This window comes from Hymenobacter daeguensis (assembly GCF_054780555.1).
Map to the genome: position 1 here is coordinate 395,952 of NZ_BAAGWC010000001.1, position 115,343 is coordinate 511,294.

The window sequence follows — 115,343 nt, forward strand, 5'->3', positions numbered from 1 at the left end:
GAAAACCAGCCTTTGTCAAAGGCATTCAGGTTGTTGGTCGTCGTAGCCAGCCGGGCCTGGTCGTAGCCGAATACCGTGGGGAAAGACGGTTCGAGCGTGGGCGTGGCCGAAATATTGTAGGCCGGGTTCACCACGGGCGTGAAGCCGGACGTAGTCAAATCGGCCACCGTGGTGCTGACCACCGGCGAGCTGTAGTGGCGGTAGCCGGGGCCGGCGTTCAGGCTGGGGTCGATGTAGCGCTGCACGGTGGCATTGCCCACCACGGTGCCGCCGCTGTTCACCACCAGGGCCGTGCCCGTGGCGTTGGAGAGCAGCGTGAACGGGTTGCCATTGGTGGCCAGCCCGCCGGCGAGGGTGAGCACGCGCTGCACATCGGCCCCGCCGCTGAGCGTGGCCGATGCCGCGCCCACCGTCAGGCTCCAGAAGTGGGTCTGGCCGCTGCCGCCCACGGCCTGCGCCGCCGCGCCCGTCAGCGATACCAGGCCGCCGGTGGCCGTGAAGGTGCCGCTGTTGGCAAAGCTGCCTTTCAGGTCGAGCGTGCCGCCGCTTTGCGCGAGCGTGGCGCTGGCAGCCAACGTCAGGTTCAGGGCCGAGGCCGTGCCGGTGGTCAGCACGGGGTAGTTGGGCCGGCCCGCCGGAATGAGGGCATCCACCGTGGGCGTGGGCACGCCCGCCGTCCAGTTGCCGTTGGCAAACCAGTCGGTTGAGAGGTTGCCGGTCCAGGTCGTAGCCGTCGTGGTTACGATGAAGGGAATCGACGTAAACGCGTTGTAGACGAAGTTGTTGGGCGGCTGCACCGCTCCGAGGTAGGCGCCGTTAATCAGCACATTCACGGCCTGGTCCACCACGGCGCTGCAGCAGTTGCGCTGCGCCACCTGGAAGTTTACCTGATACGTGCCGGCTCCTACCGCCAGCGCCTGCTGCGCCGCGCCGTTGTTGCCCGGCGAGCTTTGGATGAACGCCACGGCGGTGCCATCGGGCGCAAACGGCGGGTTGAACGCACTGCCGTTCAGGGCAATGCCCGAGCCGGCGTTAAACGTCCAGACGGCGCCGGCCGGGTTGTAGCCGTAGTTGCCGTTGCTAAGCGGGCCGTAGGTTTCGAAGCTGGGGTTGCCCACCGCGTTGGGCACCACCGCGCTGTTGGAGGCCTGCTGAATCTGGACCACGTCCACAAAAGCCGTCACGTCGGGGCTGCCGCTGTTGCCACCCGTGCCCTGCAGGGTCAGCACCGGGTTGCTGAAAGTTTTCACCACGTTGTAGGTGTCGCCCGTGGTGTAGGGCACGTTGCTGAGGCTGGGCGTCAGGCCGGTGTCATTGGCTACGTTCAGGCGGAGGGTGCCGTCGCCGGTGCCCGTGCTTACGGTCACGGTGTAGGTGGTGCCCGAGCCCGCCACGCTGGTCACGCTGGCTCCGGCCAGGCCGGTGGTGGTCAGCGAGAAATTGCCGGGCGAAACGCCCGTGACGCTGGCCGAGAACGTCACCGTGTAGGTCACGGCTGGCGTGGCTACCAGCGCGGGCAGGTTGCGCGTCACCGCCGTCACGGCCGCCGTCAGCTGGCTATATACGATGCTGAATTGCGAAGCGGCCGAGTTGCCATTGCCGGCGGCATCCTGGCCCACGTTGGCCGCCACGTTCACCGTGACGGTGCCGAAAGCAGCAGGCGTGATGTTCAAGGTGTACGTGGTGCCGCTGCCGCTAAAGCCGCTCAGGGTTCCGTTGCCCACCGTCACGCCAGCCGCCGTGAAGCCGGTGACGCCCTCCGAGAAGGTCACCGTTACCGGAATGGGCGAGGTAGTCGTCGGGCTGCCGGCCGTGCTGCCGATGCTCACCGTGGGCGCCGTGTGGTCGAGGGTGTAGGGCTGGCCGGCCGTATAGCCGCCCGCAATGGCGTTGCCCGGCACGTCGGTGATGCCCGTGCCGCTGCTGTTCAGGTCGAGGCGCAGGGTGCCGTCGCCGCTCACGCTGTTCACGGTCACGTCGTACACGCCGCTGCTCACAAGGGTGGCAAAGGCAATGGAGCCGCCAGCCGTGCCGGTCGAAGTCAGGCTGAAATCCGTCGGTCCTACCCCATTCACCGCTTCGCTGAACGTGACGCGATACACCAGCGTACCGGCGTTGGTGAGGGCCGTGGCCGGGGTCTGGCGGTTGATGCTCGTCACGGTTGGGGCCACGCCATCCACCAGCACGCCGGTGGTCGAGCCCACGCTGTTGAGCGTGAGCAGCACCGTCTGGCCGCCGCTGCCCTGCACCGTGCCGCCGTTCAGCACCAGGGCCGAGCCGACCGCCACCCCGTCGTTGTCGAGGTTGCCGCTCACCACCGTGTAGCGGAACACGAGGGCCGTGGTGCCGCTGCCCGACAGGTAGCTGGCCGCCACCGTGCCGCCGGTGTTCAGCGAGAGGGGCAGGGTGGGAATGCCGCCGCCGGTGTTCACTACCACAGCGGCCGCAAAATTCACCGTGAAATCCAGGTTCTGACCGGTACGGTACGTGCTGTTGGCCGGCACGCTCACGCTGGTAATGGCAATGGAAGCCGCCGCGAGCGTGATGTTTTTCGTGGCCGTGTTGCTGTTGGCGGCGCCATCGTTCACCACAAAGCTCACCGTGCGGGTAGTGGTGTTGGGCGCCGAAGCGGTGTTGGTGTACGTAATGGCCCGCAATGCGGCCTGCCATTGCGCCAGCGTGGCCGTGGCCCCGCTCGAAGTCAGCGTGAGCACCCCGGCACTGTAGCTGCCGGCAATGTTGCCCATCGTGCTGCCCGTGTTGGTGAAAGCCAGCACATCCTGCCCGCTCTGAAACCCGGTGGTAATGCTCACCGTGGCCGAGGCCAGCGTGGCGTTGTCGGCATCCGTCACCGCCACGGCCGGGTCCACGGCCACCGGCGTGGAAGGCCCGGGCAGGCTCTGGGTGAAAAGGGTGCTGCCGCCGCTGGTCGTCACCACCGGCGCGGCATTTGAGGCCAGGGCCAGGCCGTTATAAGTGGCGCCAGCCGTAGCGGGCACGATGACCGTGCGGCCCGTGCCAGTGGCAGCGTAGCGCAGAATGGCGCCCGTGCCCACAAACTGGTCAGTCAGGTAAAGCTGCCCGCCCACGGCGTCGTAGGCCAGGTCGGTGGGCTGCGTAAAATTGGCCGCGCCCGAGGCCAGCGACGTCACCGGGAAGCCGGTGTTCAGGCTCACCACCTGCAAGGCATCGAGGGTGGCCGTGGCACTGCCCTGTGTAAAAAACAGGCGGTTGCCGGCGGCGTCCAGGGCCAGGCCGCTGTACTCCACCCCGGCGGCAGCCGGCACCACCACCGTGCGGCTCGCCCCCGCCGTGGTGAAGCGCAGGATGCCGCCTGCTCCGATGTACTGGTCGGCCACGTACAGCAGTCCGCCGGCTGCATCCAGGGCCAGGTCGGTGGGCTGCGTGAAGCTGGCCGCGCCCGAGGCCAGCGTGGTCACGGCCAGCGTGCTCAGGTTCACCCATTTCAGGGCGTCGAGCGAGGCATTGGTGGCACTGCCCTGGGTGAAATACAGGCGGTTGGCCGTGGCATCCAGGGCCAGCCCGTTGTAGGTGGCTCCGGCCGTGGGCGGCACTATCACGGTACGGCCCGTGCCCGCCGTGGTAAAGCGCACAATGCCGCCCGTGCCCACGTACTGGTCGGTCACGTAGATGTAGCCATTGGCCTTATCGTACACGATATCCGTGGGCTGCGCGAAGCTGGCCGCGGCCGAGGCCAGCGTAGTGCCGCCGCTGCCGTCCGGGTTCACGGCCTTGGCGGCATCGAGCGTGGCGGTGCTGCTGCCCTGGGTATAGTAAATCTTTGCTGTCTGGGCCCACGCGGTGGGGGCGGCCAACAGCAGAAAAAAGAGGAGCCCGGCTCCCAGATGCAGGAAGCGGGCAAAAGCATAGCGTTGTTTCATTGCAGGCTGCGTAGTGAAGCGTACTCAAAATCAGGACTCCGCGCGGGCGACGGCAGGGCCGGCTTGCCCAGGCGGGCCAGCCTATTGCGTCGGAAAAATCCCGTAAAGCGAAATGCAGTAGTTCATCACCAGCGACGGCGGCATGGCGTCGAACGGCTGACCGCCGCCCGTGGCCTGAATGGTGGAGGCGTGGGCAGTTACCGTGGCGGTGGGCAGCGGCGCGTAGCCCAGCACGCTCACGGTTTCGCCGTTGACGTCGACCCCGGCCAGCGTGGCGGGCACCGTGCCCACCGGCGAGCTGCTGGTGGGCGACGTGCCGGCCTGCACCGCGTGGTTGTGCGCCGGCATCTGGGCGGTGGTCAGGGTGCGGGTTTCGGCGCCGCCCACCTGGCCCAGCACGTAGTTCGACAAGCCGGGCCCCAGGTGCTGGTGGCGCGGCGCGCGCCCCCGCAGGTCGGGCAGGCCGAAAGTGGTCTGGCCATCGCCGCCGTAGGTGGTTCCAATCAGCTGAAACAGCGTGGAATAGTCGGCAATGGATTGCAGACTGCCGTCGCAGAACGCCCAACCCTGCGGTGCAAAGTTGCCCGCGAACAGCATGATTTCGCCTACGTAAGGCTGGTAGCCCTGCACTTTCCGGGGCGCAGCCAGGGCCGGGGCTGCCACGGCCGCACCCGTAACTACCGCCCCCAGGCGCATCAGCCAGTTGCGGCGGGTGGGCTCGGCCGGGGCCTGCTGGCGCATGATGGGAACCAGGCCCGCAGTAGTAGCTCTTAAACGCATAATGTACAGAATATGAGGTACAGAAAAAAGAACCCGCCGCTTATTGCCGGGGAGGAAAAGTGCCCTGAAGCGCAATGCAATAGTTCACCACCAGGTAGGGCGACTCCAGGCTGAACGGCTGGTTGCCACCCGTTGCCCCAACGGTGGTTGGAGCGGCCACGCTGGCCGTAGGCGCAGCCGCCCGGTGGAGCACACTGATGGCCTCGCCGCTGGCCGTGGTGCCGGCGGGCGGCACGGCCGCCAGGTTGCCTGAAGGAGTATCGGTGGTGCCGGCCGCGCTGCTGACTTGCGCGGTGTGGCTGTGCGTCGGCAGGTTGGCGCTGAGCAGCGTGCCGGTGTTGCTGCCAATTTGCTCGCCCAGGCTGCGGCCCGTCAGGCCCGGCCCCTGGCCCTGGCCAATGGGCGTAATACCCTGCAGGTTGGGCAGGGCAAAAGTTGTGCGGCCGTCGCCTCCGTAAGTAGTTCCCAACAGGGAAAACAGCGCCGTATTCTGTGCAATGGACATCAGCTGGCCATTGCACAGCGCAAAGCCCCGGGGCGCAAAGTTGCCGGCAAACATCATAATCTCGCCGAGAAATACATCGTCGCCCAGGACTTGTTCGGGGCTGGCGGGGCGGGCCAGAGCGGGTGTGGCCAAGGCCGCGCCGCCCAGCATGGCTCCCAGGCGCTTCAGCCAGCCGCGCCGGGCGGGTTCGGCGGCGGGGGCGGCCTCCGGGGCCGCAGGTGAGAATTGAGCAGACATCGCTAACCAGCTAAAAAATGAAAAAACAAGGAGCAGACCGCTCCCGGCAACCTAGTTGCGCGAGGGGAAAATGCCCTGCAGCGCAATGCAGAAACTCAGGGTTTCGTAGGGCGCCAGAATGTTGAGGGACGTGGCACCGCCAGTGGCCGTAATGGCAGTGGCGGCCTCCGCCACGGTGGGCGTGGCGGCATACGCCAGCATGTTCACGGCTTCGCCGTTGAGGTCGTTGCTGGCCGAGGCCACGGCGGCGGCCGTGCCCGCCGGCACGTTGGAGGTAGCTGCGGCGTTGCTCACCAGGTACCCGTGGGTGTGCGCCGGCAGCTGGGCGGTGGTCAGCGTGATGTTTTCGCCGCCGCCGCGCTGGCCCAGTTGGTAGTTGCCGGAGCTGCTGTCGACGCCCCGGGGCGTGCGACCACGCATGTCGGGCAGGGCAAAGGTGGTTTGGCCGTTGCCGCCGTATGTAGTGCCCAGCAGCGAAAACAGCGCCGCGTTTTGCGCAATGGGCAGTATCTGCCCTTCGCAAAGCGCCCAGCCACGCGGGGCAAACCCAAACGCAAAGAGCTGAATCTCGCCCAGATAAGGCGTCCCCCCCAGCACCTGCTGCGGCGAAGCCACCTTGGCCTTGGCGGCCCGGCTCAGAAACAGGCCGGCCACCAGCGCGCCCAGGCCTTTCAGCCAGCTGCGCCGCGTGGGCGGAGCAGCCGCCGGCTGGGGCACCGCAAAGCTGGCCGGCGGCACGGTGCTGGCAGGAGTAAATGGTGTTTTCATACAGAAAATTTGAAAGATTACCAGTCCGAATTCAGCGGGTGCTGTTCCGTAATTCAGGCATCAAATGTAAATGTTTTCGCCATCTTTTAACCACCACAATGACAAAAATTAAATATCTGACAATAACTGTATAAAAAATAAACAGGGGAAGCAAACTGTTCTGTCGAACCAGTCGCCTCCCCTGCTCACACTACGCAGCCAACAAGCTGCATTCCAAGCTTATACCAGCAAGAAGTTAGCCCAAGGCCGTCACGCCGGGCAGCTCCTTGCCCTCCATGTATTCGAGCAGCGCGCCGCCGCCGGTGCTGATGTAGCTCACCTGCTCGCCGAAGCCGAGCTGCTGCACGGCCGCCGCCGAGTCGCCGCCGCCGATGAGCGAGTAGGCGCCGGCCGCCGTGGCCTCGGCAATGGCCTGGGCCACGTACTCGGTGCCGAGCGAGAAATTGCTCATCTCGAACACGCCCATCGGGCCGTTCCAGAGAATGGTTTTGCTGTGGCGGATGACTTCGGCGAACTGCTCGCGCGAATCGGGGCCGAGGTCGAGGCCCATCCAGCCGTCGGGAATGCTCAGGTTGGCGGCCACGTCCACGTTGGCGTCGTTGGCGAATTTATCGGCAATGACGGAGTCGGCGGGCAGCATCAGGTTCACGCCCTTGTCCTTGGCTTTCTGGATGAGCTGACGGGCCAGGTCCACTTTGTCGGCCTCCAGCAGCGAGCTGCCGACGTGGCCGTTCTCGGCCACGGCAAACGTGTAGGCCATGCCGCCGCCAATGAGCAGGTTATCTACCTTATCGAGCAGCTTTTCGATGATGAGAATCTTGTCCGAAATCTTGGCCCCGCCCATGATGGCGGTGAAGGGCCGCTCGGCCTGCTCCAGCACTTTTTTAGCGTTATCGATTTCCGATTGCAGCAGGTAGCCGCCCACCCGGTCCTGGGGGGCAAACGAGTTGGCCATCACGGCCGTGGAGGCGTGGGCGCGGTGCGCGGTGCCGAAGGCATCGTTCACGTACACGTTGCCGAGCGTGGCCAGCCTGGCGGCGAAGGCCGGGTCGCCGGCTTCTTCTTCCTTGTGAAAGCGCACGTTATCGAGCAGCAATACTTCACCGGGCTGCAGGGCAGCGGCTTTTTGCGCGGCTTCGTCGCCCAGCACGTCGCCGCCGAACTGCACCTCGCGGCCGTATTCCTGCGAGAGGCGGCCAACCAGGCTTTCGAGCGAAAACTTCTTTTCGTAGCCGCCCTTGGGCCGGCCCAGGTGCGAGAGCAGCACCACGGAGCCGCCGTCGTTCAGGATTTTCATCACCGAGCGCGTGGCCATGCGAATGCGGGTATCGTCGGTGATGTGCAGGTCCTTATCCAAAGGCACGTTGAAATCGACGCGCATCACGGCGTGCTTGCCGGCGAAGTTGTAGGTATCGAGGGTGTTCATGAGGGGAAGTGAAACGGTTGGGAGTGTGTGGTTGGTCAGTGGTGCAAAAGTGCGGCGCTTTCGCAGATTTCCACCGACTTTAACCGACGGAATGACGATTGGGTTGAATTGCGTGCTGTAGTAACGCGACACTTCGCGTCTCCCCGTCGAACGAAAACGGTGGAATGAAACCGCACAGCGCAGATGCCGAGACGCGAAGTGTCGCGTCTCTACAGTTCGTGGTAGCGCACCAGCGCCTCAATCGGAGCCTGCAGAATCAGGCCCACGGCCATGCCGTGGCGGGCGGCGGCGGCGGCCAGCGCCTCCCGAAAATGGTAGCCCACCGAGCCCACGCAGTTGAAGGGGTAGCGCTGGTAGTCGGGGTATTGCGTCACAATCTGCGCAAAAAACGCCTCGAAGGCCTGCGCTACCACGCCCTGGCAATACGGCTCGGCGTAGTGCTCGCCCGCAAACCGGGCGAAGCTGGCCAGGAAGCGGTTGGGCAGGGGCTGGTTGTAGAGGCGGTCGAGCACCTGGCTCACTTCGCCCAGCTGGTAGGCGGCCCTGAACTTCTCGGCCAGAGCGCCCGGAAACCGGCCGCGCAGGTAGTCGCGCAGCAGCAGCCGGCCGATGCTGGTGCCCGAGCCTTCGTCGCCCAGCGAATAGCCCAATGACTCCACCACCTGCGTAATGCGCTGGCCGTCATACAGACACGAGTTGGTGCCCGTGCCCAGAATGGCGGCAAAGCCCGCCTCGCGCCCCAGCAGCGCCCGCGCCGCCGCCAGCAAGTCCTCCTCCACCGAAATGTGCTGCACCTGCGGAAACACCTGCCGCAGGGCCCCGGCCACTACCTCGGCCTTGGCGGCCGAGAGCACCCCGGAACCGTAATAATGAACGGCGCTGATGGCCGCTTCGCGCACGGCGGCGGGCACGCTGCGGGCCAGCGAGGCGGCAATGGCCGGCGTATCCCAGAAGTAGGGGTTGTAGCCTTCGGTGCTGAAATGAACGGGGGCGGGCCCGCCCAGCAGGCACCAGCTGCACTTGGTCGAGCCGCCGTCGGCGAGGAGTATCATGGGGGCGAAAGTACGGGAGTTGGCGCGTGGCAGTATCTTTCGCCGCAGCTGTTTAGACTCCGTTCCGTCATCCTGAGCATAGCGAAGGACCTTCCCACCGTTGTACCAGTTGAATTCCAGCATTGTTGTTCTGGCGTGGCAAGGTCCTTCGCTACGCTCAGGATAACAGACAGGCCATTTAGTCACCTATTTACTCCCCTCCTGCTTCATGTCTTCCCGCCGGAAATTCCTGCAAACCTCTGCCGCCGGCCTGGCCGGGCTGGCCACCGCGCCGCTCACCGCCGTGGCCCTGCCCGCTGTTGCGGCGGCAACCAAGCCCATTGTCATCTCGACCTGGGACGCGGGCGTGAATGCCAACAAGGGCGCCTGGAAAGTTCTCGGCAAAGGCGGCTACGCGCTGGACGCCGTGGAGGCCGGCGTGATGGTGACGGAAGCCGAACAGGGCTGCTGCGTGGGCCTGGGCGGCCTGCCCGACCGCGACGGCGTGGTGACGCTCGATGCCTGCATCATGGACGAGCAGTTCAACTGCGGCGGCGTGGCGGCGCTCGAGCGCATCAAGCACCCCGTCAGCGTGGCGCGGCGCGTGATGGAGCGCACCCCGCACGTCCTCATCGTGGGCGAGGGCGCGCAGCAGTTTGCCGTGGCCCAGGGCTTTCCGCTCGAACCCCAAAAGCTCAGCCCCGACTCCGAAAAGGCGTACCAGGAGTGGCTAAAAACCAGCCTCTACAAGCCCGTTATCAATGGCGAAAACGAAGGCCGGCGCAAGCCCGTGGGTCCGGTGGGCGGCCGCCAGAACCACGACACCATTGCCATGCTGGCCCTCGATGCGCAGGGCCGCCTCTGCGGCAGCTGCACCACCAGCGGCATGCGCTTCAAGATGCACGGCCGGGTGGGCGACTCGCCCCTCATCGGCTCCGGCCTGTTTGTGGACCCCGCCGTGGGCGCCGCCGCCGCCACCGGCCAGGGCGAGGACGTGGTGCGCATTGCCGGCGCCCACACCGTGGTGGAGCTGATGCGCCAGGGCCGCACCCCGCAGCAGGCCTGCAAGGAAGCCATCGAGCGCATTGCCGCCATCAAAGGAGCGAAGGCCAAAGACATCCAGGTGGCCTTCATTGCGCTGGATAAAAATGGCCGGACCGGCGCCTACGCCCTGCAAACCGGCTTCAACTTCACGGTGAGCACCACCGATGCGCCGCTGCTGCGCGACAGCGAGTTTCTGCTGAAGTAAAGCTTGGCCGGCAACAAAAGTCGAACGTCGTGCTGAGCGCAGTCGCAGCAACGCTACCGGGGAAGCAATTCATTTACCATTGTGGTAGAGCTGCTTCGACTGCGCTCGGCATGGCCTTTTTTTCCTTACTGCCCACAAAGCCTAATCCGTTTGAAAAAGCCCCACACCTTGGAAATCTGTGCGGCCTCGCTGCCTTCGGCCCTGGCGGCGCAGGCGGGCGGCGCGCACCGCATCGAGCTGTGCCAGAACCTGGAGCAGGGCGGCATCACGCCCTCCTACGGCCTGATTCGGCAGACCCTGAGGCAGCTTCAGATACCGGTATTCGTGCTGATTCGGCCCCGGCCGGGCGGCTTTGTGTACAGCAATGCTGAGCTGGAAATCATGCGGGCCGATATTGAAACGTGCCGCGAGCTGGGTTGCGCGGGCGTGGTGCTGGGCGGGCTGAATGCGGCCGGCCGCGTGGATGCGGCCGCCTGTCGCCCGCTCCTTGAAGCAGCAGGCCCGATGGCAGTCACCTTCCACCGCGCCTTCGATTCCTGTCCCAACCAGGCCGAAGCGCTGGAAGAAATTATTGGCCTGGGCTGCCAGCGGGTGCTCACCTCCGGCGGCCAGCCCACGGCCGAAGCGGGCCGGGACCAGCTGGCCGCGCTGGTGGCGCAGGCGGCCGGGCGCATCAGCATCATGCCGGGCGCGGGCGTGGCGGCGGCCAATATCCGGGCGCTGGCCAACCATACCGGCGCTACGGAGTTTCACACCAGCGCCAAGCGACTGGTGCCCGCCGACCCGGCCGATGGGCTGTTTCGGGCAGAACGTTTTGAAACGGATGCCGCCTTGGTGGCCGAGCTGGTGGGCCTGCTGTAGCGCGGACTTTTAGTCCGCGAGTCGGTTGTTCGAGCGCGGACTAAAAGTCCGCGCTACGGGTTCTTACCTTTGCTGTACTTATGAAAATCGGTATTTTTTTCGGGGGCACTTCGCGCGAGCGGGAAATTTCGTTCGCCGGCGGTCGCACCGTCTTTGATAATCTGGACAAGGCGCTGTTTCAGCCCGTGCCCATCTTCGTCGACAGCCTGGGGCAGTTCATTCTGCTCGACTGGCAATTCATTTACAAAGGCACCATTCGGGATTTCTACCCGCCGGTGAGCTCGCAGCCGCCGTCGCTGCACCATTTGCAGGTGTACATCGAAAGCCTGGGCGAACTCACGCACGACGAGCGGTTCGAGGCCATTGCCAAAGTGGGCCGCCGGATTGACGCCGAGCAGCTGCCGCTGCTCATGGATTTTGCCTTCCTGGCCCTGCACGGGCCGGGCGGCGAGGACGGCGCCATGCAGGGCCTGCTCGAATGGCTGGGCATCCCCTACTCCGGCTCGGGCATCCTGCCCTCGGCCTTTGGCATCGATAAAATCGCGCAGAAGAACCTGCTCAAGGCCCTGGGCCGCCCCACGCCCGACTTCCGCGTCATCAGGGCCGAGGAGTGGGACAGCACCGACCACGCCGCCACCCTCGCCTACCTGGTGCGCGAGCTGGGCCTGCCGCTGGTGCTGAAAGCGCCGCGCCAGGGCTCCAGCATCGGCGTGAGCATTCTGAAAACCGACGACCTGGCCAAATTCGAGGCGGCCATCGACAAGAGCCTGTTCCGCAAAACCGTGACCCGCGCCGACTGGCAGCGCCTCGGCGAGCAGGACAAAATTGCCTGGGTGCAGCACCTGACCGACATCCGCGAAGGCATTGGCCTGCCCGTGGTGCTCGACGGCGAAACCGCACCCATCTACCACCCCGAAACGCTGCTGTTTACGCTGAGCGAGCGGCTGGAAACGGCCGAGGAAGTGCGCCTGACCAACATCGACGGCGAAACGCAGGTGCTGGTGGAAAGCTTCGTGGCCGGCCGCGAGTTCAGCTGCATTGTGGTGGAAGACCCTGATGGCGCGCCGCTGGCCCTGCCCCCCACGGAGATTGTGAAGGGCGAGGAGCTATTCGACTACCGTTCGAAGTACCTGCCCGGCCTGGCCCGCAAAATCACGCCCATCGACCTGCCGGAGGAGAAAATCCAGGAAATCCGGGAAGCCTGCGAGGAGATGTTCCGCACGTTCGGCTTTCAGGTGTATGCGCGGCTCGATGGCTTTGTGGCGCACGATGGCCGCCTGTTTCTGAACGACCCGAACACGACTTCGGGCATGCTGCCGGCCTCGTTCTTTTTCCACCAGGCCGCCGAGATTGGGCTCAATCCGAGCCAGTTTCTCACCTACCTCATTCGCACCTCGCTGGCGGCCCGCCGCCGCGCCGGCCTGCGCCCCGTGAAGCTGGCGCAGCTGCTCGACAAGCTGGATACGGCCGTGGCCGGCCGCCAGCACGAGGCCACCGAGCGCATTCGGGTGGCCGTGATAATGGGCGGCTACTCATCGGAGCGGCACATTTCGGTGGAGAGCGGGCGCAACATTTTCGAGAAGCTCAGCTCCTCGGCCAAGTACGCGCCGGTGCCGGTGTTCCTCACCGGCTCGGCCCAGGAGCACAAGCTCTACGTGCTGCCCGTGAACGTGATGCTGAAGGACAACGCCGACGACATCCGCGAGAAGATTGAGCACGCCGAGGCCGGCGAGGCGCCGCACCCCATTCTGGAGCGCATCCGGCGCGAGGCGGGCGCCATCACCAGCACCTACGCCGGGCAGGCGCTGGCCCAGCCGCGCCGCATCTCGTTCGAGGAGTTGGCCCAGCTGGCCGATGAAGTCTTCATTGCCCTGCACGGCCGGCCCGGCGAGGACGGTGCCCTGCAGCAGGAGCTGGAACGCTTCAACCTGCCCTACAACGGCTCGGGCGTGGCCAGCAGCAGCGTCACCATCAATAAGTTCGAAACCAACAAGCGCCTGCGCGAAGCTGGCTTGCTGGTGGCCGAGCACCGCATGGCCAACAAGCTGGAGTGGCAGGCCGACGCCGAAGGCTTCTACCGCAGCCTCGAAACGCAGTTCCCCTACCCCTTCATCGCCAAGCCGGCCGACGACGGCTGCTCCTCGGCTGTGAAGAAAATCAAGAACCGCGCGGAGCTCGAAGCCTTCAGCCAGCTCATCTTCCGCACCGAAGAAGACCTGATGCCCGGCCCGGCCGAAGTGCTGCACCTGGGCTTCAAGGAAGAATTTCCGCAGAAGGATGCCTTCCTGGTCGAAACGCTCATCGGCCGCGACGGCGCGGCCCACTTCCTGGAAATCACGGGCGGCCTGCTCACTTCCTATGACGAGGACGGCCAACTCGACATCGAGGTGTTTGAGGCCAGCGAGGCTTTGGCTACCGGCGAGGTGCTGAGCCTGGAGGAAAAATTCCTGGCTGGCGAAGGCCAGAACATCACCCCCGCCCGCTACGACGTGGACCCCGTGGAGCGCCAGCGCATCTCGAACGAGGTGAAGGCCGTGCTGCGCCGCGTGGCCCAGGTGCTCGACATTCAGGGCTACGCCCGGATTGACGCCTTCGTGCGGGTGCGCCCGGAGGGCGAGGTGGAGGTACTCATCATTGAGGTGAACTCGCTGCCGGGCATGACGCCCGCCACCTGCATCTTCCACCAAACGGCGCTGGCCGGCTACACGCCCTACGAGTTTATTGACCGGATTCTGGAGTTCGGCAAGGCACGCTCTTCTAAAATGATTAATGGTTAATGGTCAGTGATTAATAGCGGAAGCTTAGGCCACTCCCGAACCCTAAAAAATTAACCATTAATCCCTAATCATTAACCATTAAAAGATGGCTTTTCTCACCTCCAATACCCCGCTCGACGTTGTGAAGCACCTCGTGCTCATTGCCGTGGCGGGCCTGCTGCTCGTGCTGGGCTTTTTCTACGTGTACCTACCCGTGAGCACGCACCACGGCGAAACCATTACGGTGCCCAAGGTGACGGGCATGAACGTGGCCGACCTGGAAAGCTACCTCGACGAGCGCAACCTCAACTACTTCGTGGACGACTCCAGCTACAGCCCCAACATCCGCCCCTTCACCGTGCTGGTGCAGGACCCCGCGCCGGGCGAAAAGGTGAAGGAAGGCCGCAAAATCTACCTGCAGGTGAGCATGAAAAACCCGCCGGTGATTAAGATGCCCAAGCTCACCGACGGCTCCTCGAAAAACGCCATGCTCATCCTGAAAAGCTACGACCTAGTGGTGGGCCAGATTCAGCTGGTGCCCGACCTGGCTTCCGGCGCGGTGCTCAAGCAGCTGGTGAACGGCAAGGAAATAGCACCCGGCGCGCCCGTGGCCAAAGGCACCCGGGTAGACCTGGTGGTGGGCGACGGCCAGGGCAACCAGACCTTTGCCGTGCCCAACCTCATCAACATGCCCGAAGACGAGGCCGTGACCCTGCTGGTTGGCCAGGGCCTGCAAAAAGGCGAAGTGTTTGAGCAGCCCGCCGAAGCGGGCCAGACTGCCGGCACCGTGGTGCGCCAGCGCCCCGTGGCCGGCCCCGATGCCACCATCCGCATGGGCCAGCTGGTGGATATCTGGGTGGCGAAGTAATTTGTTTTTGTCGTCCCTCGCGCTGCTCAGGATGGCAAACGTTCGCGGCGGCGCACTATTTCGCCGGTTGCCGTCGTTAGCATGGCTTAAGCTCCTTTCCTGTATGATAACACGCTTCCGCACGTATGGCCGCTGGTTTTTGCCGGCGCTGCTGGCCGCTGGCCCGGCCATGGCCCAGGAGGGCCTGCCGCTTTCCCCCCTGGCCGCTGACCCCGCCCGGGCTGCTTACCTGCCCGCTGCCGCTCCGCAGGCGCAGCAGCGCGGCACCGCCCTTGCGCTGCCGTTTTTCGATGATTTCACTTCGCCGCTTGAGGGGGCGCCCAGCGTGGTGCGCTGGACGGCGAAGGGCGGCGCACTGGTAAGCAACCGTTTTGCCATAGCGCCCCTCACCCGGGGCACGGCCACCCTCGACGGCCTCACGGCGCAGGGTGTGACCTACAGCGGCGGCCTGGCCACCAGCCCCAATGCTACGCTCGACTCGCTGGTTTCGCAGCCCATCGACCTGGCCGGCCGCACGCCGGGCAGCAACGTGGTGCTGAGCTTTGCCTGGCAGGCGGGCACCATTGCGGGCATTCCGTTTCGCAATTTCACCACGTCGCCGGTAAAGCTGGAGCTGTTTGTCAAGTCGCTGGTAAGCGGCAACCCGGTGTGGGAATCGAAATGGACGGCGCTCAGCACCGGCCAGCGCACCGCTTTCCACCAGCAAACCATCGCCCTCGACCAGGCTAAATACCTGCACGGCGACTTTCAGTTCATGTTTGTGGCCACGGGCAACACCACGTCCAACACCGACGCGTGGGGCCTTGACTACGTGCTGCTCAACCAGGGCCGCACCCTCACCGATACCACCTTCGTGGATGCGGCCACCGGGGCCGGGCTGGTGGGCGGCAACCCCTCGGGGGGCCTGCGCAGTCCTTTGCGGCGGTTTTCGGCCATGCCGGTGTGGCAGTACAATGCCGCGACCAGCAGCGAGCTAAACCCCGCCATGGGCGTGAACGTGAGCAACCTGAACACGCCGCTGCCGCTATCGGTGACCACCACCGGCATCGTGCGCGACCTGACGGCCAACGCCCCGGTTGGCACCTGGCTGCAAAACCCGAACGTTATTCCCAGCAACACCCGCCTGGAACCGCGCACCGGCAATGCGGGCGGGGCCCCGCTCCCGGCCACGGCCACTCCCAAGCGCCTGCGCTACACGATGTACATCGTGTCGAATGAGCAGATGACCTCGCCGACCATTGCCAACGACACCATCTCGCGGGACCTGGACCTGAACAACTACTACGCCTACGACGATGGCACCGCCGAAAGCGCCACCCAGCTTTCGCCCTTCACCACCGGCCAGCAGGCGGCTTTTGCCTACCGCTTCGACCTCAACCAGCCCGACTACGTGCGCGGCCTGCGCCTGTACCCGGTCTTTCTTGCCGACATCGCGGCCCGTCCCATTACCGTGAGCGTGTGGGCCGATAATGCCGGGATGCCCGCCACCACACCGCTGGCCACCAAAACCTATACCCTACGCTACCCCTACCCCACGGGTTGGGACTATTACCAGGTCGATTTCGACCAGCCGGTGCGCGTGACGGGTACGTTTTACGTGGGCTTTTCGCAGCCGTCCACGGGCCGCTTTCTTCAGTACGGCGTGGACCTGAACAGCACGTTTCCGGCCCAGCACCTGTTCCGGCGCGACAATACCGGCGTGTGGACCGATATTCCGCCCCTCACCACCGGCAATGCCCTCATGATGCGGCCCGTGATGACCAACAACATTGCCACCGCCACGGCATCGGCCCGGGAAGCCGCCGCCTACGGCCTCTACCCCAACCCGGCGCACGGCGCCGTGACGGTTACGGGGCCAGCCTTTGCCCGCGCCGCCGTGCTCGACGCCCTGGGCCGCAGCGTGTGGGAGCAGCCCGCCGCGCAGGCCGGCAAAGCCGATTTGGCCCTGCCCGGCCTCCCGGCCGGCGTGTACACGGTGCGCCTGACGCTGGCCGACGGCCGCACCGTGAGCCGCCGCCTGCTGCTGGAATAAACGGCATTGGTATTCAGCAAAAAGGCCCGTCAGACAATCTGACGGGCCTTTTTTTGTGCTATGAGCATTCAGCCTTAGTTGGCCGGCATCAGCACGGTGTCAACAACGTGGGTGACGCCGTTGCTCGAAATCACGTTGGGGATGGTGACGTTGGACATGCCGCCTTTGGCATCCTTCAGCATCACGCTGTTGCCGGATTTCATCACCGTCAGCGACTCCCCTTCCACGGTGGTGAGCACCTGGCCGTTTTTGAGGTCGGCGGCAGTGTAGCGGCCGGGCACCACATGGTAGGTCAGGATTTTGGTAAGCATGGGCTTCATGTCGGGCTGCACCAGCGAGTTCACGGTGCCGGCGGGCAGCTTATCGAAGGCGGCGTTGGTGGGGGCAAATACGGTGAAGGGGCCGGCCGTTTTCAGGGTTTCGACCAGGCCGGCGGCTTTCACGGCAGCCACCAGGGTGGTGTGGTCGGCGCTGCCCACGGCATTGTCCACGATGTCCTTGTCGGGCACCATCATGGCCCCGCCCACCATCACGCCTTTGCCGCTCATGCCGGACATGTCTTTGCGGGGCTTGGTGGTGGCCTTCATCTTGTCGCCGGCATCAGACTTGCCTTTCACTTTCATCTTCCCGTCGTCGGCCATCTTGGTTTTGGTGGTCATGCCGTCGGCTTTCGTTTTGGTTTTTTCGGCGTCGCTTTTGGTCTTCATGTCCTGCGCGAAGGCGGTGGGAGCGCTGCAGGCAACGGCAAGGGCAAGGGCGGCAAAGAATGGTTTGGTGGTCATGGGAGTTGGTTGGGGTGAGAGTGATATGGTCCGGCTATACGGCCAAACCGCCGCGCAGGGTTATGCCAGCGCCGCCGGCCTGTGCTCAGCTTCCGGCAGGCTTTACAGAAACGTGGCACGCATCTCATTGGCTGAATGTCCGCTGGCCCTGCGCCCCGCCTATGCCGAAAGTGTCGGCAGCGGCTAAAGGCGCGGTGGGCACGGGGCGCATGGCGGCTGTTGCGCACACCGCTGCCTTCGGCCGGCCCACCCCACGCACCGGTGGTCAGTCGTCGAGCGGCAGCGGCAGGGTGATGGTGAACGTGGAGCCCTCGCCGGGCTGGCTGCGCACGGCAATGTGGCCGCCGGCGTTTTCCACCAGCTTTTTCACCGCGTACAGCCCCAGGCCCTTGCCCTCGACGTGGGAGTGCAGGCGCTGAAACAGCCCAAACAGCCGCCCCTGCTGGGCCGACGTAAGCCCCAGGCCGTTGTCCTGCACCCGGATAACGGCCGCCCCCTTGGTGCAGGTGGCGTAGAAGTCGATGAGGGGCGGGTGGTCGGGCCGGCGGTACTTGATGGCGTTCGAGAGCAGGTTGTAAACGATGCTGCGCAGGTGCTTGGCCGGATACGGCAGGTGGGTGCACTCTTCGATGGTGATGCCGATGCGGCCCTGGCTGGCGGTCAGCTGCGGGGCCAGGTCGAGGCACACGTTGTCGACGAGGGCGGCCAGCTCCAGCGGCGATACCGACGGCAGAGCGTCGGGCTGCAGCTCGGCCAGCTCGGTGAGGTAGGTCAGGGTTTGCTGGAAGCGGTCGACGGACTGCCCCAGCAGCGAGAGCACCTGGCTCACCGGCCCGCGGCCCAGCACGTCCACGGGCAGTTCGTCGCGCAGCACATCGAGCAGGCCGGCAATGTTGACGATGGGCGTGCGCAAATCGTGCGAGGCCACGTTCACAAACGTGTCGAGGTCGGTGTTGTGGTGCAGCAGGCGGGCGTTGGCCTTGCGCAGCTCCTCGTTGGCGCTGGCCAGCGACTCGCCCAGCTGGTGGGTTTGCTGGCGGGCCAGCTCGTGGGCCGTCACGTCGGTGGCGAAGATGAGGATGCCGGACACCTGCTGCTCGCTGTTGCGCAGGGCCTGGTAGCTGAAGTCGAAGTAGTGCAGCTCCAGGGTGTTGGTGGCCGCTTCGAGCAGCCGCACCGGCGTGTTCAGGCCCACGTACGACTCGCCGGTGGCGTACACGCGGTTCAGCAATTCCACAAAGCCCTGCTCCTCAATTTCGGGCAGGCACGCGGCAATGGGGCGGCCCAGCTGCGCCCGCCCCTCAATCAGCACCTGGTAGCTGGCGTTCACAAACCGGAAGCTCAGGTCGGGGCCCTTGAGCACGGCCACGCCGGCCGGCAGCTGGTCGAGGACGCGGCTCAGCAGGCGGTGCTCCTGCTTGTCGAGGTTGAACAGGTGCTGGGTTTTGAGCAGGGAAGTTTCGAGCTGCTGCGTGCGGGCCTGCTGCTGCTCGGTAAAATAGCGCAGCTCTTCCTGCAGCGGGCTGGCCGGCAAGTGCTCGAGCACCAGCAGCACGGGGCCCACGCGCTGGCCCTGCATGTGCAGCACGGGCACGCGGGTGTGCTGGGGATAGTGCTGCGTGAAATAGCAGGGCTGGTCGCTGGCCCATACTTTCAGCAAAAACGCGTAGCTGCCGTTCAGCAGGCTGTTGGGAAACGCCTGGCGCATGGTTTGCCGGGGCTGCGCAGGCAGGCCAAACTGCTCCTGCGCCCCGGGGTTGAGGTACAGCACGTTAAAATCGACGATGTGGCCTTCGGCATCGAACACCGGCTGGTGCAGCGCGGCCATGCCGGGCAGGGACTCCAGCAGCTTGAGCAGCAACTCGTCGGAATCGATTCCGGCCGCGCACAAATAAGGTTGTAGCATACAGGTGAAACAGTGGCAACCTGCGTTGCCTGCCAGTGGGCCGCATGTACGAATTAACCGATGCTTTGGCTTATCCGGCGTTTTTTTTTTAGTACCGGCTTCCTCCAACCGCTACTGCTGCGGCCATATCTGCGGCGCTTAGGATTCTATGCGGCGCCCACGGATGCGGGGTAGGTTGGTCGCGGCGCCGCCCCTGCGCCCCCGCCACGCCGGGGCGTGTCGGTAGCTGCGGAAGGGACTATAAGTCACTGACAAACCTTCTCCCTAAATGCCACTACTTGAGCGTTGTTAACTCCAAGTTCCTCGCAACGTTTTAAATCAGCGCAACAGCCGTCCAAGTCTTGCATCAAATATTTTGCAGATGCACGGTTTTGATACGCCACCGCATATGCAGGGTCAAGTTTAATAGCTTGGTCATATGCCTTAACAGCCTCGGGATATTGGTTTGCTTGCAAGTATGATTTTCCAAGGCCGTAAAAAATTGTTTTTGAGCTGGAATTAAGTTTTACTGCATGGCTGTAATTCTTAATGGCTTTTGCAAAATCATGCTCTTCTGAGAATCCATAACCCAAGCTTTCCGGTATCCTAACGTCTGTAGAATCAACTTTTTGAGCCTGATAAAGATATTGACGAGCCTGCTCGAATTGTCGGAGATTATTATAGCAAATTCCCAAATTCAAAAGCGCCAAATAATCCTGCTCAGAAGAGACATTTGGCTTGATAGCCAAAATCTGCTGAGCGTCTTTAATGGCTCCTTGGTAATCTTGCAGCTTGTATTTGGCTTTACAACGAAGCAACAAAGCCCTTTCGGAATCAGGGCTGGTTTTAAGAATTTCATCAAACCGTTGAATTGCCTCCTGGCTGTTTCCTGAAGCGAGTGCTTGCTCTGCTAATGCAAAAGCTCTCGCTTGCTCTTGCTGACTTTGTGCTTGACATCCCTGACAGAAGGCTAATGTCATCATCCAGAATAATAGTTTTTTCATTCGGTAAATATGCGTTCAGCTTGTAGAACCATGATACTGCTCGCAACATAGAAGCAATACTGCCCACCTGTCCCCGCCCGCCCCGGCCGTACCTTTGCGGCCTATGAACCTGTTATCCGCCGAGAACATCTCGAAGAATTACGCCGACCGCTGGCTGTTTAAAGACCTCAACTTCGGCCTCAACCTAGGGCAGCGCGTGGCCTTTGTGGGCATCAACGGCACCGGCAAAACCACCCTCATGAAGGTGCTGGCCGGCCTCGAAGCCCCCGACACCGGCTCGGTGAGCGTGCGCAAGGGCATCCGCGTCACCTACCTGGGCCAGAACCCCGTGTTCGACGAAAGCCTGAGCGTGGAGCAAACCATCTTCGCCAGCCAGAACGACACGCTCCGCGCCATCCAGGAGTACGAGCACGTGGTGAACGACCCCGACCACAAGCCCGACGACCTCCAGCGCGTGCTCGAACGCATGGACGCCCTCAACGCCTGGGACTACGAAGCCCAGGTGCAGCAGATTCTGGGCAAGCTGGGCATCCTCGGCGAGCTGCTCACCCGCAACGTGAGCCAGCTCTCGGGCGGGCAGCGCAAGCGCGTGGCCCTGGCCCGCGTCCTCATCGAAGAGCCCGACGTGCTGCTCCTCGACGAGCCCACCAACCACCTCGACCTGGCCACCATCGAGTGGCTCGAAAACCGCCTGAACTCGCCCAGCCTCACCCTGCTGATGGTGACCCACGACCGGTACTTCCTCGACAAAGTGGCCAACGAAATCGTGGAGCTCGACAAGGGCCAGGTGTACCGCTACCAGGGCAACTACGCCTACTTCGTGGAGAAAAAGGCCGACCGCGAAATGCGCGAAACCGTGGAAGTGGAGAAGGCCCGCCAGTTCTTCAAAAAGGAGCTCGAATGGATGCGCCGCATGCCCCAGGCCCGCGGCACCAAGCAAAAAGCCCGCATCGACGCCTTCTACGTCACCAAGGAAAAGGCCAGCACCAACCTCAACAAGCAGCAGATTGAACTGAGCGTGAAAACCACCCGCCAGGGCGGCAAAATCATCGAAGCCGACGGCCTGAACAAGAAATTCGGCGACAACGTGGTGCTCGACGATTTCAGCTACGTCTTCAAAAAGAAGGACCGGATTGGTCTGGTAGGACCGAACGGCGCGGGCAAATCCACGCTGCTCAACATGCTCACCGGCAAGCTGCAGCCCGATTCCGGCACCATCGACGTGGGCACCAACACCGTGTTCGGCTACTACACCCAGACCGAGCTGGAATTCGACCCTTCGCAGCGCGTCATCGACATCGTGAAGGAAGTGGCCGAAGTGGTGGAGCTGGCCAACGGCGACGTGCTCACCGCCAGCCAGTTCCTCAACTTGTTCCTGTTCCCGCCGGCCCAGCAGTACACGCTGGTGAGCAAGCTGAGCGGCGGCGAAAAGCGCCGCCTGCAGCTGCTGCGCGTGCTCATCAAAAACCCCAACTTCCTCATTCTTGACGAGCCGACCAACGACCTGGACCTGGCCACGCTCAACATCCTGGAAGACTTCCTGCTGCACTTCACCGGCTGCCTGCTCATCGTCAGCCACGACCGCTACTTCCTCGACCACCTCGCCGAGCACCTTTTCGTGCTCGAGCCCGGCGGGGCTGTCCTCAACTTCCCCGGCAACTACACCGACTACCGTGAGTACCTCGAAGAGCGCGAAGCCGAAGCTGCCCTCATCGAAGAAGAAAAAGCCGCCAAAGCCGCCCGCGCCGCCGCCAAGCTGGCCGCCCCCGCGCCCGTGAGCACGGCCGTAGCCCCTTCGCCCCAAAAGCGCCGCGCCACCTTCGCCGAGAAAAAGGAGTACGAGCAGCTCGAAAAAGCTATGGCGACTTTGGAAACGGAGAAGCAGGAAATCACCGCCAAGCTGAACGGCGGCAGCGGCTCGCCGCAGGATTTCGCCGCCTGGGGCGCTCGGTTGTCGGCGCTGAATCAGGAATTGGAGGAGAAGGAGCTGCGCTGGCTGGAGCTGGCGGAGCTGGTATAGCACTCCATTCTGCTTGGCACGGTTGAGACGTCAATGGATGTAGGGCTTGCCCCCGCCCGCCGTTGAGCGGCATCATCGCGGCAGTTCCAACGTCCGGGTGGGGGCAAGCCCTGCCCCTACTTCGTTCACACAAACAAAAAGCCCCGGCGCAGTGCCGGGGCTTTTTGTTTAAGCGAAAATCTGGACCAGCAGGGCTGACGTTACCAGCAGTCCGCCCAGAATCAGGCTAAATTTTCGAGCGTTTTTCTGGTACCGAACGCTTTCGGCCATCCAGGAAGGTGGCGGTGTGTACATAGCAGGAATGGGTAAAAGTGTGGAAAGGAGCCGAAAGATACACAGGCCGGCGTTTTAATTGCACGTCAGCGCTACTGCCGCCGGCGCACCTGGGCAAACTCCAGCGGCACCACGCGGCTGCCCACGGGAGCCTTCACGGTCAGCGCATCGGCCGCATCGTAGCGCGGGAAATAGAGGTAGCCGCGCACCTGCTGGCCGGGCTCCAGCGTCACCTTGCGCAGGGCGTATTCCTGCAGCATGGCCGCCCGCTGCCGCAGCACATCGGAAGCCACGGCGTGCTCTACTTTGGTGGCGGCCGAGATGACGCTGTAGGTCACGGCCACGTCGTGAATGGCCGTGCGGTTCTGGTACTGGGCCACGGTTTCGCGCTTGCCAATGCTGGCAATGTCGGCGGTGAGGCTGGCAGCTCCCAGGGCCAGTCCTACCCAATCGATGCGGGCGGCTTTATTGGCCTCGCTCTCGGCCTTGTCGTGCAGCGCCGAGATTTCGGGCTCGGGGTCGAAGGCGGGCACGGCACGGGGCGGCAGCGGCGGCAGCGGCAGGGCCATGCTGGCAGCGGCCACGGCCGCCGTCACTTCTGCGCCCGGCTGGGGCTTGGGGCGCCTGGCCTTCGGAGCGGGAGCGGGGGCGGGCAGCCGGCTGGCTTCGTATTGGAAAGCGGCCGGGTCCACCACCAGCGCATGGCGCGTGGGGTTGCGGTATTCCGCTTCAAAAACCACCCGATTGGCCTCGTAGCAGATAAAGCTGAGGCGCACATCCACGCTGTCGGCGGTGGCCTGGGCCTGCTCGCGGCCTTCCACAAACAGGTTGGTGGACTGGGCCGGCTTCAACCCCAGCTGATAGGTGGGCGCGCAGGCCGTAGCCAGCCCGGCCAGGGCCAGCATACGCAAGGAACGAAGAGTAAAAAGGTCCATAAAACCCGTTGGCTTAGTGGTGGGAATTCTGGCCGGAAGATGCCGTTCAGCGCCCTGGGGTTGCACGGCTCCCCGTTTTTTTGCAGGCTCAATTTACAAATCTGCCGGCAGCTGAAAATCACCCGCTTTATCCGCGTCAAATGGCCACACGCGGCGCACGGCCGCCAGCGGCACCGGCCCGAAAACGTGGGCGAAATGCTGCCCGCGGCTGGGCACCCATTCGCGCGCCACACGCACCCCGGCGGCAGCCAGCGCGGCGGCGTCCCATTCCAGCAAAACCAAATCGGCCCGCCCGGCATAATACCGGCGGGCCGTTTCCAGAATCTGGTGCTGCTCCGAAGAATGAATGAAGCCTTCGGCCGCAAGGTCGGCGCTGGCAAAAAAACCTGTTTGCTGGGCGTGCTGCCAGTCGGCGGGCTCGGCGAGGCGGTAGAGCATATGGGCAATGAGTGAATGAGTGAGTGGGCGAATGAGCGAATGGGGAAAAATGCTTCATTCACTCATTCGCCCACTCACTCATTCACTCATTGATTTTACGCTTTCCAGAGCTCCTGCTGCACCTGTTTGCCCACGGTGAGCATGATGCGGACGGGGTTGGGAATGAGCGTGATGCGGGCTTCTTTGCCGGGGTATTTCTCCGAATCGACCCAGACGCCTTCCTTGGGCGAGGGCGTGGAGCCGGGCGTGCTGGGCAGGTAGGCGGTGGGCAGCAGCACGTCGGTGTCCGATTTCAGGTCGGTGTGCACCTTGTCGAGGGCCGTTTCGAGGAAGTCGCCGTACTCGTCGTTGAAGTCGTCTTCGAGGTCGTGCAGGGCCTCTTCCACGTCGTCGTAGCGGGCATCGTCGTAGGTGAGCTTGTGCAGCTCGGCCTTCTTCTCAATCAGGGCCACGAGGGCGCGGTTCAGTTCTTCGGTGTTCATTGGGTGGCGCTAAGGCAGATGATTGGCTGCAAAAATGGGAAGGTTTTGGCAAACCTACGCTGCATGCCGCACAGGCGCGCGCCACCGCCGGCCGAATTCGGCACCCGAAACCAATCAAACCCGTATTTTTACCTCGGTTAATCCCCCCACCCCCAAATCCCCCCTTCTTCCCTCATGCAAACCATGACCTCGCCCGAAGTGCTGGCCCAGCCCGCCCAGGACTTCCTCCCCCTGAAAGGCACCGACTACGTCGAATTCTACGTCGGCAATGCCAAGCAGTCGGCCTACTACTACCAGGCCGCGTTCGGCTTCGAGCTGGTGGCCTACGCCGGCCCCGAAACCGGCCTGCGCGACCGCGCCAGCTACGTGCTGCAGCAGGGCAAAATCCGCTTCGTGCTCACCACTTCCCTCCTGCCCGATTCCGACATCACCAAGCACGTAGCCCTGCACGGCGACGGCGTGAAGGTGATGGCCCTGTGGGTGGACGACGCCCGCAAGTCGTGGGAAGAAACCACCAAGCGCGGCGCCAGGTCGGCCTTCGAGCCCTATACCCTTGAGGATGAGCACGGCTCGGTCACGCTGTCGGGCATCTACACCTACGGCGAGTCCGTCCACACCTTCGTAGACCGCAGCAACTACACCGGCCCGTTCATGCCCGGCTTCGTGGCCAAAAGCAGCACCGTGCCCCAGGGCGCGCCGGTGGGCCTGCTGCACGTCGACCACTGCGTGGGCAACGTGGGCTGGGGCGAAATGAACCAGTGGGTGAAGTTTTACGAGGACGTGATGGGCTTCAAGCTGCTGCTCACCTTCGACGACGAAGACATCTCCACCGAGTATTCGGCCCTGATGAGCAAGGTGGTTTCCAACGGCAACGGCTACGTGAAGTTCCCCATCAACGAGCCGGCCGAGGGCAAGAAAAAGTCGCAGATTGAAGAATATCTCGACTACTACCACACGCCCGGCGTGCAGCACGTGGCCATCGCCACCAAAGACATTCGCGCCACCGTAACTGAGCTGCGCCGCCGGGGCGTGGAGTTCCTGACCGTACCCGGCACCTACTACGAAGACCTGCTGGAGCGCATCGGCGCCATCGACGAGGATTTGGCGTCCATTAAAGAGCTGAACCTGCTGGTGGACCGCGACGAGGAAGGCTACCTGCTCCAGATTTTCACCAAGCCCGTGGAAGACCGGCCCACGGTGTTCTACGAAATCATTCAGCGCAAAGGCGCCAAGAGCTTTGGCAAAGGCAATTTCAAAGCCCTGTTCGAGAGCATTGAGCGCGAGCAGGCGCTGCGCGGCAATTTGTAGGCGCGGTATTTCGCTCAGCCTGAACAGAACGTCATGCTGAGCGAAGTCGGAGCAGCTTTACTGCGATAGTAATTAAATACTTGCCCAGTAGAACTGCTCCGACTTCGCTCGGCATGACGTTCTTTTTTATTCAGCAAGACGTTCGTGCTTTATATTGCACGATGCCCAGATTTACTTTCCTCCTGGTTGTATTGGCTTCGCTGATAACCGTTCAGGCCCGCGCCCAAAGCGGCTGCACCGACCCGCGCGCCACCAACTTCAACCCCAGCGCCACCAGCAACGACGGCTCCTGCCAATACGCCACCACGACCACCACCCTCGTCACCAAAACGGCGCTTGCCAGCGCCGTGCCGGAGAGCTCGGGCCTGCAGCTCACCAGCCAGGGCCTGTGGACGTTCAACGACAGCGGCAACGGGCCCGTTCTGTTCAAGGTCGACTCGACCAATGGCAACGTGCTGCAGCAGGTCACCATCAGCAACTTCGCCAACGTGGACTGGGAAGACATTGCCGCCGACGCGCAAAACCTCTACGTGGGCGATTTCGGCAACAACAACGGCGACCGGCGCGACCTGAAGGTGCTGAAAGTGCTGAAATCTGCCATCGGCACCACGCCCACGGAGTCGGTCACGGCGCAGGCCATCAACTTCAGCTACCCGGACCAGACCAATTTCAGCCCCGGCACCAACAACCACAATTTCGACTGCGAGGCCTTTTTCTACTCCAACGACTCGCTGCACCTGTTCACGAAAAACTGGGCCGACCTGCGCACCAAATACTACACCATCCCGGCGCAGCCCGGCACCTACGTGGCGCACCTCAAAGGCAGCTTCAACGTGAACGGCCTGATAACGGCCGCCGACCTCAACGCGGCCGGCACCGGCGCGGGCCTGCTGGGCTACAACAGCGGCACCGGCGCCACCTTCCTGTGGCTGCTCTCGGACTTCCGCAACGGGCAGTTTCTGCGCGGCAACAAGCGCCGCATCGAGCTGCCCAACGCCCTGTTCATCGGCCAGGCCGAGGGGCTGAGCTTCGTGGACCAGTACCGGGTTTTTATTTCCAACGAGCGGATTGTCAACATCATCACCGTGCCGCAGCGGCTGTACGCGCTGAGTACCCGCGCCTGGCTGGCGCCGGCCGTGCCCACTGCCACGGCCAATGCCGCGCTGGCCGGCATCAGCATCACGCCCAATCCGGCCCGCCAGACCATTCGCGTCGAGCGCCCGGCCGCCACGGCCGGGCCGCTGGCCCTCACGCTGCTCGATATGCAGGGCCGAAGTATCCTTTCGGCCAAAATGCCGGCGGGTGCCGCCGTGCAGGCGCTGGATATCGCGCAGGTGGCGGCCGGGCTCTACCTGCTGAGAATCGAGTCTGCCGACGGCATTTTCTCGCAGAAAATCGACATTCCGTAGGCCCTTACCGGGCTGATTTCGCCACGAAGCGGTAATCCGCGCCGTGCGGTTTTTCCGCCCAAACCTCTTTCCTTTACGCCCGTTTCTGACCCTACCGAAACTCTTTCTTTTATTCCATGCCTCTCTCCCCCGAAATCCAAAACACCATCAACACCTGGCTCGGCCCCGAGTACGACGCCGACACGCAGGCCGCCATCCGCGAAATGCAGGCCAGCGGCCAGGACGATGCCCTCACCGACGCCTTCTACCGCTCGCTCGAATTCGGGACCGGCGGCCTGCGCGGCATCATGGGCCCCGGCTCGAACCGCATGAACCGCTACACGCTGGGCATGGCCACCCAGGGCTTGTGCAACTACCTGCTGCAAAGCTTCCCCGGCCAGGAAATCAAGGTGGCCATTGCCCACGACTCGCGCAACAACAGCACCGAGTTTGCCGAAATTGCCGCCGGTATTTTCTCGGCCAACGGCATCACCGTTTACCTGTTCGAAGCCCTGCGGCCCACGCCGGAGCTGTCGTTTGCCATTCGAGAGCTGGGCTGCCAAAGCGGCTGTGTGATAACGGCTTCGCACAACCCGAAGGAGTATAACGGCTACAAAGTGTACTGGAACGACGGCTCGCAGGTGGTGGCCCCGCACGATACCAACATCATTATCGAGGTCAATAAAATCACCAGCCCCAGCGAGGTAAAATTCCAGGCCGACCCGTCGAAAATCATCCGCATCGGGGCCGACATTGATGCCAGGTATTTTGCCGAGGCCAGGAAGCTCAGCATCGACCCCGCCGCCATTCAGCGCCAGCACGATTTGAACATCGTGTACACGCCCATTCACGGCTCGGGCATCACGCTGGTGCCCGGTTTGCTGCGCGAGTTTGGCTTTACGAATGTGAACGTGGTGCAGGCCCAGGCCACGCCCGACGGCAACTTCCCCACCGTGCAGTCGCCCAACCCGGAGGAGAAAAGCGCCATGCAGTTGGCCCTCGACCAGGCCCAGGCCACCAATGCCGACATCGTGCTGGCCACCGACCCCGACGCCGACCGCGTGGGCGTGGGCGTGAAAAACGACAAGGGCGAATGGGTGCTGCTCAACGGCAACCAGACGGCCGCCGTGCTCACCAACTACCTGCTGAGTGCCCGGCACCGCGCCGGCACGGCCACCCCGCAGGATTTCATCGTGTACACCATCGTGACCAGCGAAATCCTGGGCGACATTGCCCGCCAGCACCAGGTGAAGAGCTACCAGACGCTCACGGGCTTCAAGTACATCGCCGGCCTCATCCGTGATTTGCAGGGCCAGGAGCACTACATCGGCGGCGGCGAGGAAAGCTACGGCTTCCTCATCGGCGATTTCGTGCGCGACAAGGATGCCATCTCGGCCTGCGCGCTGGTGGCCGAAATGGCCGCCGTGGCCAAGGACCGGGGCCGCACCCTCTACCAGGAAATGGTGGAGATGTACGCCCACTACGGCCTCTACGTGGAAGACCTGATTTCCCTCACCAAGAAAGGCAAGCGCGGCGCCGAGGAAATTCAGGAAATGATGGCCGACCTGCGCGCCAACCCGCCGCAGCAGATTGCCGGCCTGAAAGTGGTGGAAATCCGCGACTACAAAACCGGCAAAATCCACGACCTGACCACCGGCCTCAGCGCCGACACCGGCCTGGAAAGCTCCAACGTGCTCCAGTTCCTCACCGAAGACGGCAGCAAGATTTCGGCCCGCCCCAGCGGCACCGAGCCCAAAATCAAGTTCTACTTCAGCGTGAAGCAGCCGCTGAAATCAGCCGTAGATTATGACCTGGCCACGCGGCTGGGCCATGAGAAAATCAAGGCGATAATTGCGGACATGAAGCTGCAATAGCGCAGGGTTTCGCGAGATTGTTGAAAGCGAGCGTCATGCGGAGTGCTGCCTCAACGGCACTCCGCATGACGCTTTTTTTATTGGCAGTCCGTTACAACCTCACCCCAATACCCGGCCCCAGCATGTAGAACCACCGGCTGGTGCCCAGCAAAAAGCCGCCGCCCAGGTACAGCGGGAACGTAAACTTGGCCTCGCGCCGCGTGGGGTACACCGAGCCGAGAATCACCACGCCCAGGTCGCGGTTGGTGCTGCTGCTGCCCAGGTTGAAGGCATTGAGGGCCACGAAGCCCGCGCCGATTTTGTAGGGCCGCAGGCGATTGATTTTGTTGGGGCTGTAGAAGCTGAACTGCGCCAGCGTGGCCAGCGAAATACCGCCCAGGTCGCCAAAGCCGGTATCGCCCTGCTTGCGGGTGAGCAGGCCGGCCGGGAAGCTCACGTCGATGTCAAACTTGTAGCGGCGCTTGAGCACCAGCTCCACGGTTTGGGTGTAGCCGGTTTCGCCGTATTGGCTGGACTGATGCTTCACCGTGACCACAATGCGGCTCCACTCGTCGAGGTCGTAGGTTTTGCGGCCCAGCAGCGAGTTCAGGCTGAGCGGGTCGGTGCGGCACTGCTTGTCGGCGTAGAAGGCGGCGCGGGGCGAATTGTCGCCGGGGCACACCAGCAGGCTTTCCACGTTGCGCAGCTCGATGAGTTCGCCCTTGCTGTTGAGGGTCCGGATTTCGAAGCTCAGGTACTGCTTGCCGAACAGCAGCTCGGGCGTGTCGATGGCATTCGGGTTGAACTGAAACACCACGTCGCGGATGGTGCCATCGTACAGCACCGGGCCGTTCAGGCGGGTGATGGGCCGGGCCGCGTCGCCGTAGGCCACCGACACAAAATCGAGCGGGTGCGGCCGCTGAAATTCCTTGATATTCAGGGCATAGCCCGTCGGCTGCCCGGCGTTGTAGATATTGCTTTTGCGCTTGTCGAAGCTCACCGGCACCCGCACGCGATATACCAGCCGGGCATCGGTCCGCACCGACGAATCGGAGGGGATGACCGGCAGGTCTTCGAACGAGATGCGCGCTTTCTGCAGGCCCTCCCCTTCCAGGCGCACGTCCACGGTTTCGCCGGGGCTCACGCTCAGGCCGGGCGTCCACTCGCCGCCGCGGTGCAGCACCTGCACGTTCCGAATCACGGTCTGGGGCGTGATGTCGAGGTTGGTGAGGTAGCGGGCCACGTCGTTTTCCTTGATGTAGAGGTAGCCTTCGGTCTGGCGGTGCGTGTTGTAAGGGCGCAGGTAGCACAGCACCCGGTCGTTGCTGAGAAACTGGCGGGTAAAGATTTCGGCAATGAGCTCGCCGCCGGGCTCTTCCTGGTCCTCCACGCGGTAGGTGCGGCGCAGCTCGAAGCTACGGCCGTTGTCCAGAATCAGCTCCACACCCTTGCGGCGGCCGGCCTCGTCCATGGTCACGCTGCGCTTGTCGGGCGACAGAAAGCGCAGGCGGCTGGCTTTCACGTTGAATTCCTGCTTCAGCACCGGCAGCTGGTAGCTGATTTTATTGCCGGGCCCGAGTATCGGCCGTTCGGTTTGCAGCTTCACGGCCAGTGTGCGGATGCCCAGCTGGTTGGGCAGCACGTGCAGGCGCAGGGTGCCGTTGGCCTCGGCCACCAGGCGGTAGTCGAACTCGGTGCCGCGCACCCACTCACCCGTGGCGTGGATGTTGCGCGGGTTCGAGCTGGTCAGCTCAAACACCTTTTCCTCGCCCACAAACAGCTCGTTATCAGCCACCCGCAGCACCGTTGAGGTGCGCGCCAGCGGCAGCAGCGGCACTATCTCCCGTCGGGGCTCCCGGCCCGCCGAGTCGGCCGCCTGCTCCACCACCAGGCGCAGGAAGCGGCTGCTGGTCAGGTTGGCGAACTTGAGCCGGGTGCGAAAACCGCCGTCCTCCTCTTTGGTGAGCGAGTCGAGCTGCTGAAAATCGGGATTGCGGCGCAGGCGCAGCGGTTTGAGGCTCGTGGCATTGGTGGGGTAGAGCCGCAGCTCCAGCGTCTCGTCGTCGCGCCGAAACCAGAAATAGAGCGTGGTCACCCCCTGCACCGCCACGGTATTGTGGGAAAGCAGGTACGTGGCCGTATCGGTACGCAGGCTGATTTCGCGGAGGATGGGCGGGCTGGCGGGCGCTACCTGCGCAGCGGAAAAACGCGGTGCGAGTCCCAGGATAATGCCAAAAACGGCTGCAAATACACGGGAGCGCAACGAAGCAGGCATCGAATCGAAGGGAGCAGAAATAGGGCCCCACGCCCGCAAAGGTCGTTTCCGACAAGCCCGGCTGCAAAGCTCGCCTTTAAATAATTGCGACGGCCAGTCCAAAAAGCCTGTTTGCGCGGCCTACTTCAGCTTCTCCTTGCGCCCGGTGCCCAGCAACAGGAGCACCAGCAGCAGAAACCCCGTGGCGCCCAGGCTCCACCAGGTTATTTCGGGCACGCCGCGGTGGTAGGGCATGTCGGGCGAGTAGCGGCCCATCAAGGACAGGCCCGAAAACAGCAGCCCGCCCACGCACAGCAGCGCCAGAATGGTGCGGCTCACCAGCTGGTCGGCCTTGCGCAGCAGGCTTTGGTAGCCCACCAGCTCGAACTTCACCCGCAGCTCGCCCTTGCTGATTTTGCGCACAATCTGGCGCACATCGGCCGGCAGGGTCTGGATGAGGGCCAGCAGCTGCGTGCCCGTGTATTCGGCCTCCGTCAGCAGGTTTTCGCGCGAGTACTGCTCCCGGATAATCTTGGCCCCGTAGGGCCGCACAAACTCGAAGGTGTTGAAATTGGGGTGCAGCACCTTGCCGATGCCTTCCAGAATAACCAGCGCCCGCAGAATGAGAAACACCGCGCCCGGCACCTGCAGCTTGTAGTTGTAGATGATGTTCTGGAGGGCGTCGGCGAGGTCGCTCATGCTCATCTCCTTCACGTCGAGCATGGCGAAATCCTCAATCAGCTGGCTCAAATCGGCTTCGAAGGCGCGCATATCCGGGATTTCGGCCGTGAGGGCCAGCCGCCGGAAGTTGAGCGCCATGCTGCGCGCATCCTGCCGCGCCATGCCGATGAACACGCCCGCAAAGGCATATTTCTGCTGCTTGGTGAGGCGGCCCACCATGCCGAAGTCGATGAGCACCACCGTGCCGTCGGGGCGCACCAGCACGTTGCCGGGGTGCGGGTCGGCGTGAAAAATTCCGAACTCAAAAATCTGGGTCAGGTAGATGTCCATGCCGTTTTCGGCCACGGCGGCGGGACGCAGGCCCCATTCCAGCAGCTGCGCCTTGTCGGTAATTTTGCAGCCGCTCACAAACTCAATCACCAAGATGCGCGAGGTGCTCAGCTCCCGAAACGGCTTGGGCACGTAGAACGTGGTGTAGTCTTCGTAGAGCTTGCGGAACTGCTCCATCGAGCGCGCTTCGGCGGTGTAATCCAGCTCCTTGCTCATGCTGCGCTCGAAGGCATCCACAATGTCCTGCGGATTGGCCAGCCCCTGCTTTTGCAAAAAGCCGGCCGTGAGGCGTACCAGCTCGTGCAGCAGGGCCAGGTCGGAGCGCACTTTTTCGCGCACGCCGGGGCGCTGCACCTTCACCACCACTTCCTCGCCGGTGAGCAGCCGCGCCCGGTGCACCTGCCCGATGCTGGCCGAGCCCAGCGTCACGTCATCAAACTCGCTGAACACCTCCGCAATCGGCCGGCCCAGCTCTTCCTCGATAATCTGCCGGGCCAGCGCCGTTTCAAAGGGCGGCACGTTGCTTTGCAGCTTCTCAAACTCGTCAATCAGGGCCTCGGGCAGCAGGTCGGCCCGGTTGCTCATGGCTTGGGCCAGCTTGATGAACGTGGGGCCCAGCTCCTCGATAATCAGGCGCACCCGCTCCCAGCGTGTGGTTTCAAACACCTGCCGGTCTTCGCGCTGCCAGCTCAGGCGGCGGCTCTGGCTCACCAGCCGGCGCAAGGGGGTGGTCGTCACCACATCCTCGAAGCCGTAGCGCAGCAGCACTTCGGCCACCTGCCGGATGCGGGAAAGGTTGGAAATCGTATTCTTAAACATGACCGCAGATTAAGCAGATTAATCTGATTTCGCAGATTGGGCCGCGCCGGCACAAGCAGGCGCCGGCAGTTTGCAACGTTAAAAAACCCCGCCTGCACCGGGCAAGCGGGGTTTTCATGCTACGCTGATGCGTGGATTATGCGTTGCCTTCGGCCGGTGCGGCGGACGCGGCAGGCGCAGCTTTCTTGGCAGCCGGCTTGCTGGTGGCAGGCTTGGCGGCGGGTTTGGCGGCGGGTTTGGCGGCTGGTTTGGCAGCAGCTTTCGGGGCGGGCTTGGCAGCCGCAGCCGCTTTGGCGGCGGTCGATTTCTGGGCCGAATCGGCGGCGGCGCTCACTTTGTCGGCTACTTTCTTCACGGTGCCGGCGGCTTTGCTGGCCACGCTGTTGGCGGTGGCAGCGGCCGTTTTGGCAACCGGAGCAGCGGCGGGCTTCTTGCCGGCGGCTTTGCCTTTGGCGGCGGGCTTGGCATCGCTCAGGCCCACCGTGCTTTTGGCGCGCTCCAGCAGGCCCTGGAATTGCTTCTCCAGCTCGGCGCGCTTGGTTTCGCCGCTTTTCAGCAGGTCGTCCACAATTTTCTTGCCCTCGGCCTGGGTCATCTTGTTGTCTTTCACCAGCTTGTCGATGGTGCTTTGAACCGATTTGCTGCCCTGGGCGATGTAACCCACGCCAGCATTAACGAACTTTTTAAACAAATCTTCCATGGTGAAGGAATGGGTTGGAGTGAAAAGAAAAAAGGGTAAGATTCTGATGAAAAGCAGGTTGCGTTTATCAATTAGTATGCAAGCCGACTATTTTCGGTACAAACCTACAAACGCAACGCAATATAGTGGAGCTATGTACGCCGGTTTTTTCGAAAAGTGGCTCAAAATCATCCGAATGAGGATTTATTTTTCTGGAAACTCCAATCCAAGCCTTGCTGAATCGTGGCATTCATTCTCTGAAGAAACGAATGATGAGAACGAGGTAGAGACGAATGTACCTAAGCGGCCCGGCGACGCGAAACGCTGCGGCGCTCCGCTACGGGAAGCGTCGGCTTCGCCTTTGCCTGGACCGCCCATAGCTGCGCCAGAAAGCTGGCTACCTGGTCGAGGGCCTGCCGGGCCTCCGGCACCACACGCCAGAACAAATGCCACCAATGCACCAGCCCCTCAAACGGTTGCAGCGTGACGGGCACACCAGCAGCGCGGGCTTTCCGGGCAAATTTCACCACGTCATCGTAGAGCACTTCGGCGGTGGAAATCTGGATGAGCAGTGGTGGGAGGCCGTGCAAATCGGCTTGCGAAGGCGAAAGCAGCGGATGCGAAAGGTCCGTTTTGTGGGCGTAGAGCGGCCCCCAGGTCCGCATCTGCAGGGCTTCGAGCAGCAGGGTTTCTTCCTGCGAAACGCGGCGCAGGATGTTGACGGGCAGGTTGAGGTCGGTCCAGGGCGAGAGGCCGATGCCGGCGGCGGGCAGGGCCTCGCCGGCATCGCGCAGGGCCAGCAGCAGGGCCAGCGCCAGGCCGCCCCCGGCCGAGTCGCCACCCACCACGATGTCGTGCGGCTGGTAGCCCTGGCGCAGCAGCCAGCGGTAGGCCCGGCGGGCATCGTCGAGGGCGGCGGGGAAGGGGTGGTCGGGCGCTTTGCGGTAGTTGATGGTGAGCACGTTGAGCTCGCAGCGCAGGGCCAGGCTGCCCACCAGGCTGCGGTGGGTATTGAGCGAGCCCAGCACGTAGCCGCCGCCGTGCAGGTAGAGCAGCACCCGCCCGGGATGCGCGGCGCGCGGCCGCAGCCACTCGGCTTCGAGCCGATTATCGAGCCGGAAGCTCTCCAGATTGACGCGCCAGGGCATGAACTGAAACAGCGCGCCGGCTTCCATGGCCAGCCGGATGGCGCCTACGCTGGGCTTGCGGCGCGCCAGCGGCACGGCCGCTGCTACAAGAAACTGCTTGAGCAGCAGGTGTTGAAACGAGGGCATTGGGTGGGATTTGGGGAGTGCGGGAGGGTGGGGAGCTGGTAGGCAGCAGAACGTCAGCGCATCTTTAGAACGTCATGCTGAGCGCAGTCGAAGCATCTCGCGTGCAATGGTAATTCTCTTTTTCAACAATTGAGTTACTACCACATGCGAGATGCTTCGACTGCGCTCAGCATGACATTCTTTTATTCGTTCTTCTATTACGGCTTCTGCCCCAGCTTATTGCCTTTGTAGCCTTTGATAGCCAGCGGAATCCAGCCAATCAACGGGATGAAATAGGCCAGGGTTATGGGATTGCGCCAGAGCATGCGCAGCCAGGCCCCGGGCTTGTCGAGCTGCATGCGGAAATTGCGGCGGCCTTCCTTCACATACAGCCGCTCGAACTCGGTGAACATGGCGGGCCAGGCGAAGGGCAGGAAAAACGGGAAATAGCGCCGGTTTTCCTTCATGCGCTGCCACAGCTCGCCCCAACGGTAGGGCTTCTGGCCGTAGGTTTTTACGGCGGCGTCCATCTCCGTTTGCATCTGCTGGCGGATTTGCTCGCTCAGGGCCAGGTACTCTTCGCGGGTGAGCTCGTCGGTGGTTTTGGTGGTGAGGTCGGACGGGCGGATGCGGGTGCCCATCACGAAAATCAGCTTGGCCGGCAGCGCCAGGTAGAAGGCCCAGGGCTGCACCAGCACCAGCAGCAGCAGCACCGTGAGCGGCAGGAACGGGATGCCGATTTTCTTGGTGAGGTTGTTTATCCAATCCACGCTGTAGGCGTAGGGATTGAGGTATTCGGCGTTGATGGTGTAGAAGGGCACAATGTCGGTGCCGTGCTGCAGGCCCAGGCGCACCATGCTGGTAGCCAGGCGCTGCAGCTCGTACTTCCGGTTGAAGCCTTTGCCGATGCCGGGCACGCCCTCGGGGTACAGCATCAGGTTGTGGTCCTGGTAGTACATCATGGTTTCGAAGTTCAGCGTGGTGGCATCCACGCAGCCGCACTTCTTCCAGAAATCCTTCACCAGGTAGGGGTTCATCAGGGCCGTCTGGGAGAGCAGCGGGGCCGAGAGCGGGCGGGGCAGGTCGCTCATCTGCTCGTGCCTGGGCAGGTAGCGAAACAGGTGCGACAGCGCCACGATGGCATCCCAGGGGAAGGCCATGCCGGAGTGGTTGCTGGCAAAAATCAGGGGCCGGTCGGGGTTGTTGCGCTGCGGAAAATCCTCGAAGCCCACCAGCTCGGAGCGAAACCACACGCGGTCGAGCAGCTGCAGCAGGTTCTCGTCGACGGTTCGGGTAAAGTCCTCCTCGAAATAGTCGTTGTAGATGTGCTGATTGGCCACAATGGCCGGCGGTGGTGGCGAAGACGCGGTGGTGGCGGGCATGGTGGGAAATGCAGCAGACGAGGGACGGAAGATAGGCGAATTTCTACCGCTGTGCGCGGCAGCAGGTTCTGACGCCGGCTACTGCAGCGGACGCGGAGGCTAACGCCGCGGTTCGCAGCGCGGGCTGATTCAGCCCCGGCTGCCGAAAATGGCGCTGCCCACGCGCACCAGCGTGCTGCCTTCGGCCACGGCCAGCGGGTAGTCGCCGCTCATGCCCATCGAAATATCCCGGAAGGCCTCATCCGTGGCGAAATACGTGTTTTTCAGCTGCTCAAAATAGCCGCGCAGCTGCCGAAACTCTTGCCGTAGCCGGGCTTCATCATGCGTGAAGGTGGCCACGCCCATCACGCCGGTGAGGCGCACGTTCTGGTACTGGTGGTACTCGTCTGATGCGAGAATTTCCTCCGCTTCGGCCAGCGTGAGGCCCGATTTCGTTTCTTCCTGCGCGATGTGAAACTGCAGCAGTCCGTTGATAACCCGGTTGTTAGCAGCAGCATGCTTGTTGATTTCGCGCAGCAGCCTGGCGCTGTCGATGCTCTGAATGGTGTGCACAAAAGGCGCCAGCAGCTTCACCTTGTTGGTCTGGAGCTGGCCGATGAGGTGCCACTCCACATCGGCCGGCAGCTGGGGCTGCTTGGCGGCCATTTCCTGGGGCCGGTTTTCGCCAAAGCAGCGGGCGCCGGCGTCGTAAGCTTCCTGCAGCTTCTCGACGGGGTGGGTTTTCGTCACCACGCAGAGGCGGGCGGCCGTGCCGGCCAGCTCGGCGTTGATGCGGTGGATGTTATCGGCGATGGACATGGGTATGCGTTAAAATTTGAACGATGTAGGGGCGGGGCCTGCCCCCGCCCAGACGCCTGCATCGTTTCAACGGTTTCGTTCAACGGCGGGCGGGGGCAGGCCCCGCCCCTACTGCTTCACTTCCTTGAATCCCATCTTCTTCACTTCCTCTTCCGAGAGGTTTTTCACCTCCGAAATCACGTTTACGTCGGATTTCTGCACCAGCGGCGCGGCCGTGGCGGCGGTGGTTTTGGTTTGCTGCTGCTGTTGCTGCTCGGAGTTGGCCACCACCACTTTGGTGTTGTTTTCAACCTGCTTAAACTCGATGTTGACCTGGTTGACGCGCTGCTGGGCGGTCACCAGGTCGCGGCGCAGGCCTTCTACCTGGTGGCGGTACTCGTCGGTCGTCACGGCCTGCTTTTTCAGGCTTTCCTGAATTTCGGCCACTTTCCGCTTCAGCTCGTCGGCTTCGGCCTTGGCGGCTTTCAGCTCGCTCTCTTTTTGGCGGCGCTCCTGCTCGGCGCGGTCGGCATCCTGCCGGGCCCGGTCCGATTGCAGGCGGCCGGCCAGCTCGTTGCTGCTGATGAGGTTGTCGCAGCTCTTGGTGAGCAGCAGGTTGTTGAGGCTCACCAGGTCCACGCTCACCACGTAGTCGGTCTTGAACTGGTCGGAGCTGCTGTACACCTTGCCGCCCGAGCTGAACACCGTGCCCGACACCCCCATTTCGGTTCCCACTTCCTGGTACACGCGGCTGTGCACGCTCGATAGCTTGGCCGAGCGGATGTAGTAGATGCGCTTTTTCAGCTCCGGAGCCACGTTTTTGGCCGCCTTGCAAATGTCGAGGTAGGGCACGGCGGTTTCGGGCACCAGCACGCCGCCGATGTCGGTGATGATGAGCTCCACGATGGAGGCGTGGCTGGCCGCCACCGAGGCCACCATGTAGCTGCCGTTCATCTTGAAGGCGGTGCTGATTTTGGAGCTGTAGAGCACGTCGGCCAGCGCCTGGTTGCGCAGCGGCGGCTCGCCGGGCTTGATGTACTGCCCGATGATGCTGGCCTTGTCGCGGTCTTCGAGCAGGATGAGGCAGCCGGTGAGGTCCTCAATCTTGTTGCGGTACATGGCCAGGCCCTTGATGAAGGTCCGGTCGGTATAGTCGCGGGGCAGGTTGGCGTTGAGGGTGGCCGCGCCATCGGTGAGGCGCACGCGCATGAGGTGGCCTTGCGCGCGGGCAGAGAAGGCGCCAAACAGCGCCAGCAACGCCACGCCGAGAGCCAACAGGCTTTTGTTCATGGGAAAAAGACGGCCCGGAGGAATAGAATTGAAGTAGCGTCGGGCTGCCTAAACAAAAGTAGGCCCTCAGGGCCTTGCCATCAGCCCCGGCAGCCAATATTTCAATGGCTATTGTCGATGACGACGCCTGCTGCGCAACATAGTAGCCGCGCGGCGCGGCGGCTCCGCAACCGGGGGCGCTAATCTTCCAGCGGGTTGCTCAGGAACGTGCTTTTCAGCAGCAGCCACAGCAGCCACAGGCCGATGCTCAGCCACAGGTACGGCCGGTAAAAATCCTTGGTATTGCGGAAGCGCAGCTGCTTGATTTCCGACTTTTCGAGGCGGTTAATCTGGCTGAACACTTCGCGCAATGCACCGTTGTCGGTGGCCCGGAAGAAGCGGCCGTCGGCCGCGGCGGCGAGTTGGCGCATGGTGGTTTCATCAAGCCGCGTATCGACGTAGCGCACGTGGCCCAGCGAGTCCTGGCCGTAGGGCACGAAGCCGTCCTTGCCCAGCCCGATGGTGTAGATGCGGATGCCAAACGCGTGGGCCAGCTGCGCGGCCAGCAGGGGGTCGAGGCTGCCGGCGTTGCTTTCGCCATCCGAGAGCAGAATGACCACCCGCGAGCGGGCCGTGGACTCGCGCAGGCGGTTGGTGGCCACGCCCAGCGCCGTGCCAATGGCCGTGCCGTCGTTCTGAATCAGGCCAATGCGCAGGCTGGCGAGGTCTTCGCGCAGCAGGTCGTAGTCGGTGGTGAGGGGAGCCAGCGAGTAGGCATCGCCGGCGAAGGCAATGAGGGCCAGCCGGTCGCCCGCGCGGCTTTTCAGGAAGTCGGCGGCAATGCGCTTGGCGGCTTCGAGGCGGTTGGGGCGCAGGTCCTGAATTTCCATCGAGCCCGACACATCCAGCGCCAGCACGAGGTCGATGCCGCGGCCCGACTGCTCCACCCGCTCGTCGGTGCGCTGGGGCCGGGCCAGCGCCACAATGCCGAAGCTCAGGGCCAGGCCCAGCACCACCTCGGGCACAAAGCGCAGGGCGGCGGTCCAGTCGCGGCGCACGGGGCCGGGCGCGAAGGCCACGGCCACCCGCGCCCACCGCCGCGCCAGCAGCCGCCGCAGCAAAAACAGCAGCGGCACCGCCGCAATGAGCAGCAGCAGGCGCGGCTGCTGCCACTGGTAGCTGGCCAGCGTGGTGTAGCGCAGGAGGTTGAAAAAGTCGTTCAAGCAGGCGCGAAGGTAGTTTCCTCAATGAGGAATGAAGAATGAGGAATGAAGAATTGGCATATAAAGCTCAAATTCCTCATTCCTCATTCCTCATTCCTCATTAAGCGAAGCGTAGCGCCGCTCGGCAAAGCTGCGCAGGCGCTGGAAGGCGCGGTCCACCTCGGCAGCATCTTCGCTTTGCAGGTTGCCATACACTACTTTATCGGTCGCATTCAGGGCTTTGCGCACGTCGCTGTCGTTTTCAAAATACGCCACCAGCTCGCGGGTGGTGAAGGAATTCAGGTCGCTGTTCTCAAGCCGGGCGAGGTAGTTTTTCCAAAGCACCACGGCGCGCTCCACGTTGGTGGCCGAGCGCGAGAGCTCAAACCGCTCGACGTGCCGGGCAAACTGCGCCAGGAAATAGCCGTGGTTTTTGCGCAGCTTGTAGGCCCGGTAGCGCCGCGTGAGCCGCCGCCGAAACAAGGCCGCGCTGCCGCCCAGCACCATGAAGAGCACCAGCGTGCCCGCAATCCAGTACGGATAATTAAATACCGGCTCTACCGGCACCAGGGCCAGGTTCTGACGCAGAGCTGGCAGCTGCGCAGTGCCGGCAGGCAACGGCGCGGTGGTGCGGCGCAGCCGCACGCGGCTGGCCGGCGGCAGGATGCTAAGGGTGTCTTCGCCCTGCAGCACCGCCACGGGCAGGGCCAGGGCTTGCACCGAATCGAGCCGGAACGTGCGCAGGTGGTAAATGGCGCGGTCAACGCTGATGCCATTGCGCGTGCGCGTCGGAAAAAACGTCTTGCCGGCGTACTCGAACGGCGTAAACTTCGCCAGCGAGTCCGGAAAAACCACTTCCAAATCGGGCGCGTGGGCGTAGCGCAGCTCATAGTCGAGCGGCTCGCCGATGAGAACGGTCTGCTTCAGGAAGCGGCCCTGGGGGATGGGCGGGGCAGATTGGGCACTGGCATTGAGAGGCAGCAAACTTATGAGCAATAAGGCCGTCATGCTGAGCGCAGCCGAGGCAACTCTCCCGCAGCAGTAAACCTGATTACTTGCGCGGGAGAGATGCTTCGACAAGCTCAGCATGACGTGCCGGGAATGAACCCCGCTGCTATTCTGCTTACCCACGGCGACCCATCTGACGGCGGTGACGAAACAGATTCACGAGCTGGGGCACGAAATCGCCCTCCGTGCTCAGGGCCAGGAAGCCGGTGCGGTGGCGGCGGCAGATGTTCACCAGCTCGGCCTCGCGCCGGTCGGCGGTGGCCTCCACGCTGGCCCGGAAGCTGGCCGAGGCCGTGTTTACCCAGCGCGTCTGGCCGGTTTCGGTATCGCGCAGGGGCACAATGCCGAGGGCCGGAAACTGCCGCTCGCGCGGGGCCAGCAGCTGCACCACAATCAGGTCGTGGCGCTGGGCCAGCATGGTGAGCTCGCGCTCGTAGTTGCCGTCGATAAAATCGGACACCAGCACCACCAGGCTGCGGCGTTTCAGCAGGCCCAGCGCCTGCCGGATGCCCGCCCCCACCCCCGTGCGCACCGAGGCCGGCACCAGCGCAAACAGCCGGTTGATGAGCGCATAGGTGGGCCGGGGGCCCTTGGCCGGCGGCAAATACAGCTCCTTCTGGTCGGAGAATGCGAACAGGCCCAGCGCCGAGCCCTGCCGGGCCGCCGACAGCGCCAGCAGCCCCGCAATATCGCGGGCCACGTCGAGCTTGCGGCGCTGGCCGTCGCCCACGTCCAGCGAGCCGCTCACGTCGAGCAGCACCAGCACCTGCTGCTCTTTTTCCTCTTTGTAGGTTTTCACGAAGGTGCCGTGGCCCTTGCTCGACACGGCCCAGTCGATGGCGCGCACCTCGTCGCCATACTGGTAAAGGCGCACGTCGTCGAATTCCAGGCCCGTGCCCTTGAACACGGAGTGAAAATCGCCCTGCAGCTGGGCCTCCACCGCCTTGCGGATGCGGATTTCGAGGTGGCGCAGGCGGCGCACCAGTGCCGTGAGAGCCGGGGGCACGGAGGGATTCATGTGGGCGAAGCTACGGTGCGAACGTAACTTTGCGGCGTGAAAAACTTCCGTCATCGTTGTTTGGGCCTGGCGCTGGCCGTTCTCCCCCTGGCCCTGCCTGCCTGCCAAACGCCCGAAAACCCGCCGCAGCCGGCCGGATTGCTCCCCAAAGAGAAGCTCGTTCCGCTGCTGGCCGACCTGCACGAGCTGGAAGCCCGCGTCGAAAGCAGCCGCCTCACCACCGATTCGTCCCGCGCCTTGTTTCTGGCCCAGCAAAAAGCCCTGCTCTGGAGGCACGAAGTATCCGACTCCGCTTTCCATCGCAGCTACCGCTACTACGGCGTCCACGGCAAGGATTTGCACGACATCTACGCGGCCGTTATCGACACGCTCACGGCCCGGCAGCACAAGCTCGACCCCGCCGCCGCCGCCCGCGACTCAGTAGAGGCAGCAAATAAGAAATGGGCCGGCGACGGAGCGAAATAAGCCGGCTCTCCCCGCCCGGGCGGGCTGCATCGCTGAAGCCAACTTATTGATAATCAAAAAGGCCGCCAGCAAAACTACTGACGGCCTTTTTCGTGGTGGTGATGTTAGGAATCGAACCTAAATCAAGAGCTTCGGAAACTCTCATACTATCCGTTGTACGACATCACCGGTACTTGATAGGACTGCAAAAGTAGCCGTAAAAACGAAGCGTACCAAATTGTCCGGTCATTTTTCTGCTTGCCCGGCGTGCGCAAAAAAACCCTCCGGCCGGGGCCGGAGGGTTTTTCGCTCTGATTCAGAACCAGCTGACGCCGTAATTACGCGTTAGCCAGCACTTCTTTCACGCGGGCGGCGGCATCTTTCAGCAGCACGGCCGATGATACCTTCAGGCCGCTCTCGTCGATGATGCGGGCGCCTTCCTCGGCGTTGGTGCCTTGCAGGCGCACAATGATGGGCACGCGGATGTCGCCAATGGCTTTGTAGGCTTCTACCACGCCGTTGGCCACCCGGTCGCAGCGCACGATGCCGCCGAAGATGTTAATCAGGATGGCCTTCACGTTCGGGTCCTTCAGGATGATGCGGAAGCCGGCTTCCACGGTCTGGGCGTTGGCTCCGCCGCCCACGTCGAGGAAGTTGGCCGGCTCGCCGCCGCTCAGCTTGATGATGTCCATGGTGGCCATGGCCAGGCCGGCGCCGTTCACCATGCAGCCCACGTTGCCGTCGAGCTTCACGTAGTTCAGGTTGTTGTTCGAGGCTTCCACTTCCAGCGGGTCTTCCTCGTTGAGGTCGCGCAGGCCCACGAAATCCTTGTGGCGGTAGAGGGCGTTGTCGTCCAGCGTCACCTTGGCGTCCACGGCCAGGATTTTGTTGTCCGAGGTTTTCAGCACGGGGTTGATTTCGAACATGCTGGAGTCCGTCTCGTCGTAGGCCTTGTAGAGGGCCGTCACGAACTTCACCATTTCCTTCTGCGCCTCGCCTTCGAGGCCGAGGTTGAAGGCAATCTTGCGGGCCTGAAAGCCCTGCAGGCCCACGGCGGGGTCCACAAATTCCTTCAGGATTTTGTCGGGGTGCGACTCGGCCACCTCTTCGATGTCCATGCCGCCCTCGGTGGTGTAGATGATGACGTTTTTGCCGCTGGTACGGTCCAGCAGCACGCTCATGTAGTATTCCTTGGTTTCCGACGGGCCGGGGTAGTACACGTCCTGGGCCACCAGCACCTTATGCACCTTGCGGCCTTCGGCGCCGGTTTGCTTGGTCACGAGCTGCATGCCAATGATTTCGCTGGCAATGTCCTTCACTTTGTCGATGCCTTTGGCGAGCTTCACTCCGCCCCCTTTGCCCCGGCCACCGGCGTGGATTTGCGCCTTGATGACGTACCAGCTGGTGCCGGTTTCGGCGGTCAGCTTCTCGGCGGCGGCTACGGCCTCCTCGGGGGTGTCGGCGGTGATGCCTTCCTGGATGCGGACGCCGTATTTTTTCAGGATTTCCTTACCCTGGTATTCGTGAATGTTCATAAAAACAGTAAAGGGGTGGTGATGCTGGTCGAACCGGTGCTTCTGCCGCCGGGTGGCAGCAGTTACCGGCGCGAAAGTACGGCTTCGCGCCGTGATTGTGCTACCCCGCCCGCGTTATTGCGCGTACCACCGGGCCAAAACGGCCTCGGCGGGCTTGTGCTGGGGCGTAAAATCGGCGTGGCGGCGGGCCGGGCCATCGGCCGCCAGCCCCGGGTACCACTTCCAGATGAACGTGCCCGCCAGCCAGGGCTGGCCCCAGCAGGCCCGGAACAGCGCCTCGTAGCAGCGGGCCTGGGTGGCTTCGTCGGGCGCGGCGGTGGCCATGCGTTCGGGCCACTCCCAGGGCCGGGCAGCGGCATCGGGCGTGGCTTTGTAGCCTACTTCGGTGAAGACGATGGGCTTTTTCACCTTTTTCTGCCACCGGGCCAGTCGCTGCAGATGCGGCTGCCAGCCGCGCAGCAGCGTATCGAGCGGCGGGCTGCTGGCGGTGCTCAGCGGGAAATACGCCTGAATGCCCACGTAGTCCAGCGCGTCCCAGAAGCGAATCTGCTCGTACTCGCCGCTCCAGTTGGCGGCGTAGGTGAGGCGGCCGTGGTAGGTTTTGCGGATGGCTTTGATGAGGCGGCGCCAGGCCTTTTCGTGGGCCGGCTCGGTGGCGTGCAGCAGCTCGGTGCCAATGCACAGGCCGTCGAACTGCTGGGCTTCGGCCAGTGCGGCGTAGTGCAGGATGAACCCGGAGTAATTGACAAACCAGGTATTCCAATCGGCCGGGCTGCTCATGTTGATGTCGCCGGGCCAGGCACCGCGCCCGCGCACCCACAAGTGCGGCTTCAGCAGCGTGCGGATGCCGTGCTGCCGCGCCAGCCGGGCGGTGTAGCGCAGGCCGGCGTCGCTTTCGCCCCACAGGCCGCGCCGGCCAGCGGGCCGCCCGGTATTCAGCCGAATGGCGGGCGCGGCAGCATCGGCCTGCCAGCCGAAGGGCATCTGGGCAATCCAGCGGACGTGGTCGCGCAGCAGCGGGGCCATGTCGGCGGCCGTGATGGAATCGCCGGCCACCCAGTTCACGCCGCGCAGGCGCGCGCTGTCGGCCCGTGGGTACGCCGGCCGTTGTTGCTGCCAGGGCCCGGTACCTGTAGCTTCCGTTTTTTGCGCTGCCAGGCTACGTTCGTGGGGGGCATCCAGCCAGCTACTGCCCAGCTTAGCCACGCCTGCCAGCACCAGCACGCCCAGGGCCAGCAGGGCCTCAAAGCGGTGCCGGAAGCAAAAAGTAGTGAGCATGACTGAAATCATTTCGGTTGGCGGCCGGGGCGAAGCCCCATCCCTGGCAAAGTTGCGTATAGGGCCGGTAGGCTCCGCCCGGATTGTGCGTAGCTTTGTTGCTGCCCGCATTTATTCACGTCTATCATTGCCCGCCGTTGCTGCAAGCTATCAACATTCATAAGAGCTATAATTCCCTGAACGTTCTCAAGGGCATTGACCTGACGATTGAAAAGTCGGAAATCGTGAGCATCGTGGGCTCGTCGGGGGCCGGCAAGAGCACGCTGCTGCACATTCTGGGCACGCTCGACACGCCCGATTCGGGCGAGGTGCTTTTTGATGGCGAGCTGGTGAGCGCGCTGGGGCGCAACGACCTGGCGCGGTTCCGCAACCGGCACATCGGGTTCATCTTTCAGTTTCACAACCTGCTGCCCGAGTTCACGGCCCTCGAAAACGTGTGCCTGCCCGCCTACCTGGCCGGCCGCACCGAAAAAGAAGTGCGCGTGCGGGCCCGCGAGCTCCTCGCCATGATGAACATGGAGCACCGCGCCGAGCACAAGCCCAGCGAAATGAGCGGCGGCGAGCAGCAGCGCGTGTCGGTGGCCCGCTCGCTCATCAACTCACCCGAAATCATTTTCGCCGACGAGCCCAGCGGCAACCTCGACACCAAAAACGCCCAGGAGCTGCACCAGATTTTTTTCCTGCTGCGCAAGGAGCTGGGCCAGACCTTCGTCATCGTGACGCACAACGACCAGCTGGCCGAAATGGCCGACCGCAAGATTGTGATGCGCGACGGCCACATTCTGGAAGGCGGGTAAAGTCAAATAGAGAATACCAGACCGTCATGCTGAGCGCAGCCGAAGCATCTCTACCGTGTAACGCAATCCAATCGAAAGGAATAGTTACGCGGTAGAGATGCTTCGGCTGCGCTCAGCATGACATTCTTTTTCTATAGCTTTCTACACTTGCCATTTACTCGTCGCCGGCTTTCTTAGGCTGATACTTAAACACCGCCGACGGCACGTGCTCCTTCGCAAAAATCTGCTCGAAGCGCGTGCGTAATTCCGGCTGCTGCTTGGCCACGTCGTGCTTTTCGCCGGGGTCCTTTTCCAGGTCATACAGCTCGATGGGGCCGGTGGGCGTGGCGGCCATGTTCAGGCGCACGGCTTTCCACTTGCCCAGGCGGGCGGCCACGCTGCCGCCCTGCTCATAGAACTCCCAGTACAGATACGGGTGCTGCTGCTGCCGGCCCTGGCCGGTGAGCGTGGGCACCAGCGAAAAGCCATCGATGCGGGCCGGGGGTTTCACGCCCGCCAGCTCCGTGAACGTGGGCAGCAGGTCCCAGAACGCCACCAGCTGCGGGCTCACGGCGCCGGCTTTTACACGGCCGGGCCACCGGGCAATGAACGGCTCGCGGATGCCGCCCTCGTACAAATCGCGCTTGGCGCCGCGCAGCCCGCCGCTGCTGTTAAAATAGGCCAGGTCTTTGCCGCCCTCAGGCGAAGGGCCATTGTCCGAAGTGAAAATGACCAGCGTATTCTCGTCCAGATGCAGCGCTTTGAGCTTGCGCATGATGTCGCCTACCTGGTCGTCGAGCACCTGCACCATGGCCGCTGCGGCAGCCTTGGGATAGGGCTGCGACAGGTAAGGGCCCGATTTGGCGAAGCCCGGCGCGCTGGTATCGGGACCGATGTAGGGTTTTTCGGGACCGAATTTTCCGATGTTGCGCTGCATGTAGGCCGGCGGCGCGGCCAACTCCGCGTGCGGAATCACGGTGGTGACGAACACGGCAAACGGCTCGCTTCTATGCTGCTCGATAAATTCCAGGGTTTTCTGGTGAATGAGCGTGGGCGCGTAGGTGCCGGAGCGGGCGCCGCGGTTTTCGGGCAGCAGCACTTTCTCCCGGTTGTGCCACAGGTAGTACGGGTAGTAATTGTGGGCCAGCGTCTGGCTGTTGTAGCCAAAGAACTCATCGAAGCCCTTATTCACGGGGTCGCCGCTGGTGCCGGGGCCGCCCAGGCCCCATTTGCCGAAGCAGCCGGTGGCGTAGCCGGCCTGCTTCAGCAGCTGCGGGATGATGACGCTCGAATCGGGCAGCGGGTACTGCCCTTCCGGCTTCACCGCCAGGTTGCCGCGCACGGGCGTGTGCCCGGTGTGCTGGCCGGTGAACAAGGCCGAGCGCGAGGGCGAGCACACCGCCGTGCCCGCGTAGGCCTGCGTAAACTTCATGCCCTCGGCGGCCAGCCGGTCAATGTTGGGCGTCCTGAACCGCTGCTGGCCGTAGCAGCTGATGTCGCCGTAGCCCAGGTCGTCGGCCACAATGAAAACAAGATTGGGCGGGCGTCGGGCGCGGGGCCTTGTTTGTGCAAAAGCGACACAGCCCAGCACACTCAGCAGCAACAGCAGTTTTCCGTATGTCATAGCGGGTCGGTTAGCCTCTCGTTTCACGGCCACCCGGCGGGCGGCAAACGCGGAGAAGCGAAGCTCCATCCTTCACCGCCGCGCAGCATCCTGCTCCGTCCTGCATACGCCCAAAAAAACGTCCTGCCCACCAACGGGCAGGACGTGCTCAGGCAGTGAAAACCCGGCGTTAGTGTCAAGGCAGCGGGTAGCGGGGCCGGGGCCCGGCGGGGGCGCCGCCGTTGCCGGGCTGGCGCCCCCGCCGGGCCTCACGGCGCGGCCACAAACCAGAAGTCGCCGGAATCGTTGAGGTTATGCCCTTCCACGTGGCCACGGGTGGCATTGTCGCCGGCGTAGTAGTAGAGCGGGTGGCCCTTGTAGGTGAGCTGCTCGCGGGTGCTGGTGGTGGTGCCGTAGGGCCCGGTGGTGGTGCTGGGGTCGCGGGTGATGGTGGCAAAGTCGGTGGCCCGCAGCGTGGAGGGCACGGCTGGCGCGCTCATATACAAGGCCGGCCAGATGGCCGCGCAGCCGCTGGTGCAGTTGGTGGGCTGGGTGCCGGGGCTGGTGTTGTCCTTGGCAAAGTAGTACAGCGTGCGCCCTTTGCCATCTACCAGAAACGTTTTGCTGGCCACAACGTGCGTGGTCTTGTCCTCCACCGTTTTGCTGGCCAGGGCCACGCCGTAGCTCGGGTTCACCACGTGCCAGATGCCGCCGATGGCATTGCCGCCGGTTGCGCCGGGGGCTTCGCGGGTGTACACGCCGCCCGTGGCCGGGGCGTAGTAGTAGAGGGGCCAGCCTTTATAGGTCGTCTGCTGGCGGCCGTCGGTGGTGGTTTTGGTGGCGAAATCGGCCGCATTCAGGGCTTTGGGCACTTTGATGTCGGCTTCGTAGTACACGGGCCACAGCGGCATGCAGGTGGCGCTGGTGCAGGCGTTGGTGCCGTCCACATCGCGGGCGAAGATGTAGAGCGTATTGCCGTTGGCATCGGTGAGGTAGGGGCCCAGCGTGGCCGAGGTGGCCACTTTCACATTGGCCACGGCATCCTGGTCGATTTGCTCCGTGGAGTCTTTTTTGCAGCCGGTAATGCTCAGCCCAACCGAGCCGAGCAGGGCCAGGGCCAGCCCCAGGGAGCCGACGCGTTTCAACAGAAAATTGGGGAGGGTTGCCATGATTAAGCAGGGAAGAAAGGTGATGGAATAGCGGCCGGCCCCGGAAAAAACGGGCACAAAGCGGCCGGAGCCGGCCGGGCGGGCCGTCGGGGCAGGGTGGCTGGGCCGGGCTGCAGGAGCCGGCCAGTCAGAAACAGGGAAACGGAATTGGATAGCCGGCCGTGAGCGGGCAAGGAAAGTCGGCGCCGACGTTCCATTATCCGGCCACGAGCCGGCCGGGCACCTTGCCATAGCGCCGGTCGCGAGCCGGGCGCTGCCGCCGGTGTCGGGGGCTACCACTGCTTACTCGGAGCGGGCAGGCAAAGGGTTGTGTCGGGCATGGTAAAAATTGGCGGACGGGGCCGGGCGGCCCTGGGCACCTGCCCGGGCAGGCCGGGCCGGGCGGCGCGCCGGGCCGGCAATTGCTAACGATTAAGCCGAAACCACCCGCTACCAATCAAATTAGCCGAAGTCAAAATCTAAAAATTTTTACCAATGCTTTTAATTAACTGATATACAGCAGTAAAATTTACCAATATTTTTGGCTTTTCTGGCACGTTTCTTTCTACCTTTGGGTTATAGACACGAACATTAGCTGGACGTACTAACAACAGAACCGCCATGAACGAGGCCACCAAAACCACCAAGGACATTACCAAAAAAGTTAAAGCCGAGAGCTACGATATTGCCCGCTCCGACGAAACGCTGGATTTGGCGAAGGACCTCGCTAAGTTCATCAAGGACAACAAGCTGACCACCAATGTGCAGGGCAAGGAGTTTGTGAACGTGGAGGGCTGGCAGTACGCCGGCTCGCGGCTGGGCATCGTGCCCATCGTGGAGCATGTCATCAACGTGAGCAGCCCCGAGGAAATGAAGTACCAGGCCAAAGTGACGCTCTTCGACCTGCGCCACGGCACCACGGTGGGTGCTGGCTTCGCCGTGTGCTCGAACAAGGAGAGCGGCAAGAAATTCTACCAGGAGTTTGCCATCATGAGCATGGCCCAGACCCGCGCCATCGGCAAAGCCTACCGCAACTGCCTGGCCTGGATTATCCGCGCTGCCGGCTACGAGCCCACCCCCGCCGAGGAAATGGACTATAACACCAACGTGGCTACCGCGCCCACCACTGCTCCCGCGCCGGTAGCGGCCCCGGCCCAGCCAGTGCCCGCCATGCAGGTGGTGCCCGCCGAGGCTCCCGCCGCAGTGGCCGAGGCTGCCGTTGCCCCGGTGCAGTATGCCACGGCTTCGCAGAAGGAGGAAATCATCCGCCTGCTGAACCACCCGGTGATTACCCGCCCGGAGAAAACCAAGATGCTGCTCAACATCAACCGCCTCGATGAGGAGCGCGCCGTGCAGGCCATCGCCAAGCTGCGCAAAGCCATCGACGACCGTGAGAACGGCGTGAAAGTGGCTGCTTAATTCTTTTCTTTCCCATTTCTGCCAGCCCGGCGCCGTAAGGTGCCGGGCTTTTTTGTGGGCGGCTGCCTCGTTTACGTTCACCCGGAACGCGGCTCGGTAATTTGCGGCCCCGCCGGTGCAATCTTCGCCTGCCGGACTACTAGGGCTTCGTTTTCCGCCGTCCTTTTTACACGCGCCCAACCGGCAAGTACCAGCGCAGGCCCCCGGGCCGAAACCCGAAACAGCCGAAGCCGAAAGGCCCGCCGTCCACACCATGCCAATATTCTTGAGTTGCCTGTTGTTTTTCAATCTCCTGTGCTTCCTGCTCTTCACCCTGGACAAGCGGAAAGCCCAACGAGGCCAACGGCGCATTGCCGAAAAAACGCTGCACCTGGCCACGCTGCCGGGCGCAGCGCCCGGCGCGTGGGCGGCCATCTGGCTGCTGCACCATAAAAACCGCAAAGCCGCTTTCTGGAGCATTACCCTGGTGCTGACGCTGCTGCAAGGGGCGGCGCTGTATTTTATGTGGCCCTTTTTCCAGGCAAAGTTTTAGCCGGGGCAGATGGCTGCAGGCGGGGAGATGGGGCCTGCGCGCCCTCCACTGGCGCGAGTCACGCTGCGCTACGCTCGCGGCAGTAACCGGTAATTCGTGGTGCGGCTGAGTCGATTTTGTACCTTCGTCCTATGCCCTCCTCCCCTACCGAAACCTCGCCCCTGGCGCTGCTGCGCGAGCATTGGGGCCACGCGGCCTTCCGGCCGGGCCAGGAGGATATTATCAACTCCGTGCTGGCGGGGCACGACACGCTGGCGCTGCTGCCCACCGGCGGCGGCAAGAGCATCTGCTTCCAGGTGCCGGCGCTGGCACGGCCGGGCATCTGCATTGTGGTGTCGCCGCTCATTGCGCTGATAAAGGACCAGGTGGACAACCTGCGCAAGCGCGGGCTGAAAGCGGAGGCCATCTACGCGGGCATGAGCCACCAGGAAATCGACCACGCGCTGGACAACTGCGTGTACGGCCGCAGCGTGAAATTCCTGTACGTGTCGCCCGAGCGACTGCTTACGGAGCTGTTTCAGGTGCGGGTGGCGAAGATGAACGTGGGCCTGCTGGCCGTGGACGAGGCGCACTGCCTCTCGCAGTGGGGCTACGATTTCCGGCCGCCCTACCTGCGCATTGCCGAGCTGCGCGCGAAGCTGCCGCCCGGCACGCCGGTCATTGCCCTCACGGCCACGGCCACGGCGCAGGTGCAGGCCGATATTGTGGAGAAGCTGCAGTTTGGCCCCAGCGGCCAGGTGTTTCGGCAGAGCTTTGCGCGGCCCAAGCTGTCGTACTCGGTGCTGCACACCGAGGACAAGCTGCGCCGGCTGCTGGAAGTGGTGCGCGGCGTGGGGCCGGGCAAAACCGGCATCGTGTACGCCCGCACCCGGCGGCAGACGGAGGACACGGCGGCTTTTTTGCAGCAGCACCGGTTTGCGGCGGCGGCCTACCACGCGGGCCTGCCGGCCGAGAAGCGCACCCAGGTGCAACAGGACTGGATTCAGGACAAAACCCGCCTGATTGTGGCCACCAACGCCTTCGGCATGGGCATCGACAAGCCCGACGTGCGCCTCGTGGCCCACCTCGACGCGCCCGATACGCTGGAGGCCTACTACCAGGAAGCCGGCCGCGCCGGGCGCGACGGCCTGTTTGCCTTTGCCGTGCTGCTGGCCGGGCCGAACGATGCCGACGAGCTGCGCCGCCGCACCAACCAGTCGTTTCCGCCGCTGGATACGGTGAAGCGCGTGTACCAGGCGCTGGCCAACTACTCGCGCACGGCGGTGGGCGGCGGCGAGCTGGCCGCGTTCGAGTTCGACATGCAGCAGTTTGCCGAAACCTACCGCATCAAGGCGGTAGATGCCCACAACGCGCTGAAGATTCTGCAGCGCGAAGGCTTCGTGCAATTGAACGAGGCCGTGAACCAGCCGGCACGGGTGCACCTCATCCTGAACCACCAGGATTTGTACGCCTTCCAGGTGGCCAATGCCCAGCACGATTTGCTGATAAAAGCGCTGCTGCGCCTGCACGGCGGCGAGCTGTTTTCGGATTTCCAGACCATTTCGGAAAACGCCCTGGCCACGCACCTGCGCCGCAGCGTGGTGGAAGTGCGCCAGCAGCTGCGCTACCTGCACACGGCCGGCATTCTGCACTACCAGCCGAAGCAGGAGGCCCCGCAGGCCATGTTCACCACGCCGCGCTTCGACGCCGCCAAGCTGCCCCTTGACCAGGTGAAGATGACGGCCGCCCGCGACCTGGCCCGCTCCAAAACCAACGCCGTGGGCCAGTACCTGAGCGGCACCCGCTGCCGCCAGATTCTGCTGCTCACCTATTTCGATGAAATCGACCCGGCGCGGTGCGGGGTGTGCGACATCTGCCTGGCTGAGAAGAAAGCGGCCCAGGCGGCGGAACAGGCGCCGTCCTGGCGCGAGCCGCTGCTGGCGCAGGTGCGGCTGGAGGCGCTGTCGCCACGCGAGCTGCTGGCCCGGTTTCCGCCCAGGGATGCGGCGGCCGTGACGGCGGCCGTGCGCGAGCTGGTGGACCGCGGCGAGCTGGCCTATGCGGCCGATGGAAAGCTGGTGCTGCCGTAGCGACGCATACTTGCGTCTCGCCGCCTGAGGGCTTCGCCCAAGGCCAGCCGTTCAACGACGAGACGCAAGTATGCGTCGCTACATTTCCCTTTATGAAACTAGCCCGCCTGGCTGCGCTGTCCTTGTTCGCTCCCCTTTTCAGCGCCACTGTGCCCGTCCCCCAAGCGCCCGGCCGCATCGAGCACCTGCTTGTGTCTTCCCGATTCGTTGGAGAGCTTAAACAAGATTTAATAGTGCACACTCGCAAGGTGGATGTGTGGCTGCCCGAAGGCTACCCCAAACTCGGCACGCGCTACGCCGTGGTGTATATGCACGATGGTCAGAACCTCTTCGACCCCCAAACCGCCTACGGTGGCGTGGCCTGGGAAGTGGATAGCACCGTGGCAGCACTGGGTTCCAGCATCCGGCCGTGCATTGTGGTAGGCATCTGGAATACTGCCCAACGCTTTCCGGAATACACGCCGGCAACGCCCTACGCCACCATGCCAGCCGCCGAGCGCACCAAACTGGAGCAGGAACGGCCGGGCCCGCCGCGGGCCGATGCCTACCTGAAGTTCATAGTGAAAGAGCTGAAGCCCTACATCGACCGGCATTTCCAGACTTCGCCCAAGCGGGCCGATACCTTCGTGGCCGGCTCCAGCATGGGCGGGCTGATTTCGCTTTACGCGGCGCTGGAATACCCGAAAGTGTTTGGTGGGGCGGCCTGCTTTTCCACGCACTGGCCGCTGAGCCTGCAGGAAAACTCGCCGGTTTTTACCGAGGCGATGGTGCAGTACCTGAACAGGAAACTGCCGCGCCACCAGAAGCCCAGGCTGTATTTTGACCACGGCACCGCTACGCTGGACGCGTGGTATGCCCCCCACCAACTGCGGGTGGACAGCGTGGGGCGCGCCCACGGCTATGACGAGCAAACCTGGCTAAGCCGCAGCTTTCCCGGCGCGGCGCACAGCGAGGCGGCATGGAAGAAGCGCGTGCCGCTGGCCCTGCAGTTTTTGCTGGGGCGGTAGCGGTGGGGCCTCTGTCTTTTTACTAAAAACGTTCTGCTGAGTGCAGCCGAAGCATCGCTGCCGGGGTTACTCTTTGCGGCAGCGATGCTGCGGCTGCGCTCGGCAAGACGTGCTGGTGCTGCCGTACCGCTACTTCTTCTCCGCCGCGTAGGCCATGTAGCCGCCCAGCAGGTTGCGCACGTTGCTGAAGCCCTGCTGCGTCAGAAACGCTTTGGCCTGGCCCGAGCGGGCGCCGCTCTTGCAGTGCACGATGATTTCCTGATTCTTCCACTCGTCGAGGTCGTCGAGCTTTTCGGGCAGGGTGCCGAGGGGAATGTTCTGGGTGCCGGGCATGCTGGCTTCTTCGTGCTCCCAGGGCTCGCGCACGTCGATGATGGTGGGGGTTTCGCCGGCTTGCTGGCGCTGGAGGAGTTCGGCGGGGGTGATGTCGGCCATGAGGTTGAGGGGGCTTAGGGTTGGGGGAATCCGGGACTTGGTGGGGCGAAAGTACGGCCGAAGGGTTCTTGGTTTCGTAACGCCGGAGCCGTTACCGGCGTGCGGCACAATCCGTACCTTTGTAGTTCGCTTCGGCCTGGTTTATTATTCCCATCCTCCATTTATCGTTTCTTCCCATGAAACATATTTTCTCTTCGCTGCTGCTCACGCTGGCCCTGGTGCCGGCCGCGCTGCACGCACAAACCGCGCCGCCCATGCCCCCCGCCGCGCCGGCCAACCTTTCGGGCGTGACGCTGCGCGACTGGTACCGCACCAACTGGTACGACGGCAAGCGCGTGGAGCTGAGCTACGCCACGGCCCGCGGCAAGATGTATAACTACGCCGACAACTACAACAACCTGGTAACCTGCGTGTACTCGGGCTACCAGGAAACCGTGCCCTACAGCACCACCAACACCAGCACCACCACCGTGAACCGCATCAACTGCGAGCACACGGTGCCGCAGTCGTGGTTCAACCAGACGGTGCGCATGCGCTCCGACATGCACCACCTCTACCCCACCTACGACACCTGGAACAACCTGCGCGGCTCGGACCCCTACGCCGACATTCCGGATGCCCAGACCCAGACCTGGATGCGCCTGCTGGTGAGCCAGAACACCATTCCGACCGCCAACCTGGCCGAGTGGAGCGAAGACACCAACACCCAGTTTGAGCCCCGCGAAGACCACAAGGGCAACGTGGCCCGCTCCATCTTCTACTTCTACACGATGCACGCCAATCAGCCCGACCTGATTGCGACCGGCCACAACAACATCAACACCATCGCCGACATCAACACGCTCTACGCCTGGCACCTGGCCGACCCGGTGGATGCCCACGAGATTGAGCGCAACCGCCGCGTGGCCGTGAGCCAGGGCAACTACAACCCCTACATCGAGCACCCCGAAACCGTGGCCATTGCCTGGGGCCTCACGCCGCCCGGCCCGGTGTTCAGCTTTGCCACGGCCGCCGGCACCATTGCCGAAGGCAACACCGGCACCGGCACCTACACCTTCACGTTGAACCTGGCGCCCGCCGCCACCACCGCTACCACCGTGCAGGTGAACGTGGACGGCACGAACTCGACGGCCACCAACGGCACCGATTTCACCTTTGCCTCGCCCGCTACCGTGACCTTCCCGGCCGGCAGCACCTCCCAGACAGTGACCGTGACCGTGAACGGCGACACCCAGCCCGAAGCCGACGAAACCGTCATTCTGACCCTCACCAACCCCAGCACCGGCAACAGCGTGGGCAGCCCCGGCACCCACACGCTCACCATCACCAACGACGACGGCCCGGCGCCCACCATCAGTTTCGCGGCGGCTACCGGCAGCATCACGGAAGGCAACACCGGCACCAGCACCTACACGGCTACCGTGACCGCCAGCGGCACCCTGCCCACCGGCACCTTCACCGTGCCGGTGAGCGTGGACGCGGCCAACAGCACCGCCACCACGCCGTCGGACTACACCCTCGGCACCACCAGCCTCACCTTCAGCGCCACGGCCCTCACCCAGACCATTACGGTGACCGTGAACGGCGACGTGACCTACGAGCCCAACGAAACCGTGCGCCTGCGCCTGGGCACGCCCTCCAACAGCACCATCATTGTGGGCCAGCCCAGCACGCACACGCTCACCATTCTCAACGACGACACGCCCCCGGCCGGCGCGCCCTGCACCAAGCCCTACTTCTCGCAGTACGTGGAGTCGAACGTGGGCAACACCAAGGTGCTGGAGATTTATAACCCCACCCTGAGCCCCATGCCGCTGGCCGGCAAGAGCGTGGTGCTGTACGCCAACGCGGCCACCACGCCCACCTTCACGCAGCCGCTCACGGGCACCATCGCGCCCGGCGACGTGTACGTGATTGCCAACACCGGCGTGACCGATGCCGGCGTGGCCGCCCAGACCGACCTGCAAAGCAGCGTGGCCTTCTTCAACGGCGACGACGCCATTGTGCTCTTCGATGGCACCGATACCCTCGACGTGATTGGCGTGGTGGGCCAGCGCCCCACCGAGTGGACCGTGCCCGGCGGCTCCACCCTCAACAACACCCTCGTGCGCCAGCCCACCACCAGCCAGGGCGGCCGCTGGAACGGCCCCTACGGCAGCGCCACCTGGAGCGCCGGCGGCGTCGATAACTATGCCGGCGTGGGCAGCTACACCAGCACGGCCTGCTTCATTCCGGCCGCTACCCGCAGCGCCTCGGTGCTGCGCAACAGCCTGGAGCTGTACCCCAACCCGGCCTCCGAAACCGTGCAGGTGCGCCTGCCCGGCCAGTCGGGCGCCCGCCCCGCCACGGTGGAGGTGCTCGATATGCTGGGCCGCGCCGTGCGCCAGCGCACCGCCCAGCTCAGCGCCACCGAGGCTACGCAGGTAGACCTGCGTGGCCTGCCCGCCGGCCTCTACGCCGTGCGCGTGCAGTGCGCCGGCCTGGAGTACACCGGCCGCGTGGTGGTGCAGTAATCCTTATTGCCGATAACCTGAAAAGCCCCCGGCCGCAAGACCGGGGGCTTTTTGTTGGCGCTGAACGCGGGGCGGCTTAGGCCAGAATGTCGGCGTACTCGTCGTGGTGGCGCTTCACGAAGCCGTGCATGAAGGTGCAGGTGGTTTTCACTTTCAGCTTCTGCTCGCGGGCAAAGGCCAGGGCCGTGCGGGCCAGCTCGTCGGCCACGCCCTGGCCGCGCAGGGCCTCGTCCACGAAGGTGTGGGTGAAGTCGATGAGGCCCTCGGTGGGGCGGGCGTAGGCCAGCTCGCCGGAGTGGCCGTCTTTGGTGAGGGTGAACTCCTGGTTTTCGGCGTCGTGCTGAACGGGCATGGGAAAGGGATTTTGAGGCGGAAAATGCGGCAGCGCGGGGCGAAGGCCAACGACAGCCGCCCGTTTGCGTAGAGCAGGGTAAAGACGGACGGTGTCCGTTTGGTTTTTCACTTTCCTACTTTTTTCCTGCTGCATGGCCACCTCCATCCCCTCCCTCCCCGCCCACCGCGACGATAACGACAACGATAACCGTCCGCTCGACCAGCAGAACCGCGCCGCCGACGCCCAGCTCAATCCCCACGACCCGGCCGCCCAGGCCAGCGCCCCGCAGTACGGCACCTTCGGCCACGCCGATGACGCCGCCTTTGCGGCCAGCAACGCCGGCGGCCGCAGCGGCGCCAACGACAACCCCGACGAGTTCAGCGAATTCCGCGACCGCGAGAAAGAAGCCCAGAACGCCCCCGCCCGCCCCGAGGACCAGCCCGGCCACATCGAGCAAAACCAGGCCACCGAAGAAGTGCGCGAAGCCGAAGCCAACGGGGCCGACAACGCCGAGCTGCGCAAAGCCTGGGCCGATGACGACCCCCGCTATGCCGGCGGCGGCACCCACAGCACCCGCGACGAGGATGCCGATGCCCAGTACCCCAACAACGACGACAATTAGTTTCGCTAATATTGCAGCTGTCAGCCTGAGCAGAGCGAGGGGCCTTTTCGCGTTCGGATAGCCTGGAATGCGCGAAGGTCCTTCGCCGCGCTCAGGACGACAGCCTTTTTTTCACACCCTTCTTATCATGGCCACCACGAACCCGAACAATCCCGCCGCCGACGAACCCGCCGAAGACGGTGCTTCCACGCCCATGCTCAACGCCGAAACCTACGGCCAGCAGCTGGACGACAACAACGCCTCCGGCCAGGAAAAAGCCGACGAGATGGACGACTCCCTCCGCTCCGACACCCAGGAAATGAACGCCGCCAACGGCCCCGCCCCGGCATCGGACGAGAACCTGCCCAAGGAGCTCACCAACCCCAGCGACCGCGCCTTTACCCTGCCCGAAGAGCAAAGCTAGCAAACGCCCAAGCCAGGCAAAAAGCCTGTCATCTTACGCTCCGCGTAGGATGACAGGCTTTTTGCCTGGCTTATTGCCGCTATCTACCAGCGCCAGCCCACCTGCGCCCCGCCGTACCACGCCCGCCCCGGCGCGGGCTGAAAGTAGCGCCCGCCAAAGGCGTTCAAGTCATTGCCCAGACTGTAGCGGCGGTTGGTGGCGTTGTCGATACCGGCATAAACATTGATATCCAAATGGCCGAAGCTGCGCCGCCAGCCGCCCCGCGCCCCAAACACCCAGTAGCCGGCCGCCTCCTCCGTATTGGCATCGTTGAGCACAATGCGGGCCTGGTGGCTGAGGCTGGGGCTGAGGTAGAAGCCCCGCCGCTCGCTGAAATCGAGCCCGGCGCTGAGGGTGTGCGGCGTGGTGCCGGTGAGGCGGTTGCCGCGCAGGTCGGCCCCGCCGCTGGAGTAGCTGCCGAAGCGGAAGTCGTTGTAGGCGTAGCTGGCCCAGGCGCGCAGGCCGCGCCCGGTCGTCTGCACGTTGTCGGGCATGGCCGGAACTTCCTCCACCTCCCGCCACAGCCAGCCGCTCAGCACCGCCTCGAGGCCGCGCTGGTGGGTGCTGCCGGTGTTGCGAAACACGACAATGGCCTGGTCGGTGGTGCTGCTGACGATGGTTTCACGCAGCTCCAGGTCGAAAGCCGTGACTTCGTAGGCCAGCCAGTGGGCGAAGAATTTTCCCCGCGCGCCCACCTCGTAGCTGGTGCCGCGCTCGGCCTGCAGGTCGCCGTTCAAGCGGCCGTCGGAGGTCCGGATTTCGTCGGTCGTCGGTGGCGAGAAGCCCGTGCTCACGCTGGCATACACCGACAGGCCGGGGCTGAACTCGCGCAGCAGCGCCACGCGGGGCGAGATTTCGGGCCGGAAGTCGCGGCCGAACTCGTAGCCGCCGGGGTTGGCGGCCGCGTCGCTCACCCGCGCAATGCGGTGGCGCAGGCGGTTGTAGCTGGCCGCCACGGTCAGCTGGAAATCGGCCGGCAGCTCATAGTCGGCCTGCGCGAAGACGAAGCCGGTGGTGGTGGTGATTTCGTCGTTGTAGCGGAGCGCGCCGGGCGTGCCGCCGTTGTTCTGGTAGCTGCGCCCATCGGTGAAGCCGGCCTGAAACTCGCCGCCGCCCTGCAGGCGCAGCACCCGGCCGGCCAGCGCGGTGCGGTAGCTTAGGGCCGTGCGCCCGCCCAGGCCCACGCCGGTGTTGCGCTCATAATCGACCAGATACGGCGTGCGAATGACCGTGCCGCTGCCGTAGAGCGTGGTTTGCAGCGCCAGCTTATCGGTGAACCGGTACTCGTGCGTGAGCCCCAACAGGCCCGTGCGCGAGGCATAAAACGCCTGCTGCGCCACCGTGCCGGGCGCGGTGGCCGTGCCCGGCCGCGCCTGCCGGGGGTCGGCCTCGAACTGCGCCCGCGTGAGGCCGCCGGGCAGCTGGTAGCTGATGTCGGTGTAGAGAAAATGCGCGGCCAGCGTGGTTTTGGAGCCGGCCACGGTGCGGGCATCGAGGGCGAAAACGTCGCGCCGCAGGGCGCTTTGCTGGCGGTAGCCGTCGAGCTCCTGGTGCGCGTACTGCGCCCGGATGCTGGTGCCGGCGCTGCCCGTTTCGGCCGTGACGGTGCTGCGGCGCAGGCCGTAGCTGCCCACCGCCGCGCCCACCGCCACCCGGCTGCTGCCCGGCAGCACTTCCGGCGTGCCAAACAGCGCCACGCCACCAGTGCCCGCGCCATACACGCTGCCGGCCGGCCCTTTCAGCACCTCCAGCCGCCCGATGATGCCGGGGTCGAGCAGGTTGAGCGGCGTGCTGCCGCCGGCCTCGGTGAAGGGGATGCCGTTGTAGTACACCTTCACGTTGCGCACCCCAAACGGCGAGCGCAGCGTGCTGCCCCGAATGCTGAGCCGGTAGCTGGCCGTGGCGCGCTCCTCCAGCCGCACGCCGGGCAGCGTGTTTACGGCCTGCGTGAGGGCCGTGGGGCTGAACTGCTCAAGCACGCGGGCATCGAGCACGCCCACGGCGGCGGCGGTGCGGCGCAGCGGCAGCCGCTGGCCGTAGCCGGTGATGGGCACATCGGGCAGGGCCACGGTGCGGGTGGTGTCGGCCGGCGTCTGGGCGCGGGCAGCGGGCAGCAGCCCTACCAGCAGGGCGGGCGGCAAGAGGAAACGTGGGGGCATATTCGACGTTAGAGGAGAAAACGGCGGGGCGGCATTGGCCTGGGCTGTCAGAAACGGGGCATTGCCTCAATTGGAGGCATCTTGCCGTATGAAGTGCTACTTACCCTTTTTTGTGGCCGTTTGTTATGGGGCGGCCCGGCCGGTGGCCGCCCAGCAGGTCAACCGGATTGATGATTTCAACGCCGTTGGCTGGTACGTGTACCAGGGCGACCATAAGCTGGGGCCGCGCTGGACTATCCACACCGAGTACCAGGCCCGGCGCACGCACCTCGTCACCGACTGGCAGCAGTCGCTGCTGCGCGGCGGCCTGGGCTACCAGGTGCTGCCCCGCCTGAAGCTGGGCGGCGGCTACACCTTCCTCAACACCCACCCCTACGGCCGGCACCCCGTGGCCGATGCCGGCACCTACCCCGAGCACCGCTTCTACGAAGACGTGACCCTGAGCGACACCCTGGGCCGGTTCAGCCTGGCGCAGCGCGTGCGCCTGGAGCAGCGCTGGATTGGGGTGCCCGGCGCCAGCGGCCCGCTCAGCAACTCCAGCGTGTGGCAGCGGCAGAACCGCATCCGCTACCAACTGGCGGTCGAATTCCCGCTGCAGGGCCCCACCCTCGACGACGGTGAATGGTACCTCACCGGTTTCGATGAGGTGTTTCTCAACTTCGGCCGCGAAATCACCGGCAACGTCTTCAACCAGAACCGCCTGGCCGGCGGCGTGGGCTACCGCTTTCAGGAAAACTTCCGCCTGGAGCTGCAATACCTCAACCAAATCACCCAGCACTACGACCCCGACCCCATCACCAGCTTCCCGGTCTACGAGTTCAACAACGGCTTCCGCCTGGGCCTGACGTATGATTTGACGCTGATAAAATAAGATTAGTTTCTGCCCCCATGCCCGCCCTCTCCCCCGACCTGCGCCGCGCCCTGTTCAGCCTGCCCGAGCGTGAAAAAGACCAGCTCCTGGCCCGCCTCGTGGCGCAGGATGCCGTGCTCACCGAGCAGCTGGCCTACCGCCTGCTCGAAGGCCCGGAGGCGCTGGAAACCCGCCGCGCCGTGCTCCGCACCCAGGTCGACGACCCCGTGCGCGGCTTCCACCCCACCCCCAACGACCTGCTCGTGATTCTGCGGCAGCTCCAGGCCCGGCTGGCCTACCACGCTAAGATTACCGACGATGCCTTCGGCGAAGCCGAGCTGAGCTGGCGCCTGCTGGCCAATGTGTTTCGCCACCAGTCCGAGCTCACGGCGCGCCTGCACGGCCCCACCCAGCCGCTGCTTCAGCACCTCACCAGGCGCACCCAGGAGGCGCTCAAACAAACCACGCGGCTGCACGAAGACCTGCACCTGGAGCTGGCCGAAACGGCCAATGCCGTGCTGGCCGCGCTGTGGCTGTCGGGGGCTGCCCCGCTGGCGCGGGAGGCCGGCCTCCCGGCGCGTTTCGCTTCCTGAAACCGCCTGTCATCCTGAGCGGAGCGAAGCACCTTATCACGCAAAAGCCAGCTGTTCAGCGGTGATAAGGTCCTTCGCTGCGCTCAGGATGACAGGCGATGGCATTCATCGTTTCACCACCTTGCCTCACAGGGCCCGGAATACGATGGGCATGGTCACGCTCACCCACACGGGCTGGCCGTGCACCTTGCCGGGGTTCCACCAGGGCATGAGGCGCACGAGGCGCAGGGCTTCTTCGTCGAGGCCGGCGCCGAGGCCGCGCACCACGTGCGGGTCGTGGAGGTGGCCTTCGGGGTCGACCACAAAGGTGAGGTACACTTTGCCGGAGAGGTGGCGGTCGAGGGCGGCGGCGGGGTAGTTGAGGCGGCTGCTCAGGAATTTCAGCAGCGCCGCATCGCCGCCGGGAAAGGTCGGCAGCTCCTCGGCGGTGAAGTAGACGGTGGGCGCGGCGGCAGTCGCGTGGCCGCCCTCTACCTGCATGGCCGTGGCATCGGCAGTCGCCACCTGGGCCATGGCCCGGCCGCCCGCTACGGCCACAAGCAGGCTGATGAGGATAAGAGTACGGCGCATGGCATAACCTGATAAAATCTACTTTACAAAGCTATAGACAAGGTTTCAGCGGCTAATTCACTTGGAATTATCCTTGTATTTCGCTTTTGTTATTAACTTAAATCAGGTATTTGCAACACCCTAAAAACTATTGCGTAAATGCCATCAATACGAAATAATGCCGGCGGCAAGGATGCTGCCGGTTTTCTTCCCCACCTTGTTCCTACGGTCATGAAAACCTATTTCTTCTCCCTGCTGCTGGCCCTCTGCATGGGGGCAGCCACTGTTGCCACTGCCAAGCCGGGTCCCGGCGCCCGGTCTAAGCGGGCCTACTCGCACACCAGCGAATCGGGCCGGGGCAAAGCCACGAAGGCGCGATTCCGCAGCCAGAGCATTCGCCCGGTCATCGACCTGCACCCCCACAAGGCCGGCGTCTTCAAAACGACCAAGTCCGCGCCGGCTTACAAGTATTACAACCCGCGCAGCTAGCCCAGGAGGGCCTTCAGCTCAAGCGCCGCTGCTTTGCCGGAAGCAGCGGCGCTTTTTTTGTATCCCCCCTGCCGCCAGCATCCTGCGCGGGGTTGAATTACGTAGAAACTATCTTTACCATTATCCACTACGGTTATCCTTCTGCCTGATGAAAAACACGTTACGCCTGTTTTTATTCGCCTTATTAATTGGATTATCCTTCTCCGGCCGGATACTGGCAACACCGCCCACCATTCCCGGCCGGCTGGTTTTGAAGCTGCGGCCCGGCCACACGCCGGCCGCGCTGGAAGCCGCCCTGAATGCGCTGAGCGCGACGGCCATTCAGCAGAAATTCCCGCACGCGCTGGCCCCCAGCCCCGAGCGGCCCGGCAGCGTGGACCTGCGCGGCATCTACCAGTGCCAGACCGCCACGGCGTTCGACAAGGCCCGCGCCCAGCTGCTGGCCACCGGCGCGGTGGAGTACGTGGAGCCGCTCTACATTCGCGAGCCGCTCTACCAGCCCAACGACCCGCTGGCCGACTCCACGCTCACCAGCCTCACGGCCAGCCAATACTACCTCAAGCAGATAAAGGCCTACCGCGCCTGGGACGTGACGCGCGGCGACAGCAGCATCGTCATCGGCATCACCGACGGCGGCGTGCGCCTCACGCACCTCGACCTGGCCCCCCAGATTAAGCACAACTACGCCGACCCCATCAACGGCCTCGATGACGATGGCGACGGCTACGTGGACAATTTCACGGGCTGGGACCTGGCCAACAACGACAACGACCCCGGCTACGACGTGGCCATCGTGCACGGCTCGCTGGTGGCGGGCGTGTCGTCGGCGCGGGCCGATAACGGCACGGGCCTGGCCGGCGTGGGCAACCGCTGCCGGTTTCTGCCGCTCAATATTTACCCGAACACGGCCACCGGCTCCTTCGCTGGCTACGAGGCCATTGTGTACGCGGCCGACCACGGCTGCCAGGTCATCAACATGAGCTGGGGCGGGCCGGGCGGCTATTCGCGCTTCGAGCAGGACGTCGTTACCTACGCCGCCGTGAACCGCGACGCGGTGCTGGTGGCCGCCGCCGGCAACACCAACGCCGACCTGCTCTTCTATCCCGCTTCCTACGACCACGTGGTGTCGGTATCGGGCGTCGATAATACCGACCGCAAGGTGGGCAGCGCCACGTTCAGCCACCGCGTGGACCTGGTGGCGCCGGGCGTGAGCATTCTCACCGTGTATGGCTACCACGCCGCCAACGGCGGCGGCCCGGCCGACAACGACTACACGGCCGTGGGCGGCACCTCGTTTGCCGCGCCCATGGTGGCGGCGGCGGCGGCGCTGGTGCGCCGGCAGTTTCCCACCTACAACGCCGACCAGGTGGCCGCCCGCCTGCGCCAGACCACCGATAACGTTGATGCGCTGAACACGACCTGGGCAGGCCGCCTGGGCACCGGCCGGCTGAACATGGTGCAGGCCCTCGCCCGCGCCAGCGTGCAGGAAGCCCGCGTGACGGCCAGCACCTTTGCCCCCGCCCGCCCCGCCTACGCCCCCGGCGACACCCTGCGCCTGACCACCGCCGTGCAGAACCTGCTGGCCCCGGTGGCGGGCCTCACCGTCACGCTCACCTCGCTCTCGCCCTACCTCACGGTGCGGGCGGGCAGCTTTGCGGTGGGCAGCCTGGGCACGCTGGCCCGGGCCGATAACGCCGCCGCGCCCTTCCGGCTGGCCGTGGCCGCCAGCGGCATTCCGCTGAACACCACCGCCACGCTGCGCTACCGCCTCACGGCCACCGGCGGCTTTCAGTACGACCAGTACGTGGACCTCGTGCTGAACCCCGACTACGTGGTGCTGAACGCCAACGACCTGGCCGTGACGCTGACCAGCCGGGGCAGTCTGGCCTACGACAACCTGGCCGGCACCGTGGGCGCGGGCCTCACCTACCGCACCAGCGGCAATATTCTGAGCGAAGGCGGCCTGCTGCTGGCCACCTCGCCCACCCGCGTGTCGGACCGCATCCGGAGCAGCGGGGGGCAGTCGCGGCAGTCGTTTTTCAGCCTGCGCCAGGCTGCCCGCCAGCAGCCCGGCCCCCGCGCCGACCAGGAAGCCCGCGTGGCGTTTCAGGACACCATTCCGGTGGCGGGCAGCCGCATCCGGAGCGTGGGCGTGGCCGTGCGCCAGCGGGCCTACGCCTGGGCCACGGCCGGCCGCCGCGACTTCGTGGTGCTGGAATATGCGCTCAAAAACCTCACGGCTGATACGCTGAAGCCACTCTACGCCGGCATTTTCACCGATTGGGACCTGCCCAATCCCGATGGGGCCGCCCGCAACGCCGCCGACTACGACACCACCCGCGCGCTGGGCTACTGCTACGCCCTGGGCCAGCCCACGACAGCCTCTGTGCCCGCCCAATACGCCGGCATCCGGCTGCTGCGCGGCGGCACGCCGGCCGTGTATTCCATCAACAGCAGCGCCCCGGCGGGCTCGCCCGTACGGCTGGCCGACGGATTTTCCCTTGCCGAAAAGTTCCTGACCCTGAGCAGCGGCACCGCCCGCGCCCAGCGCAGCGCCGGCCTGCCCGGCGGTGCCGATGTGACGCAGGTAGTGGGCACCCGCCTCGCCCGGCTGGCCCCCGGCGACTCCGCCACGGTGGCTTTTGCCGTGCTGGCCGCGCCCACTCTGGCGCAGCTGCAGGCCGCTGCCGACGCGGCGGCCACCACTTACGCCACCGTGCTGCCCAGCCGGCCCGCCGCTGCATTGGCGGGCTTCGAGGTATATCCCAACCCGACGGCCGGCCTGTTGCGGGTGGAGTTGCCCGGCAGCTTCGGGCTGCTGGAAATCCGGGTGCTGAATGCGCTGGGCCAGGCCGTATTGCGTCAGCCCTCTACCAGCACCTCTACCAGCCTGAACCTGGCCGGCCTCGCGCCGGGCCTGTACCTGCTGCGGGCGCAGGGGCAAACCGGTGCCGTAGCACGCCCGATAGAGGTTCGCTAGCCCTTACCGCACCTGCCACAGCTCGTGCCAGCCCGTGGTGTAGCGCGGCGAGCGGTGGGCTGCGCGGCCGGCCCAGGCGGGCGGCTGGTCGTGGCCCTGCTCGTCTTTGGCCACGCCGGCCGCCGCCAGCCGCACCAGCTGCCGGCCGAAGCGGGCATTGAGGCCATCGAGCGCGGCCATCAGCTTCTCGCTGCGGGGCGGGCCCGCCGGACCCGGCGCAAACAACTGCAGCTGCGCCGCCTGCCCGGCCGGCTCCAACCCACTCAGCAGCACCCCGGCGCGGTGATAGGCCACGCCCGGGCGGCGCAGCCGGTGCAGGCCCTGCAGGGCGGCGCGGGTGAGCAGGGTCAGGTCGCTGGTGGCATTGGGCAAGGGCACGGGGATGGTATGCGTGCTGGGGCCCGCCGCGGGCGCATACCTGTCGGTGCCCAGAATGACGGTAACCAAATGCGCCACAAGGCCGTGGCGGCGCAGCTTCTCGGCCGCTGTGGCGGCAAAGGTGGCCACGGCTTCGGCCAGCGCGGCGGCCTCGCGCTGGGGCCGGCCGAAGGAGCGGGAGCACACGGCGCTGTGGCGGCCGGCACGGCCGGCATGCAGCGGCTCATCGGCTTCGTCCCACTCGGCGGGGTTCCAGTCGTGGCAGGGCTGGCCGTGCAGCTCGCGCCACAGCCGCTGGCCCACCACGCCGCCCATGTGGCGGCGCAGCCAGTGCTCGGGCAGCGCCGCCAGCTCGGCCCCGGTGTTGATGTTCATGTCCCGCAGCTTGCGGGCGTAGCGGCGGCCCACGCCCCAGATGCTTGCTACCGGGGCCAGCGCCAGGGCTTGCTGCCACTGCGCCGGCGCTTCGAGCAGCAGCACGCCGTGCGTGCCGTGCTGGCGGGCGAGGCGGTTGGCTAGCTTGGCCAGGGTTTTGGTGGGAGCAATGCCCACGCAGGTCGGAATGCCGGTGTGCTGCCGCACGGTGTCGCGCACCTCCCTTCCGTACGTCAGCAGGTCGGGCGCGAGCAGGCTCATGCCCGCAAAATCCAGGAAGGCTTCGTCGATGGAATACACCTCCACGCCCGCCGCGAAACGGCTGAGCACCTGCACCACGCGGCGGCTCATGTCGCCATACAGGGCGTAGTTGGAGGAGAAAACGCGCACCCCGTGCTGCTCCAGCAGGGGGCGCGCCAGGTGGTAGGGCTCGCCCATTTTCAGGCCCAGGTCCTTGGCTTCCTGCGAGCGGGAGATGAGGCAGCCGTCGTTGTTCGAGAGCACCACCACCGGCCGCCCTTCCAGCTGCGGGGCAAAAACCCGCTCGCAGGAAACGTAAAAATTATTGCAGTCGACCAGCGCGTACATCCGGTTGTATTCAAAGGCTCGCCGATGAATAGCCCTTATTCATCGACATTACCAGCATTAAGTAAAAGAGATATTCCACTTTTGATGCACTCGCCGGCTATCTGCTCACCACCGCCCCATCCGCCAACGAATGAATAACGTGCGTCACCACGCCCCACACCACCAGGCCCGCATCGGGGCCCACGGGCAGGGGCGCGTAGCGGGCATTTTCGGCCACCAGCCAGGGCTGGCCGCTTCGGAACTGCAGGCGCTTGAGGGTGTGCTCGCCCTCCACCACGGCCACCACAATGCTGCCGTGGCCGGCCCGCAGGGCGCGGTCTACGGCCACGAGGTCGCCGGGATGGATGCCGGCCCCGGTCATGGAATCGCCGCTGACGCGGGCCAGAAACGTGGAGGCCGGGTTGCGGAACAGGTGCCGCGTGAGGTCGAACGGACCTTCGAGGTGGTCGTCGGCGGGCGAGGGGAAGCCGGCCGGCACCGGGCAACCGAACAGCGGCAGCGCCCGAGTACCAAGCAGCGTGGCCGAAATAAAATCGTGAAGTGATGCAAGCATAATTGTTTTCCCGCGTCTATCCTGAAAATCTAGCTTTGCTAATTACTAACTAAATTAGTTAATGGTTTTTCAGGCACTGCTCAATCCATGCCCGGCCGGCTAGCGTACATGAGCAGACTTCACGGGAAAATCATGTATTAAAATCAGATTAAAGCCTTAAATCTGCGAAAAAGAATAAAAAATATTGCTACCAACTTTTTTAGTTTTTCTGTAAAATCAGTATCTTTGGGTATGTCAAACGTCAAGCTTCCCACGCCGCTGCCTTTGCAGCAATTTGCCCGTTGTGTGAACGATGCGCAACGCCCGGCCGACTACGTTGGCGACTGGCCCGTGGCCGGCCGCGTGTATGCCGTGCGCGTGCTGCCGCACGCTCGCACGGGCATGCCGCAGGTCCACATCCTTGGCTTCTACGCCGAGCGGCCCTATGGCGCGTTTGCCGCGCACCGCTTCGAGCAGGTGGCGGATGTGTGGCTGAACTAGGCCCCGAAGGCCGTCAGCCCGATGGTTTCATCCCTTATGGCCCCGTTGGCTTTGCAGCCGGCGGGGCCGGTTTGTTGTAGCGCGGCTTCGCAGCGCGCACGTCGCCCGCCTACCGGCCGTAGAGGTGGAAGATGCCCTTGTCCGAAGGGGTCCAGAGGCAGGCGCGCTGGCCGCAGGCTTTCAGGGCGTTATTCGTCCAGGTATTGCAGGTGTAGAGGAAGCTGTACACGCGGTGGGCTTCGTAGAAGGCATCGTCGGGGCCGTAGCTGTGGCCTTTGATGTGCTGCACGTTGCCGGCCGCGTCGAGGGCGAAGCTCTGCTGGATGTAGGCAATGAGCTGCGCGTACTCGGCCTGGCTGAGCTGCAGGGGAATGGTTTCGGGGCCGGGCGCGAGGCGGTGGAAATAGGTGGTGTGCATGGCCGAGGAGCCCAGCCAGAACGCAGCCACGAAGGCGGTGCTGAACTTGAGGTCGGCCCAGGTGGGCGTGTCGAGGTAAAAGCCCTTGTCGCCCCAGCCGAAGGCGATGTAGCGCATGGTGCTGTCCTGTGAGGGAATGTTGGCGAAGGGCAGCTGCCGGCTCCAGTCAATCTGAGCGGTTTTGATGGGCAGCACGATGTCGGTGTGCACGCCGTTGGTGTGCAGGAACACGGTGACATCGGCGGGAGCGCCGGGCTGCTTTTTCTCGACCGGAATGGCCGAGAGCACCACGGCCGTGCCCAGGTACAGGGCGGCCACGCCCACCAGCGAGCCCAGGGCATAACCCGTAACTTTTAATGTTTTGCGGAGCGTGAGCGGCATGTTTTCGGGGGCAACAACTAGGGGGCGAGGCCGGTAATCGACGGACGATGAGCCCGCCAAGTACGGCACAAACGGGCTAAGGTTCGGCAGGGACAGGCGGCGGCGGTCCGTACTTTTGCCCCGCTGCCGGCCCGCGTTGGGGAGGAGCCCCTCGCCTACTCATGTGGACCTCAACCTCCAGGAAGCTGGCTGCTTTCGACGCCGAGTGGCGCCAGCCCACGCCGCGCTTCCGCAACTTCCCGCTCATTGCCCGCTACCACGAAACGGTGCAGGCCGAGCCCGCCTACCACCGCCTCGACCAGCAAACCTGGACCGACCTCAACGGCGAGGAGCTGTTCACGCTCCTCGATGGCACGGTGAGCAAGGTGGGCCAGCAGTGCCTCTACCACCGCCTGCGCAGCCCCCTGAACGAGGCCAATGCGCTGCGGGAGTTCGACGAAGCCGCCTGCTTTTTTGCGGAGCAGCCCGCGCCACGCGGCGGGGCGCAGCTGGCCCTCAGCCGCCTCACTTCTACCGAGGCCTACTACCTCACCGACCTGCTGACCGGCAATGCCCTGCCCGCCCTGCCCTGGGCCGCCGCCGCCCCGGCCCTGGTGCTGCTGCTGCTGGCCACGTTGGTGGGCGGCTTCTGGCAGCCGGGGCTGTGGCTGCTGACCGGCGGGTTGTTTCTGCTGCACACGCTGCTGCATTTTATGTACCGGCCGCACATTGCGGTGGGTATCCGGCCGGTGCTGCAGCTCGGCAGCCTGTACCGGGCGGGGCGCGGCCTGGCGCAGCTGAGCTTGCCGCTGCCTCCGCTCCGGCACCTGGCAGAGCCGCTGGCCCGGCTCGGCTCGATTGTGAATAAAGTGGCATTTCTGCAGGTTGAGGGCCAGCTGCAGGGCGATATCACGATGCTGCCCTGGCTGCTGCTGCAATACCTCAAGATTGTGCTGCTGCTCGATTTCATCGTGTACCACAGCTGCCGCCGCCAGGTGGAGCGGCACGCCGCTGCCATTCGGGCCGTGTTCGAGGCCGTGGGCTACGTGGACTGTGCCATTGCCGTGGCCGGCTTTCGGGCCCGGCACCCGCACTGCGCCCCGCAGTTCGAAGCCGAGGGCTCCGGCCTGCGCCTCGTGGGAGCCTACAACCCGCTGGTGCCCGGCTGCGTGCCCAACGACCTGGCCGTGCAGGCAGCCAGCGTCCTGCTCACGGGCTCCAACATGTCGGGCAAAACCACGTTCATGCGCGCCATCGGCCTCAATGCCCTGCTGGCCCAGACCATTGCCACCTGCCCGGCCGCCGCCTACACGGCGCCTTTCCGGCGCGTAGTGTCGAGCATCAACCTGGCCGACAACCTGCCCGAAGGCAAGAGCTACTACTTTGCCGAGGCCGAAGCCGTGCTGGGTTTTGTGCGGGCGGCCGAAGGTAGCGGCGGCTATCTGTTTATTCTGGATGAGCTGTTTAAGGGCACCAATACCGTGGAGCGCATTGCCGCTACCCGGGCGGTGCTGGCCTATCTGCAGCCGCGCAGCCTGGTGGTGGCCTCCACCCACGACGGCGAGCTGGGCGCGCTGCTGCACCCGGCTTTCACGGAATATCATTTCTCCGAAACCGTGACCGAGGCCGACTGGTACTTCGACTACCGGCTGAAGCCCGGCCCGCTGCGCACCCGCAACGCCATCCGGCTGCTGGCCCGCGCCGGCTACCCCGCAGCCATTGTGCAGGATGCGCTGGCCCTGAGCCGCACGCTGGACGCGGCTGGTACCTGAGGGGCCGTTTCTACAGCAAATCGCAGTACCAGAAGCCCGTGTCGAACGGGCTGGGGTCGGTGCGGTCGCCGCACTCGTAGTCAGCATCGTTGGCAGCGGGCGCGGCAGCGGGCGCGGCAGCGGGCGCGGCAGCGGGCGCGGCGTAGGTGCGGTGCACGATTTCGCCCTTCTCAAACCCAATGGGCTGGCTGAACAGCGGCCCGTCGAAGACGAAGGTGTGGAACTCGCCGTTTTCGCCGCAGGGGTCCACGTTGGCGGGCAGGTCGCGCAGAAAATCCTCGTCGATGACCCGGCCCACGAAGCTGCGGTCCAGGTACTTCTCGTTCACGCAGGTGGTGATGGTTTTGAAGCCCAGCCCGATAAACTCCCGGATGAGCTCCGCCGTGGGCCGGCCCCAGAGCGGGAACACGGCCCGCAAATCCAGCTCGGCCAGCTTGCTTTCGCGGTACTGCCGCAGGTCTTCCAGGAAAATATCGCCGAAGATGGACGCCGCAGCCCCCTCGCTTTTCAGCTCCTGCATGGTGCCGGCCATCAGGGCTTCGTAGGCCTCCATGCCGGGCATCTCGGGCAGAAAGAGCTTGCGGCAGGGCAGCCCGAGGGCGGCGGCCTGCCGGTCGAGCAGGGCCGTGCGCACGCCGTGCATGGAGATGCGCTGGTAGGGCTCGCTGACGGTGGTGAGCAGCGTCTGGATTTCGTATTGCCCCTGCTGGCGCACGTAGTAGAGGGCCAGGGCCGAGTCTTTGCCGCCGCTCCAGTTGAAAATAGCCGGTGTTGTCATGGCGGGCAAGGTAATGCAGCGGCGCGGGTTGCCGGCGGCGGCCGGTTGGCCCGTGCCACTATTTGCCGGCGGCGGCCGGTTGGCCCGTGCCACTATTTGCCACCGGCTGCCTACCTTGAGCCCGTTCCTTGTTCCCCCCTCTTTTTTTCATGAAAAAGCTCCTGCTTGCGTTCCTGCTTGGCGGCCTCCCTGCGGTGGCCTCGGCCCAAACCTTCGACGTGCCCGCACAATACTCGTTCAGCAAGCCCGACGACTTCGCCAGATACGAGCCCCAGGTTATCAGCACCATCAACTGGCTGGAAGCCACGCCCGTGAACCAGGACGTAAGCCGGCGCAAGCAGGCCCAGCGGTTTCTGCTGGAATGGGCCAGCGGCAGCCCCAAAGTATCCATCGGCCTGCAGCCCTACCTGGGCGAGCTATACGGCAAGCAAACCGACCTGCTCATGGCCTTCATGGGCGGCTGGACGCGCTACAGCCTGCAGCACCCCGGCGTAGCGGACCCGCTCATGCTCAATGCGGAAGGCGTGCAGGCCATGCTGAAAGTGTATGCCCTGGGCGGCATGGGCACCATTAAACCGCTGGACAAGGTGCGCGATTTGGCCGCGGCCGGCGAGCTGAATACCTGGCTGAAAGACAAAATCAGCACGAAGTAGCGGGCCGCTGGCGACAACCTTTTCGGCCGGCTGCCCGAACAACCGGGCATGCACTTCACCATCATTACCCCCACGCACCAGCGCCGCGAGCTGCTGCCCGAAGCCGTGGCCAGCGTCCGCGCCTCCATCAGCGCGCCGCTCGATTTCTCCTTTGAGCACCTGATTCTTGACAACGGCTCGCGCGATGGCACAGCCGCTTACCTGCGCGATGCCGCCGCCCGGCCCGGCCCGGCGCTGCGCCACTGGCACACGCCCGGCCGCGAGCTGGCCGGGCTGGCCCGCAACCAGCTCATCCGCGAAACCATGCCCGACGGCTGGATTGTGCCGCTCGACGACGACGACATCCTGCTGCAGCGCACGCTGTTTCACTACGCCACCCAAATCAACGCCAACCCCGGCCGGGCCTGGTTCGTGGCCGACTTTCTGCGCGTGAACGAGCACGGCCGCTACCTGCCCAACGAGGATTATTACGCCTGGCAGTTCGACTCGCCCACGGCCATGCTCCGGGCCATTTTCCGGGCCGAGCATTTCATTCAGGGCAACGTGTGCTACAGCCGCGCTTTTGTGGACGAGGTGGGCGGCTACGACGGCGCGCTGAAGATGGCCGAGGACCTGGACCTCTACGTGCGCTTTCTGCTGGCCGGGCAGCTGCCGGTGGTGTGCCCGCACATCAGCCACCTGCACCGCTTCCATGCCCGCAACGTGAGCATTGGCGTCGATGCCGCCACGCACAACGCCGACTTGCGGGTGATTTACGACAAGTACCGGGCGCAGCTGCAGGCGCTGGGCGTGGCCGAGCCGGCTTAGCGTCGCGCTTATTTTCCAGGCACTTAGTTTAAGTATAGAAGAAGTAATTTTTGCTGCTCAGCGGACCCGATAGGAACTGTATCTTGCGAGAGATTTTTCCTTTCACCGACTGCCGCGCATGTTGAAACCTTTCTACTCTTTTCTATCCACCGTTTGTGGATTCGTACTGCTGGCCTCTGCTCCGGCCACTGCCCAAAGTGTACTTGACCCCACGTTCACGCCCACGCTTCTTAGGCCGGTTCCCCCATCCAGTGGCATCTACCCGGTCCGGGCAATGCTGCAACAGCCTGACGGCAAAATCCTGACGGGAGGCAATTATACCCTCATCGATAACCAACGGGTGAGCCGCATGCGCCGGCTCAACCCCGATGGTACCCCCGATGTAGCGTTTGCGGCCCAAACCGGGACGGGCACGGAGAGTAGTAGCGGTAGTGTGGTGACATTGGCGCTGCAAAGCACCGGCAAAATTCTGGTAGGCTGCGCGTTCACCCGTACCTACAATGGGGTGCTGACCGGAAACCTCGTGCGCCTCAATGCAACGGGCAGTGTCGATGCTACCTTCAATGCCGGTGGGGAGGGCCTCACGTATAATGAGCAGGTAAGTTCATCATCGACCAATTTTGCCAATAACATCCGGACCCTGGCCGTGCAGCCCGATGACAAAATTCTGGTAGGTGGAAACCTGGACCGGTATAACGGACAGGCGGCCGCCAATCTGCTGCGCCTCAATGCCAACGGCACCCTCGATGCGAGCTTTAGCGTGGGCACGTTGGGTTTTACAGCCACCGGAGCACCCACCAGCCCCAGCAGCGGCACCTCGGAAACCATACTGGTGCAGCCCGATGGCAAGATTGTGGTGGGGGGCAGCTTCGCCCGCGTGAATGGGCAGACCGCCAACAATCTGGTACGACTCAACGCCGACGGCAGCCTTGACAACACGTTTTTGAGCACCGGCACCAATGGCTCGGTGCGCACCCTGGTGCGCCAGCCCGATGGCAAGCTGCTGGTAGGCGGCCTGTTTACACAGGTAAACGGGCAGGCCGGCGGAGCCCTCGTCCGGCTCAATGCCGATGGCACCCGCGATACCAGCTTCACGCCCGGCGTGCTTAGCCCGGTAGCCGCCTCCTCCGGCATCTTCAATATACACCTGCGGGCAGATGGCACCATCCTGGCCTGCGGCACCTTTACTTCCTACAACGGTACCGCGCGCGGCGGCGTGGCCAAAATCAGCGCCACAGGCGTGCTCGATACCAGCTTCGGGCCTACTGCTCCCACTACCGCACCCGGCCTGCCCAACATCATTTACGATATACTGGAGCTGCCCAACGGGCAACTGCTCGTCGGCGGCAGTTTCGCCGCCTTTGCCGGCGTGGCCCGCACCGGCCTGGCCCGTCTCAATGCCAGCGCGACTCAGGTAGATGCGGCTTACAACCCGGTGATTGAATTCAGCGGTGGTTTCAACGGGGCCACTGCTTTGAGCAACGGCGATATCCTCCTTGATAACGTGTTTGCCTCCTCCATTAACGGCACTCCCCTGGCCAACAACAGTGTGTTACAACGCCTCAACAGCAGCGGAAGCTACGTAGGGTCGGTGGCGCTGAATTTGTCGCCTTATACTTTCAGTGCCATCAGCACAACGGTGATACCCGATGGGCGCATTTACGTGGCGGGGCAAAGTTTCAACTCGTCCAGCAACGCCGATTATAAGGTGTTGCGGCTGCTGGCCAACGGAACCCTCGATACCAGCTTCACCCCGGTTAGCTTCACTTATCCCCCTTTCATCAACTCCAGTTATTTTGCTGAGATAACGCCGCTGCCCAACGGCGATGTGTTGCTGCTCGGTGATTTTACGGAGGTGAATGGCCAGCCCCGACTTGGCTTTGCGAGGGTATCGGCTACGGGTGCACTCGACCAAGCCTTCACCCTGCCCGGGGCTCCGTGGCGGATGGTGGGAGGCCTCAGAAGCCATTTCCTGGCCGGGGTGCAGCCCAATGGCCAGCCAGTTGTGCAATGGTACGACAACAACGGCACGTATCTGGTGCGCCTTCTGGCTACCACTGGAGCCATCGATAATACGTTTTCCATTGGCAGTGGCGTCGGTCCCAACGCCTATTACCTGGCCCGGCTGCAACCAAATGGCCAGGCCCTTATTCATGGCAATTTCACCAGCTTCAACGGCTACCCAGCGCCTAATGGGCTGTTGCGCTTGCTGCCCAGCGGCCAGCCCGACCCCTCCTTCACGGCAGCAGCGGCCTTGTATACCGTTGCCGTCCAGCCCGATGGCCGCATTCTGGGTGGTCTGCAGCCAACCACTAACAGTTCTCTTGTGGAGCCGATTTTTCGGCTGCGCCGCCTGAATGTGGACGGCAGCCTCGATAACACGTTTCCCAACGTAGACGTCCCGCAGAGCATTTTCAGTGGTGCGACCATCAACGTAATACTGCAGCCACAGGATGGCAAAGTTCTGCTTTACGGCGGTCTTACCAGTGTGAGCGGCCAGATGTGCGGCAGTTTGGTGCGCATCAGCAACACGCTGCTGGCCACGCGCCCGGCTTTTGCGGCCGTGCCGGAAGTGGACGTCTTCCCAAACCCGGCCCAGCAGCAAACCACCCTACGGGTACCGGCCACGGCTGTTTCGAGCACTGCCCAACCCATAACCTTGCTCGATATGCAGGGCCGCACAGTACGTCGGTACACGCTGCCCGCCCGTCAGGCAGAAATCACGCTTTCCCTTTCTGACATAGCACCCGGCATCTACCTGCTGCAAGCCACTACCAGCCAGGGCATAGCCCGGCAGCGGGTAGTAGTGACGCATTAGGACCTGGCTGTTTCTGAGAACGGGTTTAGCTGGCTTAATTTTGGGCTTTCGCCTGCGCCATGCCCGCCCCCCCGCCCCCGGTTTCCGAAGAAGTGTACAGCATCCCGGCCACGTACCGGAAGATGGAAAACACGCACATCCTGTTCTGGCTGCTGAAGGACATTGCCTGGTGCATGGTGTGGCGGCCGCTGGGCCTGGCCATGGTAGTGCCCACGCTGGGCATTGCCCTCGTCATTGCCTGGCGCACCCGCGCCTACGCCTCGGAGCTGGCCCACAACCTGGCCATCGTGTTCTGGATTACGGCCAACTCCTACTGGATGACCAGCGAGTTTTTCGGCTTCGACACCGTGCTGATTACGCCGCAAATCACGGGTAAGCACCTGGCCCTGATACCGTTTCTGATTGGGCTGGGCATTTTGCTCTATTACTACCTGGTCACGAAGCCCCGCGAAAACCGGGCGTCGCAAACCGCCACGCTGTAGGACAAGAACGCCCTGCTGAGCGCAGCTACTTAAACGCGGCCAGCACGTACTTGCCAATCATCTCATCGGCTGGCGACTGTTGGTTGTAGTTGCCGCCCGTCACGACGACGACCAGGCCTTGCTCGGGCCATACCGAGATGCGCTGGCCGCCGTTGCCCTAGGCCGTGGCGCCGTGGTAGCGCCGGCCGTCCACGTCCAGGTACTTCAGCCACCACAGGTAGCCGTAGCTCACGCCCTGCACCACGGAGTGCTGCGCCAGCGACGTGCCAACCCACGCAGCCGGCACCAGCTGGCGGCCCTGCCACTGGCCTTTGTTAAGGTAAAGCAGGCCAAACCTGGCCATGTCGCGGGGCCGCAACGACAGCTGGCAGTAGGTTTCGGCACTGGTCGAATCGGGCCGAAAGCGCCAGTCGAACGACTTGATGCCCAACGGCGTGAACAGGGTTTTGCGGGCGAACTCCGGCAGCGGCTGGCGAGCCTGCTTCTCGATGATGCGGCCCACGGTGATGGGGTTGCCCGAACAGTACATGCCCTTGCCGCCGGGGTGGTCGCTCAGGGGCAGGTCGAGGGTGAACTTGACCCAGTCGCGCGAGTAGTCCATGGTGGTTTCGTTGCCCACCGAATGCTCGTTGCTGATGTCGCAATCGAGGCCGCTCTGGTTGGCCAGCACGTTGCCGATGCTGATGCGCTGCTTTTCGGGCGAGTCGTTGCGCAGGCGGTATTCGGGAAAGAAAGCAGCCACGGGCTCGTCCACGCTTTTCAGCAGCTGTTGCTCGATGGCAATGCCGGTGAGGGCCGAAATAAAGCTCTTGGTGGCCGAGCGCAGCGGGTGCAGCGTCTCGCGGCCGTACTCGTAGAAATACTCCTCAAACACCAGCTTGCCCTCTTTAATAATGATGACGCTGTGGACGTTGGGCAGGCTGCCGTCCACAATTTTTGTCACCATCGTGGCCAGCAGCGCCGGGTCGAGGCTGGTGTTTTGGAGCGTACCCACGGGCAGGCCGTCGGCGGTTTTGGGCGGGGCCGTGTAATGATATACAAAGGCCTTGCCGGCCGGCAGCAGGCGCGGGTACCACATTTGCGGCGGAAAATGCACGTCCCGCTTCAGCAGATGAAACAGCTGCCGGTGTACGGTGTAGGACGCGACTTTCCCGCTGGCATCGCGCTGAAAGCTGACGGTGTCGTTGCTGGCATTGGCGAAAAGGTCGGGGCCGAGGGCGCGCAGCGGGTAGCGGCCGTCGCCAATCAGGGCATACAGCGTCAGGTCGCGGGGCGAGGCGGCTACCCGTAGCGTGGTGGGGTTGGGGTATTCGTACGGGCCCTCGTACGCCTGCAGCTGCGGCAGCGTGAGGGCCGTGCAGGACTGCGCAAAACCCGCCGACGAAATGAGTACGCCGAGCAGCAGAATCAACCGGTTTTTCATAGCATTCCGGGCAGTGGAATACGCGGCCGGACACGCCGGCAGGCCACGCCAAGGTGGCGCAGCGCTTCCTTATTGAAAAGGCCATTGCCATTGCGCTTATGGCGCAATGGCATTCCCATCAGCACCAAGGCATTTTTTTGCGAAAGCGCCCCGCCCAATCATCGTAGCTTCGCGACGGCTTCGCCTTTATTGCCCATGACTCCCGAAGAACAGCACGTCCGCGTCGAGCTCCGCGCCTGGCAGCTGAAAATGCAGCGCCCGCCCTCGCGGCTCAATAATTTCGCCCACCGGGTGCAGGTTCGGCTCAATGCCCTGCTGCCCGAGCGCGTGCACCAGGCCATCACGGCCGCCATCCGGCAGATGGTGCGCGGGGTGCTGTTCGGCTCCCAATACACCACCAGCAAGCCGCTGCAGGAAGCCCCTTTCGCTACCCGCGAGGCCGAGGTGCGCGTGCGCATCCGCGACTACCGCACCATGGCCACCGCCGAGGGGGCCGTGACCGGCGCGGGCGGCTTCCTGCTCGGCCTGGCCGATTTCCCGCTGCTGCTGGGCCTCAAAATCAAGCTCTTGTTTGATACCGCCGCCCTCTACGGCTACGACGTGCACGACTACACCGAGCGGCTCTACCTGCTCTACGTGTTCCAACTCGCCTTCAGCAGCCAGCACACCCGCAACATCACCTACCACCGCCTTGCCGCCTGGGACACTTACCGCCTCACCCTGCCGCTGCACGCGGAGGAGTTCGACTGGCGCACCTTTCAGCAGGAGTACCGCGACTACATCGACCTGGCCAAAATGGCCCAGCTGGTGCCCGTTATCGGGGCGGCCGTGGGCGCGGTGGCCAACTACAAGCTCATCGAGCAGCTCGGCGACACGGCCATGAACTGCTACCGCATGCGCCACTTCGCGGCGGCCGCAGAAGCGCGGCAGCTGGCCGGCTAAGCCGGCGGCCCGGCCGCTACCGGCAAGGCTTATTTTGCTGACGTAATCAGTCGCCGAGCATGTCTATCGACAGCCGGGCGTTGTCGTCCTTCTCCTGAATACTTATCCGTACCCGGTATTGGGCGGCAACGGGCTGCCCGTTTACCACCTGTGGCAGCCAGGCAGTGGGCAGGCTGCGCAAGCCCGACAGAATGAATGCTTCGAATGGGTTAGGCAGCACGTTCACCGCCAGCGCGAATCGGGTTTGGCGCCCCTGGGCATCGACTGAGAACACGAAGTCGGCGCTGCCCTCCTGGTAATGCTGCAGCAGCGCAAAGGCATTGACATGGTGGTAGATAGCATCCCGCAGCTGGTATTTGCCGCCCACGTACAACAAGGGGTGGTTCTCGGCGGCAGCGGGGCCGCTTACCGGCGCGCGCGCGCCCTGCCGCCAATACACCAACTGGTGAGTCGACTCGTTAACCTTCTGAATGATATTGCTTTGGGCATCGTAATACACCCAGACTCCGGCTTTCACCCCGGCATAGTTCATGCCTTTGGCTTGCAGCATGGCGGTGGTATCGGTTACCGAAACCAGATACCCCGCTTTGGTTTTCCGGCCATTGGCAGGCTCCTCCGTGGTGCTGTGGCTTTTTATCCAGTAGCAATGGTAGTACTGCCACAATCCTTCGGGCAGGCCCGCGTGGTAGCTGCCCTTGCTCAGCAGCTTGTTCCAGGGGTATTCGTCTGAAAAGCACCGCCATTCGCCCTCCCGCAGGCCCTTTTCGAACGTACCGGTTTCAAATACGGCCACTCCCCGAAACCGTCCCATCGGCCGATACCGAATGTAGGAGCCCTGCCGCACGCTTTTGTCGGATTTCAGTACGCTGTACTCTTCCACTACCCCCGCTTTTTCTACCAGCACTTTTTCTGTTTCCGCCTGAGCGGCTGCCGGTTCGGGTCTGATGAGCAAAAGTCCCCAGCACAGGAGGGCACCGAATGATTTCATGTGGTATTGGCAGGCATGAACGGAGGCCGAAAGATAGGTGCCTGCACTACCCGAAGCAATTGCGACGGGCAGCCCCGCCCCCGCTCAGCCCCCCCCTGACACGCCGCACCGGCAGTCATCAGGCGGCGCTACCGCGCCGTTTCCAGCTGCGGGCCGGCCAGCCGCGTGTATTCCAGGCGCTGCACCATCAGTCCATCCACCGATTCCAGCTTGAGCGTGGTGTAGGGCTGCGTGGGGAAAAACAGCTCCGAAGCCACGCTGAGGCCATTGTCGGCAAACAGCTCCACGGAAGTAGCATCGAAATACAGCGTCATGTCGGCAGCCGGCGTAGCGGCCAGGCGCGGCGTGACGTGGCGGCCGGCAAACTTCGCGCTGAAAGCCTTCTGGCCGGCTTTGGTGCGGTCGATGTAATACTGCCTGGCCTGGGCGTCGTAGCCGAGGCGTAGCTCCTCGCCGGCCGCGTTGCCCAGCACCAGCGCGAAGCTGTGTAGCTGCGCAGTGCTCAGGCGCAGCGAGTATTTATCGCCGCTGAAGGTGAGCTTGCTGGTGAGGTCGAGTGGCGTGGCCGTAGCTTTCACGTCTTTGAGCGTCACGGCGGGCCGGGCCAGCTTGGCCAGTTCCTTCACTGGCTGCGAGGTGAGGTAAATGTCGCTGCCCACCTGGCGCAGGCCCAACTCGCGCGGCAGGGTGGTGGCGTTGCGCCAGGGCGAGGTGGGCACCTGGTTGGCGTAGTCCCAGTTGCTCATCCAGCCCAGAAAAATGCGGCGGGCGCCGGTGTTGCTCCAAGTCACGCCGGCGTAGTCGTCGGGGCCGTAGTCGGCCCACTTGGTCTGGCCGTTGAGCGGCGTGAATGTGTGGCCATCGAAATCACCCACAAAGTATTGCGTGCCCGAGCCGCCGTTGGGGCCGCCGGGGTTCAGGTTTACCATCAGCACCCAATGGGTTTTGCCGTTGAGGCTGAGGGGGAACAAATCGGGGCATTCCCACACGCCGCCGTGGGCGCCCAGCTTCTGGCCAAACTCGCTTTCCCAGGTCCAGTCCTTCAGGTTGGGCGAGGAAAAGAAGGTGATGCGGTCGAGGGTGGCCAGGGTCATTATCCACTTTTTCGCCACGTCGTTCCAGCTCACTTTCGGGTCGCGGAAGTCCTTGATGCCGGGGTTTTTCAGCACCGGGTTGCCGGCGTATTTCGTCCAGGTTTTGCCCGCGTCGAGGCTGTAGGCCAGGCTTTGGTTCTGGTAGGTTTTGGAGCCGGCCTTTTCCCCTTTCGGGTCGTGATGCGTGAAAATGGCCACCAGCGGGGTCTTGCCATCCTTGCCGAAACCGCTGGTATTCCCGGCATCCACCACGGCCGAGCCCGAGAAGATGTAGCCCAGCGAATCGGGAAACAGCGCAATGGGCTGCTCCTGCCAGCTCACCAAATCGCGGCTGGTGGCGTGCCCCCAGTGCATGGGGCCCCACACCATGGCGCCGGGGTAATACTGGAAAAACAGGTGGTAGGTACCCTCGTAGTACACCATGCCGTTGGGGTCGTTCATCCAGTGGGCGGCGGGGCTGAAGTGGTAGCCGGGCCGGTATTGTGGCGTGGCGGGCGGCACGGCCGCCGTGTCGGGGCGGGCTGCGGCCGGGGCTTCCTGGGTCACGGCGGTGGTGTCGGCGGTTTTGGGGTCGGGGCTGCACGCGGCTAGGCCGGCGGCGGCCAGCGCCAGGCGGAAAGTGTTTTTCATGAGTCGTATTCGGGTGGGAATGGGATAATTGGTGCGCGGCGCTCAGGCTACCTGCTGCTGCATCAGCGCCTGCACATCGGCTTCGGTGAAGGCGGGCGTGGCGCCCTGGTGCGTGGCCACCAGCGCCCCGGCGGCACAGGCAAAATTCAGCGCTTCCTGCGGCGGCCGGCCGCTGAGCCAGCCCGTGAGCAGGGCCGCCAGAAAGGCGTCGCCGCTGCCGATGGTATCCTGCACCTGCACCGGAATACCGGCGGCGCGGTAGAGCTGGCCATTGGCCCAAAGCAGGGCGCCGTCGGCCCCGCAGGTTACGCACACGGCCTGCAGGTCGAAGCGCTGGGCCAGCCAGGGCATGGCCGCCGCCGGCTCGGTTTCGGTGCCGAACCACTCCATGATTTCGGCTAATTCGTGGTGGTTCATTTTCACCAGGTTGGCTTTGGTGAGCAGGTATTTCACCACCTCGCGGGTGTAGTGCGGCGGGCGCATGTTCACGTCAAACACCTTGAACTTGGCGCTTTCGAGCAGGCGGTACAGCGTTTCGCGGGTGCCCGCCTGCCGGGCCGCCAGGCTGCCAAACACGAAAGCGTCGGCAGCAGCCACGGCGGCTGCCACTTCCTCGTCGTACTGGATATAGTCCCAGGCCACGGGCTGCACTATCTTGTAGGTCACCTCGTTGGCGTCGTCCACGTTGGCTTTCACCACGCCCGTCAGGTGGGTTTTGCCGTGCTGAATGAGGTCGGTGCTCACGCCTTTTGAAGCGACGAAATCGACCAGTTCGGTGCCCAGCTCGTCGTCGCCCACGCGGCTGATGAAGCGCACGGGCAGGCCCAGCTGGTGCAGGTGCACGGCCACGTTGAAGGGCGCGCCGCCCGGCTGCTTGCCGGTGGGCAGGATGTCCCAGAGGATTTCGCCGAAACAGGCAATGGTGGGGCTGGTGGACATGGAGAGAGGCTTTATTGGGAAGGTGGAGGGAAAAATGAAAGGCCTGGAATAGAACGTCATGCTGAGCGCAGCCGAAGCATCTCTACCGCTTTGTTGAACGATTGAGTTACTACCACGCGCGAGATGCTTCGGCTGCGCTCAGCATGACGTTCGGGTTTCGTCGACATTCTAACTACTGCGCCGTCAGCTCCAGCACCTTGCTGGTCAGCGCGGCTGGGTTGGGCCCTGAAGCCAATATGCCCACTTTCATGAGGTAGTCGCCGGAGTAGGTCTGGTTGTGTTCGGGAAGGTTGGATTTCTGGCCGCGCATGAGGTTGATTTCCTGTACGCGGTACTGCCGGGCGGGGTCGAGGCCCTGCAGGCGCACCCGCGCAAACTCCTCGCCGGTGCGCAGGTGCAGGTTGTAGGCAAACACCACGGCCTGGGTTTGGGCGGGGTTCACGAACATCGACACGGCCCGGTTGCCCTCGTAGGGCGACACCAGCCGGAACAGGTCGCCGTGCCAGATAACGTCGCTCAGGCGCTTGTACTCCTTCACTGCCTGCTGGCTGAACTTCAGCTCATCGGCCGTCATTTCCTCCACCCGAATGTCGTAGCCCAGGCGGCCCATCATGGCCACGTCGGTGCGGAATTTCAGGCTTTGCTGCTTGTTCCAGCTCGTGACGTGCGCCGACATGGCGATGCTGGGGAAGAACTGCGAGTAGCCCCACTGAATAAGCACCCGCTCGTAGGCATCGGTATTGTCCGAGGGCCAAAACTCGGTGAAGTAGGGCAAGGCTCCGTAATCGACGCGCCCGCCGCCGCCGGAGCAGAGCATCATGGGCACGTGCGGGTACTGCTGGCGCATCCGGCCGAATACTTTGTAGAGGCCGCGCACGTAGTCGATGTAGAGGTGCGACTGGTTGGCTTTGAGGTACTGCGAGTAGGCGTTGGTCATCATCCGGTTGCAGTCCCACTTGATGTAGGCCAGCTGCGGGTTGCTGGTAAACAGCTCATTCACCACGCCGTACACGAAGTCCTGCACCTTCGGATTGGTCAGGTCCAGCACCAGCTGCTGGCGGTAGTAGTGCTCGGGGCGGTTGGGCAATTTCAGCACCCAGTCGGGGTGTTTGGCGTAGAGCTCGCTCTTGGGGTTCACCATTTCGGGCTCAATCCAGATGCCGAATTTCACGCCCGCTTTGGTGGCCGTTTGCACCAGGTGGCCGAGGCCGTTGGGCAGTTTCGACCTGGCCACCTGCCAGTCGCCCAGGCTAGTACTGTCGGTGTTGCGCGGGTACTTGTTGCCGAACCAGCCGTCGTCGAGCAGGAATAAATCGACGCCCAGCTTGCCCGCGTCGCCAATCAGCGCATCGAGCTTTTGCTCGTTGAAATCGAAGAACGTGGCCTCCCAGTTGTTGAGCAGCGTGAGGCGCGAGCCCGTCCCGTCGAGCACGCCGTATTGCCGGGCCCAGCGGTGCAAATTGCGCGAGGCCAGCCCCTTGCCCTGGTGGCTGTAGGTGAAGAGAAAGGCCGGCGTTTCGAATGTCTCGTCGGGCTTCAGGCTGTATTCCGAGGCGAAGGGGTTCATGCCCGCCATCATCCGCAGGGCGTTGCGGTTGTCCAGCTCAAACGAAAACTGGAAGTTGCCCGACCACGCCAGCGTGCCGGCCAGCACGTCGCCGGTGGTTTCGGTGGCCTGCTTATCCAGTCCCAGCAGGAACATGGGCGACTGGTACATCTGGGCCCGGCTGCCGAGCTTGCTGTCGATGATTTTGATGCCACTGGTCAGCTCGGCTTCCTGCTGGCGCACCTCCTCGGCCCAGTCGCCGTGGAACTGCGTGAGCCAGTAGTGCGGCGCTTCAAAATGCAGCATGGCCGAGGCGAAGCGGCTCAATACCACCGGCTTTTTCTCATGATGGCGCACCTCCATCCAGGTTTTGATGAGGTCTTCGGCCGGGTAGGCGCTGAAATGCAGCGTCACTTCCACCGGGTATTTCGGGTCGCGCAGCTCGATGGCCGTGTGTATTTGGCCTTGGGCTAAAGCGTCGGTTTTATGGCGCTGGTAGCGCAGCTCCAGCGAGGGGTTGCCGTCGTTGTGCACCAGCCGAATGGCCGGCTCAAACAGGTTATCCAGCCCCGCTGGCACGTAGGCCTGCTGGCTGCTGGCGGGCAGGCGGCCCAGGTCGGCCGGACTCAGGCGCTGGCCCAGGTAGGTTTGGTACAGGCGCTGCTGGTCGCCCACGGTCAGCACCAGGCTGGTGTGAGCGGTTTCGATGACGATGCTGGTGCCGGGCGCGGTCGGTTGGGCCATGCCAGCAATAGTAGTCATGGCCAAGCAGCTGAAAAAGAAGAGAAGTCGGAGCATTGGGTGGGAATGGGAAGCGCGAATAAATCCGGAACGTTATGCTGAGCGCAGCCGAAGCAGCACTACCGCTTCGTTGCCAAGAACTCACCAAACCGGACAGCGAAGATTTTCAGCTTCATTCGTTGCAGCGAATGATTTACCACTGCGGCAAGAGATGCTTCGACTCCGCTCGGCATGACGTTCTTTCTTCTGCAGCCACAACTAGTGCAGCACCAGTGTTTTATCAGCCGCTTCCAGCGTCGTGCCCTTGGTTTCGGGCATCAGCTTCAGCACGTAGAGCAGCTGCAACACCATCATGGCGGCGAAGAAGGCGAACGTGTTGCCGCCGCCCAGCTTTTCGGCGAAATACGGGAAAGTGAAGGCAATGGCCGCCGCCATCACCCAGTGCGTGGAGCTGCCCAGCGCCTGCCCCTTGGCCCGCACCGCCGAGGGAAATATCTCACTGATAAACACCCAGATAACCGCGCCCTGCGAGAAGGCAAAGAAGCCGATGTACACAAACAGCAGCACCGGCACCAGCATGCCGCCGAACTCCTGCATATAGAAGGCCCGTGCCACCAGCCCCAGCGTGGCAATGAGCCCCACCGAGCCCACCAGCATCAGCTTGCGCCGCCCGAACCGGTCGATAATGTTGACGCCCAGCAGGGTAAAGATGAAATTTACCAGCCCGATGCCCGCCGACGACAGCAGCGCCGTGCCCTGCCCCAAGCCCGTCATCTCGAAAATGCGCGGCGCGTAGTAGATGATGGCATTGATGCCGGCCAGCTGGTTGAACATGGCGAACAGCACGGCCAGCAGCACCGGCCGCCGGTACTGCGGCGCCCACAGCGACTCGCCGGGGCCTTCCTCGGCGGCGTTGGCCACCAAGATGGTTTGCACGTTTTGCTCGGCCGTGGCCGGGTCGATGCGCTCGAATACTTCGCGGGCTTCATCGACACGGCTTTGGCGGAGCAGCCAGCGCGGGCTTTCCGGAATGCGGAACAGCAGCAGGAAGAAGGCAATAGCTGGCACTGCCTGCACGCCCAGCATCCAGCGCCAGGCATCGGGCCCGATGTTTTTCAGCAGGTAGTTAGACAGATACGCGGCCAGAATCCCGAACACCACGTTGAACTGGAACATGCCCACCATGCGCCCCCGCGACTCGGGCGGCGACACCTCGGAGATGTACAGCGGGGCCGTGACCGACGACGCGCCCACGCCCAGCCCGCCCAGAAAGCGGAACACCATGAACGGTACCCAGGCCGGCGACAGCGCCGCCCCCACCGCCGACACCAGATAGAGCACCGCAATCCAGGTCAGGGTGCGGCGGCGGCCCAGCGCATCGCTCGGAATGCCGCCAAAAATGGCCCCTATCACCGTACCAATCAGCGCGATGGAGATGGTGAAGCCGTGCTCCCAGGCGCTGAGGCCCCACACCTGCTGGATGGCTTTCTCGGCTCCCGAAATCACAGCCGTATCGAAGCCGAACAGGAACCCGCCCAGCGCTACCACGATGGACCAGAAGAAGACGTTATTTTTCACAATGTATCAGTGGAAAGGTTGAACCATGCACCGCAACTCAAGCTCCCGCCCCGCACCCCAGACGAAATTGTTCCCACCAAACGTCCATTTCAAAGGGCAGGAGCTGAGTTGTGTACGCGCCTGATTACCAGCCGTTGTTCTGCTTATACAGCCCGCGGCTCAGGTTAATCTGGGTGAGCGGGATGGGCAGGTACTCGTCGCGGCCGGCCGTGAAGCGGGCGTCCTGCAGGTACTGGCGCTTGGTTTTTTCCTGGGTGAAATAGGTGTTCAGGAACGAGTCGGCGATGCCCCAGCGCACAAGGTCGAAGAAGCGGAAGCCCTCCATGGCGAACTCCATGCGGCGCTCGTAGCGCAGGGCCTGGCGGGCGTAGGCCTGCGTCCAGCCGGCGCTGGGGTACTGGCCGATGCGGTAGTTGGACGTGGCCGCGCCGCTGGCCTGCTTCAGCATGGCGGTGCTGTTCTGGGCACGGGTCCGAATCTGGTTGATGATGGGCAGGGCCTCGCTGGCGCGGTTCAGCTCAATCAGGGCTTCGGCTTTCCAGAGCAGCACGTCGGCGTAGCGGATGATGTTCCAGTTCTTCGAGGTGCTCATGAACGGCGGGTTTTTCTGGAAGCTGGGGTCGGTGGGCAGCACGGCTTCCTTCATCGAGAGGTTGTAGCCGTACACCTGCGGCACGCGCACCCACGACTGCTGAAACACGAAGTTGGGGTCGTACTTAAACGGGTGGCCCACAATGGCTACCGTGTGGTCGAGGCGCGGGTCGACGGGGTTGGCCAGGAAATCGGCCGCCGTGGTCAGGTCGCCCGAGGTGTTGAAATCGGTGAAGCGCGGCAGGCCCTGGGCATCGGTTTTGAAGGCGTTCACCAGGTTCTGGCTGGGCTGGTGAAAGGAGCAGCAGCCGTAGTCGGGGTTCATGGGGTAGTTCAGCTCGTTGCCGCGCTGGGTGCGGCCCTTGGCGGTGCCGTCGTTGCGCGAAAACTGAATCTGAAACACCGACTCCGGCCCGTTGTCGCCGGTGGTCAGGAAGTTGGTGGCGAAGTCGTTGTTCAGCGAGAACTTGCCCGAGGCCGCAATCTGGTCCACCAGCGCCACCACTTCCTGCAGCTTGGCGGCGTCGATGCTCGTCACGGCATTGGTAGCGCTTTGGTTATAAGCCTGGTACAGCAGCGTTTTGGCTAGGTAAGCCTGCGCCGCGCCTTTGGTCACGCGGCCCACTTCGGGCTGATTCACCGGCAGGTTGGCCGCGCCGAAGCGGAAGTCGTCGGCAATCTTGCTCCACAGCGCATCGTTGCTCAGGGCCACGTTCGAGATGCTGTTGTACTGGTCCACCGGCACCGTTTCATCGATGTAAGGCACGAACTTAAACACCTCTTTCAGCAGGAAATAGAAGTGCCCGCGCAGAAACCGCGCCTCGCCCTGCCGGATGGCTTTCGTCGGCATCGCACTGGCATCCACCGCATTGAGGCGGCGCAGCGCGTCGTTGGCCCGCGACACGCCGATGAACAGCAAAGACCACAAGTCGTTGGTGGTGCTGATATCGACGCGGTTGAAGGAGAAGGTTTCGTAGAAGTGGAAGCCGTCCACGTCGGCCGTGCCGCCGCCGCCCTTGTAGGCGTCGCCCGAGCGGACGTTGCCATAGGGCCACATCGACGAGTAGGGGCAGTAAAACACGTCGTTGCCGAGCTGCGAGTAGGCCGCAATCACCTGTTTATCAATGTTGGCGGGCGTATTCAGCTGCTCATCGGTGAGCGTGCCCTTGGGGTCCACGTTCAGAAAATCCTTGTCGGAGCAGCCCACGGAAAGCGTGAGCAGGCCGAGGGATAAGGCGGTTAGTTTAAAAATTTTCATGGGAATTTGAAGGCTAAGGTGGGAAGGTTTTCAGGCGGCGCGGGCGGGTTCACCTCACCCCCGGCCCCTCTCCCGCGGAGAGGGGAGCCTGACGATTAGAACAGCTGTGCCGCTGTGGCTCCCCTCTCCCGCGGAGAGGGGCCGGGGGTGAGGTTTCGGCGTTAGAAAGTGACGTTCAAACCAGTGGTGAAAATCCGTGGAATCGGGTACTGGTAGTTGGTCACCTCCGGGTCGGGCGCGGTGTACTCCTTGCTCTTGATGGTGAACACGTTCTGGGCCTGCACATACACCCGGATGCCTTGCAGCTTCACCTTCTCCACCAGCGTGTTGGGCAGCGAATAGCCCAGCTGCAGGTTGCGCAGCTTCATGTAGGAAGCATTCTCGATGAAGTAGGTCGAGGAGCGGTTTTCGGCGTTGTTGTTGATGAGCGACACGGCCGGAATGGTCGAGCCGGTGTTGGTCGGCGTCCAGGCGTCGAGGGTGCGCTGGCCCCAGTTCTCGCCCGCCGCCAGGCCCGCAAAGTCGGTGCGGAACTTGATGTTATTGTAGGCATTCAGGCCCTGCACGCCCTGGAAAAATAGCTGAAGGTCAAAGCCTTTGTAGTTGGCGCCCACGTTCAGGCCGTAGCTGTAGTTGGGCACCGCTTCGGTAATCCAGGTCTGGTCGAAGTTGTCGATTTTGCCGTCGCCGTTCAGGTCTTTGTAGCGGATGCGGCCGGGGGCGGCCCCCACCTGCGTGGGCGCCCCGCTCACCTCAGCGGCACTCTGAAACAGGCCATCGGCCACGTAGCCGTACACGGCGTTGATGGAGTGGCCCAGGCGCGTCACGTCCTGGCCGTTGCCGCCGTAGGCGTTAATCACCTCATCGGGCAGGTAGGTCACCTCGTTGCGGTAGGTCGAGAGGTTGGCCGCAATGTTGTAGGTCAGGCCGTTAGCTAGCTTGTTCTGGTAAGCCAGCAGGAATTCCCAGCCCTTGTTTCGCAGCGACGCGCCGTTCACGAACTTGTCGCCGCCCTCGCCCACCACGGCGGGGTACGGCAGGTTCACCAGAATGTCGGTGCTGTTCTTAATGAAGTAGTCGATGGTACCGGAAATCTTGTTATCCAGGAAGCCAAAGTCCAGGCCCAGATTGGTTTGCGTGGTGGTTTCCCACTTCAAATTCGGGTTGGCCTGCTGAATGCGGCGGTAGCCGGAGGGCAGGTTGCTGTTGGTGCCGTAGATGTCGTAGGCCGTGCCTTTGTCGGTGGTGAAGTTGGGGTCGAGCGTGCCGAGCAGCGACTGGTAGAGGCCGCGCGAGGCGAAGTTGGCAATGTCCTGGTTGCCGGTCTGGCCCCAGCCGGCGCGCAGCTTCAGGTCCGAAATCTGCGGCGCGTTGTCCTTGATAAACGCTTCCTCCGAGATGCGCCAGCCGCCCGACACGGCCGGAAAAATGCCAAACTGGTTGTTCACCCCGAAGCGCGACGAGCCGTCGCGGCGGATGGTACCGCTCAGCAAGTACTTGTCGTTGAACGAGTAGTTGACCTTGGCGAAGTACGAGGCCAGGCGGAAAGCCGTGGCCGAGCCGCCGTTGTCCTTGTTCAGCGTGCCGGCGTCGAGGTAGGCGTAGTCGAGGCTTTCGCTGGCGAAGTTGGTGCGCGAGGCGTAGCTGCTCTCGTCGTAGTAGCTGATGCGCTCGTTGCCGAGCAGGAAATCGAGCTGGTGCTTGCCGCCGCCGAAGTTCAGGTTGTAGTTCAGGGTATTCTGCAGCACCCAGTTGCCGTAAAACCGGTTGTTGTCAGTGACGCGGTTGTTGGCCTCCGAGAGGTAACCGGCGGTGTAGGTTTTGTAGATTTCGCGGTACTTATACAGCGAGTAATCAATGCCGAAGCTGGTGCGCAGGTGCAGGTTTTTCACCACCTCCAGGTCGGCGAAGGCATTGCCGAAGGCCCGGCCGGTGTTGGCCATGTTCTGGGCGTTGTCGGTGAGCAGGCGCACGGGGTTGTCGCGGTCCGAGATGCCCGACACCGGCCCGCCCCAGCCCACGCCGTCCACGGTGTGCACCGGCACGATGCTCGGCAGCTGGCTGGCCCGGTCCCGGATGAAGTTGATGCCCGGCGTGTTGGGGTCGTTGGTGGGCAGAACGGTTTCCTGGGTTTTGGCCACCGTCAGGTTCTGGCCCACCTTCAGGCGGCCGTTGAAGAAGTTGTAGTCCGAGTTCAGGCGGGCCGTCCAGCGGTTGTATTCCGAGGTTTTGATGATGCCCTTGTTGTCGTAGTAGTTCACCGAAAACAGCACCCCGCCGCGCTCGCCGCCGTTGCTGATGTTCAGGTTGTACGACTGCAGCACCGCGTTGCGCTGAATCTCCGAAAACCAGTCCGTATCGGCCGAGCGCATGGTGTGGGCCGCGTCGATGAACTCGGGCACCGTCACGCCATCCAGCACCGGCTTGCCGTTGGGGCCGGTGTGCGTCTGGAAGTTGTAGAACGGCAGGTTGGGCGTGATGCCGTCGTTGATGGCCGCCTGCCCATACACCCGGCCGTAGTCCAGCGTGTTCAGCATTTTGATGTGCGGCCCCGGCGTCTGCACCGTCAGGAAGGTCGAGAAATCCACCTTCGTCACGCCCTTCTTGGCTTTCTTTGTCGTGATGATAATCACGCCGTTAGAAGCCCGCGAGCCGTAGATACTAGCCGACGAGGCATCCTTCAGCACCTGAATGCTCTCGATGTCGTTCTGGTTAATCTGGCCGATGCCCTCGCGGGTCGGAATCCCGTCAATCACGTACAGCGGGTCGTTGTTGCCCAGCGTGCCGATGCCGCGAATTCGCACCGTGGAGTTGCCGGCCGGCGAGCCGTCGGTGGTGATGCTCACGCCCGGCACCCGGCCCTGCAGGTTTTTCACGGGGTTCGAGGACGGCAAGTCCCGCACCTCATCGCTCTTGATTACCGATACCGCGCCGGTCAAATCGGCCTTGCGCTGCACCTGGTAGCCGGTCACCACCACTTCGTCGAGGGCGGCGGCGTCGGTCACCAACTGGGCCGCCACCGTGCTTTCGCTGCCCACCGGCACTTCCTTCGTTTTATAGCCCACGAAGGAGAAAACCAGCGTCGCGCCCTCCGGCACGTTCAGGCTGAATTTGCCGTCCATGTCGGTGTTGGTGCCCAGGTTGGTGCCCTTCACCAGCACGGTCACGCCGGGCAGGCCCTCGCCTTTGTCGTCGGTCACGCGGCCGGTCACGGGCCGGTCGGCCGGGGCCGGATGGGCGAGCGTTTCGGCGGCGTGGCCGGGCCCGGCCGGGCCGGCCGCCAGGGCCGGGCCGCCAGCTAGCAGCGCCACCAGCGCCGCCTGCGGAAGAGAATGTAGCAGTGTGTTCATGCGTTTTTGAGTGGGAGTGAAAAGCAGGAAAAAGGACCGAAGCGGCTCCCGGCTACCAGGAGCGGCGGGGTGATTGATGGTCCAAATGTCCGGCGGCCCGCCCCGGCGGGCTTGCTCAATCCTCTCAAAAGCGTTAACTATCCGTTCACTGCCCGAATTATAATTTTAACATTGAACTACAACACTTTAACCCGCAACAAACGTTTGGGGCCATCGCGCTGGTTACACTCAGGTTACCTCCCTTTCACTTTCCGTTCAGCCCACCGGCGCGATGTGCAGGGCCCGATACTCGGACGGTGAAATCTGGTAACGCCCCTTGAAGCTGGTGGAGAAATAGGACGGCGAATTGAAGCCCAATTGATAGGCCACCTCGGCAATGGTGAGCGTTTCATCGAGCAGAAGCTGCCGGGCTTTGGTGAGGCGGATGCTCTGCACCACGTCCGTGGGGCTGGTGCCGAGCACGGCCTTCACCTTGCGGTAGAGCTGCACCCGCGAGATGCCCAGGCTGCGGGCCACGTCCTCCACGCTCAGGTCGGCCCGCTCCAGGTTGGCCTCCACGATGGCCGTGAAATCGGCCAGGAATTTCTGGTCCACGCGCTGGGCGGGGGCCACGGTGGCGGTGTCCACGCTCAGTTCGCGGCGGAAATGCTCGCGCTGCCGCTCGCGGTTGCCGAGCAGGGTGCGCAGGCTTTCGAGCAGGAAGGTGGGATTGAACGGCTTGGTGAGGTAGAGGTCGGCGCCGGCCTGCACACCTTCCACCTGCTGCTCGGGCGCGCCCTGGGCCGTAAGCAGCACCACCGGAATGTGCGAAGTGCGCCAGTCGCCCTTCAGCTGCGCCACCAGCTCGATGCCGCTGATTTCGGGCATCATCACGTCGCTCACGATGAGGTCCGGAATCAGCTCGGCAGCCAGGCGCAGGCCGGCCGCGCCATCGGTGGCCGTGCGTACCTGGAAGTGCGGCCGCAGCTTCTGGGCCAGAAAGGCGTTCACTTCCTCGTTGTCTTCGATGATGAGCACCAGCGCGTCGCGCCCTCCGCCGGTGGCAAAGCCGGCTTCGGCCGCCTCATCAGCGGCGGCAGCTACGGCCATGGGCTCTTCCTGCGCCAGTCCCGGCAGTGCAGGCTGTGCCGCAGAGGCCAGCAGCCCGGCGGGCAAGGTGAGCGGCAGCGTCACCACAAACGTGCTGCCCTGCCCCGCCTGGCTCGTAAACGTGAGCTGCCCCATGTGCAGCCGCGTGAGCCCCAGCGCCAGCGCCAGGCCCATGCCCGAGCCCTGCACGCCCGGCTGCTGCCCCTGGTAAAACCACTCGAAGATGTGCGCCCGGTCCTTCTCGCTGATGCCGCGCCCGGTATCTTCCACGCTCACGCGCACGCTGCCTTCGGCCGGCAAGGGCTGAATGCTGACGGTTATCTGCCCGCGCTCAGGCGTGAATTTCAGGGCGTTGGCCAGCAGATTGAAAAACACTTTGTCGAGAATGTTCACATCGAAGGGCAGGCTCACCACCGGCTCGGCGGGCAGGAAGCGCAGCGTTACGCCCTTTTGCCGGGCCGGCTTTTCGAAGGAATCGAGGATTTCGCGCACGAAGGCCACGAGGTTGCCCTCGGTGGCGCGCACCGGCATCTTGCCCACGTCAATCTTGCGGAAATCCATGAGCTGGTTCACCAGCCGGAGCAGGCGCTGGGCGTTGCGGCGCACCAGGCTCAGGTCGTGCCGCTGCGGGGCGGTGAAGTCGGCGCTGCTGGTCAGCATTTCCTCCACCGGCCCCAGAATGAGGGTGAGCGGCGTGCGCAGCTCGTGCGAGAAGTTGGTGAAGAAGCGCAGCTTGGCCTCCGTTTCCACCTTGGCCCGCTCGGCAAACTCCTGAATCTGATTGCGCTGCGAGCGGATTTCCTCGTTCTGCCCGGCCAGCACGCGGGTGATGCGGCGGTTGGCCCGCAAGGCCCGCCAGGCCAGCAGCCCCAGCCCGGCCACCAGCAGCAGCGCCACCGCCAGCACGTAGAGCACGGTTTGCTGGCTGGCGTAGGTATCGCGCTGTTCCTGCAGCAGCTGCTGCTGCCGCTGAATGTCCTGCTGCTGGCTGCTCAGCTTCTCGGTTTGCATCTTCATCGTCAGCACGTTGGTCGAGTCGATGACCATTGTGCTGAGGATATTTTCCTTGGTAAACGGCTGCTTGCTCAGGATGCGCATGGCCGTGCGAATGGCCTCCTCCCCGCCCGGCGAGTAGAGCAGCGTGGCATTGATGATGCCATCCTGCACCAGCTGAATGCCGCCCCGGCTGCCCGGCAGCCCATCCACCCCAATTATTTTGACGTGCTGCTGCCGGCCCAGCTCCTTGCACACCTGGTAGGCGCCCAGCGCCAGCCGGTCGTTGTGCGCAAAAATCAGGTTCACTTCGGGGTGGGCGCGGAGCACGGCGGGCAGGCGCTCCAGCACCGAAGGCCGCTCCCAATTGCTGTTCACCTGCGCCACCAGGTGCAGGCCGGGGTAGGCCGCCAGCGCCCTGGCAAAGCCCCGGTGCCGGTCCACGGCCGGCGAGGAGCCCGGCGCGCCCAGTATCTCCAGCACCTGGCCACGCTCGCCGAGCAGGTTGGCCGCATAGCTCCCGGCCGTCTGGCCCACCTCCACGTTATTGCCCCCCACGTAGGCGGTGTAGAGCTGCGAGGTAGTGCGCCGGTCCAGGATGACCACCGGAATGCCCCGGTTATACACCTCCTCAATGATGGGCGTCACCGGCTCCGCCTCGTTGGCCGATACTATCAGCAGGTCAATGCCTTCGCGCAGGAACTCCTGAATCTGCTGCTTCTGCAGGGCGCTGCTGTACTTGGCGTCCTTCATCCGGAAGCTCACCCCGGGGTAGAAGCTCAGCTCTTTTTTCATGCCGGCCAGCATGGCCTGCCGCCAGGCGTCGCCGTTGGTGCACTGCGAAAAGCCGATGGTGTAGTGCGGCGGCGCGGCGGCCTGCACGGCTTCAGGCGCCAGGCCAAGCACCACCAGCCCGCAGCAAAACCATACGCGCATCAACCGGAAAGCCTGAGCCATAGCGAAGAAAAAACGGGATTCGAAACTACCTGCCAAGCCCGACAGCGCCCCAATCGATTTCAGCAGTCGGCCAGGGCGTAAACCTCCCGGCGGCCGATTGGCTAGCCGTCGCTGTTCACCCGGTCGCCGTGGGCTTTGGGTTCCGAAATTACGAGAAAATGCAGGTCCAGCGGGCCAGGATTGCTAATGCGGTGTGCAACGCCCGGCAAAATGTGTAGGCTTTCCTGCGCCGCTACCGTCACCCGCTCCTCCCCCACCTCAAACGTGGCCTCGCCCGACAGGATGAAAAACACCTGCTGCGCCCGCTCGTGCAGGTGCCGCTGCTCGGCCGTGCCCGGCGGCATCCGCTCCTGAATCACGCTCAGTGAATTGGTTTTCAACAGGTGCCAGCCGTCGCAGGCGGCGCCCCAGGTGTAGTGCGGGGCATTTTGCGCAGAAATTTTCATGAGCTGCAAGCTACTGCCAATGCCTCGGCTACCGTGCCGGGGGCCGCACCGTCGTCGCCCGAAAGAATTCGTCAGTCTTCCGGTTGAACTCCTCCGCGTGCTCCTGCAAGGTGGCGTGGCCGCTGTCCGGCACTATCCAGAGCCAGGCACGGGGCAGGCTGCGGTACATGGCCACCGTGTGCTCGGGCCGAATCACGTCGCGGTCGCCGGCAATGATGAACGCCGGCACCCGCACCCGCCGCAGCGCCGCCAGCGGAACGTTGGGCTGAAACACGTCGAGGCAAAATACCTTCCAGTCGTTCCGGCGCTTGGGGCCGGTGAACTTTACGTTCTTATTTTCCTGGTAGCCGCGCTGCTGCTGGCGCCACAAGCCGGGCATCAGCGCCGTGGAGTCGGGCCAGAGGTTGGCGCCGGTAGCTACCAGCCGCTTCACCTTCTCGGGGTGCCGCAGGGCCAGCAGCAGCGCGTTGATGCCGCCGTCGCTCCACCCCATCACGTAAGCGGAATCAATCCGTAAGCTCGTGAGCAGGCCGGCAAAATCGTCGGCCATCATCTCAAAGCTCAGCGAGTCGCCGGGGTCGATGGATTTGCCGTGCGCCCGGCTGTCCACGGCAATGACGCGGTAGCGCCGGGCGAAATACGGAATGTTCTTCGCCCACGCCGAGATGTTGTCGCCGTTGCCATGAATCAGGAGCAGCGGCGGGCCCTGGCCGTAGGTTTCGTAGTACAGCTTCACGCCGCGCACCAGCTGGTAGTGCCCGGCGGCGGGGTTGTTGCCGTAGGGAATGGCGGGCTGGGCGGCCAGAACGTGGTTAAGAAATATAAAGAGCAGGAGCAAATATGCTCTCATAGCCGTAAAACTAATGAAATGCCTACCCGACTAGCTAAGGTATTCATCTTATCCTGAAGTCCCGAAGTTCATCGAAGCCAGCACCGTTACAGCGAAAGCAAATACCCTGTTGAACATGATTATAAACAGGTAATTCACCAGTTCCATCACACCGCGAACACGGTGTATAGTATGAAAAAGGCTGTGCTACATTTCTATTATTAGAAAGCACAGTATCACGAGTTGTCTGATTAGGGTAAACTGGAATTAATACCCCATTAGCATGAAGCTCACGATGACACCAGTTACAAAGAGTAACTAATCCCTCATCACGATACTGCCAAGGCAGTGACGAAAGCAAATAATACCTATGATGAACTTCTAAATGATATGGCTTATCAGCAATAATTTCAGCCATACAATTATTGAATGTATAAATTGGCTTATCACCAAATATTGCTGGGGGTTTATAGTTTGGTTTTACACCAAAGTCAAAACCATCGAACCATATGCTGTTCGTATCGCCCCAAACATGTAACTGCTTAGTTTCTCTATAATCAACATCTCCCCAATATTGTTTATAGGTTTCCCATTTTCCGCATTTTTGGCATATGTGCTTATCCCTATCCAATATCTGCTTTCTCCTTTCATCCCATTCAGTAGTTTGCAGGAGCTTTTGATAGGAAATAGAATTTCCATTTAATTCACGCACCAAGTCGGCGAAAGGAGTTTTGAGGCTATCCACTATTACACGTATTTAATACAGTAAATTATTTCAAAGCAATATAACCAAAACGGCCGCCCCAGTTTCCCAAGGCGGCCGTTGCTGCTTAAGCTACTGGCTGACGCAAATTATACCGTCTGGCCAGCTTCCTTCATGCGAATCAGGTTCAGAGCCGAGCCGGCCTTGAACCACTCAATCTGGCCCTCGTTGTAGGTGTGGTTGAGGGTGATGAGGTCGGTGTCGCCGTCGGCGTGGTGCAGGCGGGCCTGCAGGGGCTTGCCTTCCTGGAAGTCCGTCAGGCCAAGGATGTCGATGGTGTCGCCTTCCTCAATCAGGTCGTAGTCGGCCTTGTTGGCGAAGGTGAGGCCGAGCATGCCCTGCTTCTTCAGGTTGGTTTCGTGGATGCGGGCGAAGCTCTTCACAATCACGGCGCGCACGCCGAGGTGGCGGGGCTCCATGGCGGCGTGCTCGCGCGAGCTGCCTTCGCCGTAGTTCTCATCGCCGATTACCACCGTGCCGATGCCTTGGCTCTTGTACGAGCGGGCCGACTGCGGTACCGTCTCGTAGCCTTCGCCCTGGGTGGCGTAGTTGCGCACCTTGTTGGCCTCGCCGTTGAAGGCGTTGGTGGCCCCGATGAGCATGTTGTTGGAGATGTTGTCCAGGTGGCCACGGTATTTCAGCCAAGGGCCGGCCATCGAAATGTGGTCGGTGGTGCACTTGCCCTGAGCCTTGATGAGCAGGCGCAGGCCCATGAGGTCGGTGCCTTCCCAGGGCTTGAAGGGCTCCAGCAGTTCGAGGCGGTCCGAGGTGGGGCTCACCAGCACCTGCACGCCGCTGCCATCGGCAGCGGGCGCCTGGAAGCCGGCATCCTCCACGGCGAAGCCCTGCGGGGGCATTTCCACGCCCTGGGGCTCGTCGAGCTTCACGGGGCCGTTGGCACCGGGCAGCGTATCAGTGAGGGGGTTGAAGGTGAGGTCGCCGGCAATGGCGAAGGCCGTCACGATTTCGGGCGAGGCCACGAAGGCGTGGGTGTTGGGGTTGCCGTCGTTGCGCTTGGCGAAGTTGCGGTTGAAGCTCGTGATGATGGAGTTGCGGCGCTTGGGGTCGTCGGTGTGGCGGGCCCACTGGCCGATGCACGGGCCGCAGGCGTTAGCCAGCACTACGCCGCCCATGTCGGCGAAGGTGTCGAGCAGGCCGTCGCGGGCCACCGTGTAGCGCACCAGCTCCGAGCCGGGCGTGATGGTGAACTCGGCGTTCACGGTCAGGCCTTTGTCCACGGCCTGCTTGGCGATGCTGGCAGCGCGGGTAATGTCCTCGTAGCTCGAGTTGGTGCACGAGCCAATCAGGCCCACTTCCAGCTTCTCGGGCCAGCCGTGCTCTTTCACGGCGGCGGCAAACTCCGAGATGGGCCAGGCGGCGTCCGGCGTGAACGGGCCGTTCACGTAGGGCTCCAGCGTGTTGAGGTCGATTTCGATGAGCTGGTCGTAGTAGCGCTCGGGCTGGGCGTACACCTCGTCGTCGGCGCGCAGGTGCTGGCGCACGGCGGCGGCGGCTTCGGCAATCTCGGCGCGGCCGGTGCCGCGCAGGTAGTCGCCCATTTTCTCGTCGTAGGAGAACACCGACGTGGTGGCGCCGATTTCCGCACCCATGTTGCAGATGGTGCCTTTGCCGGTGGCGCTCAGCGCCTCCGCGCCATCGCCGAAGTATTCAATGATGGCGCCGGTGCCACCTTTCACGGTCAGGATGCCGGCCACGCGCAGAATCACGTCCTTGGCCGACGTCCAGCCGTTCATCTTGCCGGTCAGTTTCACGCCGATGACTTTCGGAAATTTCAGCTCCCAGGCCATGCCGGCCATCACGTCCACCGCGTCGGCACCGCCCACGCCGATGGCCACCATGCCCAAGCCGCCCGCGTTGGGGGTGTGCGAGTCGGTGCCAATCATCATGCCGCCGGGGAAGGCATAGTTCTCAAGCACCACCTGGTGAATAATACCCGCGCCGGGCTTCCAGAAGCCGATGCCGTATTTATTGGAAACCGAGGCCAGGAAGTCGTACACTTCCTTGTTTTCGGAATTGGCTTCGGCCAGGTCGGCGGTAGCGCCGTCCTTGGCCTGGATGAGGTGGTCGCAATGCACGGTGGAGGGCACAGCGGCCGTGGCCTTGCCGGCCTGCATGAACTGGAGCAGGGCCATCTGGGCGGTGGCGTCCTGCATGGCCACGCGGTCGGGGGCGAAATCGACGTAGGAAACGCCGCGCTCATAGGCCTGCTTTACTTCGCCGCCGTAGAGGTGGGCGTAGAGAATTTTCTCGGTGAGGGTGAGCGGGCGCGCAACAGCGGCGCGGGCCGCCTCGATGCGGGAACCCATGCCGGCGTACACCGCGCGAATCATTTCCAGGTCGAAAGCCATAGGATGCGTGTTATTATAGAGTGGTTGTGCAAATGTAGCACCCCCGCCAAGTTGTACCTAGCCAAAATGCGTGGATGCGGGTTTCTGTGGGATTAACGCGGGTTTTAGTGAGGGTGTTCGGTTGCGGCGCGGGTGCTGGTTCCCGCAGAGGGCGCAGTGGTTCGCAGAGGGCAGGCGGCAACCTATTGGCGCGGTCGGTGGTTTGTGGGGCTTGCAATGGCATTTTTGCGTTCACGTATGAATAACAATTTTCTTCGCCTGTTGGCTACGGCCGCATTGGGCCTAAGTCTGGGAGCCTGCTCCTCCAACTCTTCTACTTCTGAAACTGCTGCTACTGGTGGGGCTTCCGCGGCGGCCCCAGTGCTCACGCCCGGCCCCTGGCGCGGCGTGCTGGCCACGCAGGGCCAGGAAATCCCGTTTCTGTTCGAGGTAAAAACCGAAGCCGGCAAGCCGGTGGTCTACCTCATCAATAAAGGCCTGAATGGCGAGGAGCGGCTGCGCTGCGAGGAAATTTCCTCGGCCGGCGACTCGACTACTATCCGCATGCACGCCTTCGATGCCGCGCTGGTGGTGCGCGCCGACGGCAAGGACAAGCTGAAAGGCACCTGGGTGAAATATGATTCGAAGACGCCATACCGGGTGCCGTTTGCGGCCACAGCAGGGGAGCAAGCTTTATTTACAGATACAGGTGTAAACGAAGAGGGAAAGAAGCTCGGGACAAGCACTACCGGGAAATGGAGTAACACTTATCGAGTTTTATTTAAAGACGAAGAGGGAAGCGCTTATCCAGCCGTAGGCATTTTCAATTTTGGGCCAGTTAAGAACACTGTAACCGGAACATTCCTGACTACAACTGGTGACTATCGATATTTGTCAGGGAACTTAGCATCACGAAATAATGGAACCCATGTACTGTTGGCGACATTTGATGGTAGTCACGCCTTTTTATTCGATGCTACACCTACTCCTAAAGAGGACAGTTTAAAAGGCGACTTCTACTCCGGCAAATCCGGCCACGAAACCTGGACCGCCGTGCGCGACCCCAAAGCCAAACTGCCCGATGCCGACACGCTGACCTATCTCAAAAAGGGCGAAAGCCGGCTGAATTTCAAGTTTCCCAATGTGATGGAGGGCGGCAGCATCTCCCCCACCGACCCCAAGTATCGGGGCAAGGTAGTGGTGCTGCAAATCCTTGGCTCGTGGTGCCCCAACTGCATGGACGAGACCAATTTCCTGGCCCCGTGGTACGAAAAGAACAAGGCGCGCGGCGTGGAAATCATCGGCCTGGGCTACGAACGCAGCGGCGAATACGCCAAGGCCGCGCCCAAGCTGCGCAACATGCGCGAGCGGTTCCACATGGGCTACGACGTGGCCTTTGCGGGCGTGGCCAACAAGGACTCGGTGGCGAAGTCGCTGCCGCAGCTGGCGAAGTTTCTGGCTTTCCCCACCACCATTTTCCTCGACAAGAAGGGCAACGTGCGGAAGATTCATACCGGCTTCTCGGGGCCGGGCACGGGCAAGTATTACGCGGAAGAAACGGCTGCCTTTAACAAGGAAATTGACAAGCTGCTGAAGGAATAGCCGCACCGGCACCGCTTCTACCGGCCTGGTGCCGGGACCACAGCGCCGCCGTCCGATGGTCGAAAATCAACTCTGCGGGGTTGGCTTTCGACCATCGGACGGCGGCGCAGCTTTTGGGGCTTATTGCTCATGCTCACCCGGTTTCGACCAGCCAGACGCTTTCATCGGCAGCTGCACATTGTTCCTTGACAAGCGTTTGTTCCCATTTTGAGAATCCGCTGCTTTTTTCAAAAAAACCTGTGCCCGCAGCGAAAAGCCTGCTGCGCGTAGCAATTCACTAACAAGACCAGGCCGAGAATATTTTCACCCACATTTATCTCGGATAGTTTATAATTAAAAGCAAGCCCACCTTTTCCTATTATAGGAATCAATATGATATGTGTCAGCTGGTTACGAATTTTAATCAGATAAATTCTTACAGCAAAGCACTTATTCATATGACTAATTTTACAAAACAAGCCGCCGCTTATCTTCTGGCGGCACTTCTTCTCGTTACCGCCACTTCCCCGGTAGCATGGGCCCAGCAGGTGAAGCAAGCCAGCTCAGTGGCCGACCGCGACCTGGGCTGCGTGCTGGTGGTGTGCGGTTCCATTGTCAACAGCGCCTATGCGGTGGATAATAGTCCGGCCACGGCAGCTTCGATTTCGCCACCGCTGGCCATTGGCACTGCTGCGCTGCGGGTCGGTTTCGATGCGCCCATACCGGCGGGCGCACAAGTGAGCATGATGGTCAGCTTCACGGGCAGCGCGCTGAGCCTGGGGCTGGTCAACAACACGACTATCAGCACTTTTGCAGCTTCGGGCTCGCAGGCCAAGCAAACGATGACGATGAACAGCCTGCTGAACCTAACCACCTTGAATACCAACGTCATGAATGTGGAATTCACGGCGACCAACAAGTTTCAGGAGCTGGAGCTGCGCACGGGCAGCGTGCTGGCGGTCAACGTAGGCTATGCGGTGCAGCTGTACCAGGCCACGGCTACCTACACCCCGCTGCCGGTGGAGCTGACCCGCTTTGCCGGCACCGCGCAGGGCAATGAGGTCGCTCTGAAATGGGCCACCGCATCGGAAAAAAACAGCGCCTACTACCAGGTAGAGCGTGCCACGGCTGAAGCTCCGGAACGCTACCAGGCCATTGGCCGGGTAGCGGCGGCGGGCAGCAGCAGCCAAGCCCTGGCCTATGATTTTGTGGATGCGCAGCCGCTGGAAATGGGCTACTATCGGCTGAAACAGGTAGACAAGGACGGCAGCAGCGCCTACAGCCCGGTGGTGGCCGTGCGCGCCACGCCCACGCTGGCCCTGCAAGCCTACCCCAACCCCACCACCGGCCGCCTGACGGTGGCGGGCGCAAAGGATACGCGCTTTGTGCTGGTCGACCAGCTGGGCCAGGTAGTGCAGCAAGGGACGCTGGCCCTGTCGCAGACTTATGAGCTGGACTTCAGCAACCAGCCCAATGGCCTGTACTTTCTGCGCGACCTGGCCACCGGCGCCACGGTGAAAGTAGCAAAAACAGCCAGCGGGAAAGCCCTGTAGGCACCACTGTTAAACAAGCGGCGAAGCCGGTGTGGCTGCCAAAGCACTTGGCGGGCCGCACCGGCTTTCTGGTGCCCGGGGGCATGGTATCTGCAGTTTTTTTTGCGGCTGATAACGGCAGATGGCATGGCCGGGCCGGCTGTTTTAGGACATAAGATGAAAGCCCGGTGAAGGAGAGCAAAGCGCTACACAGCAGCTTATCTACCTAAACGATTCTTATACGTAAGCGCTATAAACAGCTTTTCTAACAACCGTTTCCCTTCACCTCCTTCCCCTTTCATGAAAAACATCCTTGTTCCCACCGACTTTTCGGCCGAGTCGCACCACGCGTTTGAAGTAGCCCTGCAACTGGCCAGACAAACGGGCGGCAGTGTACAGCTGCTGCACGTACTGGAATCGCCCGACGGCACGACGGCCAATTTCAGCACCTACGGCGGACCGGTAAACGGCAGCGAACTGCCCAATAGCGAAGGCGGCATCGACCAGATTTTCTTTATCAAGCTGATGGAGGTGACCAAGGGCAAGCTGCACGCCCTGCGCAACGAAGCCGAAACCCTGGCCCCCGGCGTGGCCGTGGCCGATGGCGTGGAAGTGGGCCGCATCGGCGATGGCATTCTGAAAGCCGTGGAGCGCCACGGCGCCGACCTGGTGGTGATGGGCGCGCAGGGCCACGGCGCGATGGAAAACTTCTTCGTGGGCTCGAACACGGAGCGCCTTATCCGGCTGGCCGAGGTGCCGGTGCTGACGGTGAAGCACCAGCAGGCGCAGTTTGAGGTGCGCAACGTGGTGTTCCCGTCCAACTTCACCGAGGAATCGACCGGGGCTATTGCCGGCCTGCAACAGGTGCAGGCGGCTTTCCCCAACGCCACCATTCACCTGCTGCACGTAGCCGATGGGGCCGAGAACCAGGCCACGCAGCAGCACGAGCAGGCTTTTGCCGAGCGCGCGCAGCTGAAGAACTTCCAGACGGGCACCATCTCGGCCGACAGCACCAGCGCCGGCATCGAGCAGTTTGCCAAGCAGGTCAACGCCGATTTGGTGGTGATTCCGACCCACGCCCGCTCCGGCCTCAGCCGCTTTTTCAACACCAGCATTGCCGAAACGGTGGCCACCCACGCCTTCCCGCCGGTGCTGACGTACCACCTGGCGCAGTAGCCCAGCGCAGGTACCGACAACGGAAGGCCGCTCTGCTTCGCACCGCAGGGCGGCCTTCTGCTTTGTCAGCCCCCGGTGCGCAGCCGCAGCCGCACCCGGAAATCCTGCCTCGGCCGGAGCGTGACGAGCGGCTGCATGGCGACGGGCGGCTGGCCCGGCACCCATTCGATATCGAACTGCCGCAGCAGCGCCAGCGTCACGAGCTGCATTTCGGTGAGGGCAAACTGCATGCCGATGCACAGGCGCGGCCCGCCGCCGAAGGGCACGTAGGCATTGGCCTGCACCGGCGGCACCTGACCGGGCGCGAAGCGCGTGGGCCGGAATTCTTCGGGCGCGGGCCAGTATTTCGCGTCGTGGTGCAGGCCGTGGAAATAGAGCGAAAACAGGGTTCCCCGGGGAATGCGCAGGCCATTGTAGTCGTCGTCGGCCAGGGCCACGCGGTCTACCATCCAGGCGGGCGGGTAGCAGCGCATGGTTTCCTGCACGGCGTGCAGGGCGCGGCCCAGGCGCGGCAGGTCCTCAAAGGCGGGCGGGCGGCCGGCCAGTACCGTCGCTATTTCAGTTTGAATGGCGACGGCCTCGGCCGGGTGGTGGGCCAGCAGGTAGGTGAGCCAGGTGAGGGCGTTGGCACTGGTTTCGTGGCCGGCCACGAGCAGAATCAGGGATTCGTCGATGAGCCGGTCGGGGCTCATGGGCTCGCCGGTGTCCTCGTAGCGCACGTCGAGCAGCATTTGCAGCAGGTCGTCGGGCGGGGTGGTCCCGGGCCGGGCATTGGCCTGCTGGCGCTTGGCGATAAGGCCGGCCAGCAGGGCGCGCAGCTCAGCGGCCAGGGCATCGTGGTACTTGAACTGGCCTTTCAGATGAAACCACGGCTTCAGGTACGGCTGCCGGATGGAGCGCACGAAAAACGCCTGAATCTTGGTAATGAGCCGCGCCAGCCGGTCCAGCTCCGCCTCCGGAAAGTTGGTGCTGAACACCGAGCGGGCAATGATGCGAAACGTGAGCCGCGTCATCAGCTCGTGCACCTCCACGGTGGCCGCGCCGCCGCCGCTGGCCGCCGTGGCCACGACGGGGGCCAGGGTTTCGGCGGTAATTTCCTGCATCAGGCCGGTGAGGGCGGCCACCCGCTGCCGGTGAAAACCCGGCTGAATAAGCCGGCGCTGCCGCAGCCAGTCGGGTCCTTCGTTGGTGAGCAGGCCGTGGCCGATGTAGCGCGAAAACCCCTGCGTAAACTTCGACTTCGCGTAGTTGCGATGGTTTTTCTGCAGAATGTGCTGCGTCAGGCCGGGGTCGCGGGTGAGGATGCTCTTCTCCACGCCGCCAATGAACAGCTCCACGGTGTCGCCGTGGCGGCTCAGCACCTGGTTCAGCACGGGCAGCGGGTCTTTGGCCAGGGCAAAGGAGCGCAGCAGCGAGCGCCAGCGCGGCACCCGCGGCAGCACAAACGGGGCTTCGGCAGCCGGGGCAGGAGTTGCAGTTTCGTTCATTGGGAGGGGCCGCAGCCTGATGCAGCTACCAAAAATAACCCACTGCGGCCGTCAACTCATCTTTTTTCAAACCGGCACCGTAAACCCGGCAAGGCTCCGGCCTTCTGCCTTCTTTTCACCTTCCCCAATTCCCTTCTTCGCTTATGTGGATTCAGCAACAACCCAACTCCCCGGCCCCGCTCGCCGACCTGCAAGGCCGGGCCGTGGGCCTCAAATTCGAGTGCAATAAGTGCCACACCGAAGTCTTCACCGACCTCATCGGCGTGCCCGCCCCCAACGACCAGGCCGACTCGCCGGAACACGCCGACAACCACGAAATCGAAGAAATCAAGTGCCCCGGCTGCGACATGACGCACTCCCTCGAAGTGGACAGCACCTTCGACGGGGTCACCTTCAAGGTGAGCGAAGTGCAGCCCGGCAGCGTAAGCTACCAGATAGCCGATAAATAGCCGGTCTGTCGTTGCGGATATTCCGCGCAAAAAAAGCCCCGGCACTGCGCTGTGCCGGGGCTTTTTTTGCGTTCACGAAACAGGCTTTATCACCACTGAACATCGGTCGCATTGGCAAGCAGGCTTGCCGCGCTCCGCTCGCAATGACGGCGAATTATTTCTCGCGCTCAATGGTGTAGTTAATCAGCTGCTCCAGCGACGTGCGGCTGGGCGATTCCGGGAAAGAATGCAGGATTTCCAGGGCCTCGTCGCGGTAGCGTTTCATGGTTTGAATGGCGTAGTCCAGACCGCCCGATTTCTTCACGAATTCAATCACCTGCTGCACCCGGTCGCGGTGGCCCTCGTTGTTTTTCACGTTGAAAATAACCTGGCGCTTTTCCAGCCAGGAAGCCTGCTGAAGCGCATAAATCAGCGGCAGCGTCATCTTTTTCTCCTTAATGTCGATGCCCACCGGCTTACCGATTTCGGCCGTGCCATAGTCGAATAAATCGTCCTTTATTTGAAAGGCAATGCCGACTTTCTCGCCAAATAAGCGGGCCCGCTCAATGGCTTCTTTATCGGCCCCCACGGAGGCCGCGCCCACGGCGGTGCAGGAGGCAATCAACGACGCGGTTTTCTGCCGGATAATGTCGAAATAAACGTCTTCGGTGATGTCTAATTTGCGGGCTTTCTCAATTTGCAGCAGCTCGCCTTCGCTCAGCTCGCGCACGGCGTTGCTCACGATTTTCAGCAGGTCGAAATCGTCGTTTTCCAGCGACAGCAGCAGGCCGCGCGACAGCAGATAGTCGCCGACCAGCACCGCAATTTTATTTTTCCAAAGCGCGTTGATGGAGAAGAAGCCGCGCCGGTAATTGCTCTCGTCCACCACGTCGTCGTGCACCAGCGTGGCGGTGTGCAGCAGCTCGATGAGGGCGGCCCCGCGAAAGCTGGCATCGGGCAGCGGGTCGCCGGTGGCGGGCTCTGGGCGGGCGGCCCGGGCCGTGAGAAACACGAACATGGGCCGGATTTGCTTGCCCTTGCGCTTCACAATGTAGCCCATTATTTTGTCGAGCAGCAGCACTTTGGTGCGCATCGACTGACGGAACTTGTGTTCAAACTCGGCCATTTCGGCCGCGATGGGCGCCTGAATCTGGTCGAGGGAGAAAGTGGCTGGCTGGGGCATTGTGGCGGCAATGATACGGCAGAACGGCGGAGGGCCCTACTTACGGCCCCAACCTTTCGGGCGCTATTGAGATTATAGCATACGACGGCGGCCGTTTGGCGGCCCGTCTCGCCTACCTTCACCGCTATGTTGACGCACGCTCCGTTTTTGCTTACCGGCACGGCCCACGGCCGCCCCTTCGCCGCCGATGCCACGTACCAGGCCGATGGCCGGGCCAAGCCCGTGCTGCTGTTTGTGCATGGCTTCAAGGGGTTTAAGGACTGGGGGCACTTCCCGCTGCTGGCCGACTTCTTCGCGGAGCAGGGCTTCGTATTCGTGAAGCTGAACCTGTCGCACAACGGCTTGGTGGTGGGCGGCACCGGCGATTTGGAAGATTTGGAAGCCTTCGGGCGCAATAATTTCAGCATTGAGCTCGACGACATCGGCCAGGTTATCGACGCGCTTTTTACCGACGGAGCTACGCCCGTGCCGACGGCCGAGCTGGATTTGAGCCGGCTGTTTCTGGTGGGGCACAGCCGGGGCGGCGGGCTGGTGCTGCTGAAAGCGGCCGAAGACCGACGAGTGCGCGCCGTGACCACCTGGGCGGCCATTGCCGACATCCACCCGCACTGGCCGCAGGCGGTGTTCGACGAGTGGCAGCGCACCGGCGTGCTGCACGTGCCCAACACCCGCACCGGCGTGGAGCTGCCCATGCGCTACCAGATTGTGGAGAACTACCACGCCAACCGCCCGCGCCTCGACATTCCGCACAACGTGCGCCGCAAGCTCAGGCAGCCGCTGCTCATCATTCACGGCGACGAGGACGAAACCGTGAACGTGGCCGCCGCCCGCCAGCTGCACGAGCTCAAGCCCGATGCCGAGCTGCTGCTCGTGCCCGGGGCCACGCACATGTTTGGCGGAGCCCATCCGTGGGCGGCCTCGGTGCTGCCGGCGCCGGCGCGGCACGTGGCCGAGGCCACGGCGGCGTTTTTTACGCGGCAGGCATGAGCATTCCACCGGTTCCTAAGCTGGCCTACCTGCTGCTGGGCTCGAACCTGGGCGACCGGGCGGCCATGCTGCGCGAAGCCCGCGCACGGCTGGCCCGCAATGCCGGCGCGATGGTGGCTGAATCGGGCATTTACGAAACGGCGGCCTGGGGCCGCGAAGACCAGCCGGCCTACCTCAACCAGGCGTTGGGAATAAGCACCGATTTATCGGCCGGAAAGCTGCTGGCCGCCTGCCTGGCCACCGAGCAAGCAGCCGGCCGTGAGCGCCACGAGCGCTGGGGCAGCCGCACGCTGGACGTAGACATTTTGCTGTTTGGCGAAGAAATCATTGCCGCGCCCGACTTGACCGTGCCCCACCCCCGGCTGGCAGCGCGGCGGTTTGCGCTGGTGCCACTGGCCGAAATTGCCGGCGCGCTGGTGCATCCGCAGCTTGGCGAACCCATTGCCGCCCTCCTCGCCCGCTGCCCCGACCCGCTGCCCGTGCGGCCCTGGCCCGGCGAATGAAGCCGGGGCCAGCGGCGGCACCCGGCGCAAATCGTGCGCAACGTGGCCGGTCCGCAGCGCCGTGCCGAGCAGCCAGCCCGCCAGCAGCACGCGGCTCAGCCAGCGCAGAGCCTGCTCCGGCCACGCCGCCAGCACCAGCAGCGCAATGGGCGCAACCAGTACGCTGGCGTACCGCTCCGTGTCGTGAATGCCGGCCGCGCTCTGGCCAAACACCGTGAGGCCCGCCACCAATGCCACCAGCACCAGCGCCGTGCTCCACAGCGTGCGCCGTAGCAGGAGGGCCGGCTCGCTTGTTTCAGGGGTTGCAGCTTTTTCAGGGGTCTCAACGCCTGCTCTGCTCACCCTCGCCTGGCGGGGCCACAGCAGCGCAAACAGTGCCAGCAGCACCACTGCCCATACCGCGTGCGGCACTGCAGCGCGGCCGGCCGTGGGCAGCGGCAGGAGCCAGCGGCTTAGCACAAAGCCGTAATCGGCCAGCGCGCTCAGGAGCTTGCCCCAGCCCAGGGCCGGGTGGTAGCGGCTGGGCCCGGCCACCAGCAGCGCGTACCACTGCCACAGCACGCCCCCTGATGCACTGATAGCCAGGTGCAGCAGCAGCTGCCCGCGCCGATGCCCTTCCAGCCTGCGCCACTCGCCCAGCAACAGCCCCGCCCCCACCCCAGCCAGCAGAAAAAGCCCCAGGGTGCGCTGCAACGGCAGCAAGCCTCCTGCTACCGTTGCGGCAGCCCACCACTGCCACCGCCCCGCTTGCAGCCACTGCCACAGCAGCGCCGCATAGGCCGCGAACAACAGCAGGAACACGCTTTCGGCCCATACAAACTTGCCCACCAGCAGCCAGGGAGTGCTGAGTGCCAGCAGCAGCGGCAGCACCCGGGCCCGACCGGGCGACAACAGCTTGCGGCCTACCCAGGCCCAGAGCAGCAGGCTGCCCAGCAGGCACAGCGCGTGCAGTACCCGCACGCGCGCCAGCCCGCCAGCTACCGCCAGCAGCGCCGGGTACAGCGGCGGCCAGTAGCGGTACGGCGTACCGTCGGGGTTGAGCAGGTGGCCGGTGGCGCGTAGCGTCTGGGCGGCGTGCAGGTACAGGCGCGAGTCGCTGGTGCCGGCCAGGCCGGGCGCGGTGGCATAGGCAAACAAGGCCAGCTGCGCCAGCCCGGCCACTACCAGCAGCGCCCCGAAGAGCAGCTGGCAGCGCCGGGCCGCGGCTGAATCAGCGGAAGCAGCTGGGGCCATCGGGGGTGGTTCAACGCGTGGGCGGCAAGCCCTTGCAATGGCTAAAAGCTGCTCACCGTGGCCGTGGGCACAATTTTCTTCACCAGGCCCTGCAGCACTTTGCCGGGGCCGCACTCTACAAATTCCGTGGCGCCGTCGGCGGCCATGCGCTGCACCAGCTGCGTCCAGCGCACGGGGGCCGTGAGCTGGGCCAGCAGGTTGGCCTTGATTTCGGCCGGGTCGGTGTGGGGCAGGGCGTCCACGTTCTGATACACGGGGCAGCGGGCCGGGCTGAACGTGGTTTTCTCGATGGCCTCGGCCAGCGCGGCGGCGGCGCTCTGCATCAGCGGCGAATGGAAGGCTCCGCCCACGGGCAGCGGCAGGGCGCGCTTGGCCCCGGCGGCTTTCAGGGCTTCGCAGGCCCGGGCCACGCCCTCGGCCGAGCCGGAAATAACGAGCTGGCCGGGGCAGTTGTAGTTGGCCGCCACCACTACGTGGCCGCCGTCGGTGATTTCCTGACAGATGCGCTCCACCGTGGCATCATCCAGCCCCAGAATAGCGGCCATGGTGCCGGGCTGCTCTTCGCAGGCAGCCTGCATGGCCTGAGCGCGACGCGCTACCAGCGGCAGCGCGTCTTCAAACGTCAGCACCCCGGCGGCTACCAGCGCCGAGAACTCGCCCAGCGAGTGGCCGGCGGTGCTGGCGGGCTGGAAATCGGGCTGGGCCACAAACTGCGCCACCGAATGCACGAAAATGGCCGGCTGCGTCACATCGGTGCGGCGCAGGTCCTCATCGGTGCCGCTGAACATGTTGTCGGTGAGGCTGAAGCCGAGAATGTCGTTGGCGCGGGTGAGCAGGGCGCGGGCATCAAGGTTTTGGTCGAACAGCTCGCGCGCCATGCCGGGGAACTGGCTGCCCTGGCCGGGAAAAATGACGGATTTAGCGGAATTCATTGGGTTTCGCGGTTTTAAGCGGAGTGGGTGGGATTTAACGGCCAGCTGGCCTGGCCTGAAAAAGTAAATCGGGCGCAAGCTGCACAAAAAGCCGCATTGCCCCAAACAAACGAAGCGGGCTGCCGGCCCGCTCCGTTGTTGGTTTCGCCATGCCATTTTTCATGGGTAGCAGGGCTGAAGCTGCCGGCCGGTCCGGATTCAACGGCTAGCGGATGATTTCCACCCATCCTTTGTAGGTGCGCTTAGTGCTGGCAAAATCCGCAAACTCCACCTCGGCCAGGTAGTAATAGATTCCGCCCGACACCCTGGCTGTGGTGCCGAAATCGCCAGTCAGCCCGCCTCCGTTCCAGTTGATAAGCACCGGGTCGTCGGCCGTGGTCGTGTTCTCGAACACCTTCACGCCCCAGCGGTTGAAGGCCTGGAACCGGATGCGCCGCACCGGGCTGTTGTTCCTGGGCCGGAACACGTCGTTCTGCCCGTCCCCGTTGGGCGTGAAAATGTTGGGCAGCTTAAAAAACAGGCAGTTGTCCTGGCACGCCACGTTGCTCGTGTCGCTCACCGCCCCGCTGCCCGCCACGGCCTGCACCGCGTAGCAGCCCCCCGAAAAGCCCAGGTTCGGATGGGTAAAGCTCGTCTGCGCCGTGCTGCCCAGGTACGCGAAGGCCCCCGTCGGCGTGGGCCGGTAGTACACCCGGTAGCTCACCACCCCCGCCCCGTCGCAGCCCGCCGGCGCGCTGCCCAGCGCCCAGCGCAGCCGGTTGCTGTACTGCCCCCGCAGCCCCGGGTATTCCGGCAGCCCCGCCAGGCTGTCGCAATTCGTCGCCAACAGCGTCAATACCGGACGACAGGGCGGCGGAATCAATTCCAGGCACAGCTCCTGGCTGCGGTTTGGCAGCGAGCTCAGCGTTGGCGTATCGGCATACTGGCCATCCGTCTGCACATAATAGCAGTAGCGCTGCCCCTTGGTCAGCAGCGGGTCGCGGTCGGTATAGGTGCCGCCGGTGGCGGTGCTGCTGGCCGTGCCGATGCGGGTGTAGGGGCCCGTGCCGCCCGTGCGCCGGTACACTACGGTCGGGTGCGCGGCATTGTCCCAGGGCACATTATATGTCCAGCTCAGGTTAATGGCCGTGGCCGTGCGGTCGGGCAGAGCGCTGAGGCGCACGCTGCTGGCCGTGGGCGAAGTTTCGGTGATGGTAGCCCCCGCGCCGGCCGGGAATGTCTGCACAAAGTCCAGCTTGTAGGTGTACTGCTTGTCCAGCGTGTTCAGGCTCACATCGGTGTAGCAGGTGTTGGTGAGCGTGGTGATGGTCGTGACCGGCACAAATGCGCTGGCGGCCGGATTCAGTCCCTCGGCCCGCGAGAGCACATAGCTCGGCGTGCCGTCGAACGCTGCCCCCGTGGCCGGGCGCGGCTGCGTCCAGCACACCTGCATCTGCCCCGTGCTGGCCTGCGTGCTTGTCACATCCGCTTTGATGAGCCGTGCCGAAGCCCCCGGAATGCTGGCGCAAACCTCGGCCGAGGCAATGCTCTGGCCGGCGGCCGGCAACGGAAAGTCGGCGTATATCCGGTAGCAGTACGTCTGCCCCCGGCTCAGCCCCTGCACCGTCCCGCTCGCGTCCACCCCGTTGTCGGTGAACGTGCTCGTGCCCACCGGCACCGTGCCAATCCGCACGTACCCCGCCGAGGCCGGAATGCCCGTCTCGCACGGCCCCGGCACAAACCCCGACGGGTTCACCTTCCGGTAGATGTGCATCTGCGTGGCGTTGGCGCACTGGTACGTGTTCCAGCTCAGCACCATGCTGTTCGGGTTGCCCCCGCTCCCCACCACCGGCGTCGCCCGAAGCCCCTGAGGCGCCGGGCCAACAACCGTGATGCGCCAGATTTTTATATCCACCAATGCCGGGTTGGTGGTTGGCGAGCCGGTGGGCGAGTCCTGGGCTTTGAAGGTGACCTGGTAGGGCAGCCGGGCCACGTTGCTGCAATCCGTCTGCCAGGTGAACGTGCCGCTCGACTGGGGCGGCCCGGTCTGCGTCTGCACAAAGGTTGCGGGCGGCCTGATGCCCGCGTAAGCAAATAAGGTAACGGCCGTGGCGGCCGCGCTACCCGACGCAACGCCATCGGTAGCTGTCACGGTGCCACGCACCTGCTGCCCGGCCACTACGCACAAGTCGGCGGGCACTACCAACACCGGGGGCAGGTTATTGGTAGCAAGCACATTAATCTGCATATCGCGCACTACCTCGCCTATTTTCCGCCTTCTGCGCTCCGGTAGTCGCCGCCATTCTTCTACCACGAAGGCGACGTTGTAATACCCGATTGCGGCGGAAGCATTCCAGGTAATCATGCCCGTGTTCACGTCCTGCTCAAATGTGGCCGGCTGCCCGGCAAAACCCGTCTGCACGCCGTACTGATTGAAAAAATCTACCTGAGACGCCGGCCCCGCAACGCTGGGGAGGTTGGGCAGGCGGAAATTGGTACAGTCCGTTGGATTCGGGTTGTTATTGCCATTGCCTACGCCCTGGCCCGTACATGGCAGGCCCAGCGTGCCCGATACTCCCGCCAACACCTGCTGACACGGTACCAGCTTGTAAGCCAGCGAGTCGCCGTCGGCATCGAAGCCGCCGGGACTGTGCTGAAACACCTGGCGCAGCCCGGCTTTGTCCACCGCCGGCGCAGTCAGTATTGGCGAGTGGTTGCGGCCCAGGGCCGGGTCCAGGGTGATGGTGATGCGCAGGTAAAACGTCTGGCTCGCAGAGTTTGCCATGTTCAGCACCCCGGTCACCCGGTTTTCGCCAATGAACTCGGCCGTGTACTCGCCCACCGCAGGGTACGTGTGCTCGAAATAGTAGATGTTAACGTCCGTGTCGGTGGTGCCCGGTACCCGCCGCACGGTGGCCCTCGGAATGGTGCGGTAGCAGCTGGAAGTCCCGTCGCCGAAAAAAAAGGTTTCCAACGATTCGTCGATGCTAGGGACGGGGTCGGTGTACAGCGTCAGCTTAAAGAATACCCGGCGGGCATTGAAATTGGCAGTCGTATCAATCTTGGCCTGAATGTCGCCCGCGCGAATGTGAGAGGCATGAACAGCCACAGGGCGAAGCGCCATGCTCGCCAGCATTATGACGACCAGCAGCGCGGCGCGCATCAACAGGGCTGCCCGGGGTGTAGCGAGTTGTTTCATAAGGAAGGTCGGTAGAAACCAGATATAATAATTGAATCAGATATAACGCTTTGAATTACGTTATATTGCTAAAGCCCTGCAACTACGCGAAAATTATGCTACGGGGCAGCAAAGAAACCGCCACGCACGGCCATTCGGCACAAAAGTCGGGCCGGACTCGCGCCGCCGTGAAGCAGCCCCCAAAGCAACGCAGCGGCTTGGGCCTGATACCGTTTCCAAAGTCAGGCTGCAGTTTCGATTTTCACAAAAAAGCCGCTGCACAACTGTGCAGCGGCTTTTTTGTGAAAATCGAAACTTCGTCAAATCGGCTAGCGGATGATTTCCACCCATCCTTTGTAGGTGCGCCTGGTGCTGGCAAAATCCGCAAACTCCACCTCGGCCAGGTAGTAGTACACCCCGTCCGACACCCTGGCCGCCGCGCCCCCGCTCTCCCCGGCCGGCCCGCCTCCGTTCCAGTTGATGAGCACCGGGTCGTCGGCCGTGGTCGTGTTCTCGAATACCTTCACGCCCCAGCGGTTGAAGGCCTGGAACCGGATGCGCCGCACCGGGCTGTTGTTCCTGGGCCGGAACACGTCGTTCTGCCCGTCCCCGTTGGGCGTGAAAATGTTGGGCAGCTTAAAAAACAGGCAGTTGTCCTGGCACGCCACGTTGCTCGTGTCGCTCACCGCCCCGCTGCCCGCCACGGCCTGCACCGCGTAGCAGCCCCCCGAAAAACTCAGGTTCGGATGGGTAAAGCTGGTTTGCGCCGTGCTGCCCAGGTACGCGAAGGCCCCCGTCGGCGTGGGCCGGTAGTACACCCGGTAGCTCACCACCCCCGCCCCGTCGCAGCCCGCCGGCGCGCTGCCCACGCTCCAGCGCAGCCGGTTGCTGTACTGCCCCCGCAGCCCCGGGTATTCCGGCAGCCCCGCCAGGCTGTCGCAGTTCGTCGCCAACAGCGTCAGCACCGGACGACACGGCGGCGTGTTGAATACGATGCATTGCTCCTGGCTACGGTTTGGCAGCGAGCTCAGGAACGGGAAGCCGGCGTAGCGCCCGATGGTCTGCACGTAATAGCAGTAGTTCTGGCCCTTCACCAGCGCCGGGTCGCTGTCGGTGTAGCTGCCGCCGCCAGCCGTGCTGCTGGCCGTGCCGATGCGCACATACCCGCCCGTGGTGCCCGTGCGCCGGTACACGGCCGTCGCCTGGGCCGTATTGTCCCAGGGCACATTGAAGGCCCAGCTCAGGGCAATGGCCGTGGCCGTGCGGTTGGGCACGGCGCTGAGGCGCACGCTGCTGGCCGTGGGCGAGGTTTCGGTCATGGTAGCCCCCGCGCCGGCCGGGAACGTGCGGACAAAGTCCAGCTTGTAGGTGTACTGCTTGTCGAGCGTGTTCAGGTTTGTATCCGTGTAGCAGGTGTCCGTCAGCGAAGTGCGCGTGGCCACTACCGCGAAAGCACTGGCGGCCGGATTCAGTCCCTCGGCCCGCGAGAGCACATAGCTCGGCGTGCCGTCAAACGCTGCCCCCGTGGCCGTACGCGGCTGTGTCCAGCACACCTGCATCTGCCCCGTGCCGGCCTGCGTGCTTTCCACGTCCACCTTCGTCAGCATCGCCCCGCGCCCGGCAATCAGGCCGCAAACTTCGGCCGAGGCAATGCTCTGGCCGGCGGCCGGCAACGGAAAGTCGGCGTATATCCGGTAGCAGTACGTCTGCCCCCGGCTCAGCCCCTGCACCGTCCCGCTCGCGTCCACCCCGTTGTCGGTGAACGTGCTCGTGCCCACCGGCACCGTGCCAATCCGCACGTACCCCGCCGAGGCCGGAATGCCCGTCTCGCACGGCCCCGGCACAAAACCCGACGGGTTCACCTTCCGGTAGATGTGCATCTGCGTGGCGTTGGCGCACTGGTACGTGTTCCAGCTCAGCACCATGCTGTTCGGGTTGCCCCCGCTCCCCACCACCGGCGTCGCCCGAAGCCCCTGAGGCGCCGGGCCAACAACCGTGATGCGCCAGACCTTTTCGTCAATCAGCGGTGGATTCGTTGTGGTTGGCCCGGTGGGCGAGTCCTGAGCTTTGAAAGTGACCTGGTAGGGCAGCCGGGCCACGTTGCTGCAATCGGTGCGCCAGGTGAATGTGCCCCGCGCCTGTGGTGGGCCGGCGGCCGACTGCACAAACGTGGCCGGCGGGATGATGCCCGAGTAGGCAAACAGCGAAACCGGCGTTTGCTCGGCACCAACGCCCCCGTCGGTAGCCGTGACATTGCCCGTAACCGTCTGGCCAGCCACCACGCAAATGTCCTGCGGCACGGTAATGGTGGGGCGGATATTGCTGGTGGCGGCCACGATAATCTGCATGTCACGTATCACCTCCCCAATCAGGGTAGAGGTGCCATTGGGCAGCCGGCGGCGCTCCTCCACCACGAAGGCTACGTTATAAAGGCCCACCGCAACCGGAGCATTCCAGGTAATCTGGCCGGTGTTGGGGTCCATGACGAAAATGGCGGGGTTGCCGCCGGGGTCTGACGGCACGCCCCCATAAGGCACTGTAACCGGATTGGCCGCCACCGAGGGGTCGTTGGGCAAGCGGTAGTTGGTGCAGGGCACGGGCACGGGCAGATTTGTGCCGGTGCCACCGGCGCTGCCGGTGCACGGCGGGCCCACCGAGCCGTCAATGCCGGCGGGAACCTGCTGGCAGCTCAGCAGCCGGTAGCGCAGCGAGTCGCCGTCGGCATCGTAAGCAGCAGGGTTGTGCAGAAAAACCTGGTTCACGCCGGCGCGGTCAATGGCCGGCGCCGTGAGCACTACTCCGCGGTTCTGGCCCAGTGCCGGGTCAATCCGAATGGCGGTGCTGATGTAAAACGACTGCGTTTCCGAGAGCGACATATTCAGCACCCCACGGTTGCGCAGCTCTCCAATGAAGCTGACCACAAACCGGCCAACGGAAGGAAACGT

87 protein-coding genes and 1 tRNA gene (2 of these 88 cut by a window edge) are annotated in these 115,343 nt (G+C 63.6%); 35 read left to right on the top strand and 53 right to left on the bottom strand.

Annotation, left to right across the window (positions count from 1 at the left end):
• The 6 genes from ACYVHT_RS01755 to ACYVHT_RS01780 form a co-directional block, all read right to left on the bottom strand.
• Positions 1-3,902: the 5' portion of an Ig-like domain-containing protein gene (locus ACYVHT_RS01755; RefSeq protein ID WP_460547319.1), read on the bottom strand. The gene continues 1,138 nt to the left of window position 1, outside the view; only the first 3,902 of its 5,040 coding nucleotides appear in the window; the start codon lies at positions 3,900-3,902; its stop codon lies off the left edge, out of view.
• Between the two features lie 81 nt (positions 3,903-3,983).
• Positions 3,984-4,682, bottom strand: a complete 699-nt coding sequence (locus tag ACYVHT_RS01760; RefSeq protein WP_460547321.1) for a phage tail protein — start codon at positions 4,680-4,682, stop codon at positions 3,984-3,986.
• A gap of 40 nt (positions 4,683-4,722) precedes the next feature.
• Complete coding sequence (locus ACYVHT_RS01765) at positions 4,723-5,424, bottom strand: phage tail protein (RefSeq protein WP_460547323.1); 702 nt, start codon at positions 5,422-5,424, stop codon at positions 4,723-4,725.
• 51 nt (positions 5,425-5,475) lie between these two features.
• Positions 5,476-6,192, bottom strand: a complete 717-nt coding sequence (locus ACYVHT_RS01770; RefSeq protein WP_460547325.1) for a phage tail protein — start codon at positions 6,190-6,192, stop codon at positions 5,476-5,478.
• A 235-nt stretch (positions 6,193-6,427) separates the two neighbouring features.
• Entirely contained in the window at positions 6,428-7,618 is a 1,191-nt protein-coding gene (locus ACYVHT_RS01775) for a phosphoglycerate kinase (RefSeq protein ID WP_460547326.1), read from the bottom strand.
• A 209-nt stretch (positions 7,619-7,827) separates the two neighbouring features.
• Entirely contained in the window at positions 7,828-8,670 is an 843-nt protein-coding gene (locus tag ACYVHT_RS01780) for an N-acetylglucosamine kinase (RefSeq protein WP_460547328.1), read from the bottom strand.
• 208 nt (positions 8,671-8,878) lie between these two features.
• On the opposite strand from ACYVHT_RS01780, the gene ACYVHT_RS01785 reads away from it, so the two are divergent.
• The 5 genes from ACYVHT_RS01785 (at position 8,879) to ACYVHT_RS01805 (ending at position 16,415) form a co-directional block, all read left to right on the top strand.
• Complete coding sequence (locus ACYVHT_RS01785; protein ID WP_460547330.1) at positions 8,879-9,898, top strand: N(4)-(beta-N-acetylglucosaminyl)-L-asparaginase; 1,020 nt, start codon at positions 8,879-8,881, stop codon at positions 9,896-9,898.
• Between the two features lie 150 nt (positions 9,899-10,048).
• The gene (locus ACYVHT_RS01790; protein ID WP_460547331.1) at positions 10,049-10,759 is read left to right on the top strand and encodes a copper homeostasis protein CutC; all 711 of its coding nucleotides are present in this window, start codon (positions 10,049-10,051) and stop codon (positions 10,757-10,759) included.
• Positions 10,760-10,839: 80 nt separating this feature from the next.
• Positions 10,840-13,536 carry a D-alanine--D-alanine ligase family protein gene (locus tag ACYVHT_RS01795; protein ID WP_460547333.1) on the top strand — a complete coding sequence of 899 codons (2,697 nt, stop codon included), beginning with the start codon at positions 10,840-10,842 and terminating at the stop codon, positions 13,534-13,536.
• 85 nt (positions 13,537-13,621) lie between these two features.
• Entirely contained in the window at positions 13,622-14,383 is a 762-nt protein-coding gene (locus ACYVHT_RS01800) for a PASTA domain-containing protein (RefSeq protein WP_460547335.1), read from the top strand.
• Between the two features lie 103 nt (positions 14,384-14,486).
• Positions 14,487-16,415, top strand: coding sequence for a T9SS type A sorting domain-containing protein (locus ACYVHT_RS01805; protein WP_460547337.1), 1,929 nt, complete (start codon positions 14,487-14,489; stop codon positions 16,413-16,415).
• 74 nt (positions 16,416-16,489) lie between these two features.
• On the opposite strand, the gene ACYVHT_RS01810 is transcribed toward ACYVHT_RS01805, so the two are convergent.
• From ACYVHT_RS01810 to ACYVHT_RS01820, 3 genes are all read right to left on the bottom strand, one after another.
• Positions 16,490-17,002, bottom strand: a complete 513-nt coding sequence (locus ACYVHT_RS01810; protein WP_460548055.1) for a fasciclin domain-containing protein — start codon at positions 17,000-17,002, stop codon at positions 16,490-16,492.
• Between the two features lie 460 nt (positions 17,003-17,462).
• Positions 17,463-19,103: a sensor histidine kinase gene (locus ACYVHT_RS01815; RefSeq protein WP_460547339.1), complete on the bottom strand. Its 1,641-nt coding sequence runs from the start codon at positions 19,101-19,103 to the stop codon at positions 17,463-17,465.
• Between the two features lie 245 nt (positions 19,104-19,348).
• On the bottom strand, positions 19,349-20,086 hold the full coding sequence (locus tag ACYVHT_RS01820; protein WP_460547341.1) for a tetratricopeptide repeat protein: 738 nt from the start codon (positions 20,084-20,086) through the stop codon (positions 19,349-19,351).
• Between the two features lie 103 nt (positions 20,087-20,189).
• Between ACYVHT_RS01820 and ACYVHT_RS01825 the strand changes: the two genes are divergently transcribed.
• Positions 20,190-22,106: an ABC-F family ATP-binding cassette domain-containing protein gene (locus ACYVHT_RS01825; protein ID WP_460547343.1), complete on the top strand. Its 1,917-nt coding sequence runs from the start codon at positions 20,190-20,192 to the stop codon at positions 22,104-22,106.
• 365 nt (positions 22,107-22,471) lie between these two features.
• On the opposite strand, the gene ACYVHT_RS01830 is transcribed toward ACYVHT_RS01825, so the two are convergent.
• The 3 genes from ACYVHT_RS01830 to ACYVHT_RS01840 form a co-directional block, all read right to left on the bottom strand.
• Positions 22,472-23,314: a hypothetical protein gene (locus tag ACYVHT_RS01830; protein ID WP_460547345.1), complete on the bottom strand. Its 843-nt coding sequence runs from the start codon at positions 23,312-23,314 to the stop codon at positions 22,472-22,474.
• Positions 23,315-23,407: 93 nt separating this feature from the next.
• A complete protein-coding gene (locus ACYVHT_RS01835; protein WP_460547347.1) occupies positions 23,408-23,752 on the bottom strand; it encodes a DUF952 domain-containing protein in 345 nt (114 codons plus the stop codon).
• Between the two features lie 95 nt (positions 23,753-23,847).
• Positions 23,848-24,234: a hypothetical protein gene (locus ACYVHT_RS01840; RefSeq protein WP_460547349.1), complete on the bottom strand. Its 387-nt coding sequence runs from the start codon at positions 24,232-24,234 to the stop codon at positions 23,848-23,850.
• A 174-nt stretch (positions 24,235-24,408) separates the two neighbouring features.
• On the opposite strand from ACYVHT_RS01840, the gene hppD reads away from it, so the two are divergent.
• The 3 genes from hppD (at position 24,409) to ACYVHT_RS01855 (ending at position 28,804) form a co-directional block, all read left to right on the top strand.
• A complete protein-coding gene (gene hppD / locus ACYVHT_RS01845) occupies positions 24,409-25,542 on the top strand; it encodes a 4-hydroxyphenylpyruvate dioxygenase family protein (RefSeq protein WP_460547351.1) in 1,134 nt (377 codons plus the stop codon).
• A gap of 161 nt (positions 25,543-25,703) precedes the next feature.
• Positions 25,704-26,951, top strand: coding sequence for a T9SS type A sorting domain-containing protein (locus tag ACYVHT_RS01850; protein ID WP_460547353.1), 1,248 nt, complete (start codon positions 25,704-25,706; stop codon positions 26,949-26,951).
• Between the two features lie 116 nt (positions 26,952-27,067).
• Complete coding sequence (locus ACYVHT_RS01855; protein WP_460547355.1) at positions 27,068-28,804, top strand: phospho-sugar mutase; 1,737 nt, start codon at positions 27,068-27,070, stop codon at positions 28,802-28,804.
• Between the two features lie 91 nt (positions 28,805-28,895).
• Here ACYVHT_RS01855 and ACYVHT_RS01860 read toward each other — a convergent pair whose 3' ends face one another.
• From ACYVHT_RS01860 to ACYVHT_RS01905, 10 genes are all read right to left on the bottom strand, one after another.
• Positions 28,896-31,058 carry a hypothetical protein gene (locus ACYVHT_RS01860; protein WP_460547357.1) on the bottom strand — a complete coding sequence of 721 codons (2,163 nt, stop codon included), beginning with the start codon at positions 31,056-31,058 and terminating at the stop codon, positions 28,896-28,898.
• Between the two features lie 120 nt (positions 31,059-31,178).
• The gene (locus ACYVHT_RS01865; RefSeq protein ID WP_460547359.1) at positions 31,179-32,867 is read right to left on the bottom strand and encodes an ABC1 kinase family protein; all 1,689 of its coding nucleotides are present in this window, start codon (positions 32,865-32,867) and stop codon (positions 31,179-31,181) included.
• A gap of 136 nt (positions 32,868-33,003) precedes the next feature.
• Positions 33,004-33,567, bottom strand: a complete 564-nt coding sequence (locus ACYVHT_RS01870) for a phasin family protein (protein WP_460547361.1) — start codon at positions 33,565-33,567, stop codon at positions 33,004-33,006.
• Between the two features lie 278 nt (positions 33,568-33,845).
• Positions 33,846-34,820 carry an alpha/beta hydrolase gene (locus tag ACYVHT_RS01875; RefSeq protein ID WP_460547363.1) on the bottom strand — a complete coding sequence of 325 codons (975 nt, stop codon included), beginning with the start codon at positions 34,818-34,820 and terminating at the stop codon, positions 33,846-33,848.
• A gap of 197 nt (positions 34,821-35,017) precedes the next feature.
• A complete protein-coding gene (locus ACYVHT_RS01880) occupies positions 35,018-36,181 on the bottom strand; it encodes a lysophospholipid acyltransferase family protein (RefSeq protein ID WP_460547365.1) in 1,164 nt (387 codons plus the stop codon).
• Between the two features lie 129 nt (positions 36,182-36,310).
• Positions 36,311-36,979, bottom strand: a complete 669-nt coding sequence (locus tag ACYVHT_RS01885) for a YggS family pyridoxal phosphate enzyme (RefSeq protein ID WP_460547367.1) — start codon at positions 36,977-36,979, stop codon at positions 36,311-36,313.
• A 108-nt stretch (positions 36,980-37,087) separates the two neighbouring features.
• Positions 37,088-38,248: a hypothetical protein gene (locus ACYVHT_RS01890; RefSeq protein WP_460547369.1), complete on the bottom strand. Its 1,161-nt coding sequence runs from the start codon at positions 38,246-38,248 to the stop codon at positions 37,088-37,090.
• Positions 38,249-38,427: 179 nt separating this feature from the next.
• Positions 38,428-39,450: a vWA domain-containing protein gene (locus ACYVHT_RS01895; RefSeq protein ID WP_460547371.1), complete on the bottom strand. Its 1,023-nt coding sequence runs from the start codon at positions 39,448-39,450 to the stop codon at positions 38,428-38,430.
• A gap of 90 nt (positions 39,451-39,540) precedes the next feature.
• Entirely contained in the window at positions 39,541-40,413 is an 873-nt protein-coding gene (locus ACYVHT_RS01900; RefSeq protein ID WP_460547373.1) for a hypothetical protein, read from the bottom strand.
• 139 nt (positions 40,414-40,552) lie between these two features.
• Positions 40,553-41,455, bottom strand: coding sequence for a DUF58 domain-containing protein (locus tag ACYVHT_RS01905; protein ID WP_460547375.1), 903 nt, complete (start codon positions 41,453-41,455; stop codon positions 40,553-40,555).
• Between the two features lie 36 nt (positions 41,456-41,491).
• Between ACYVHT_RS01905 and ACYVHT_RS01910 the strand changes: the two genes are divergently transcribed.
• On the top strand, positions 41,492-41,920 hold the full coding sequence (locus ACYVHT_RS01910; protein WP_460547377.1) for a DUF4296 domain-containing protein: 429 nt from the start codon (positions 41,492-41,494) through the stop codon (positions 41,918-41,920).
• 93 nt (positions 41,921-42,013) lie between these two features.
• On the opposite strand, the gene ACYVHT_RS01915 is transcribed toward ACYVHT_RS01910, so the two are convergent.
• The 3 genes from ACYVHT_RS01915 to ACYVHT_RS01925 form a co-directional block, all read right to left on the bottom strand.
• Positions 42,014-42,088: transfer RNA gene (locus ACYVHT_RS01915), tRNA-Arg, on the bottom strand.
• Between the two features lie 149 nt (positions 42,089-42,237).
• Positions 42,238-43,434, bottom strand: a complete 1,197-nt coding sequence (gene sucC / locus ACYVHT_RS01920; RefSeq protein WP_460547379.1) for a succinate--CoA ligase subunit beta — start codon at positions 43,432-43,434, stop codon at positions 42,238-42,240.
• 114 nt (positions 43,435-43,548) lie between these two features.
• A complete protein-coding gene (locus ACYVHT_RS01925; protein WP_460547381.1) occupies positions 43,549-44,712 on the bottom strand; it encodes a glycoside hydrolase family 113 in 1,164 nt (387 codons plus the stop codon).
• A gap of 137 nt (positions 44,713-44,849) precedes the next feature.
• Here ACYVHT_RS01925 and ACYVHT_RS01930 point away from each other — a divergent pair, with 137 nt between their 5' ends.
• On the top strand, positions 44,850-45,509 hold the full coding sequence (locus ACYVHT_RS01930) for an ABC transporter ATP-binding protein (protein WP_208177435.1): 660 nt from the start codon (positions 44,850-44,852) through the stop codon (positions 45,507-45,509).
• 154 nt (positions 45,510-45,663) lie between these two features.
• On the opposite strand, the gene ACYVHT_RS01935 is transcribed toward ACYVHT_RS01930, so the two are convergent.
• The gene (locus tag ACYVHT_RS01935; protein ID WP_460547384.1) at positions 45,664-47,181 is read right to left on the bottom strand and encodes an arylsulfatase; all 1,518 of its coding nucleotides are present in this window, start codon (positions 47,179-47,181) and stop codon (positions 45,664-45,666) included.
• Between the two features lie 179 nt (positions 47,182-47,360).
• The gene (locus tag ACYVHT_RS01940) at positions 47,361-48,260 is read right to left on the bottom strand and encodes a COG4315 family predicted lipoprotein (RefSeq protein WP_460547386.1); all 900 of its coding nucleotides are present in this window, start codon (positions 48,258-48,260) and stop codon (positions 47,361-47,363) included.
• 600 nt (positions 48,261-48,860) lie between these two features.
• On the opposite strand from ACYVHT_RS01940, the gene ACYVHT_RS01945 reads away from it, so the two are divergent.
• The 4 genes from ACYVHT_RS01945 (at position 48,861) to ACYVHT_RS01960 (ending at position 53,266) form a co-directional block, all read left to right on the top strand.
• Positions 48,861-49,658 (top strand): hypothetical protein, encoded by a 798-nt coding sequence (locus ACYVHT_RS01945; RefSeq protein WP_460547388.1) that lies wholly within the window; start codon positions 48,861-48,863, stop codon positions 49,656-49,658.
• A gap of 277 nt (positions 49,659-49,935) precedes the next feature.
• Positions 49,936-50,190 (top strand): DUF1294 domain-containing protein, encoded by a 255-nt coding sequence (locus ACYVHT_RS01950; RefSeq protein ID WP_460547390.1) that lies wholly within the window; start codon positions 49,936-49,938, stop codon positions 50,188-50,190.
• 131 nt (positions 50,191-50,321) lie between these two features.
• Positions 50,322-52,259: a RecQ family ATP-dependent DNA helicase gene (locus ACYVHT_RS01955; RefSeq protein ID WP_460547392.1), complete on the top strand. Its 1,938-nt coding sequence runs from the start codon at positions 50,322-50,324 to the stop codon at positions 52,257-52,259.
• A gap of 233 nt (positions 52,260-52,492) precedes the next feature.
• Positions 52,493-53,266 (top strand): alpha/beta hydrolase, encoded by a 774-nt coding sequence (locus ACYVHT_RS01960; RefSeq protein ID WP_460547394.1) that lies wholly within the window; start codon positions 52,493-52,495, stop codon positions 53,264-53,266.
• A gap of 129 nt (positions 53,267-53,395) precedes the next feature.
• Here ACYVHT_RS01960 and ACYVHT_RS01965 read toward each other — a convergent pair whose 3' ends face one another.
• Positions 53,396-53,701 (bottom strand): rhodanese-like domain-containing protein, encoded by a 306-nt coding sequence (locus ACYVHT_RS01965; RefSeq protein ID WP_460547396.1) that lies wholly within the window; start codon positions 53,699-53,701, stop codon positions 53,396-53,398.
• 176 nt (positions 53,702-53,877) lie between these two features.
• Between ACYVHT_RS01965 and ACYVHT_RS01970 the strand changes: the two genes are divergently transcribed.
• Complete coding sequence (locus ACYVHT_RS01970; protein WP_460547398.1) at positions 53,878-56,214, top strand: endonuclease; 2,337 nt, start codon at positions 53,878-53,880, stop codon at positions 56,212-56,214.
• Between the two features lie 76 nt (positions 56,215-56,290).
• Here ACYVHT_RS01970 and ACYVHT_RS01975 read toward each other — a convergent pair whose 3' ends face one another.
• Positions 56,291-56,566 carry a GNAT family N-acetyltransferase gene (locus tag ACYVHT_RS01975; protein WP_460547400.1) on the bottom strand — a complete coding sequence of 92 codons (276 nt, stop codon included), beginning with the start codon at positions 56,564-56,566 and terminating at the stop codon, positions 56,291-56,293.
• Between the two features lie 133 nt (positions 56,567-56,699).
• Here ACYVHT_RS01975 and ACYVHT_RS01980 point away from each other — a divergent pair, with 133 nt between their 5' ends.
• Both ACYVHT_RS01980 and ACYVHT_RS01985 read left to right on the top strand, forming a co-directional pair.
• Positions 56,700-57,170 (top strand): hypothetical protein, encoded by a 471-nt coding sequence (locus ACYVHT_RS01980; RefSeq protein ID WP_460547402.1) that lies wholly within the window; start codon positions 56,700-56,702, stop codon positions 57,168-57,170.
• A 127-nt stretch (positions 57,171-57,297) separates the two neighbouring features.
• Positions 57,298-57,573, top strand: coding sequence for a hypothetical protein (locus ACYVHT_RS01985; protein ID WP_460547404.1), 276 nt, complete (start codon positions 57,298-57,300; stop codon positions 57,571-57,573).
• 83 nt (positions 57,574-57,656) lie between these two features.
• On the opposite strand, the gene ACYVHT_RS01990 is transcribed toward ACYVHT_RS01985, so the two are convergent.
• The gene (locus ACYVHT_RS01990; protein WP_460547406.1) at positions 57,657-59,771 is read right to left on the bottom strand and encodes a TonB-dependent receptor family protein; all 2,115 of its coding nucleotides are present in this window, start codon (positions 59,769-59,771) and stop codon (positions 57,657-57,659) included.
• 112 nt (positions 59,772-59,883) lie between these two features.
• Here ACYVHT_RS01990 and ACYVHT_RS01995 point away from each other — a divergent pair, with 112 nt between their 5' ends.
• Together ACYVHT_RS01995 and ACYVHT_RS02000 are read left to right on the top strand one after the other, a co-directional pair.
• The gene (locus ACYVHT_RS01995) at positions 59,884-60,642 is read left to right on the top strand and encodes a DUF2490 domain-containing protein (protein WP_460547408.1); all 759 of its coding nucleotides are present in this window, start codon (positions 59,884-59,886) and stop codon (positions 60,640-60,642) included.
• A gap of 17 nt (positions 60,643-60,659) precedes the next feature.
• On the top strand, positions 60,660-61,214 hold the full coding sequence (locus ACYVHT_RS02000; RefSeq protein ID WP_460547410.1) for a hypothetical protein: 555 nt from the start codon (positions 60,660-60,662) through the stop codon (positions 61,212-61,214).
• 126 nt (positions 61,215-61,340) lie between these two features.
• On the opposite strand, the gene ACYVHT_RS02005 is transcribed toward ACYVHT_RS02000, so the two are convergent.
• Positions 61,341-61,784, bottom strand: a complete 444-nt coding sequence (locus ACYVHT_RS02005; RefSeq protein WP_460547412.1) for an energy transducer TonB — start codon at positions 61,782-61,784, stop codon at positions 61,341-61,343.
• Between the two features lie 210 nt (positions 61,785-61,994).
• Here ACYVHT_RS02005 and ACYVHT_RS02010 point away from each other — a divergent pair, with 210 nt between their 5' ends.
• Entirely contained in the window at positions 61,995-62,252 is a 258-nt protein-coding gene (locus ACYVHT_RS02010) for a hypothetical protein (RefSeq protein ID WP_460547414.1), read from the top strand.
• Between the two features lie 148 nt (positions 62,253-62,400).
• Complete coding sequence (locus tag ACYVHT_RS02015) at positions 62,401-65,232, top strand: S8 family peptidase (RefSeq protein ID WP_460547416.1); 2,832 nt, start codon at positions 62,401-62,403, stop codon at positions 65,230-65,232.
• A 3-nt stretch (positions 65,233-65,235) separates the two neighbouring features.
• Here the strand turns inward: ACYVHT_RS02015 and ACYVHT_RS02020 are convergent, their stop codons facing one another.
• On the bottom strand, positions 65,236-66,573 hold the full coding sequence (locus ACYVHT_RS02020; RefSeq protein WP_460547418.1) for a Y-family DNA polymerase: 1,338 nt from the start codon (positions 66,571-66,573) through the stop codon (positions 65,236-65,238).
• Between the two features lie 97 nt (positions 66,574-66,670).
• Positions 66,671-67,126 carry a LexA family protein gene (locus ACYVHT_RS02025; RefSeq protein WP_460547420.1) on the bottom strand — a complete coding sequence of 152 codons (456 nt, stop codon included), beginning with the start codon at positions 67,124-67,126 and terminating at the stop codon, positions 66,671-66,673.
• Between the two features lie 285 nt (positions 67,127-67,411).
• On the opposite strand from ACYVHT_RS02025, the gene ACYVHT_RS02030 reads away from it, so the two are divergent.
• Positions 67,412-67,606, top strand: coding sequence for a hypothetical protein (locus ACYVHT_RS02030; RefSeq protein ID WP_460547422.1), 195 nt, complete (start codon positions 67,412-67,414; stop codon positions 67,604-67,606).
• 109 nt (positions 67,607-67,715) lie between these two features.
• On the opposite strand, the gene ACYVHT_RS02035 is transcribed toward ACYVHT_RS02030, so the two are convergent.
• The gene (locus tag ACYVHT_RS02035) at positions 67,716-68,405 is read right to left on the bottom strand and encodes a DUF2459 domain-containing protein (RefSeq protein WP_460547424.1); all 690 of its coding nucleotides are present in this window, start codon (positions 68,403-68,405) and stop codon (positions 67,716-67,718) included.
• Positions 68,406-68,566: 161 nt separating this feature from the next.
• Between ACYVHT_RS02035 and ACYVHT_RS02040 the strand changes: the two genes are divergently transcribed.
• Positions 68,567-70,156 carry a P-loop NTPase family protein gene (locus ACYVHT_RS02040; RefSeq protein WP_460547426.1) on the top strand — a complete coding sequence of 530 codons (1,590 nt, stop codon included), beginning with the start codon at positions 68,567-68,569 and terminating at the stop codon, positions 70,154-70,156.
• Between the two features lie 10 nt (positions 70,157-70,166).
• Here ACYVHT_RS02040 and ACYVHT_RS02045 read toward each other — a convergent pair whose 3' ends face one another.
• Positions 70,167-70,934 (bottom strand): Dph6-related ATP pyrophosphatase, encoded by a 768-nt coding sequence (locus ACYVHT_RS02045; RefSeq protein WP_460547427.1) that lies wholly within the window; start codon positions 70,932-70,934, stop codon positions 70,167-70,169.
• A 149-nt stretch (positions 70,935-71,083) separates the two neighbouring features.
• Here ACYVHT_RS02045 and ACYVHT_RS02050 point away from each other — a divergent pair, with 149 nt between their 5' ends.
• From ACYVHT_RS02050 to ACYVHT_RS02065, 4 genes are all read left to right on the top strand, one after another.
• Positions 71,084-71,587: a hypothetical protein gene (locus ACYVHT_RS02050; protein ID WP_460547429.1), complete on the top strand. Its 504-nt coding sequence runs from the start codon at positions 71,084-71,086 to the stop codon at positions 71,585-71,587.
• 48 nt (positions 71,588-71,635) lie between these two features.
• Positions 71,636-72,394 (top strand): glycosyltransferase family 2 protein, encoded by a 759-nt coding sequence (locus ACYVHT_RS02055; RefSeq protein ID WP_460547431.1) that lies wholly within the window; start codon positions 71,636-71,638, stop codon positions 72,392-72,394.
• A gap of 274 nt (positions 72,395-72,668) precedes the next feature.
• Positions 72,669-75,212: a T9SS type A sorting domain-containing protein gene (locus ACYVHT_RS02060; RefSeq protein WP_460547433.1), complete on the top strand. Its 2,544-nt coding sequence runs from the start codon at positions 72,669-72,671 to the stop codon at positions 75,210-75,212.
• Positions 75,213-75,271: 59 nt separating this feature from the next.
• On the top strand, positions 75,272-75,694 hold the full coding sequence (locus tag ACYVHT_RS02065) for a hypothetical protein (RefSeq protein WP_460547434.1): 423 nt from the start codon (positions 75,272-75,274) through the stop codon (positions 75,692-75,694).
• Between the two features lie 157 nt (positions 75,695-75,851).
• Here the strand turns inward: ACYVHT_RS02065 and ACYVHT_RS02070 are convergent, their stop codons facing one another.
• The gene (locus ACYVHT_RS02070; RefSeq protein ID WP_460547436.1) at positions 75,852-77,117 is read right to left on the bottom strand and encodes a serine hydrolase domain-containing protein; all 1,266 of its coding nucleotides are present in this window, start codon (positions 77,115-77,117) and stop codon (positions 75,852-75,854) included.
• A gap of 195 nt (positions 77,118-77,312) precedes the next feature.
• On the opposite strand from ACYVHT_RS02070, the gene ACYVHT_RS02075 reads away from it, so the two are divergent.
• On the top strand, positions 77,313-78,059 hold the full coding sequence (locus tag ACYVHT_RS02075) for an EcsC family protein (protein WP_460547438.1): 747 nt from the start codon (positions 77,313-77,315) through the stop codon (positions 78,057-78,059).
• A 46-nt stretch (positions 78,060-78,105) separates the two neighbouring features.
• Here the strand turns inward: ACYVHT_RS02075 and ACYVHT_RS02080 are convergent, their stop codons facing one another.
• From ACYVHT_RS02080 to ACYVHT_RS02135, 12 genes are all read right to left on the bottom strand, one after another.
• Entirely contained in the window at positions 78,106-79,047 is a 942-nt protein-coding gene (locus ACYVHT_RS02080) for a toxin-antitoxin system YwqK family antitoxin (protein WP_460547440.1), read from the bottom strand.
• Positions 79,048-79,175: 128 nt separating this feature from the next.
• The gene (locus tag ACYVHT_RS02085) at positions 79,176-80,771 is read right to left on the bottom strand and encodes a glycoside hydrolase family 32 protein (protein WP_460547442.1); all 1,596 of its coding nucleotides are present in this window, start codon (positions 80,769-80,771) and stop codon (positions 79,176-79,178) included.
• A gap of 42 nt (positions 80,772-80,813) precedes the next feature.
• Positions 80,814-81,710, bottom strand: coding sequence for a carbohydrate kinase family protein (locus ACYVHT_RS02090; RefSeq protein WP_460547443.1), 897 nt, complete (start codon positions 81,708-81,710; stop codon positions 80,814-80,816).
• Positions 81,711-81,882: 172 nt separating this feature from the next.
• Positions 81,883-84,018, bottom strand: coding sequence for an alpha-galactosidase (locus ACYVHT_RS02095; protein WP_460547445.1), 2,136 nt, complete (start codon positions 84,016-84,018; stop codon positions 81,883-81,885).
• Between the two features lie 237 nt (positions 84,019-84,255).
• A complete protein-coding gene (locus ACYVHT_RS02100; protein ID WP_460547447.1) occupies positions 84,256-85,575 on the bottom strand; it encodes a sugar porter family MFS transporter in 1,320 nt (439 codons plus the stop codon).
• A gap of 124 nt (positions 85,576-85,699) precedes the next feature.
• A complete protein-coding gene (locus ACYVHT_RS02105; RefSeq protein ID WP_460547449.1) occupies positions 85,700-87,424 on the bottom strand; it encodes a RagB/SusD family nutrient uptake outer membrane protein in 1,725 nt (574 codons plus the stop codon).
• A gap of 161 nt (positions 87,425-87,585) precedes the next feature.
• Positions 87,586-90,774, bottom strand: coding sequence for a SusC/RagA family TonB-linked outer membrane protein (locus ACYVHT_RS02110; protein WP_460547451.1), 3,189 nt, complete (start codon positions 90,772-90,774; stop codon positions 87,586-87,588).
• 255 nt (positions 90,775-91,029) lie between these two features.
• On the bottom strand, positions 91,030-93,813 hold the full coding sequence (locus tag ACYVHT_RS02115; protein ID WP_460547453.1) for a hybrid sensor histidine kinase/response regulator transcription factor: 2,784 nt from the start codon (positions 93,811-93,813) through the stop codon (positions 91,030-91,032).
• A gap of 101 nt (positions 93,814-93,914) precedes the next feature.
• The gene (locus ACYVHT_RS02120) at positions 93,915-94,259 is read right to left on the bottom strand and encodes a cupin domain-containing protein (RefSeq protein WP_460547456.1); all 345 of its coding nucleotides are present in this window, start codon (positions 94,257-94,259) and stop codon (positions 93,915-93,917) included.
• Between the two features lie 28 nt (positions 94,260-94,287).
• Positions 94,288-95,109 (bottom strand): alpha/beta fold hydrolase, encoded by an 822-nt coding sequence (locus tag ACYVHT_RS02125; protein WP_460547458.1) that lies wholly within the window; start codon positions 95,107-95,109, stop codon positions 94,288-94,290.
• Between the two features lie 43 nt (positions 95,110-95,152).
• Positions 95,153-95,833, bottom strand: a complete 681-nt coding sequence (locus ACYVHT_RS02130; protein ID WP_460547460.1) for a hypothetical protein — start codon at positions 95,831-95,833, stop codon at positions 95,153-95,155.
• 107 nt (positions 95,834-95,940) lie between these two features.
• Positions 95,941-98,220, bottom strand: coding sequence for an aconitate hydratase (locus ACYVHT_RS02135; protein WP_460547461.1), 2,280 nt, complete (start codon positions 98,218-98,220; stop codon positions 95,941-95,943).
• Between the two features lie 132 nt (positions 98,221-98,352).
• Here ACYVHT_RS02135 and ACYVHT_RS02140 point away from each other — a divergent pair, with 132 nt between their 5' ends.
• The 3 genes from ACYVHT_RS02140 (at position 98,353) to ACYVHT_RS02150 (ending at position 102,488) form a co-directional block, all read left to right on the top strand.
• Positions 98,353-99,801, top strand: coding sequence for a peroxiredoxin family protein (locus ACYVHT_RS02140; RefSeq protein ID WP_460547463.1), 1,449 nt, complete (start codon positions 98,353-98,355; stop codon positions 99,799-99,801).
• Positions 99,802-100,238: 437 nt separating this feature from the next.
• Complete coding sequence (locus ACYVHT_RS02145; RefSeq protein ID WP_460547465.1) at positions 100,239-101,333, top strand: T9SS type A sorting domain-containing protein; 1,095 nt, start codon at positions 100,239-100,241, stop codon at positions 101,331-101,333.
• A 279-nt stretch (positions 101,334-101,612) separates the two neighbouring features.
• Positions 101,613-102,488, top strand: coding sequence for a universal stress protein (locus ACYVHT_RS02150; RefSeq protein WP_460547467.1), 876 nt, complete (start codon positions 101,613-101,615; stop codon positions 102,486-102,488).
• Between the two features lie 65 nt (positions 102,489-102,553).
• Here the strand turns inward: ACYVHT_RS02150 and ACYVHT_RS02155 are convergent, their stop codons facing one another.
• Entirely contained in the window at positions 102,554-103,975 is a 1,422-nt protein-coding gene (locus ACYVHT_RS02155) for a cytochrome P450 family protein (protein WP_460547471.1), read from the bottom strand.
• Between the two features lie 143 nt (positions 103,976-104,118).
• Here ACYVHT_RS02155 and ACYVHT_RS02160 point away from each other — a divergent pair, with 143 nt between their 5' ends.
• Complete coding sequence (locus ACYVHT_RS02160) at positions 104,119-104,424, top strand: hypothetical protein (protein WP_460547473.1); 306 nt, start codon at positions 104,119-104,121, stop codon at positions 104,422-104,424.
• A 154-nt stretch (positions 104,425-104,578) separates the two neighbouring features.
• Here ACYVHT_RS02160 and ACYVHT_RS02165 read toward each other — a convergent pair whose 3' ends face one another.
• Positions 104,579-105,586, bottom strand: a complete 1,008-nt coding sequence (locus tag ACYVHT_RS02165; protein WP_460547475.1) for a polyprenyl synthetase family protein — start codon at positions 105,584-105,586, stop codon at positions 104,579-104,581.
• Positions 105,587-105,712: 126 nt separating this feature from the next.
• On the opposite strand from ACYVHT_RS02165, the gene ACYVHT_RS02170 reads away from it, so the two are divergent.
• Together ACYVHT_RS02170 and folK are read left to right on the top strand one after the other, a co-directional pair.
• The gene (locus ACYVHT_RS02170) at positions 105,713-106,573 is read left to right on the top strand and encodes an alpha/beta hydrolase family protein (RefSeq protein WP_460547477.1); all 861 of its coding nucleotides are present in this window, start codon (positions 105,713-105,715) and stop codon (positions 106,571-106,573) included.
• 65 nt (positions 106,574-106,638) lie between these two features.
• Positions 106,639-107,076, top strand: coding sequence for a 2-amino-4-hydroxy-6-hydroxymethyldihydropteridine diphosphokinase (folK, locus tag ACYVHT_RS02175; protein WP_460548057.1), 438 nt, complete (start codon positions 106,639-106,641; stop codon positions 107,074-107,076).
• Between the two features lie 1,274 nt (positions 107,077-108,350).
• Here folK and fabD read toward each other — a convergent pair.
• The 3 genes from fabD to ACYVHT_RS02190 form a co-directional block, all read right to left on the bottom strand.
• On the bottom strand, positions 108,351-109,241 hold the full coding sequence (gene fabD / locus ACYVHT_RS02180) for an ACP S-malonyltransferase (RefSeq protein WP_460547479.1): 891 nt from the start codon (positions 109,239-109,241) through the stop codon (positions 108,351-108,353).
• 205 nt (positions 109,242-109,446) lie between these two features.
• Positions 109,447-112,419, bottom strand: coding sequence for a T9SS type B sorting domain-containing protein (locus tag ACYVHT_RS02185; RefSeq protein WP_460547481.1), 2,973 nt, complete (start codon positions 112,417-112,419; stop codon positions 109,447-109,449).
• A gap of 308 nt (positions 112,420-112,727) precedes the next feature.
• Positions 112,728-115,343 carry the 3' portion of a T9SS type B sorting domain-containing protein gene (locus tag ACYVHT_RS02190; RefSeq protein WP_460547483.1) on the bottom strand. It continues 339 nt past the right edge of the window, so only the last 2,616 of its 2,955 coding nucleotides appear in the window; the start codon falls outside the window, past its right edge; the stop codon is at positions 112,728-112,730.

What these genes read in the sequence shown, in the direction of transcription:
- ACYVHT_RS01760 (WP_460547321.1), bottom strand. Translation starts at nt 4,682, where the DNA reads ATGCGTTTAAGAGCTACTACTGCGGGCCTGGTTCCCATCATGCGCCAG.
- ACYVHT_RS01765 (WP_460547323.1), bottom strand. Translation starts at nt 5,424, where the DNA reads ATGTCTGCTCAATTCTCACCTGCGGCCCCGGAGGCCGCCCCCGCCGCC.
- ACYVHT_RS01770 (WP_460547325.1), bottom strand. Translation starts at nt 6,192, where the DNA reads ATGAAAACACCATTTACTCCTGCCAGCACCGTGCCGCCGGCCAGCTTT.
- ACYVHT_RS01775 (WP_460547326.1), bottom strand. Translation starts at nt 7,618, where the DNA reads ATGAACACCCTCGATACCTACAACTTCGCCGGCAAGCACGCCGTGATG.
- ACYVHT_RS01780 (WP_460547328.1), bottom strand. Translation starts at nt 8,670, where the DNA reads ATGATACTCCTCGCCGACGGCGGCTCGACCAAGTGCAGCTGGTGCCTG.
- ACYVHT_RS01785 (WP_460547330.1), top strand. Translation starts at nt 8,879, where the DNA reads ATGTCTTCCCGCCGGAAATTCCTGCAAACCTCTGCCGCCGGCCTGGCC.
- ACYVHT_RS01795 (WP_460547333.1), top strand. Translation starts at nt 10,840, where the DNA reads ATGAAAATCGGTATTTTTTTCGGGGGCACTTCGCGCGAGCGGGAAATT.
- ACYVHT_RS01800 (WP_460547335.1), top strand. Translation starts at nt 13,622, where the DNA reads ATGGCTTTTCTCACCTCCAATACCCCGCTCGACGTTGTGAAGCACCTC.
- ACYVHT_RS01805 (WP_460547337.1), top strand. Translation starts at nt 14,487, where the DNA reads ATGATAACACGCTTCCGCACGTATGGCCGCTGGTTTTTGCCGGCGCTG.
- ACYVHT_RS01810 (WP_460548055.1), bottom strand. Translation starts at nt 17,002, where the DNA reads ATGAAGGCCACCACCAAGCCCCGCAAAGACATGTCCGGCATGAGCGGC.
- ACYVHT_RS01815 (WP_460547339.1), bottom strand. Translation starts at nt 19,103, where the DNA reads ATGCTACAACCTTATTTGTGCGCGGCCGGAATCGATTCCGACGAGTTG.
- ACYVHT_RS01820 (WP_460547341.1), bottom strand. Translation starts at nt 20,086, where the DNA reads ATGAAAAAACTATTATTCTGGATGATGACATTAGCCTTCTGTCAGGGA.
- ACYVHT_RS01825 (WP_460547343.1), top strand. Translation starts at nt 20,190, where the DNA reads ATGAACCTGTTATCCGCCGAGAACATCTCGAAGAATTACGCCGACCGC.
- ACYVHT_RS01830 (WP_460547345.1), bottom strand. Translation starts at nt 23,314, where the DNA reads ATGGACCTTTTTACTCTTCGTTCCTTGCGTATGCTGGCCCTGGCCGGG.
- ACYVHT_RS01835 (WP_460547347.1), bottom strand. Translation starts at nt 23,752, where the DNA reads ATGCTCTACCGCCTCGCCGAGCCCGCCGACTGGCAGCACGCCCAGCAA.
- ACYVHT_RS01840 (WP_460547349.1), bottom strand. Translation starts at nt 24,234, where the DNA reads ATGAACACCGAAGAACTGAACCGCGCCCTCGTGGCCCTGATTGAGAAG.
- hppD (WP_460547351.1), top strand. Translation starts at nt 24,409, where the DNA reads ATGCAAACCATGACCTCGCCCGAAGTGCTGGCCCAGCCCGCCCAGGAC.
- ACYVHT_RS01850 (WP_460547353.1), top strand. Translation starts at nt 25,704, where the DNA reads ATGCCCAGATTTACTTTCCTCCTGGTTGTATTGGCTTCGCTGATAACC.
- ACYVHT_RS01855 (WP_460547355.1), top strand. Translation starts at nt 27,068, where the DNA reads ATGCCTCTCTCCCCCGAAATCCAAAACACCATCAACACCTGGCTCGGC.
- ACYVHT_RS01860 (WP_460547357.1), bottom strand. Translation starts at nt 31,058, where the DNA reads ATGCCTGCTTCGTTGCGCTCCCGTGTATTTGCAGCCGTTTTTGGCATT.
- ACYVHT_RS01865 (WP_460547359.1), bottom strand. Translation starts at nt 32,867, where the DNA reads ATGTTTAAGAATACGATTTCCAACCTTTCCCGCATCCGGCAGGTGGCC.
- ACYVHT_RS01870 (WP_460547361.1), bottom strand. Translation starts at nt 33,567, where the DNA reads ATGGAAGATTTGTTTAAAAAGTTCGTTAATGCTGGCGTGGGTTACATC.
- ACYVHT_RS01875 (WP_460547363.1), bottom strand. Translation starts at nt 34,820, where the DNA reads ATGCCCTCGTTTCAACACCTGCTGCTCAAGCAGTTTCTTGTAGCAGCG.
- ACYVHT_RS01880 (WP_460547365.1), bottom strand. Translation starts at nt 36,181, where the DNA reads ATGCCCGCCACCACCGCGTCTTCGCCACCACCGCCGGCCATTGTGGCC.
- ACYVHT_RS01885 (WP_460547367.1), bottom strand. Translation starts at nt 36,979, where the DNA reads ATGTCCATCGCCGATAACATCCACCGCATCAACGCCGAGCTGGCCGGC.
- ACYVHT_RS01890 (WP_460547369.1), bottom strand. Translation starts at nt 38,248, where the DNA reads ATGAACAAAAGCCTGTTGGCTCTCGGCGTGGCGTTGCTGGCGCTGTTT.
- ACYVHT_RS01905 (WP_460547375.1), bottom strand. Translation starts at nt 41,455, where the DNA reads ATGAATCCCTCCGTGCCCCCGGCTCTCACGGCACTGGTGCGCCGCCTG.
- sucC (WP_460547379.1), bottom strand. Translation starts at nt 43,434, where the DNA reads ATGAACATTCACGAATACCAGGGTAAGGAAATCCTGAAAAAATACGGC.
- ACYVHT_RS01925 (WP_460547381.1), bottom strand. Translation starts at nt 44,712, where the DNA reads ATGCTCACTACTTTTTGCTTCCGGCACCGCTTTGAGGCCCTGCTGGCC.
- ACYVHT_RS01935 (WP_460547384.1), bottom strand. Translation starts at nt 47,181, where the DNA reads ATGGAGCTTCGCTTCTCCGCGTTTGCCGCCCGCCGGGTGGCCGTGAAA.
- ACYVHT_RS01940 (WP_460547386.1), bottom strand. Translation starts at nt 48,260, where the DNA reads ATGGCAACCCTCCCCAATTTTCTGTTGAAACGCGTCGGCTCCCTGGGG.
- ACYVHT_RS01945 (WP_460547388.1), top strand. Translation starts at nt 48,861, where the DNA reads ATGAACGAGGCCACCAAAACCACCAAGGACATTACCAAAAAAGTTAAA.
- ACYVHT_RS01955 (WP_460547392.1), top strand. Translation starts at nt 50,322, where the DNA reads ATGCCCTCCTCCCCTACCGAAACCTCGCCCCTGGCGCTGCTGCGCGAG.
- ACYVHT_RS01965 (WP_460547396.1), bottom strand. Translation starts at nt 53,701, where the DNA reads ATGGCCGACATCACCCCCGCCGAACTCCTCCAGCGCCAGCAAGCCGGC.
- ACYVHT_RS01970 (WP_460547398.1), top strand. Translation starts at nt 53,878, where the DNA reads ATGAAACATATTTTCTCTTCGCTGCTGCTCACGCTGGCCCTGGTGCCG.
- ACYVHT_RS01975 (WP_460547400.1), bottom strand. Translation starts at nt 56,566, where the DNA reads ATGCCCGTTCAGCACGACGCCGAAAACCAGGAGTTCACCCTCACCAAA.
- ACYVHT_RS01980 (WP_460547402.1), top strand. Translation starts at nt 56,700, where the DNA reads ATGGCCACCTCCATCCCCTCCCTCCCCGCCCACCGCGACGATAACGAC.
- ACYVHT_RS01985 (WP_460547404.1), top strand. Translation starts at nt 57,298, where the DNA reads ATGGCCACCACGAACCCGAACAATCCCGCCGCCGACGAACCCGCCGAA.
- ACYVHT_RS01990 (WP_460547406.1), bottom strand. Translation starts at nt 59,771, where the DNA reads ATGCCCCCACGTTTCCTCTTGCCGCCCGCCCTGCTGGTAGGGCTGCTG.
- ACYVHT_RS02000 (WP_460547410.1), top strand. Translation starts at nt 60,660, where the DNA reads ATGCCCGCCCTCTCCCCCGACCTGCGCCGCGCCCTGTTCAGCCTGCCC.
- ACYVHT_RS02005 (WP_460547412.1), bottom strand. Translation starts at nt 61,784, where the DNA reads ATGCGCCGTACTCTTATCCTCATCAGCCTGCTTGTGGCCGTAGCGGGC.
- ACYVHT_RS02010 (WP_460547414.1), top strand. Translation starts at nt 61,995, where the DNA reads ATGAAAACCTATTTCTTCTCCCTGCTGCTGGCCCTCTGCATGGGGGCA.
- ACYVHT_RS02015 (WP_460547416.1), top strand. Translation starts at nt 62,401, where the DNA reads ATGAAAAACACGTTACGCCTGTTTTTATTCGCCTTATTAATTGGATTA.
- ACYVHT_RS02020 (WP_460547418.1), bottom strand. Translation starts at nt 66,573, where the DNA reads ATGTACGCGCTGGTCGACTGCAATAATTTTTACGTTTCCTGCGAGCGG.
- ACYVHT_RS02025 (WP_460547420.1), bottom strand. Translation starts at nt 67,126, where the DNA reads ATGCTTGCATCACTTCACGATTTTATTTCGGCCACGCTGCTTGGTACT.
- ACYVHT_RS02035 (WP_460547424.1), bottom strand. Translation starts at nt 68,405, where the DNA reads ATGCCGCTCACGCTCCGCAAAACATTAAAAGTTACGGGTTATGCCCTG.
- ACYVHT_RS02040 (WP_460547426.1), top strand. Translation starts at nt 68,567, where the DNA reads ATGTGGACCTCAACCTCCAGGAAGCTGGCTGCTTTCGACGCCGAGTGG.
- ACYVHT_RS02045 (WP_460547427.1), bottom strand. Translation starts at nt 70,934, where the DNA reads ATGACAACACCGGCTATTTTCAACTGGAGCGGCGGCAAAGACTCGGCC.
- ACYVHT_RS02050 (WP_460547429.1), top strand. Translation starts at nt 71,084, where the DNA reads ATGAAAAAGCTCCTGCTTGCGTTCCTGCTTGGCGGCCTCCCTGCGGTG.
- ACYVHT_RS02055 (WP_460547431.1), top strand. Translation starts at nt 71,636, where the DNA reads ATGCACTTCACCATCATTACCCCCACGCACCAGCGCCGCGAGCTGCTG.
- ACYVHT_RS02060 (WP_460547433.1), top strand. Translation starts at nt 72,669, where the DNA reads ATGCTGCAACAGCCTGACGGCAAAATCCTGACGGGAGGCAATTATACC.
- ACYVHT_RS02065 (WP_460547434.1), top strand. Translation starts at nt 75,272, where the DNA reads ATGCCCGCCCCCCCGCCCCCGGTTTCCGAAGAAGTGTACAGCATCCCG.
- ACYVHT_RS02070 (WP_460547436.1), bottom strand. Translation starts at nt 77,117, where the DNA reads ATGAAAAACCGGTTGATTCTGCTGCTCGGCGTACTCATTTCGTCGGCG.
- ACYVHT_RS02075 (WP_460547438.1), top strand. Translation starts at nt 77,313, where the DNA reads ATGACTCCCGAAGAACAGCACGTCCGCGTCGAGCTCCGCGCCTGGCAG.
- ACYVHT_RS02080 (WP_460547440.1), bottom strand. Translation starts at nt 79,047, where the DNA reads ATGAAATCATTCGGTGCCCTCCTGTGCTGGGGACTTTTGCTCATCAGA.
- ACYVHT_RS02085 (WP_460547442.1), bottom strand. Translation starts at nt 80,771, where the DNA reads ATGAAAAACACTTTCCGCCTGGCGCTGGCCGCCGCCGGCCTAGCCGCG.
- ACYVHT_RS02090 (WP_460547443.1), bottom strand. Translation starts at nt 81,710, where the DNA reads ATGTCCACCAGCCCCACCATTGCCTGTTTCGGCGAAATCCTCTGGGAC.
- ACYVHT_RS02095 (WP_460547445.1), bottom strand. Translation starts at nt 84,018, where the DNA reads ATGACTACTATTGCTGGCATGGCCCAACCGACCGCGCCCGGCACCAGC.
- ACYVHT_RS02105 (WP_460547449.1), bottom strand. Translation starts at nt 87,424, where the DNA reads ATGAAAATTTTTAAACTAACCGCCTTATCCCTCGGCCTGCTCACGCTT.
- ACYVHT_RS02110 (WP_460547451.1), bottom strand. Translation starts at nt 90,774, where the DNA reads ATGAACACACTGCTACATTCTCTTCCGCAGGCGGCGCTGGTGGCGCTG.
- ACYVHT_RS02115 (WP_460547453.1), bottom strand. Translation starts at nt 93,813, where the DNA reads ATGGCTCAGGCTTTCCGGTTGATGCGCGTATGGTTTTGCTGCGGGCTG.
- ACYVHT_RS02120 (WP_460547456.1), bottom strand. Translation starts at nt 94,259, where the DNA reads ATGAAAATTTCTGCGCAAAATGCCCCGCACTACACCTGGGGCGCCGCC.
- ACYVHT_RS02125 (WP_460547458.1), bottom strand. Translation starts at nt 95,109, where the DNA reads ATGAGAGCATATTTGCTCCTGCTCTTTATATTTCTTAACCACGTTCTG.
- ACYVHT_RS02135 (WP_460547461.1), bottom strand. Translation starts at nt 98,220, where the DNA reads ATGGCTTTCGACCTGGAAATGATTCGCGCGGTGTACGCCGGCATGGGT.
- ACYVHT_RS02145 (WP_460547465.1), top strand. Translation starts at nt 100,239, where the DNA reads ATGACTAATTTTACAAAACAAGCCGCCGCTTATCTTCTGGCGGCACTT.
- ACYVHT_RS02150 (WP_460547467.1), top strand. Translation starts at nt 101,613, where the DNA reads ATGAAAAACATCCTTGTTCCCACCGACTTTTCGGCCGAGTCGCACCAC.
- ACYVHT_RS02155 (WP_460547471.1), bottom strand. Translation starts at nt 103,975, where the DNA reads ATGAACGAAACTGCAACTCCTGCCCCGGCTGCCGAAGCCCCGTTTGTG.
- ACYVHT_RS02160 (WP_460547473.1), top strand. Translation starts at nt 104,119, where the DNA reads ATGTGGATTCAGCAACAACCCAACTCCCCGGCCCCGCTCGCCGACCTG.
- ACYVHT_RS02165 (WP_460547475.1), bottom strand. Translation starts at nt 105,586, where the DNA reads ATGCCCCAGCCAGCCACTTTCTCCCTCGACCAGATTCAGGCGCCCATC.
- ACYVHT_RS02170 (WP_460547477.1), top strand. Translation starts at nt 105,713, where the DNA reads ATGTTGACGCACGCTCCGTTTTTGCTTACCGGCACGGCCCACGGCCGC.
- folK (WP_460548057.1), top strand. Translation starts at nt 106,639, where the DNA reads ATGCTGCGCGAAGCCCGCGCACGGCTGGCCCGCAATGCCGGCGCGATG.
- fabD (WP_460547479.1), bottom strand. Translation starts at nt 109,241, where the DNA reads ATGAATTCCGCTAAATCCGTCATTTTTCCCGGCCAGGGCAGCCAGTTC.
- ACYVHT_RS02185 (WP_460547481.1), bottom strand. Translation starts at nt 112,419, where the DNA reads ATGAAACAACTCGCTACACCCCGGGCAGCCCTGTTGATGCGCGCCGCG.